Origin of the sequence: Shewanella sp. S1-58-MNA-CIBAN-0166 (assembly GCF_040310085.1) — a bacterium.
GTDB lineage: Bacteria > Pseudomonadota > Gammaproteobacteria > Enterobacterales > Shewanellaceae > Shewanella.
The window spans coordinates 1-115,343 of sequence record NZ_JBEOPN010000009.1 but is presented as its reverse complement, the minus strand read 5'-3'; the positions used below and the strand labels follow the sequence as shown (position 1 = coordinate 115,343).

General features: G+C 41.5%; 97 protein-coding genes and 2 pseudogenes (1 of these 99 running past the window's edge). 33 read left to right on the top strand and 66 right to left on the bottom strand.

Translation table 11 applies throughout. The features are described 5' to 3' along the window. Positions 1-719 carry the 3' portion of a 3-hydroxybutyrate dehydrogenase gene (locus AAEY99_RS07870; RefSeq protein ID WP_101086050.1) on the top strand. The gene continues 82 nt to the left of window position 1, outside the view, so 719 of the gene's 801 nt are visible here — the last part of the coding sequence; its start codon lies beyond the left edge, outside the window; it ends in the stop codon at positions 717-719. A gap of 114 nt (positions 720-833) precedes the next feature. Here the strand turns inward: AAEY99_RS07870 and AAEY99_RS07865 are convergent, their stop codons facing one another. After that, positions 834-1,766, bottom strand: coding sequence for an alpha/beta hydrolase (locus AAEY99_RS07865; protein WP_162022339.1), 933 nt, complete (start codon positions 1,764-1,766; stop codon positions 834-836). Beyond that, positions 1,766-2,938, bottom strand: coding sequence for an MFS transporter (locus tag AAEY99_RS07860; RefSeq protein ID WP_351009930.1), 1,173 nt, complete (start codon positions 2,936-2,938; stop codon positions 1,766-1,768). Before AAEY99_RS07860 ends, AAEY99_RS07865 begins: the two co-directional genes overlap by 1 nt. 168 nt (positions 2,939-3,106) lie before the next feature. On the opposite strand from AAEY99_RS07860, the gene AAEY99_RS07855 reads away from it, so the two are divergent. Then, a complete protein-coding gene (locus AAEY99_RS07855) occupies positions 3,107-6,613 on the top strand; it encodes a hybrid sensor histidine kinase/response regulator (protein WP_351009927.1) in 3,507 nt (1,168 codons plus the stop codon). A 155-nt stretch (positions 6,614-6,768) separates the two neighbouring features. Here the strand turns inward: AAEY99_RS07855 and AAEY99_RS07850 are convergent, their stop codons facing one another. From AAEY99_RS07850 to mdh, 4 genes are all read right to left on the bottom strand, one after another. Continuing rightward, positions 6,769-7,446, bottom strand: a complete 678-nt coding sequence (locus tag AAEY99_RS07850; protein ID WP_101086054.1) for a response regulator transcription factor — start codon at positions 7,444-7,446, stop codon at positions 6,769-6,771. Between the two features lie 116 nt (positions 7,447-7,562). Next, positions 7,563-9,842 (bottom strand): TonB-dependent receptor, encoded by a 2,280-nt coding sequence (locus AAEY99_RS07845; protein ID WP_101086055.1) that lies wholly within the window; start codon positions 9,840-9,842, stop codon positions 7,563-7,565. Between the two features lie 218 nt (positions 9,843-10,060). Further along, positions 10,061-11,023: an extracellular catalytic domain type 1 short-chain-length polyhydroxyalkanoate depolymerase gene (locus AAEY99_RS07840; RefSeq protein ID WP_254439860.1), complete on the bottom strand. Its 963-nt coding sequence runs from the start codon at positions 11,021-11,023 to the stop codon at positions 10,061-10,063. A 268-nt stretch (positions 11,024-11,291) separates the two neighbouring features. Continuing rightward, positions 11,292-12,227: a malate dehydrogenase gene (gene mdh, locus AAEY99_RS07835; RefSeq protein WP_011638612.1), complete on the bottom strand. Its 936-nt coding sequence runs from the start codon at positions 12,225-12,227 to the stop codon at positions 11,292-11,294. A gap of 531 nt (positions 12,228-12,758) precedes the next feature. On the opposite strand from mdh, the gene AAEY99_RS07830 reads away from it, so the two are divergent. Then, the gene (locus tag AAEY99_RS07830; RefSeq protein WP_101086056.1) at positions 12,759-13,208 is read left to right on the top strand and encodes a GNAT family N-acetyltransferase; all 450 of its coding nucleotides are present in this window, start codon (positions 12,759-12,761) and stop codon (positions 13,206-13,208) included. A gap of 94 nt (positions 13,209-13,302) precedes the next feature. On the opposite strand, the gene AAEY99_RS07825 is transcribed toward AAEY99_RS07830, so the two are convergent. Then, positions 13,303-14,091 carry a ribonuclease H family protein gene (locus tag AAEY99_RS07825; protein WP_162022336.1) on the bottom strand — a complete coding sequence of 263 codons (789 nt, stop codon included), beginning with the start codon at positions 14,089-14,091 and terminating at the stop codon, positions 13,303-13,305. A 174-nt stretch (positions 14,092-14,265) separates the two neighbouring features. Beyond that, the gene (locus AAEY99_RS07820; RefSeq protein WP_351009924.1) at positions 14,266-15,069 is read right to left on the bottom strand and encodes a DUF4097 family beta strand repeat-containing protein; all 804 of its coding nucleotides are present in this window, start codon (positions 15,067-15,069) and stop codon (positions 14,266-14,268) included. A gap of 278 nt (positions 15,070-15,347) precedes the next feature. Between AAEY99_RS07820 and yjjX the strand changes: the two genes are divergently transcribed. The 6 genes from yjjX to AAEY99_RS07790 all read left to right on the top strand — a co-directional run bounded on the left by yjjX (position 15,348) and on the right by AAEY99_RS07790 (position 20,750). After that, a complete protein-coding gene (gene yjjX / locus AAEY99_RS07815) occupies positions 15,348-15,920 on the top strand; it encodes an inosine/xanthosine triphosphatase (protein ID WP_182744253.1) in 573 nt (190 codons plus the stop codon). Next, on the top strand, positions 15,913-16,434 hold the full coding sequence (locus tag AAEY99_RS07810; protein ID WP_182744246.1) for a GNAT family N-acetyltransferase: 522 nt from the start codon (positions 15,913-15,915) through the stop codon (positions 16,432-16,434). Before yjjX ends, AAEY99_RS07810 begins: the two co-directional genes overlap by 8 nt. A 143-nt stretch (positions 16,435-16,577) precedes the next feature. Next, entirely contained in the window at positions 16,578-17,618 is a 1,041-nt protein-coding gene (locus AAEY99_RS07805) for an NADP(H)-dependent aldo-keto reductase (RefSeq protein ID WP_182744245.1), read from the top strand. 112 nt (positions 17,619-17,730) lie between these two features. After that, positions 17,731-19,035: an aminotransferase class V-fold PLP-dependent enzyme gene (locus AAEY99_RS07800; RefSeq protein ID WP_351009919.1), complete on the top strand. Its 1,305-nt coding sequence runs from the start codon at positions 17,731-17,733 to the stop codon at positions 19,033-19,035. Between the two features lie 65 nt (positions 19,036-19,100). After that, a complete protein-coding gene (locus tag AAEY99_RS07795; RefSeq protein WP_101086063.1) occupies positions 19,101-19,556 on the top strand; it encodes a SufE family protein in 456 nt (151 codons plus the stop codon). Positions 19,557-19,583: 27 nt separating this feature from the next. After that, on the top strand, positions 19,584-20,750 hold the full coding sequence (locus AAEY99_RS07790; protein ID WP_162022332.1) for a membrane dipeptidase: 1,167 nt from the start codon (positions 19,584-19,586) through the stop codon (positions 20,748-20,750). Between the two features lie 275 nt (positions 20,751-21,025). Here AAEY99_RS07790 and cysC read toward each other — a convergent pair whose 3' ends face one another. Genes cysC through cobA form a run of 5 tightly spaced genes read right to left on the bottom strand, consistent with a single transcriptional unit; the run spans position 21,026 to position 26,739 of the window. Next, complete coding sequence (cysC, locus tag AAEY99_RS07785) at positions 21,026-21,649, bottom strand: adenylyl-sulfate kinase (RefSeq protein WP_101086067.1); 624 nt, start codon at positions 21,647-21,649, stop codon at positions 21,026-21,028. Between the two features lie 45 nt (positions 21,650-21,694). Then, positions 21,695-23,419, bottom strand: a complete 1,725-nt coding sequence (locus AAEY99_RS07780; RefSeq protein ID WP_101086068.1) for an SLC13 family permease — start codon at positions 23,417-23,419, stop codon at positions 21,695-21,697. Between the two features lie 3 nt (positions 23,420-23,422). Then, positions 23,423-24,883, bottom strand: coding sequence for a sulfate adenylyltransferase subunit CysN (gene cysN / locus AAEY99_RS07775; protein ID WP_192115487.1), 1,461 nt, complete (start codon positions 24,881-24,883; stop codon positions 23,423-23,425). 60 nt (positions 24,884-24,943) lie between these two features. Then, positions 24,944-25,852 carry a sulfate adenylyltransferase subunit CysD gene (gene cysD, locus AAEY99_RS07770; RefSeq protein WP_101086070.1) on the bottom strand — a complete coding sequence of 303 codons (909 nt, stop codon included), beginning with the start codon at positions 25,850-25,852 and terminating at the stop codon, positions 24,944-24,946. A 53-nt stretch (positions 25,853-25,905) separates the two neighbouring features. After that, positions 25,906-26,739, bottom strand: a complete 834-nt coding sequence (gene cobA / locus AAEY99_RS07765; RefSeq protein ID WP_351009915.1) for a uroporphyrinogen-III C-methyltransferase — start codon at positions 26,737-26,739, stop codon at positions 25,906-25,908. Between the two features lie 284 nt (positions 26,740-27,023). On the opposite strand from cobA, the gene AAEY99_RS07760 reads away from it, so the two are divergent. Continuing rightward, on the top strand, positions 27,024-27,914 hold the full coding sequence (locus AAEY99_RS07760) for a phospholipase A (protein WP_242445105.1): 891 nt from the start codon (positions 27,024-27,026) through the stop codon (positions 27,912-27,914). 152 nt (positions 27,915-28,066) lie between these two features. On the opposite strand, the gene AAEY99_RS07755 is transcribed toward AAEY99_RS07760, so the two are convergent. The 4 genes from AAEY99_RS07755 to AAEY99_RS07740 form a co-directional block, all read right to left on the bottom strand. Beyond that, the gene (locus AAEY99_RS07755) at positions 28,067-29,791 is read right to left on the bottom strand and encodes a hypothetical protein (protein WP_101086073.1); all 1,725 of its coding nucleotides are present in this window, start codon (positions 29,789-29,791) and stop codon (positions 28,067-28,069) included. 878 nt (positions 29,792-30,669) lie between these two features. Continuing rightward, complete coding sequence (locus AAEY99_RS07750) at positions 30,670-31,461, bottom strand: phosphoadenylyl-sulfate reductase (protein ID WP_101086074.1); 792 nt, start codon at positions 31,459-31,461, stop codon at positions 30,670-30,672. Beyond that, positions 31,454-33,145 carry an assimilatory sulfite reductase (NADPH) hemoprotein subunit gene (cysI, locus tag AAEY99_RS07745; RefSeq protein WP_101086075.1) on the bottom strand — a complete coding sequence of 564 codons (1,692 nt, stop codon included), beginning with the start codon at positions 33,143-33,145 and terminating at the stop codon, positions 31,454-31,456. The genes AAEY99_RS07750 and cysI overlap by 8 nt, the downstream gene beginning before the upstream one ends. Before the next feature lie 79 nt (positions 33,146-33,224). Next, on the bottom strand, positions 33,225-35,015 hold the full coding sequence (locus tag AAEY99_RS07740; RefSeq protein WP_101086076.1) for an assimilatory sulfite reductase (NADPH) flavoprotein subunit: 1,791 nt from the start codon (positions 35,013-35,015) through the stop codon (positions 33,225-33,227). 466 nt (positions 35,016-35,481) lie between these two features. On the opposite strand from AAEY99_RS07740, the gene AAEY99_RS07735 reads away from it, so the two are divergent. The 7 genes from AAEY99_RS07735 to AAEY99_RS07705 all read left to right on the top strand — a co-directional run bounded on the left by AAEY99_RS07735 (position 35,482) and on the right by AAEY99_RS07705 (position 47,170). Then, entirely contained in the window at positions 35,482-37,011 is a 1,530-nt protein-coding gene (locus AAEY99_RS07735; RefSeq protein ID WP_192115484.1) for a Re/Si-specific NAD(P)(+) transhydrogenase subunit alpha, read from the top strand. 11 nt (positions 37,012-37,022) lie between these two features. After that, positions 37,023-38,507: a Re/Si-specific NAD(P)(+) transhydrogenase subunit beta gene (pntB, locus tag AAEY99_RS07730; RefSeq protein ID WP_101086078.1), complete on the top strand. Its 1,485-nt coding sequence runs from the start codon at positions 37,023-37,025 to the stop codon at positions 38,505-38,507. A gap of 103 nt (positions 38,508-38,610) precedes the next feature. Continuing rightward, positions 38,611-39,627: a diguanylate cyclase domain-containing protein gene (locus tag AAEY99_RS07725; RefSeq protein ID WP_351009912.1), complete on the top strand. Its 1,017-nt coding sequence runs from the start codon at positions 38,611-38,613 to the stop codon at positions 39,625-39,627. Positions 39,628-39,973: 346 nt separating this feature from the next. Next, positions 39,974-42,133 (top strand): TonB-dependent receptor, encoded by a 2,160-nt coding sequence (locus tag AAEY99_RS07720; RefSeq protein WP_351009909.1) that lies wholly within the window; start codon positions 39,974-39,976, stop codon positions 42,131-42,133. Positions 42,134-42,190: 57 nt separating this feature from the next. After that, complete coding sequence (locus AAEY99_RS07715; protein ID WP_101086316.1) at positions 42,191-44,248, top strand: hydantoinase/oxoprolinase family protein; 2,058 nt, start codon at positions 42,191-42,193, stop codon at positions 44,246-44,248. Between the two features lie 17 nt (positions 44,249-44,265). Continuing rightward, positions 44,266-45,978: a hydantoinase B/oxoprolinase family protein gene (locus AAEY99_RS07710; RefSeq protein WP_351009907.1), complete on the top strand. Its 1,713-nt coding sequence runs from the start codon at positions 44,266-44,268 to the stop codon at positions 45,976-45,978. A gap of 40 nt (positions 45,979-46,018) precedes the next feature. Further along, the gene (locus AAEY99_RS07705; protein WP_351009905.1) at positions 46,019-47,170 is read left to right on the top strand and encodes an MFS transporter; all 1,152 of its coding nucleotides are present in this window, start codon (positions 46,019-46,021) and stop codon (positions 47,168-47,170) included. A 30-nt stretch (positions 47,171-47,200) separates the two neighbouring features. Here AAEY99_RS07705 and AAEY99_RS07700 read toward each other — a convergent pair whose 3' ends face one another. Beyond that, complete coding sequence (locus AAEY99_RS07700; RefSeq protein WP_101086083.1) at positions 47,201-47,728, bottom strand: peptidylprolyl isomerase; 528 nt, start codon at positions 47,726-47,728, stop codon at positions 47,201-47,203. Between the two features lie 147 nt (positions 47,729-47,875). Between AAEY99_RS07700 and AAEY99_RS07695 the strand changes: the two genes are divergently transcribed. Continuing rightward, complete coding sequence (locus AAEY99_RS07695; protein ID WP_182744229.1) at positions 47,876-48,373, top strand: Lrp/AsnC family transcriptional regulator; 498 nt, start codon at positions 47,876-47,878, stop codon at positions 48,371-48,373. Between the two features lie 243 nt (positions 48,374-48,616). Beyond that, positions 48,617-49,315: a DUF3581 domain-containing protein gene (locus tag AAEY99_RS07690; RefSeq protein WP_162022322.1), complete on the top strand. Its 699-nt coding sequence runs from the start codon at positions 48,617-48,619 to the stop codon at positions 49,313-49,315. Between the two features lie 236 nt (positions 49,316-49,551). Here the strand turns inward: AAEY99_RS07690 and AAEY99_RS07685 are convergent, their stop codons facing one another. The 3 genes from AAEY99_RS07685 to hldE form a co-directional block, all read right to left on the bottom strand. Continuing rightward, positions 49,552-50,019: a TetR family transcriptional regulator gene (locus AAEY99_RS07685; RefSeq protein WP_350998029.1), complete on the bottom strand. Its 468-nt coding sequence runs from the start codon at positions 50,017-50,019 to the stop codon at positions 49,552-49,554. A gap of 227 nt (positions 50,020-50,246) precedes the next feature. Then, complete coding sequence (locus AAEY99_RS07680; protein ID WP_351009900.1) at positions 50,247-51,119, bottom strand: hypothetical protein; 873 nt, start codon at positions 51,117-51,119, stop codon at positions 50,247-50,249. Positions 51,120-51,236: 117 nt separating this feature from the next. Then, complete coding sequence (hldE, locus tag AAEY99_RS07675; protein WP_351009899.1) at positions 51,237-52,667, bottom strand: bifunctional D-glycero-beta-D-manno-heptose-7-phosphate kinase/D-glycero-beta-D-manno-heptose 1-phosphate adenylyltransferase HldE; 1,431 nt, start codon at positions 52,665-52,667, stop codon at positions 51,237-51,239. A gap of 105 nt (positions 52,668-52,772) precedes the next feature. Between hldE and lpxL the strand changes: the two genes are divergently transcribed. After that, positions 52,773-53,699, top strand: coding sequence for an LpxL/LpxP family Kdo(2)-lipid IV(A) lauroyl/palmitoleoyl acyltransferase (gene lpxL, locus AAEY99_RS07670; RefSeq protein ID WP_351009897.1), 927 nt, complete (start codon positions 52,773-52,775; stop codon positions 53,697-53,699). Positions 53,700-53,860: 161 nt separating this feature from the next. Here the strand turns inward: lpxL and AAEY99_RS07665 are convergent, their stop codons facing one another. Together AAEY99_RS07665 and AAEY99_RS07660 are read right to left on the bottom strand one after the other, a co-directional pair. Continuing rightward, positions 53,861-54,235 (bottom strand): hypothetical protein, encoded by a 375-nt coding sequence (locus AAEY99_RS07665; protein ID WP_101086088.1) that lies wholly within the window; start codon positions 54,233-54,235, stop codon positions 53,861-53,863. A 146-nt stretch (positions 54,236-54,381) separates the two neighbouring features. Continuing rightward, positions 54,382-55,053, bottom strand: a complete 672-nt coding sequence (locus AAEY99_RS07660; RefSeq protein WP_351009894.1) for a nitroreductase family protein — start codon at positions 55,051-55,053, stop codon at positions 54,382-54,384. 223 nt (positions 55,054-55,276) lie between these two features. On the opposite strand from AAEY99_RS07660, the gene AAEY99_RS07655 reads away from it, so the two are divergent. Beyond that, on the top strand, positions 55,277-55,957 hold the full coding sequence (locus tag AAEY99_RS07655) for a Rossmann-fold NAD(P)-binding domain-containing protein (RefSeq protein WP_162022319.1): 681 nt from the start codon (positions 55,277-55,279) through the stop codon (positions 55,955-55,957). 233 nt (positions 55,958-56,190) lie between these two features. Then, a complete protein-coding gene (locus AAEY99_RS07650) occupies positions 56,191-56,364 on the top strand; it encodes a helix-turn-helix domain-containing protein (RefSeq protein ID WP_101086091.1) in 174 nt (57 codons plus the stop codon). A 196-nt stretch (positions 56,365-56,560) separates the two neighbouring features. On the opposite strand, the gene nqrF is transcribed toward AAEY99_RS07650, so the two are convergent. The 9 genes from nqrF to AAEY99_RS07605 form a co-directional block, all read right to left on the bottom strand. After that, positions 56,561-57,778, bottom strand: coding sequence for an NADH:ubiquinone reductase (Na(+)-transporting) subunit F (nqrF, locus tag AAEY99_RS07645; protein ID WP_351009893.1), 1,218 nt, complete (start codon positions 57,776-57,778; stop codon positions 56,561-56,563). A gap of 24 nt (positions 57,779-57,802) precedes the next feature. Then, complete coding sequence (gene nqrE, locus AAEY99_RS07640) at positions 57,803-58,411, bottom strand: NADH:ubiquinone reductase (Na(+)-transporting) subunit E (protein ID WP_101086093.1); 609 nt, start codon at positions 58,409-58,411, stop codon at positions 57,803-57,805. A gap of 9 nt (positions 58,412-58,420) precedes the next feature. Continuing rightward, a complete protein-coding gene (locus tag AAEY99_RS07635; protein WP_101086094.1) occupies positions 58,421-59,041 on the bottom strand; it encodes an NADH:ubiquinone reductase (Na(+)-transporting) subunit D in 621 nt (206 codons plus the stop codon). Continuing rightward, on the bottom strand, positions 59,042-59,809 hold the full coding sequence (locus tag AAEY99_RS07630; protein ID WP_101086095.1) for a Na(+)-translocating NADH-quinone reductase subunit C: 768 nt from the start codon (positions 59,807-59,809) through the stop codon (positions 59,042-59,044). Then, positions 59,799-61,013, bottom strand: a complete 1,215-nt coding sequence (locus tag AAEY99_RS07625) for an NADH:ubiquinone reductase (Na(+)-transporting) subunit B (RefSeq protein ID WP_101086096.1) — start codon at positions 61,011-61,013, stop codon at positions 59,799-59,801. Before AAEY99_RS07625 ends, AAEY99_RS07630 begins: the two co-directional genes overlap by 11 nt. Further along, a complete protein-coding gene (locus AAEY99_RS07620) occupies positions 61,013-62,392 on the bottom strand; it encodes a Na(+)-translocating NADH-quinone reductase subunit A (RefSeq protein WP_350998021.1) in 1,380 nt (459 codons plus the stop codon). The genes AAEY99_RS07625 and AAEY99_RS07620 overlap by 1 nt, the downstream gene beginning before the upstream one ends. A gap of 335 nt (positions 62,393-62,727) precedes the next feature. Next, on the bottom strand, positions 62,728-64,425 hold the full coding sequence (gene cydC / locus AAEY99_RS07615) for a heme ABC transporter ATP-binding protein/permease CydC (RefSeq protein WP_197708422.1): 1,698 nt from the start codon (positions 64,423-64,425) through the stop codon (positions 62,728-62,730). Positions 64,426-64,460: 35 nt separating this feature from the next. Further along, positions 64,461-66,251: a heme ABC transporter permease/ATP-binding protein CydD gene (gene cydD, locus AAEY99_RS07610; protein WP_351009891.1), complete on the bottom strand. Its 1,791-nt coding sequence runs from the start codon at positions 66,249-66,251 to the stop codon at positions 64,461-64,463. 320 nt (positions 66,252-66,571) lie between these two features. Next, on the bottom strand, positions 66,572-67,630 hold the full coding sequence (locus AAEY99_RS07605; RefSeq protein WP_162022314.1) for a DUF3626 domain-containing protein: 1,059 nt from the start codon (positions 67,628-67,630) through the stop codon (positions 66,572-66,574). A gap of 336 nt (positions 67,631-67,966) precedes the next feature. On the opposite strand from AAEY99_RS07605, the gene AAEY99_RS07600 reads away from it, so the two are divergent. Continuing rightward, a complete protein-coding gene (locus AAEY99_RS07600) occupies positions 67,967-69,400 on the top strand; it encodes a DEAD/DEAH box helicase (protein ID WP_351009889.1) in 1,434 nt (477 codons plus the stop codon). A 333-nt stretch (positions 69,401-69,733) separates the two neighbouring features. Here the strand turns inward: AAEY99_RS07600 and dbpA are convergent, their stop codons facing one another. After that, complete coding sequence (gene dbpA / locus AAEY99_RS07595) at positions 69,734-71,137, bottom strand: ATP-dependent RNA helicase DbpA (protein WP_101086101.1); 1,404 nt, start codon at positions 71,135-71,137, stop codon at positions 69,734-69,736. Positions 71,138-71,462: 325 nt separating this feature from the next. Further along, positions 71,463-72,329, bottom strand: a complete 867-nt coding sequence (locus AAEY99_RS07590) for a pirin family protein (RefSeq protein WP_101086102.1) — start codon at positions 72,327-72,329, stop codon at positions 71,463-71,465. 224 nt (positions 72,330-72,553) lie between these two features. Between AAEY99_RS07590 and AAEY99_RS07585 the strand changes: the two genes are divergently transcribed. Next, positions 72,554-73,447, top strand: coding sequence for a hypothetical protein (locus AAEY99_RS07585; RefSeq protein ID WP_351009887.1), 894 nt, complete (start codon positions 72,554-72,556; stop codon positions 73,445-73,447). Between the two features lie 196 nt (positions 73,448-73,643). Here AAEY99_RS07585 and AAEY99_RS07580 read toward each other — a convergent pair whose 3' ends face one another. The 7 genes from AAEY99_RS07580 to AAEY99_RS07550 all read right to left on the bottom strand — a co-directional run bounded on the left by AAEY99_RS07580 (position 73,644) and on the right by AAEY99_RS07550 (position 79,962). Further along, positions 73,644-74,441, bottom strand: coding sequence for a hypothetical protein (locus tag AAEY99_RS07580; RefSeq protein WP_182744220.1), 798 nt, complete (start codon positions 74,439-74,441; stop codon positions 73,644-73,646). A gap of 531 nt (positions 74,442-74,972) precedes the next feature. Next, entirely contained in the window at positions 74,973-75,224 is a 252-nt protein-coding gene (locus tag AAEY99_RS07575; protein ID WP_101086105.1) for a superinfection immunity protein, read from the bottom strand. 836 nt (positions 75,225-76,060) lie between these two features. After that, complete coding sequence (locus AAEY99_RS07570) at positions 76,061-77,611, bottom strand: methyl-accepting chemotaxis protein (protein ID WP_351009885.1); 1,551 nt, start codon at positions 77,609-77,611, stop codon at positions 76,061-76,063. 457 nt (positions 77,612-78,068) lie between these two features. Next, on the bottom strand, positions 78,069-78,566 hold the full coding sequence (locus tag AAEY99_RS07565) for a hypothetical protein (protein WP_351009883.1): 498 nt from the start codon (positions 78,564-78,566) through the stop codon (positions 78,069-78,071). Between the two features lie 24 nt (positions 78,567-78,590). Further along, on the bottom strand, positions 78,591-78,839 hold the full coding sequence (locus tag AAEY99_RS07560; RefSeq protein WP_101086109.1) for a hypothetical protein: 249 nt from the start codon (positions 78,837-78,839) through the stop codon (positions 78,591-78,593). A 573-nt stretch (positions 78,840-79,412) separates the two neighbouring features. Continuing rightward, entirely contained in the window at positions 79,413-79,715 is a 303-nt protein-coding gene (locus AAEY99_RS07555) for a hypothetical protein (protein ID WP_351009880.1), read from the bottom strand. Then, positions 79,708-79,962: a hypothetical protein gene (locus AAEY99_RS07550; protein ID WP_351009879.1), complete on the bottom strand. Its 255-nt coding sequence runs from the start codon at positions 79,960-79,962 to the stop codon at positions 79,708-79,710. The genes AAEY99_RS07555 and AAEY99_RS07550 overlap by 8 nt, the downstream gene beginning before the upstream one ends. 738 nt (positions 79,963-80,700) lie before the next feature. Here AAEY99_RS07550 and AAEY99_RS07545 point away from each other — a divergent pair. Further along, entirely contained in the window at positions 80,701-81,078 is a 378-nt protein-coding gene (locus AAEY99_RS07545) for a hypothetical protein (RefSeq protein WP_101086110.1), read from the top strand. 163 nt (positions 81,079-81,241) lie between these two features. On the opposite strand, the gene AAEY99_RS07540 is transcribed toward AAEY99_RS07545, so the two are convergent. Next, on the bottom strand, positions 81,242-81,892 hold the full coding sequence (locus AAEY99_RS07540) for a class I SAM-dependent methyltransferase (protein WP_242445107.1): 651 nt from the start codon (positions 81,890-81,892) through the stop codon (positions 81,242-81,244). Positions 81,893-82,305: 413 nt separating this feature from the next. Between AAEY99_RS07540 and AAEY99_RS07535 the strand changes: the two genes are divergently transcribed. Then, entirely contained in the window at positions 82,306-82,557 is a 252-nt protein-coding gene (locus tag AAEY99_RS07535; protein ID WP_182744217.1) for a hypothetical protein, read from the top strand. A 93-nt stretch (positions 82,558-82,650) separates the two neighbouring features. Here the strand turns inward: AAEY99_RS07535 and AAEY99_RS07530 are convergent, their stop codons facing one another. The 9 genes and pseudogenes from AAEY99_RS07530 to AAEY99_RS07485 all read right to left on the bottom strand — a co-directional run bounded on the left by AAEY99_RS07530 (position 82,651) and on the right by AAEY99_RS07485 (position 91,408). Further along, positions 82,651-83,415, bottom strand: coding sequence for a lysozyme inhibitor LprI family protein (locus AAEY99_RS07530; protein ID WP_351009876.1), 765 nt, complete (start codon positions 83,413-83,415; stop codon positions 82,651-82,653). Between the two features lie 178 nt (positions 83,416-83,593). Then, complete coding sequence (locus tag AAEY99_RS07525) at positions 83,594-84,010, bottom strand: hypothetical protein (RefSeq protein ID WP_101086113.1); 417 nt, start codon at positions 84,008-84,010, stop codon at positions 83,594-83,596. 199 nt (positions 84,011-84,209) lie between these two features. Next, positions 84,210-85,559, bottom strand: coding sequence for a M24 family metallopeptidase (locus tag AAEY99_RS07520; protein WP_243756244.1), 1,350 nt, complete (start codon positions 85,557-85,559; stop codon positions 84,210-84,212). Between the two features lie 98 nt (positions 85,560-85,657). Then, positions 85,658-86,056, bottom strand: coding sequence for a hypothetical protein (locus AAEY99_RS07515; protein ID WP_192115471.1), 399 nt, complete (start codon positions 86,054-86,056; stop codon positions 85,658-85,660). 126 nt (positions 86,057-86,182) lie between these two features. Continuing rightward, positions 86,183-86,464 (bottom strand): annotated as a pseudogene (locus AAEY99_RS07510) (DUF2306 domain-containing protein); the annotation flags it as partial. A gap of 292 nt (positions 86,465-86,756) precedes the next feature. After that, complete coding sequence (locus AAEY99_RS07505; RefSeq protein ID WP_351009873.1) at positions 86,757-87,509, bottom strand: CPBP family glutamic-type intramembrane protease; 753 nt, start codon at positions 87,507-87,509, stop codon at positions 86,757-86,759. 419 nt (positions 87,510-87,928) lie between these two features. Continuing rightward, positions 87,929-88,414 carry a hypothetical protein gene (locus AAEY99_RS07500; RefSeq protein WP_351009871.1) on the bottom strand — a complete coding sequence of 162 codons (486 nt, stop codon included), beginning with the start codon at positions 88,412-88,414 and terminating at the stop codon, positions 87,929-87,931. A gap of 577 nt (positions 88,415-88,991) precedes the next feature. Further along, entirely contained in the window at positions 88,992-90,002 is a 1,011-nt protein-coding gene (locus AAEY99_RS07490) for a substrate-binding domain-containing protein (RefSeq protein WP_351009868.1), read from the bottom strand. Positions 90,003-90,430: 428 nt separating this feature from the next. After that, positions 90,431-91,408: a transposase gene (locus tag AAEY99_RS07485; protein WP_351009866.1), complete on the bottom strand. Its 978-nt coding sequence runs from the start codon at positions 91,406-91,408 to the stop codon at positions 90,431-90,433. Positions 91,409-91,562: 154 nt separating this feature from the next. Here AAEY99_RS07485 and AAEY99_RS07480 point away from each other — a divergent pair. Continuing rightward, positions 91,563-92,602: pseudogene (locus AAEY99_RS07480) on the top strand (IS110 family RNA-guided transposase). A 666-nt stretch (positions 92,603-93,268) separates the two neighbouring features. Here AAEY99_RS07480 and AAEY99_RS07475 read toward each other — a convergent pair. Next, positions 93,269-93,688 carry a hypothetical protein gene (locus tag AAEY99_RS07475; protein WP_350997705.1) on the bottom strand — a complete coding sequence of 140 codons (420 nt, stop codon included), beginning with the start codon at positions 93,686-93,688 and terminating at the stop codon, positions 93,269-93,271. Positions 93,689-93,875: 187 nt separating this feature from the next. Between AAEY99_RS07475 and AAEY99_RS07470 the strand changes: the two genes are divergently transcribed. Next, positions 93,876-94,919, top strand: a complete 1,044-nt coding sequence (locus AAEY99_RS07470) for an IS110-like element ISShfr7 family transposase (RefSeq protein ID WP_123884363.1) — start codon at positions 93,876-93,878, stop codon at positions 94,917-94,919. 485 nt (positions 94,920-95,404) lie between these two features. Here the strand turns inward: AAEY99_RS07470 and AAEY99_RS07465 are convergent, their stop codons facing one another. Next, a complete protein-coding gene (locus AAEY99_RS07465) occupies positions 95,405-95,854 on the bottom strand; it encodes a hypothetical protein (protein ID WP_350997708.1) in 450 nt (149 codons plus the stop codon). 374 nt (positions 95,855-96,228) lie between these two features. On the opposite strand from AAEY99_RS07465, the gene AAEY99_RS07460 reads away from it, so the two are divergent. After that, complete coding sequence (locus tag AAEY99_RS07460) at positions 96,229-97,185, top strand: integron integrase (RefSeq protein WP_351009864.1); 957 nt, start codon at positions 96,229-96,231, stop codon at positions 97,183-97,185. Positions 97,186-97,268: 83 nt separating this feature from the next. Here the strand turns inward: AAEY99_RS07460 and AAEY99_RS07455 are convergent, their stop codons facing one another. The 8 genes from AAEY99_RS07455 to AAEY99_RS07420 all read right to left on the bottom strand — a co-directional run bounded on the left by AAEY99_RS07455 (position 97,269) and on the right by AAEY99_RS07420 (position 104,432). After that, positions 97,269-98,039, bottom strand: coding sequence for an ABC transporter permease (locus AAEY99_RS07455; RefSeq protein ID WP_101086119.1), 771 nt, complete (start codon positions 98,037-98,039; stop codon positions 97,269-97,271). After that, complete coding sequence (locus AAEY99_RS07450; protein ID WP_101086323.1) at positions 98,039-98,974, bottom strand: ABC transporter ATP-binding protein; 936 nt, start codon at positions 98,972-98,974, stop codon at positions 98,039-98,041. Before AAEY99_RS07450 ends, AAEY99_RS07455 begins: the two co-directional genes overlap by 1 nt. 146 nt (positions 98,975-99,120) lie before the next feature. Further along, positions 99,121-99,651, bottom strand: a complete 531-nt coding sequence (gene hpt / locus AAEY99_RS07445) for a hypoxanthine phosphoribosyltransferase (RefSeq protein WP_011638672.1) — start codon at positions 99,649-99,651, stop codon at positions 99,121-99,123. A 7-nt stretch (positions 99,652-99,658) separates the two neighbouring features. Beyond that, positions 99,659-100,318, bottom strand: coding sequence for a flavin prenyltransferase UbiX (locus AAEY99_RS07440; RefSeq protein ID WP_101086120.1), 660 nt, complete (start codon positions 100,316-100,318; stop codon positions 99,659-99,661). A 25-nt stretch (positions 100,319-100,343) separates the two neighbouring features. Continuing rightward, positions 100,344-101,759 (bottom strand): UDP-N-acetylmuramate:L-alanyl-gamma-D-glutamyl-meso-diaminopimelate ligase, encoded by a 1,416-nt coding sequence (mpl, locus tag AAEY99_RS07435; RefSeq protein WP_101086121.1) that lies wholly within the window; start codon positions 101,757-101,759, stop codon positions 100,344-100,346. Positions 101,760-101,856: 97 nt separating this feature from the next. Continuing rightward, positions 101,857-102,159, bottom strand: a complete 303-nt coding sequence (locus tag AAEY99_RS07430; protein ID WP_059746143.1) for an AzlD domain-containing protein — start codon at positions 102,157-102,159, stop codon at positions 101,857-101,859. Further along, complete coding sequence (locus AAEY99_RS07425) at positions 102,156-102,941, bottom strand: AzlC family ABC transporter permease (protein ID WP_162022308.1); 786 nt, start codon at positions 102,939-102,941, stop codon at positions 102,156-102,158. The genes AAEY99_RS07430 and AAEY99_RS07425 overlap by 4 nt, the downstream gene beginning before the upstream one ends. 531 nt (positions 102,942-103,472) lie before the next feature. After that, positions 103,473-104,432, bottom strand: a complete 960-nt coding sequence (locus AAEY99_RS07420) for a LysR family transcriptional regulator (protein WP_101086124.1) — start codon at positions 104,430-104,432, stop codon at positions 103,473-103,475. 518 nt (positions 104,433-104,950) lie between these two features. On the opposite strand from AAEY99_RS07420, the gene AAEY99_RS07415 reads away from it, so the two are divergent. From AAEY99_RS07415 to nrfD, 4 genes are all read left to right on the top strand, one after another. Continuing rightward, positions 104,951-105,415 (top strand): hypothetical protein, encoded by a 465-nt coding sequence (locus tag AAEY99_RS07415; protein ID WP_101086125.1) that lies wholly within the window; start codon positions 104,951-104,953, stop codon positions 105,413-105,415. Between the two features lie 75 nt (positions 105,416-105,490). After that, positions 105,491-105,955, top strand: coding sequence for a cytochrome c3 family protein (locus AAEY99_RS07410; RefSeq protein WP_101086126.1), 465 nt, complete (start codon positions 105,491-105,493; stop codon positions 105,953-105,955). Between the two features lie 6 nt (positions 105,956-105,961). After that, complete coding sequence (locus tag AAEY99_RS07405) at positions 105,962-106,648, top strand: 4Fe-4S dicluster domain-containing protein (protein WP_101086127.1); 687 nt, start codon at positions 105,962-105,964, stop codon at positions 106,646-106,648. Then, positions 106,645-107,586, top strand: coding sequence for an NrfD/PsrC family molybdoenzyme membrane anchor subunit (gene nrfD, locus AAEY99_RS07400; protein WP_335690683.1), 942 nt, complete (start codon positions 106,645-106,647; stop codon positions 107,584-107,586). The genes AAEY99_RS07405 and nrfD overlap by 4 nt, the downstream gene beginning before the upstream one ends. A 232-nt stretch (positions 107,587-107,818) precedes the next feature. Here the strand turns inward: nrfD and AAEY99_RS07395 are convergent, their stop codons facing one another. The 5 genes from AAEY99_RS07395 to AAEY99_RS07375 all read right to left on the bottom strand — a co-directional run bounded on the left by AAEY99_RS07395 (position 107,819) and on the right by AAEY99_RS07375 (position 115,155). After that, complete coding sequence (locus AAEY99_RS07395) at positions 107,819-108,499, bottom strand: Fe2+-dependent dioxygenase (protein ID WP_351009861.1); 681 nt, start codon at positions 108,497-108,499, stop codon at positions 107,819-107,821. Positions 108,500-108,513: 14 nt separating this feature from the next. Beyond that, on the bottom strand, positions 108,514-110,844 hold the full coding sequence (locus tag AAEY99_RS07390; RefSeq protein WP_502959498.1) for a TonB-dependent receptor: 2,331 nt from the start codon (positions 110,842-110,844) through the stop codon (positions 108,514-108,516). A gap of 244 nt (positions 110,845-111,088) precedes the next feature. Continuing rightward, entirely contained in the window at positions 111,089-111,475 is a 387-nt protein-coding gene (gene gloA2 / locus AAEY99_RS07385) for an SMU1112c/YaeR family gloxylase I-like metalloprotein (protein ID WP_101086131.1), read from the bottom strand. Between the two features lie 180 nt (positions 111,476-111,655). Continuing rightward, positions 111,656-113,716, bottom strand: coding sequence for a PhoX family protein (locus tag AAEY99_RS07380; RefSeq protein ID WP_351009856.1), 2,061 nt, complete (start codon positions 113,714-113,716; stop codon positions 111,656-111,658). 173 nt (positions 113,717-113,889) lie between these two features. Continuing rightward, entirely contained in the window at positions 113,890-115,155 is a 1,266-nt protein-coding gene (locus AAEY99_RS07375; RefSeq protein ID WP_335690675.1) for a DEAD/DEAH box helicase, read from the bottom strand. Positions 115,156-115,343 lie beyond the last annotated feature (188 nt).

The window sequence follows — 115,343 nt, the reverse complement described above, 5'->3', positions numbered from 1 at the left end:
ATGTACTTGCCGAACAAGGTTGTCATATCGTATTGCATGGCTTAATGGCGCAAGATGAAGGGCAGACTTTAGCGGCTGAGTTTGCAACCCAATACCAAATAAAGACCTTTTTCAGCAATGCAGACTTGAGAGACGCTAACTGCATACATGCGTTTATGGACAGTGCGATGAGTGCATTAGGCAGTATTGATATTTTGGTTAACAATGCTGGGATTCAGCACACCCAGGATGTGGCAAACTTTCCGGTCGAAAAGTGGAATGACATCATTGCGATTAACTTGTCTTCCGCTTTCCATACGATTCAACAAGTCGTACCTGCAATGACTGAAAAAAAGTGGGGACGAATTATCAATATTGCCTCAGTACATGGCTTAGTCGCCTCGGCCAATAAGGTAGCCTATTGTGCAGCAAAACATGGAATTATTGGCTTAACCAAGGTGGTCGCGATTGAATGCGCTGAACAAGGAATTACCGTCAACGCGATTTGCCCTGGATGGGTGGATACGCCGCTTATCGGCAAACAAATTGACAGCATAGCAAGCGATAAAAATTTGAGTTATGAAGACGCTAAATATCAACTCGTGACAGCCAAGCAGCCGTTACCAGAAATGCTGGCACCGAGACAAATCGGTGAGTTTGTTTTATTTCTTTGTGGTGGTGCCGCAAGAGGCATTACCGGTGCAGCTTTACCAATGGATGGTGCGTGGACAGCGCAATAAGCTTGGCGTTATTGTTCTATAAAATGGTAGCGTTATATTCAATGTTAGCCCTTATTCACATCGATAAGGGCTTTTTAATGCCTAACAGGCAAGGCTTCAATTAATGATGACAAACTAGGCCATGAATTTAGCAATGTGTTGATAGGTTGCCATGCATTCATCTTTCACTACATCGTGCAGCAACATATAGGCGTGGATCATGCCGTCGAACGAATGATGTTCAACATCAACACCAGCAGCAGTTAAGGCCTTCGCATAGGCTATGCCCTCATCCCGAAGCGGATCGCAGCCTGCAGTAAAAATAAGGGTTTTAGGCAATTTAACAGACATAGCCCCAAACAAAGGTGAAGCCTGTTTAATGACATCTACATCGGTAGATTGAAAGTACTGCTCGAAATACCACTTTATACGGGTTGTTTCGAGTAAGAACCCAGTGCCATTACTGTCTAATGATGGGCTGTTTAAGGTGTAATCGACACTCGGGTAAATAAGAATTTGTTGGTCGATGTTAATCCGCTTATCGGTCAAACTTTTCATGCTTAAACTGGTGCAAATGGCGCCACCAGCACTGTCACCAATAATAGTGACATTGTGTTGATGGTTAACATCACCCAGTAACTCAGCGTAACGTATTAATACCTGTTCGCAGTCATCAATCCCTGCAGGATATGGATATTCAGGCGCGAGCCGGTATTCGACAGATATCACTACACACTGCGCTACGCTAGCAAGATGACGACAAATAGGATCGTAAAGCACCACACTGCCACACATGTGCCCACCACCATGAAAATGCAATAACACTGGCAAAGGTTTATCTGGCGCAGGGCTATAAATCCTGACGGGAATAGTACGGTCGGGTAACGTTAGCATTTTATCTGCAATGTAGCTCATCGCTGGCGAATCACTCATTAGTGCGCCGAGTTTATCTAGATTTTGGCGCAAAATGGTCGGTGTAAATTGGACATTATTCTGTTTAGCCAAGGCGATATTGCTGTTGGCTAACGCCAGAAAATCAGTGAGTTTTGGGGAAACGGTTCCTCGCATTAGGTTAACTCCTTTGGTTTTCCTGTTTCAGGTAGAAAATAGCTGCCAACAAACACTGTGCCGCTGAGTATCGAGATCATCACAAATGAACTGACATAACTGCCATCGTTTAAATCAACCAATTTACCAAACACCCACAACACAATAGTCGAAACCAGATAGCTGATTGACCAAAACAGGCTAAACACCACAGTGATTTTTTGCCCCGTCATGTCAGGGAGTTCGTGAGGAATAGACACTAATGCAGTCACAGGGAAAAAGATAAAAAAGCCCAATATGATAGCGCATGTTATTTGCAGCCAAGGCTCGGTACTAAAAGATAAGCCTAAAACGGTAATAAAAATAATCAAACCACTTAAGCGAAGAATGGGAAGGCGTAACGGATTTTTGCGGCTATACAACATTCCCGCAATCGTACCGACAATACCAAAACCAATCACCCATTTGCTTTGGCTTATGCCCGCTTGAGGATAGAAAGTAAATAGACAAATATAAAACGAAAGCAGTCCAGAATAAGTAAAAGCATAAGCCCAATTAAATGTATCTTTTAAGCCCTCAAGATAACCGTAAATGGCAGGCTCTACCCCAGAGGCATTATTTGCAGATTGTGGAGCATCAAACTTAACCAGTAACCACACGATGGCCAGTATCAAGCTCGCGCCTGAAAACAACACTAAGCTATTTTGCCAGCTACCGGTGAGGGTGTTAATACTGGTCATGCCCCATAAAATAATCGCTGTGCCTACGTTAAATGCTACCGCATTCAAACCATTAACTACCGGACGGTCTTCAGGTGCAAACCACAGCATCACAATAGGGTTAAAGTACACAATCATAAAGGCTCCACCCAAGCCCATTAAAAATCGGCTCACCAGCAGTAACTCATAACTCGTCGCTAAAGGCGTTACTATCCCGACAACAATTAATAACGCGGCTAACAAAAAGGCGTACTTTATTCCAAACTTTACCGCCACATATGCAGCACTAAACGTACCGACTATTTTAGCGAGCGTGACTGCACCACTGATAAAACTTGCCGACGCTAAACTCTCAATGTGCATCGATGCCATGATGTTGTTCATGCTGGCTGTGCCGCCAACCCATGCCATGGCAAAAAGCACATAACTCGTAAAGACTAAACCTTCGACCAAATATCTATGGGTTATTTTCATAGGCGTTATCGGAACCTTAAATGACACTAATGGAGTTAAATCATGTTATCTGATGGGTATGGATAAATAAGTACTACCTTAGTGCACCGCATCGTTAAAAATCTTTATCAAACAGGGCGTCTAGTGTAGTTTCGCAAGGATAAACAATAAAAATAATTGGGGAATAACTTGCAGGCTTGGTTATCTATTGATACTTGGTTAATTAGTTCAATTTCGATTGCTTATCTTGCAATGCTGTTTGTGGTTGCACAGTGGGGGCAAAATCGTTCCATAAAAAAATTAACCCAAAAGCCGTGGGTCTATAGCCTGTCGTTAGGGGTATGCTGCACATCATGGGCGTTTTATGGCACCGTTGGACAAGCAGCAACAACTGGCGCATGGCTGGCCCCCATTTATATTGGTTCGATCATTTGTTTGGTGCTTGCTTGGCCTATGCTAATGCGCACGCTGCAAATAATTAAAAGCCAAAACTTGACCTCTATTGCCGACTTTATTGCATGCCGTTTTGACCGTTCGCCTAAAATTGCTGCCAGCGTTGCCATCGTGTCACTACTTGGCACCATTCCTTATATCGCATTGCAGCTAAGAGCGATTAGTACCAGCTTTGATTTACTAACCGGTACGTTTCAGTCCGGTATTAGCACCGCATTTGTGGTAACGATTGTATTAATTATCTTTAGTATTTTATTCGGCACCCGCCAGCTGTCTGCCAGTAAACATAATCAAGGCTTAGTGCTGGCCATTGCGTTTAGCTCTATCGTTAAGTTATTTGCCCTGACAGCCGTGGGTATTTTTGCCACCTTCTTTATATTCGATGGCTTTGGTGACTTGCTCAGCCAAGGTCAACATATTCAACAAACCAGCCAATCAGACTCGACTTACCTTGTGGTTTCTCAGGTTATTTTGGGTGCGATTACTATCTACGCTTTGCCGCAAGAATTTCACATGATGATGATTGAAAACAATCATGACAAAGAGCTCAAATCAGCACGTTGGATGGTGCCGTTATACCTGCTATTAATTAATATTTTTGTGTTGCCGATTGCATTAGCCGGACAGCTTAGCTTCCCGGGTGGCAGTGTTGGTGCCGATACCTATGTGCTGACATTACCGCTTTTTTATCAACAAGCATGGTTAGGAATATTGGTTTATGTCGGTGGACTGGCTGCCGCAACCGCAATGGTGATTGTGGCAGCTATTGTACTAAGCACGATGATTTCGACAGAAGTGTTAACGCCATTGCTATTACGATTACAGAAATTTGGTTCTCAGCAAACCCCGCAATTATCCGGCATTTTATTAAATTTACGCAGATTCTCAATCGCAGTCATTCTTTTGTCAGCTTTCGCCTTTGAACGTTTTATCGATCAGCAAAATCATCTAGCTAGTATTGGCTTGCTGTCATTTGTACTGTTATCTCAATTTGCCCCCGCCGCAGTAGGCGCCTTATATTGGCGAAGTGCCACCACTCAAGGCGCGTTTGTGGGGCTAATAATGGGCAGTGTTGTCTGGCTTTATACCTTACTGTTACCGGTTACCTTTCCCGATGCTCATTGGGTTAAATTTGGCTTATTTGATATCACATGGCTAACGCCGACAGCCTTGTTTGGCTTAACCGGTTTGGACAATATTAGCCACGGCGTATTTTACAGTTTAGTGGCTAACATTGGTTGCTTTGTGATGATATCTCTGCTTAAAGAGCAAAGCGTTGGCGAGGTTTTACAAGCTGATTTATTTGTAAATAGAAAACATGTGCAACTAGAACGGCACTTATCTATAGAAGATTTAGCCAGTTTATTAAATCGTTTTATCAACAAAGATGAAGCCGATGCTCTTATTGCAGAGTCAAAAAAACTCGCAGGCAAAAACCAGCAACAACTGCTTGTTGATTATACTCGCTTAAAACTGTCTGGCGTACTCGGTTCAGCCTCTACCCGAATGGTGATGAATGCCGCATCACGCAGCCAGCAGGTGCCACTAGAAGATGTAGTTAGCATTGTCGATGAAGCCAGCCAAATCTTTGAATTTAACCGAGAACTGCTGCAATCTGGCGTGGAGAATATTGAGCAAGGCATCAGTGTTGTCGATGCCGATATGCGCTTAGTAGCTTGGAATCAACGCTATATTGAACTGCTTGATTACCCTAAAGATTACGTCAAAGCAGGACTGCAAATTGAACAGCTGATTAGATTTAATATCGACAGAGGTATTATTGTCGGTGACGAGGCTCACCAGCTAGTTGAAAAGCGCTTAGCTCATATGCGCAGTGGTAGCCCTCATCATTTCCAACGCACGATGTTAGATGGAAAAGTACTGGAGATTCGCGGCCAAGCCATGCCAGGCGGCGGCTTTGTGAGTACTTTTGCTGATATTACTGCCCACATTGAAGCAGAAAAAGCCTTACAACTGGCCAATGAAACACTCGAAAAACGGGTTGAAAGCCGCACCCAAGAACTGGAAAAAGCCAAAGCTGAAGCGGAAGCTGCTAATAGCAGTAAAACCCGCTTTTTGGCCGCGGCCAGCCATGACTTAATGCAACCGTTTAATGCCTTAACCTTATTCACTGAAATGTTGAAGCAAAGGGTTAAATCAACGGAACTGTATGACTTGGCAACCAATATTGAAGACTCCTTAAACGTGGTGGAAAGCTTACTATCAGATCTGGTTGAGATATCTCGCTTAGACAGTAACTCGCTAAAAACTGAAAAAAGCCAATTTGCGATTGATGATTTACTGTCAACGTTAGTTAATGAATTTAAGGCGTTATCGGTTCAACAAGGTATTGATTTTAATTACCAAGTCTCTTCTTGTTTTGTAGAAAGCGACCAAAGGCTACTGCGGCGTATTATTCAGAACTTTTTGTCTAATGCGTTTCATTATTCCCCTTCAGGCAAACGCAATCAGCAAGTAATATCCCAAACCTCTACGCCTGACAATAAAGTAAACGGGCAGACTAACAATACTGAGTTTGTCCCTAAAGTGTTATTAGGCGTCAGGCGACTTGAGCACGCTTTATTAATCCAAGTTTGGGACAATGGCCCAGGTATTCCGCTGGATAAACAGCAAGCCATTTTTTGTGAATTTGAACGCTTAGAGCTCACTCGTGAAATTCCGGGATTAGGGCTAGGTTTGGCGATATGTGAACGAATTTCCAAGTTGTTGGATATCAACATATCGCTGCATTCTGAAGTAGGCAAAGGGACGTGTTTTAGTGTTGAAATACCCCGAGTATTACAGCAGAAAAAGCCGCTTAAAGTGATTGAAACAGCCGAAGATGAGATAAGCAGTGACAGCGCTAATATCACTGTAATGGTGATCGACAATGACGACCTGATGCTAAAAGCGATTTCTACATTACTCAGCGATTGGGGATGCAATGTCATTACCGCAAAAGACCAACCCAGTGCCATACTGCAATTGGCCAATAACCCACAACCCAAACTGATTATTGCTGACTATCACTTAGAAGATGATAAAAATGGTGTGGACTTAGTACAGTATTTATTAGCCAATCACCTGACGATAAGCCGTAACCAACCCACCTGTGTTATCTGCTCTGCGGACCCTTCGGAAGCCGTTAGGCAACACACCAGCAGTGCTCAATTTAGCTTTGTGCGTAAACCACTTAAGGCAATAGCCTTAAAGCGGATCATTAAACAACTGACGCCTGAATAACTAATATTTTCAATAGATTAATGACCACAAAAAATGCCTCATATGGAGGCATTTGAGTTAACTCTTTTTATCGCGATTCTTATTATCGATCAGTAACCGCAATCAATGGCGATAACTATTCATTGCGACAATAACCGTTCGTTAGGGCAATCGATTTATGCTTGTACATCCACCTGCTGGTTTTCAGTTGAAGTAATCATTAATTGTTGAAACACCAGCCCAGCTTGCGTGCGATTATTGATTTCGAGTTTGAGTAAAATCGCTGAGACATGTTTTTTTACTGTGGTTTCTTTAATGTTTAAATCATACGCTATTTGTTTGTTGAGCCTACCATTGGCAATATTGGCCAGCACAGTGTACTGCTGCGGTGTGAGTTGAGCTAATTGCTTTGCTAAACGTTGATGTTCTGCGGCGGTGTGTTGATCGGCACTGATATTGGTGTGATCTGGAAGCCAAACACCTCCTTCAAGCACAGTATCAATCGCCGTCGATATTTGGGTTAGATTGGCTGATTTTGGAATGAAAGCACTGGCGCCAAAATTGATCGCCTTACGGATAATCTCCGGCTGGTCGTCTGATGACACCATGATAACCACGATATCGGGGAAGTGATTTTGCAATAACGTCAGTCCAGTAAAACCATCGTTTCCCGGCATATGCAAATCAATAAAGATAAGCTCAATATCTGAGTGCTGCTCCACAATAGCGATTAACTCCTGAAAGTTTTCCGCCTCTAGCACTTGTGCATTGTTAACACTTTTAAGCACGGCTTGGGTTAACGCGGCACGAAATAGTGGATGGTCATCTGCAATGGCCACTTTAATTTGAGACATCATTGGCTCCCTAACATTGCGTTGATATTGTTATGGTTCACTCTTTATAAGCAATAAAAAGAATAACCGGTTCTAAAGAGACCGGCTATCCTTATCTACATCAATTAAACAAGGTTTTAGAAGACATAGCCAACGGTTAATGAAATGGTCTCTGGGTCGCCATAATATCCAATTAAGGTGTTATCGCCGCCTAGCCCTGGCGTAAAATCGCCATTGCCTGTTGGCGTGACAAAGGCGTAGTTACCCACTAAATACTCTTCATCAGTGACGTTTTTCCAATGTAATCCAGCATTCCAATGGCCATCATTACTATACCAATTCACACCAAAATTCAGCAATCCGTATCCATCTTGACTCAATAGATTATCCACAACCGCTAAGTCATAATCGCTGCGGTAGTAGTAATTACCATTAATGATAAAACTGCCTACATCAGCTTCAATGCTGTAACTAAACCCTAGGTTTGCAGTGGTATCTGGGGTATTGGTAATGGTATAAGTGTCGCTAATATCAATTTTATTACCCAGCTCGTCATATGAAATCACCTCGTCAAAAGTGGCGTCAATTAAGCCAAGATTAGCAAATAAGTTAAGTGAATCTGTCGCAGCGTATTCAACTTCAAGCTCTAGGCCTGTCGCTGTAGACTTACCGATGTTTCCTAAACGCTGATTAAGGTCTGAACTGTCCTCTCCTGGTAACACCGTGACAAACTGCCTGTCTTTATGATCGAGGTAAAATAGCGTGGCATTGACGCGAAGATTATCGTTCCATTCGCTCTTCATACCAATTTCATATGAATTAACCGTTTCTGGATCAACCGCGGGTTCAGCACCTGTTGCTCGTGGATTAAACGTACCCGATTTGAAGCCTTGTGAGTAGCTGGTAAACACCATCATGTCATCACTCACTTGGTATTCTAAACCGACTCGCGGATTGAATTTAGACCATGTTTCTTCATCATCGAGCACTTTAGGTATTTGAGATTCAATTAACGCGTCATCGCGCACAAATCCAGGATACCAGCCCGTTTCAGGATAAATACTATCGAATATCACGCCATTATAAACCGTGGCTTCTTTTGATTCGCGGGTGTAACGGCCGCCTAATGTCATCGATAGCTTTTCAGTAAAGTCGTATGAACCTTGCACATAAGCAGCGTAGCTTTCGCTATTATTACAACCACTCACCTCACGAGTTAGCCCACCATATGCTTTAAAGGCTTCTTCTAAAATAGCATCGAAAACACCACAAGAATCACCGTCAAAATAGTAAATCCCCGACACTAAGTTGAGATTGTCACCAACATAGTTCACCTGAAACTCTTGGCTAAATTGCTCATCTTCGTAGATAGCTGGCACGTCGAAAATACGTAAGCTGGTATTATCAAAGTCGATGTTGGTTAGCGACTCGCCTTCACGCTTGGCTGTGACCGACTTTACGCTCCAGTTTTCATTGAGGTTATATTCGACCGTCGCGCTCCACCCTTCTGTTTCTACTTTGTTCCATGTAGGCATACTGGTGTAAGAATCATATTTGCTATCAGGTACTGGTGCATCAGTTAATAAGCTAGGAAGTAGGCGATAGCCGCCTTTTGAGTTGGAGTCATCCTGGGTTTTATCATACGTAAAACGCATAAACAGATCGTCGTTAGGTGTGTATTCAACGCTTAAGCGACCCGCCATTACATCTTTATTATAGTTTTCGGTATCTTGGCCATCTAATGCCGAGGTTTTAAATTCACCAAAACCGTCACGGTTTAAACTCGCAAAGGCAAAACCGACATAGAGCTTGTCATCAACAATAGGTAACTGCCCTGCCACTTTGACATCTTTTTGGCCATAACTGCCGACGGTACCTTTAAGACTTAATTCACTATCGCCAGACATCTTTTTGGTAACATACTTAATTGCGCCACCAATGGTATTTTTGCCGTACAACGTGCCTTGTGGCCCCCGAAGTACCTCAATACGTTGTACATCAAGAATGTCTAACACTGCACCTTGCGGACGCGCAATATAGACGTCATCAATGTAAATGCCAACCCCAGGCTCGTAACCCCAAAGTGGATCTTCTTGACCCACACCACGAATAAAAGCGGTAAGCGTAGAGTTAGTGCCTCGGCTAGATTGTAATGTGGTATTGGGCGAAAACTGCTGAATTTCAGTCATCACACTGATGCCGTTTTCTGCCAACTCGGTAGCACTGACCGATGTCACTGCCACAGGTACATTTTGCAAGCTTTCAACTGTTTTGCGTGCTGTCACTTCAATACGCTCTAACACAGGTTGTTTGTCGCCGCTGTTATTTTGTTCTTCTGCGGCAACGGCATATTGCGCGCTTAACACTGACGAAATGGCTAAGGCAATACAGCTCATTTTAATAGTATTCTGTTTCATACAGATCCCCGTTGTAATATTTATTATTAATGGTTTTACTTACTACTAATTCTGATTTACGACTGATTTCGATTTATTACTATCTGTTCACATATTGACTGTATAGCATTTTTAACAACATTGAATCGGTACTATAGTAGTATGTGTTTTGGTCTAGATATTAAAAAAACAAACGATTAATTAATAACAAAAACATAATGTTATAAATTTAACCTTGATTAAAGCCCCCAAAGCTTAATCACTTCAGTCACACTGCTTATGGGTGCCCTAAGCAGATAGTCACTTTCTTCACCTCCATGTTTTATGTCTGGATTGACGGCAATGCCGTGACCAAAATCGTTAATAGTGACGAGTTCGATTGACGCGTTATTTTGAGCATCTTTCCAGCGTGAAATACTGTATCCAGATTCATTTGACACCGTTGGCTTAGCGTTAGATTGAGTTAACACTTGCCATTGAGATGCGAGCATTTGCGCATTGTTAGCATTGACCACATTGTCGCTGTCACCCGTCCAGATACTCAACGAAGGCCAACGAGTTTGTTGAGGGTGTATTGCTTTGGCAAATTGAGCTAATTCTTCAACCGATAGCGCTGGTCCTTGCTTCATACAAGAGATGGCTTTGATCAAATTATCGGCACAGGGATATGGCAAGCCAGCGATGATCGCACCGCTTTGAAATAGATTTGGATAATTGACGATTGCCGCACTCGCCATGGCGCCACCAGCAGATAACCCGATGATATAAACATGCTTGGCAGCTAGTTTTTCTTGAGTAGTTACTATCATGTTTTTTATCGATAACATTTCACCACTGTCTATCTGCGTATCTTGACTTGCAAACCAGTTGAAACAACCCTTTACGTTATTGTCATAGCTTTGTTGTGGCACTAAAACCGCAAAATGATGCTCTAACGCCAATGACGTTAGGCCACTTTTGTTAGCCAATTCGACACCGTCTTGAATACAACCATGCAGTAACACCACCAAAGATAAATCCCCAGCAGGAGAAGCATTTGAGCCTTGCGTCACAGGAAGATAAAAGCTTGTCAGCGCACCAGGATTATCACCAAAATCGGTGAGTGGGATATAAGGCGTATCGGTTGCTTGAGCCGGTAGCATCGAAAAAATCCAACCCAGTAAAAGCAGCGGCATGGTTAAGCTGTATTTTTTATTTCTCATTTCAGCGGTTTCCAAATTTAACATATTAGTAACTTGCAGAATTTTGCTCCAAACAGCAATGGCACTTTAGATCCACATGGAAAACTAATGTCGGTAAGGCGATGAAAGATTAGATGATGAGCCTGTAGCAATGAAGAATTGTGGGTGTAAACAATGTGAATAATCGAATAGCAATAAACCGAGATGCTAGATGCTAGATGCTAGGCATTTTAAACCAAAAAAAACGCGAAGCCTTGGCTTCGCGTTTTTTAGACCATCGACTTGTTAATTACTTAACAAATTCAACGCCTAATTTAATGTCACCTTTAAGGGTGTCTAACATTGCATCGCGAGCGTTAGCTTCGAATGCGCTGATTTCACCGTAAGGTAATACTTTTTCTACGCCGTTTTTGCCAAGTAGGATTGGCTGTGCGAAGAATGTAGCGTGCTCACTGCCGCCGTCAACATAGGCACATTCAACAACGTTAGCTTCGCCTTGTAGACCACGTACCAATGATAAACCAAAGCGACATGCTGCTTGGCCCATTGATAATGTTGCGCTACCGCCACCGGCTTTAGCTTCAACAACTTCAGTACCTGCGTTTTGAATGCGAGTTGTCATTGCTGCTACTTCTTCATCAGTGAAAGTAACACCTTCAACTTGAGAAAGTAGTGGAAGAATAGTCACACCGCTGTGTCCGCCGATCACGTTAACTTTAACGTCAGCAACGTTTAAGCCTTTAAGCTCAGCGATGAAGGTTTCGCTACGGATAACGTCAAGTGTTGTGATACCGAATAAACGGTTTTTGTCATAAACACCGGCATTTTTTAATACTTCAGCAGCAATCGCTACAGTCGTGTTAACTGGGTTAGTAATAATACCCACTAATGCTTTAGGGCAAGTTACAGCCACTTTTTCCATTAGGTTACGCACGATACCAGCGTTGATGTTGAATAGATCTGAACGATCCATACCAGGCTTACGCGCAACACCAGCAGACATTAACACTACGTCTGCGCCAACTAATGCATCTGTAGGATCTTGACCAGCAAAACCTTTTACTTCTACATCTGTTGGGATGTGACTTAAGTCAACCGCAACACCAGGAGTAACAGGAGCGATGTCATATAGAGACAACTTTGAGCCCGCAGGCAGTTGAGTTTTTAACAGTAAAGCTAGAGCCTGGCCAATACCACCAGCAGCACCCAATACAGCAACTTTCATAATTATCTCCATCAATTTATGCAGTTTGTGACATAGATCTAAATCGTCGTGGCGTCACATTACTGCATCGTCACAATAATTTCAATTATACGTTAGTGGAGGACCGTAAATAAGTAAGCCCTGATCCACGCACAGACTGGCGTAACGCCGAGTATTAGCAGCATGAATCCGTGTAAAAATACGGCAAAAAACATCGATAATATGATTATTTTTCATCTTCGTTATACCGAAAAAAACCAACATTTGAGAGTTTTTATATTGAACAAATATAACTCAGCTGTTTTATTGTGGAGTTGTAATCACCCTATCAAGCGGGTTAAGCAATATCGATATGTTTGTTTTAGGCATTAAAATGTTGATTTTGTATTGATGAGTTTTACCGTTATTGAACTGGGTCTTTCATCCTGTTTAAAGCCATAAATATTGGAGCCTTAACTCATTTCGTACACATTTTCTGACGCAACAAGCCAATACTTTTATTGAGTGTCGCGTTATGATGGCTGCAGATCATCCTATAAAAACGAGAAAAACATGACAATAAGAATAGGCCAACATGCCGACCTGCACGCCCTAGTTCAGTTTAACCAAGCCATGGCAATGGAAACCGAAAACCTATCATTAGACACTGAACAATTGACTCGCGGTGTTGAAGGACTGCTTACCCATCCTGAACGTGGGGTATATTTAGTCGCCGAAGTTGACGGCGAAATTACCGGATCGTTAATGGTCACCTATGAGTGGAGTGACTGGCGCGCAAGTAATTATTACTGGATCCAGAGTGTGTATATACGTCCACAGAATCGTCGTCAGGGTATTTATGGCAAGCTTTATCAAGCGGTAAAAGACTTAGCAGCAGAAAACGGTGGCACCGCCAGTTTCCGTTTGTATGTTGAGCATGACAATAAAGTAGCCCAAAAAACCTATGAATCATTAGGGATGGAGCAAAGCCATTATTTAATGTACGAAGAAAATACTAAGTAATCGTAAGTCACACATGCAAAAGCCGGAATAATCCGGCTCTTTTGTGTTTATCGTTTAAAGAATTTAACGCGTTCAGCAGAGATTACGACAATAACTAGCCTGTTCGCAACGCGAGAATTTTACTGATATCCAGTGGCGCAGTAAATTGACTAAACCCTTTGTGCTGTTGATCAATCGCATGAATCGACATTCTGTCTGCCAACTCATTACCTTCAATACCAATATGGGCAGCGACATGCTGAAGTACTAAATCGGCTTTCATTGCATCATATAGCCCATGTGCTTGCTTGATAATCTCCAGATTGGCGATTTCACCGGTTTTTCGGGTCCAGCTTTTGGCTTTCCAACCATATGCCCACTCACAAACACATTTAATCGAATACTGTGAGTCACTCATGATTTGCACGGTTTCGCCCGCGTCTAGGACCTTTTTAGCCACAATTAATGCTTGGTGCAGCGCATTGAGCTCGGCAGTATTATTGGTGCCATTAGGATTAAACAAACCAAACCATAATTCGGCTAACTCGCCTTTGCGGTATATCGCCATCCCAGAACCCGCTTTACCAGGGTTGGGTTCGCAACCTCCGTCGGTGTAAATAACCACATCAAATTGGCTTAACACTGCTTGATTAGCGCTAAGAGTTTTGGTTGATGTTCCAGCCCCTGCAGCCTCTGTCGATGAACGACCTGCCGCTTTTACTGGCACACTTTTGCCTATACTGCTTGCAGGAGATTTAGCAAATGCAGCTTTGGCTTCTGCTTCTGTAGCAAAGGATTTGTACTTGGCTTGTGGATATTTATCTACTGAGCGCTTAGTCACATCCCAACTGGTAAAAATGCCCGTTTCTCGACCGGCCCATACTACGTAAAACTTCTTTGCCATGATTAACTCTTACTTCAACAATGCTAACTTCACTAATAACGTGCTTGCATCATGCCATGATTAAACTTGGCTTTGAAACAAAAATACATGATGCGTGCCGCAGTTGCAGTTAACTTGAACATCTTGACCAAATAAGCTTAAGTTTGATTTACCTGAGCTTAATGTGGCAGAGCATCAGTCTAGGGTTAGTGGGCCATCGATATTTTGATAATCGACACTACCAGAACCCGAATTAACAATGGTCAAACCTTTGGTGTTAGCCACATCAATGCCACCGGAACCATCATTTATCTTAACTAATCCGGAGACTTGATTAACCTTGATTGAACCCGAACCATCTTCAATACTCACATCACCAATAACATGGTTAATGCGAATGGAGCCCGAACCATCTTGCAACTCAATCGCGCCTTTAGCCTCGCTAATATTAATAGAGCCTGAACCATCAACTAATACCAATTTGCCAATGTGGTTCATCACAATACTGCCAGAGCCATCGATCAACTCAATATCCGCACTAACATCATCTATTTGGATGGGCCCTGAACCGTCTTTAATATTCAATGCGAGCGCCGCTGGTACTTCTACCAATAAATCAATATAAGGTGATTCACCGAAATAATGATCACTGTGTATTTCTGATAATAAATAGCCCTTATCACCTTTTCGGGTCAAGCTGAGCTTAATTTCGATGTCATCTTGATCCAATGACTGGGTGTAGATATCAGCATGTACGGTGACTTCTTTTAGGCCTTCAACGCCGACAATCGTTAACTTGCCGGCGCCAGTATTAGCGACTAACTCAGTTAATGATCCAGCATCAAGATTCAATTGCTGCTGTACTAAGTTAAGATTTGTATGGTTTTGCTCTGATGATGACGAAAATACTGACTCTGCTTCACTTTGCGAAGCACCGAATAGGGTGGCGCCCAGAATAAGCCCGACTGTGACACTAATGGTTGCGATACGAATAGACATAAGATTAATTCCCTTTATGAGGATAACAATAAGCTTAGGCCGCCAAACAAATGCTCTTAATATGAGTAAACTGTGGTTAGTGCGCGTTAGCGGCAATTAACAGTTAGTTAGCAGGTTTCATACCAACTAAACAAAATTAATATTTACAACAACTTACAATTAACAGTAATAAAAGTAACTTCGTCATCAAACCCAAAATGGTTAAAATCCCATACAATGTGGTTAACTTCACCACTGTGATCATCATGGTTAACTCAAACAAAAAAGAACATAACCCTATGCCGACTTCTCCTGCGATACCACAAACGTTAACTATTATTGTTGGTTCAACCAACCCAGTTAAAATCAATGCAGCAAAACAAGCTATTGGACAATATTTCCCTGATGTTCGTATTGATTGCACTGGCATGCATGCGCCATCACTGGTCGCAGACCAACCAATGACCGAAGCAGAAACTAAATTGGGTGCCATCAACCGTGCTCAATTTTGCCAAGCCAATGCAAAAATAGTCGATCAACATGCTGACTTTTATGTGGCAATGGAAGGCGGAGTAGATCAGTTTGATCACAGCCCTGCCACCTTTGCTTACATGGCCATTATCCATAACGACACATTATCTGTTGGTCGAAGCGCTAATTTGCCGTTACCACTATCAATTTTTAACGCTTTACAAGCAGGTGAAGAACTTGGCAAAGTAATGGACCGAGTATTTAACACTCATAATATTAAACAAAAAGGTGGCGCGATTGGCTTGCTAACTCGAGGTTTAGCCACCCGCGAAAGCATTTATACCCAAGCATTAGTGCTGGCAATGGCTCCCTTTATCAATGCGGAATTATTTAATGACTGAAAATCAGCAAGCAAATACAACCAAGGACGGCTTGCAAGCGCCCTTGATTAGAATGTTACAACCCCATGACGATGCTGCATTGGCCGCGGTGATCCGTGAAGTGTCTGCAGAATATGGTTTAACCCCAGATAAAGGTTTTAGCGTGGCCGATAAAACCCTCGACTGTTTAAGTGAGGTGTATCAAGCTAAAGGTTCACAATACTGGGTGATTGAATATCAAGGCAAAGTGGTTGGCGGCGCAGGTATTGCGCCATTAGCAAAAAATGGCGGCGTATGTGAATTACAAAAAATGTACTTTTCTCGCGCTATACGTGGTCAAGGTATGGCAAAGCCATTAACCCGTCAGTGTATTGAGTTCGCCAAACAACAAGGCTATCAATCGATGTATTTAGAAACCACGGCAGTGCTAGTTGAAGCACTAGCACTCTATGAAAAACTGGGCTTTAGCCACTGTCAGCATTTAGGCGAAACCGGCCATGATGCCTGTGAAATTGCGATGATAATGAGCTTATAACGTGTAAAACACTCCATTATTATCAGATATCAGCGGTATTAGATTGTTTTTTAAACAGTTTTACTACGACTTTATTATAGCGCTTTGCAATCACCCAAAAGCTTGGTAGCCTCAGATTAAGCACATTCCATAGGAGGATGATCATGGAATATCAACGTATCGCGCATTCTAACCTTGAGGTGAGTAAAATCTGCCTCGGCACCATGACTTGGGGAGAACAAAATACTCAAGCCGAAGCTTTTGCTCAACTCGATTATGCTATCGGTCAAGGCGTTAACTTTATCGATACCGCTGAAATGTACCCTGTACCACCTAAAGCCGAAACCCAGGGCGAAACCGAACGCATTATTGGTAACTACCTTAAAGCACAAGGTAATCGCGACAATTTAGTGATTGCCACTAAAGTTGCTGCGCCTGGTGGTAAAGGTGATTACATCCGTAAAGATATGGCTCTTGACTGGCGCAACATTCATCAAGCCGTTGATGACTCATTAGCACGCTTACAAATCGACACTATCGATTTGTATCAGGTGCATTGGCCGGATAGAAATACTAATTTCTTCGGCGAAATGATGTATGAACACGACGAAGAAGAGCACTACACCCCTATTTTGGACACACTTGAAGCCTTAGCGGAAATCATTAAGCAAGGTAAAGTGCGTTATATCGGCATTTCTAATGAAACCCCTTGGGGCTTTATGAAATACCTAAAATTAGCCGAAAAGCACGATTTGCCACGTATTATCAGTGTGCAAAATCCTTACAACTTGCTTAATCGCAGCTACGAAATCGCCATGTCTGAAATCAGTTATCGGGAAGATGTGCCGTTATTAGCTTATTCGCCGTTAGCCTTTGGTGCCTTAACCGGTAAATACGAAAATAATCAGTGGCCTGAAGGCGCACGTTTAACGGTATTTAAACGCTTTGCCCGCTACAACAGTACCCCAATGGCACTGCAAGCGACGCAAGCTTATATCGATTTGGCCCGCGAGTTTAGTTTGTCACCCACCGAAATGGCCTTAGCCTTTGTCAATAGCCGCAAATTTGTTGCCGCTAACATTATAGGCGCCACGAACTTGCATCAGCTAAAGCAAAATATCGACAGCCACAAGGTCAGCTTATCTGACGAACTGATGATAAGAATTAACGAGCTATCAGCGCTATATCGTTTCCCTTGTCCGTAGGAAAACAATAACCGCCAGACAAATTGAGCTTATCGCCACAAAACCTTGCAATGGGCATCAAGATCACTGAAGATCTTGATGCCTTTTCTTTTCAATACAGAAACCCTTATTTATGAAGCCTGCATCGTCATCATCGTCTGCCGTTTTATTTGATCATCAAGCATTACGCGATCAATTCCCGGCACTTAAACAGACCATTGGCGATCATCCTTTGTGCTACTTAGACACCGCAGCAACGAGCCAAAAACCGCAAGCGGTGATTGATGCGATGACCGAGTACTACCAACTCAACAACGCCAATGTGCACCGTGCGGCGCATCAATTGTCTGCGCGGGCAACTCAGCAATATGAAGCCGTTCGGCAACAAGTGGCTGAATTTATTCATGCCCCGCGTCAAGACGAAATCATTTTTACCCATGGCACCACAGAGTCGATCAATATGGTGGCCTACGGATTGACTTCGCAGATTAAAGCGAATGATGTGATATTAATCGATACCGCAGCCCACCACGCCAATATTGTTCCTTGGCAGGAACTGGCAAAGCGCACTGGCGCTGTGATCAAACCGATTCCGCTGACAATAGATGCGCAACTGGATATAGCCGCTTTTGATCAACTATTAAAGCTTAAGCCTAAACTAGTTGCCCTATGCCATGTGTCAAATGCACTAGGCACATTAAACCCAGTCAATGAGCTAGTCGCAAAAGCCAAAGCCGTGGGCGCGTTAACTTTAGTTGATGGCGCTCAGGCCATTGCCCATTTACCTGTTGATGTACAACAAATTGATTGTGACTTTTATGCGTTTTCAGGCCATAAAATGTATGGGCCAACGGGCGTGGGAATTTTATATGGTCGATATACTGAGCTCGATCAATTAACCCCAATGCTCACTGGCGGCGAGATGATCAAAACCGTGAGTTTTGAGCATACTGAGTTTGGTACGCTACCAAATCGCCTTGAAGCTGGAACGCCCGCTATCGCAGAAGTCATTGGCCTAGGGGCTGCCATTGGTTTTTTACAACAATTTCCTCGCGAGCAAATACTCGCACATGAACAACAATTGCTGCACTACTTACAGCAACAACTGCAACAGCTTGGCGCTATTGAGTTGTATGGTATTGCCAATAATAGTCACCCTGGTGATAGCCGATCTGATGATAAGCACTGCGCTGATGGTCAACGCCATAATATTGGTGCGGTGGCGTTTAATCTGCAAGGTGAACATCACCAAGATGTGGGGATTTTACTCGACCAACAAGCTGTGGCTGTTCGCTGTGGTCATCATTGCGCTATGCCATTGATGGCCAGCCTTAATTTAAGTGGCTGTTGCCGTGCTTCTATTGGCATCTATACTAATAAGCAAGATGTTGATCAATTTATTCATGCACTTAATACTGTAAAAGAGTTATTGTTATAGTATTAAGGTACAACACGCGGCTCCTGATGTATCTTTTCTCTACAACCGAGGTTATTTGAATTACCATGTTAAGTCCAAGCACCACACCTTCACCGCAGTTATTTTCGCCTTTATCGGATGAATTAGTTGAAGCCGTTAACCTCATTGAGCAAGCCAATAACTGGCAAGATAAATACCGTCAGATAATGTTATTGGGGAAATTATTACCACCACTCGCGCCGGAATTTAAACAGGCAGACGCACAAGTTAAAGGCTGTGAAAGCCAAGCATGGCTGTACCATTACACACTAAATGGCCAGCATTTTTATCTGGCCGATAGTGACGCCCGTATTGTAAAAGGCTTAACTGGATTGTTACTGGTCGCCTGCCAAGGTAAAACCACCGGGCAAATACAGCAATTTGATGTAAAACAGTATTTTGATCGTCTCGGATTAAGCGGCCAATTAAGTCCATCTCGTACCAATGGTTTAACTGCGTTAGCGCAAGCCATCGTTGCCTATACACAAGATGTTGGTACCTGAAACACCTGCCAACCCTAAGGAATAATAATGACCCAAAAAGTCTGTAACCAAGCTCGCCGTCATATCTTAAAAGGCCTTGGAGCAGCCACATTATTAAGCCCTTTAAGCTCATTTCCTGCATGGGCAGCTAAACCACGTCGTTTATACATTGATGGTTTATCATTTTTACCGACCGACATCAATGACGTTAAAGCCTCAAAACTCGACGCTTTTATCGCCGATATCTCGGCGATTGAAACCATTGAACAAGCTGATGGCACTAAAAATTACAAACGCACTTATGAAGCCTGCATCAACAGTATTACCCAAGCGGCTAATTCAGTAAAAGCCAATCCAGACGTGTATCTGCAAGGGCTTACAGGAACTGACATTAGTAAAGCTAAAACGCAGCAACAAACCGCGGTGTTTTTTCAAATTCAAGGCGCTGATTGTGTTGAAAATGACGGTTTAAGTAATGAATGGCAACAACTAGATAATTTGCATCAACAGGGTTTACGGGTACTGCAGCTGACACACCATTATGGTAATCGCTATGCCGGTGGTGCATTCGATAATAATGGCTTGAATAGTTTAAATACCCCATTAACCGCCGCTGGGCGTGAGCTCATAACAGAGCTTAATCGGAAAAACATTCTTATCGATGTGAGTCACTCAAGCGCCCAAACGGCCCTTGATGCAGTAAAAGCCAGCCAGTCTCCGGTAGTGCTAAGTCATGGTGCTGCGCGCGCTATTGTCAACAATGCCCGTTGTTCACCCGATGAAGTTATCCGTGCCATTGCCGATAACGGCGGAGTATTTGGGGTGTTCATGATGAGTTTTTGGCTCACCAACAAGCCAATTCCAACGATAGAAGACTACATAAAGCAACTTGCTTATATTTCTAAAGTGGGCGGCTTTGATTGCGTAGCCATCGCCAATGATTTCCCACTTCGTGGTCAAGAAAACCTATTAGCGTTAGATAACAATAATAGCGAAGGGATAAAAGAATATCTCCAATGGTGGCACACCTTAGAAGACAAAAATGTATTAGGTTTTGACGTTGAACCCAAGCATGTAGTGATCCCAGAATTAAACAGTATCGACCGCATGAGCCGCATCGACGATGCCTTGAAAAAAGCCCGTTTCAAATCTACCGATCGCGATCGTTTTATGGGTGAAAACTGGCAAAGAGTGCTCAAACAGGTGTTAGTTTAATGCACCATATGCCCAAACGACCTTCGGTCTGCTAAAGAAAAGATAACAAGCAAACGCTGGCTTGTTATCTCAGGGATAGGGGAAGCTTCGCTGCTAAGATTTTATAGCATCTAGCCGCGAAGCGTCCTAGTACCTGGCTGCGCAGCGATCTAGTATCTAGAAGGAGCGAAGCACCGCCCTCTGGCGAGCTTGCGAGTTCCTAGAACCTATCTCTTAATCTGGCTAAGGTATTGATAAAATAATCAACCCTTTTTATGTAGTCGACTTAGGGAAGTTTAAATCCCTGCACCAGCAATTTCTCTTGGCGGATTAAGCACATCAATCGCTTTTAAGTAAGCTAATAAACCATGTACCTGAGTATCAAGATCACCTTTGCTGGTATCTATGGTTAACTCTGCTGATTCAGGCACTTCGTAAGGTGATGAAATACCGGTAAAGTTAGTGATCTCTCCCTTGCGAGCTTTAGCGTACAAGCCTTTCGGGTCTCGCGATTCACACACACTCAATGGTGTAGACACATGGACTTCAACAAACTGACCTTGTGGGAATAATGCCCGGACGCGATCACGTTCTTCACGGGTTGGCGAGATAAATGCAGACAGCACCACTAAGCCAGAATCAACCATTAACTTAGCCACTTCGCCAACACGACGTAAGTTCTCATCGCGATCGTCAAGGCTAAAGCCTAAGTCTTTACATAGACCATGTCGAACGTTATCACCATCAAGTAAATAGGTATGAAAACCATGCTCAAATAACGCCCGTTCTAATGCACCGGCAAGGGTTGATTTACCCGAGCCTGATAATCCCGTAAACCATAACAATACTGGGTTTTGGCCTTTTTGGGCGCCACGGGCAGCTTGGTCAATGGCATGTTGATGCCAAACAATATTACTCATCACTACTCCTATCGAATGGTTATTACACCACACTAAAATTCTTTGTTAAAACGGGAAGAAATACGGGATCGAAAAAATAACCACTAATGAATATACGATGGATAACGGTAAACCTAAGCGGATAAAATCGCTTAATTTATAGTTACCGGCATTAAATACCATGAGATTAGTTTGATAGCCGTAAGGCGAAATAAAACTCGCGCTTGCGCCAAATACCACCGCCATAATAAACGGCCGAGGATCGACGCCAAAACTGGTCGCGACCGCATAAGCGACCGGGAAGGCAAGTGCTGCAGCGGCGTTGTTGGTTATCAGCTCAGTGACAATTAACGTAATCAGGTAAATTCCAACAAAGGCGGCAAACACACCATAACCATTAAACACACTCAATAAAGTTTGTGCCATGACGTCTGCTAAGCCGGTTGCGACCATTAAGTTAGCTAAGCCTAAGGCACTGCCTACAATCACCACTAGTTCTAGCGGGAAGCGACGTTTAAGCTCACTTAAGGTTATCGCGCCAATCGCCACGTAGCTGAGTAATAATAAAACTAAGCCTTTGGCTAATGGTAATAGCTCAAAAATGCTCGCCAAAATGGTTAGTGCAAACCCAACAAGTACCCAGTTACCGCGTTTTTCATCTAAACGCACGCTTAAGTCTAAGCCGCTAACGGCAGCAAAGTCGCTGGTTAAATTAGGGCACTTAGAAAAACGATCGCCTGGCGTGAGCAGTAACACATCACCGGGTTGTAAAACCACATCGCCGAGTCCACCTTTTAACGGTATATGACCACGACGAATAGCCATCACGGCTGCATCAAAGACTTCACGAAAGCGCGAATCTTTTAAGGTTGTGCCAACCAAACTTGATGATGGCGCTAATACCGCTTCAACCAAATTTTGGCCTTTAGCATGCTGCTTACCAAACCACTCTAAACCATCAAACTGATGCAATAACTCAACCGACTCAACCGCCCCACTAAAACGCAAAACGTCATCGGCTTGCAGCACCATTTGTGGTGGCACAGGGCAAATACGTATACCGCTGCGTTCTAATTCAACTAAGTAGAGTTTTTTAAGTGCGCGCAAACGGTTATCAATAACACTTTTACCCACTAAAGTAGAGGTTTTAGCAACATGAGCTTCCAATAGATAAGGCAATGCTTCATCTTCGGACTCTTCACGCCTATCGGGTAAAAAATTAGCCATAATGGTCAACACCACTAGACCACTTATGACAACTAATGCACCAACTTGTGAGAACTCAAAAAATCCCAGAGGTTCAAGGCCAGCATTTTCAACAAATGAGTTAACAATCAAATTGGTAGAAGTACCAATGAGCGTAAGCGTGCCACCGAGGATTGCAGCATAGTTTAGTGGCAGTAATAACTTAGAAGGAGCATGCGCTTGATTACGGCGCACAACACCAATTAACGAAGCCACAACAGCTGTGTTATTGGTAAACGACGACAACAACGCCGTCGATATACCTAATTTAGCCAGGGTAGAAAATAACGAGCCTTTCCCTATCACTTGGCTTAATTTGCCCAGTAATGAGGTTTTCTCGAGTGCTGTGGCAGCCAGCACCAACAGCACTAAAGTAATTAGTCCGTTATTAGTAAAGCTGCCAAGCGCTACATTTAAGTCAACTAGTCCGAGGATATAACAAAGTAATGAAGCGAAAAAAAACATGGCGGCCGGTTTTGCAAGCCCAGCAAGAAGCCCACCGACCAGTGCTAACAAGATAATCGCTAACAACCATATTTCGCTCATTATTTATTTTCCAAGTACGCTAATATCACGAGCATTCCAATGCGGAAAATGCTTACGCACTAACGTATTAAACTCGACTTCAAATGCACTAAACTCAGTGTTGGTTTGCTTATCGCCTTGATGTCCACTGACAACCATAGCCGCTGCTACGGTAGCATTAGATAATCTGTCGATTAAAATCATGCCGCCAGTATCACGCACCAAGCTGTAAGCGTCTAACACAATCGATTCAGTTAAATCTAACTTAACTCGGGCAATGGTATTTAAACTTAATGAGCTTGCTGCACTGCGCTCAAGCGTGTTCACGTCAGTAATGTATTCAATTTCGCTCACGACGGCTTGAGTTTTCTTACCCGCGACTTTCACATCATATAATTGACCGATCTGTAATGGCTTTTCATCCATCCACACCATATCGGCAACAATATGGTTAGCAACTTCTGGTGCAGTTATAGGGTGAGCCAATAAATCACCACGTGAAATATCAATCTCATCTTCAAGGGTAATCGTAATAGCTTGGCCTGCTACAGCTTCTTGCAAATCACCATCAAATGTCACAATACGCTCGATTTTACTGCGTTTGCCTGATGGCAATGCAACTAATTCATCGCCCACTTTAATGATACCTGACGCTAATGTGCCAGAAAAACCACGAAAATCTAAGTTAGGACGTAATACGTATTGCACTGGGAAACGAACGGGTAGATCGCTCAGTTCACGCTGGGTATCGATAGTTTCAAGTAACTCAAGTAATGTGCCACCTTGATACCAATCACACTGCGTACTGCGGTTAACCACGTTGTCGCCATTTAAAGCAGATAACGGTACATAGTGAATATCTAAATCACCGCCATTTTCTGTATCACAAGCACCTTTAACAAATTCAGTGAAGTCAGCTTGAATTTTTTCAAACACAGCTTGATCAAAACCAACCAAATCCATTTTATTCACAGCAACAACAAAGTGACGTAAACCTAGTAACGATGCGATAAAGGCATGGCGTTTAGTTTGGGTTTGGACACCATAACGTGCATCAACCAAAATAACCGCTAAGTCACAGGTAGATGCGCCCGTTGCCATGTTACGAGTATATTGTTCATGACCTGGAGTATCAGCAATGATGAACTTACGTTTTTCACTGGAGAAATAACGATAAGCTACGTCGATAGTAATACCTTGCTCACGTTCAGCTTGTAAACCATCGACCAATAACGCGAGATCAATGGCTTCACCAGTAGTGCCCATCTTCGCGCTGTCACTTTTTAGACTCGCTAACTGATCTTCATAAATTTGCGCACTGTCATGCAGTAAACGACCAATTAAGGTACTTTTACCATCATCAACACTGCCACAAGTTAAAAAACGCAGTAAGCCTTTGTTTTGTTGTAAGGCTAAATATTCTTTTACACCGTGCAGCTGGATCTCTGCTGCCATACGGTCGGTATTGATTTTTGCTTGGTCCATAATCTTTCTCACTCAAATTCATTCGCATGCTGGGTTGATAAAACAACCATGTTCAATTGTTTAGAAATAGCCTTGACGCTTTTTCTGCTCCATTGACGCACTTTGGTCAGAATCAATTAAGCGACCTTGACGTTCACTTGAACGAGTTAATAGCATCTCTTCAATAATTTTTTCTAAGGTGTCAGCTTCTGAAGGCATCGCCGCAGTTAGCGGATAACAACCTAAGGTTCTGAAACGAACCCGTTCAACCGATTCAACATCACCTTCTTCAATAGGCATACGGTCATCATCTTTCATGATTAGCTGACCGCCTTTGTTTACTACTGTGCGTTGTGCAGCAAAATATAACGGCACAATCTCAATACTTTCTTGATAGATGTACTGCCAAATATCGAGCTCAGTCCAGTTAGATAAAGGGAACACTCGAATGCTCTCGCCTTTATTGACCGCGCCATTATAAGTGCGCCATAACTCTGGACGTTGGTTTTTAGGATCCCAACGGTGGTGTTTATCACGGAACGAATATACCCGTTCTTTGGCACGAGACTTTTCTTCGTCACGTCGCGCGCCACCAAAAGCAGCATCAAAACCATATTGATTTAAGGCTTGCTTTAAACTTTGGGTTTTCATAATGTCAGTGTGCTTGGCACTGCCATGAGTGAATGGGCCAACACCTTGTTCAACACCTTCCTGATTGGTATGAGTCAGTAACTCAAAACCAAACGCTTTAGCTTGCGCATCACGAAAGGCTATCATCTCTTTAAATTTCCAACCCGTATCGACATGTAATAACGGAAATGGAATTTTACCCGGGTAAAAAGCTTTGCGCGCTAGATGCAGCATCACCGATGAGTCTTTACCTATCGAATACATCATGACAGGATTACCAAACTCAGCTGCTACTTCACGGATAATCTGGATGCTTTCGGCTTCCAGTTGTTGTAAATGGCTTAACGAACGGCCTGCCATGATGATTCTCCATTACCTAATATTGCTGCAGAGCAGCGGGTTAAATTATTCGACTACAGCGCTTTCGCGACTGTGTCTAAATCTGTTTTTTGTTGCGCAGTTTTTTGTTGCGCAGTGACGGGATCAAACCAATTTAAGCTGTCAGCTAATTCAACAACCTCACCAATAATCATCAGCGCAGGCATCTGTAAAGCAGGATCTGCGGCTAATTGAGCCAGCTCACCTAACTTACCAATAAACCGCTGTTGTGATGAGGTAGTCGCGTTAGACACAATCGCCACTGGCGTATCAGCACTTCGGCCGGCGTTGATTAAACCATCACTAATAATATTGGCATTTAATATGCCCATATACACCACTAAAGTATTGTTGGAATTAGCATAACCCTGCCAATCCATAGGGCGACTCGCTAACTGGCAATGACCAGTAATAAACGTGACACCTTGAGCATAATCACGATGCGTTAACGGAATACCTGCATAAGCGGAAGTGCCACTGGCAGCGGTAATGCCAGGCACTACTTCAAAAGTAATACCGGCTGCAACTAAGGTTTGTAACTCTTCACCACCACGACCAAAAATAAACGGATCGCCGCCTTTTAAACGCACCACATTTTTACGGGTAAATGCTTTAGTCACTAATAGCTGATTAATTTCATCTTGAGCAGCGCTGTGTTTACCTGCGCGCTTACCCACAGCAATTTTTTCAGCGTTGCTGGGGATCAAATCTAAAATATCTTGGCTGACTAATGCGTCATATAACACCGCATCAGCATGCTTAAGAATGCGATAGGCTTTTAGTGTTAGCAGCTCAACGTCGCCTGGACCGGCGCCGACTAACCACACTTTGCCTTTGGCTTTTTGCCCTGGCATAGAGACTAACTCCATCACATTTACCTCAAGATATTTGACCATGTTCAAATATAGCGTTTTCTATATTCCATATACAATAGTTAATAGTTAGTTTTTATAACTAAATAGAATATGAGGCGGTTTGTTCGCAATTTAATCTATTTGACATGCTAATACGTATAAAATCCGCCGTTGAAATGAAAAGAATTGTTAACTTAATTCGACAAAGCTCTGCCAATTGATAACAATGAGCACTGAAAAATACTGAAACTAAGAATTACACTAAAATTAAACCTATAATTATGCTTATGGATGATGCAATGATAAAAAGCACTCAATATCTTGGACTCTCGTTATTATTACTTGGCTATAGTACCCTCGCCCTTGCAGAAGACTCCTTAGTCGATGAACGTGTAAAAGGAGAACTCGCAACATCTGAAAAGCCGTTTGTGATCACGCCACACAAAGCTAATTATCTGCTTCCAGTAACCTATCAAACCAGAACCAACGCATTACCCTTTGAAGTTAAATACCCAGACGAAGATTTCGCAATCGATAATCTAGAAGCAAAATTCCAAATCAGTTTTAAGTTTCCAGTTTGGTACAATGTTTTTGGTGATAATGGCCATTTGTTCTTTGCCTACACCAACCAATCGTATTGGCAAGTCTACAACGAAGAAGCTTCATCTCCGTTTCGTGAAACCACACATGAACCTGAAGTGTTTATGTTATTCAATAATGATTGGAAAATTGGTGGTTTTACCAACTCATTCTTAGGGTTTGGTGCTGTGCATCAGTCTAATGGTCAAACCAACCAATTATCACGCAGTTGGAACCGAATATACGGCAGTGCAGTATTCGACCGTGGCCCTTTCGCACTCGGACTTAGAGTGTGGTGGCGTATCCCTGAAGATGAAAAAGAAGATATTAATTCAGCTAAAGGCGATGACAATCCAGATATCGACAGTTACATGGGTAACTTCGAACTGACTGGAGTGTACGGTTTAAATGAGCATCGCTTTACTATGCTACTGCGTAACAACTTACGCGATACCAATCGCGGTGCAGTTGAATTTACCTGGAGTTACCCGATTATTGGTACTTTACGTGTTTATACTCAATATTTTAATGGTTACGGTGAAAGCTTAATTGATTATGACCATCATAATCAGCGTATTGGTATTGGTATTGCGTTAAATGACATTCTGTAAGCTAGATAATTAATGTCTTTAATTCATTAACATCGACAATTAGCTGTAATCGATTAACGCAAAAATAGAATGTACGAGACATAAAAAAGGTGACCATTTGGTCACCTTTTTGGTTTCATTAATGTCGTATTAGCACAATAACGTTAATGAAATTATTTAGCACTCGCTTTAGAATTTACTTTAGAACCAATTACTAAGCCCTTATCCGTAAAGTCTACCGACATCTGTAAACGCATGTCGTAGTCTTTTAACATCAGCAATTCTTCTGGCATTGGTTCGCCACTCATTTCTGCCATATCGACTAATGGAGCAAACATTTTTTGGTAATCGACAGATAAGTCAAAGAAACCATTAGATTCAAGTGGTTGCTTATACATCAAATCAGCTAACTCAGTACCCCTGTCGCCAGTATAAGCAACTAAATGACTACCTTTGATGGCTAATTTTGCACTAACCCCAAATTCAGGTGGCAACATTAACATTGGAGTTATATCGACTGGATCGCCATTATCTTTCAAGTCCACTTCTGCAAGCGGCGGATAAAACGGCTTCATCATATCCACTAACATCATCGGTTTTTCAGCCGACACGCTTATTAATGCATCTAGTTTTTCGAAACTAGCTTGGCCATTCTTCTCTGTTAACTTGTAATCCGCTAGTGTCACGCTAATGCCTTTAACGCCATTAGCCATCCCCGTCATCATGCCAAGCATTGCTGGATTTAACTCGCTTAATTCTGATTGCATTTGAGCCAATGCAGCACATTGATATTGCGGTGTTTGTAAATCTTTCCACACTTCGTTCAATGCTGGTGCGAGTTGATTAACATCAATACCGAGTGAAAGTGATAAAATATTATCATGACCATTACTGGCAAATGATGGCACAAAGCCACGCATTTTATTCAATGCAGACAAAATCACCTGGTTATTACTTTCAAGCACAACAGCAGCATCAATGGTACTTTCTTCACGAGTGATAGAGTATGAATTTAACCCCATTACACTGCGCGGCCAGTTAGCAGCAATGGCACTTAATTCAGTTTGACACACGAGTGTTTTCATTTCAGCAAAAGGATCTTCACCCTGAATCTCAATCATTTTGGTCATTTGCTTGGCCAGCATATTACCGTCAGTCGACGTTAACCCTTTAACCAATTCAACATGATTAATAAAGCTAATACTGTCTTGCATAAAACCATGAGTATTAGCGATGTCTTGCAACAGGGTGGTTTCGCTAATTGGATGCTCAACTTTCTTTTCACCCAAGGCGGTTTCAAGCAATTCAGGTTGATTAAATGACGTATTCAAGGTCACAGTTAACCAGCCATCTTTAACAGAAAATACAATCTCAGCGTGCTCTTTCTCATCAACATCAGTCAATGTATAACCGCGATATTCAACAGTTCCAGATTTGCCCATAGTATGAGTTAAGCCACTTTCCTGCTCGGCGCGATCTAATTCCGCCCAAAATGCTGCAGGATTGCTGATCTCAACTTTCATGACCGGCAATGCACCCAAGGTATAAAAATAACTCTTAATTAAATCAGGTAAGCCGTAGGTGGATAGTAAGGTTTCAGGCTCAGGCAACACGGTCATGTATTGCTTGTATAAACTGATAAAAAAGCGCTCTTGAGCTGATGAACTATCATCTAGCGACAGCATTTTATCCAGATCATAAGCTTGATAATTACCTGCAATGCTATACAGATAATCTTTTAACGGAAATGGAACTAACTGCCCAGAAAACGCTAATGTATCAGCTGGAATATAGTCCAACATAGGATCATTTTTAACGACTGACGTCCCTTGTTGCGACAGAAAATATCCACCAGCACCAACAGCTAATACCACAGCAGCAATTGCCATCTTATTCATCTATAAACTCCAATTTATATTATTGTTAACTCTTCCTTGAAATGAGTTAGCGTTTAAACATTTATCATCTTTTTGGGATAAGCATTATCGATTACACCGATAAACTGCGGATTAATTTAGCATTAAATGTTAATAAGCGCATTAGATGTTACCTTTTGGGGGATATTTATCCTGAAAACTGCACTTGTAAAAAACCAATACGCCAAAAAGACAGCTTATTATCTAACGAGTTTTGAGAGGGAATTTGACGAGAATAAAGTGAAAATCAAAAAGCATTAAGCTGGAAATAATTCAAACATCTGATCTCCCGATAACTCAAACCGCTGAGTTATCGGGAACAATCAAACAGATTGCTTATACGCTAACAAGTCAATCAATGTGCTCGAGGATGCGAGCGAAGCTTTTGAAGGTACGTGGATTGCAAAAACAATCCCAAAACGTCAACAAAAACCGTCTACGGGAACTTCTAAATCTAGACTATTATCGGCACTGATGCATGAAAATTTAAATAAAATTTAATTATTTTCAATTTGCACATAAAACCAGTAGCTCAATTCAATGCACAACTAATTATTTAGGAGGACAAACCAACCTCAACCTGCCCTTGTTAATTATAACGTTGCAATGTCTGACAACATGCTAACAAACAGGCTTGGTGATAATTTGGCTGCATGATATTACAAACCGATGAGATAAAAGCAGTTTATCTCATAATTCAAACTTATGAATGACAAGAATAAAACAAATTAATGAAAAAGAACAACGTCGAATTTAAGACAAAATAGAGGCTGATACGGTAGATAATGAAAGCCTTAAAATGCATTCATCCGCAATAAATTGCGGATGAATGGAGTACATTATCTAACACCACTTCACAACTAGATATCGAAGTGCAAACCACATTCTCGTTGTAAGCCATTAAAACGGGTTTCTTCTTCAGACATACCTAACTCAAGTGGTTTGCTTGAGTGAGTATCACCTACCGACACATAACCTTGTTCCCATAATGGGTGATAGGGCAAGTCATGTTCCGTTAAGTACATGTGCACGTCTTTGTTGCTCCACTCAATGATGGGTAACAATTTAAAACGTTTGCCACTAATGGCTAAAATCGGCAATGCTTCACGGGTACTAGACTGACTGCGACGCAAGCCTGCAAACCAGGTACCGACATTCAATTCAGCTAATGCACGCTGCATAGGCTCAACTTTATTGATGCGGTTATACTTTTCTAGGCCATCAATCCCCTGCTCCCACAGCTTACCAAAACGCGCTTCTTGCCACGCTTGGGTTTGACCCGCTTGGTACACTTTAAGATTCAGGCTTAAACGCTCGGTTAACTGATCAATAAATTGATAGGTCTCAGCAAACAAATAGCCAGTGTCGGTTAAAATAACCGGAATATCGCTTTGCGCTTGAGTCACCATGTGCAACATCACCGCGCCTTGAATACCAAAGCTAGACGATAACGCATGATCGCCCGGTAAATATGCTAGACCCCAAGCCACTCGTTGTTGCGCCGTTAAGCCTGCTAAAAACAGGTTAATGTTTTCAAGCGCAGCGATTTGCTCAGCTTTAGGCGCTAACAATAACGCCTGCAGTTGAGCCGGAGTAACTGAATGATCGACGGCCGCGTCAGTTGACGCAGTCGTTACCACTTCATTAGGCATGAAAATCCTTAGCGGCGTCTATAACCGCCTTCACTACGCCAATGCGTACAGTGAAGTTACCAAAGGTTTCGCCCGCATCGCGCTCTGTGGCGTAGCGACCAAATAAGGTATCCAATTCAGCTAAAATTTCAGCTTCTTGAATGTTTTCTTTATGCATTTTATTTAAACGCGTGCCTTCAAAGCTGGCGCCTAAATACAAGTTATAACGCCCAGGTGCTTTACCCACTAAACCAATTTCAGCTGCAAATGGACGAGCGCAACCGTTTGGACAACCGGTCATACGCACTACAATTGATTGCTCGCTAATGCCGTGTTTAGCCTGTAATGCATCGATGTGATCAATAAACTCAGGGAAGTAACGCTCAGCTTCAGCCATCGCTAATGGGCACGTTGGTAATGCCACACAGGCAATTGAATGACCGCGAGTACCGCTTAGCACTTGGCCTAATAAGCCGTGCTTACGGGCTAAACCTTCGATCTCAGCTTTATCTTGTGCAGCAACACCGGCAATAATCATATTCTGATTAGATGTCATACGGAAATCGCCTTTATGGATTTTGGCAATTTCACGTAGACCAGTTTGCAAGGTTTGACCTGGCATATCTTTAATACGGCCACTTTCAATAAATAGCGTTAAGTGGAACTTATTGTCGATACCTTCAACCCAACCATAACGGTCGCCGCGATCGCCAATGATCACCTCACGCTTAGGTGCAAATTTAACCCCAGCACGTTTTTCAACTTCGGCTTTAAATGCATCAAGACCATGGTCAACAATGGTGTACTTTAAACGCGCACGTTTACGCACAACACGATTACCCCAGTCACGTTGAACCGTCATTACCGCTTCGGCAAACTTGGTGACGTCATCCGTTTTAATAAAGCCCAAGTCGTCAGCTAAACGTGGGAAAGTTTCAACTTCACCGTGGGTAGAACCCATACCGCCACCAGCAACCAGGTTAAAGCCAATTAACTCGCCAGCTTCTGCTACCGCAATAAAACCAAGGTCGTTGGTATACACGTCTACATCGTTATGTGGCGGAACCGCAACAGCCATTTTAAATTTACGTGGCAAATAGGTTTTGCCGTAAACAGGTTCAACCGTTTCGGTGCCTAATAGCTTTTCTTCATCTAACCAAATCTCAGCATAAGCGCGAGTGTGTGGTAATAGATGATCAGATAAATGCTTTGCTACCGCATAAGCCTGCGCATGTAACTTAGATTCAACCGGGTTTGGATTACACATCACGTTACGGTTTACGTCACCACAAGCGGCAATAGAATCAAGGGCGGCGCGATCAAGACCTTGGATCAAGGTTTTTAGATTACGCTTAGGAATGCCGTGGTATTGAAACGTTTGACGCGTGGTTAAACGAATGCTGTTTGAGGTGGTCAGCGTAGATGAAATTTTATCCACTTCTAACCACTGCTCAGGAGTACAAATACCACCAGGTACACGGGCTCGTAGCATGAAGCTATGCAGTGGCTCTAGCTTTTGCTCTTTACGTTCATTACGTAAATCACGATCGTCTTGCTGATAAAAACCGTGGAACTTGATCAACTGCTGATCGCCATCGCTAAACGATCCTGTCACTTGGGTATCTAAACCCTCTTTGATATCGCCGCGTAAATAATCACTGTCGATTTTTAAGTATTCGTTTAACGCTAACTTTTGCTCACTCATGGCCTGGGCCTCTCTTAATTCTGTTCAATTCATTAGTGCGATTGGGTTGCTAGATTTGGCCTAACAACCGAGGTCGAATTTAGTACACGTCTTTTTGGTAGCGTTTTTCACTACGTAGTGTTTCAAAGTAAGCTTCTGCGTCATCAGCGCTTAAGCCACCTTGTTCAACCGCAATATTCACTAATGCTTGGTGTACATCTTTTGCCATGCGTTCTGCATCACCACAGATATACACATGTGCGCCATTTTGTAGCCACTGCCACAACGCTTCGGCTTGCTCTGCAATGCGATGCTGAACATACACTTTATGAGCTTGATCGCGCGAGAAAGCCACATCTAAACGCGATAAATCGCCATTTTTAAGATATTGCTGCCACTCAACTTGGTATAAGAAATCTTGTTCAAAATGCGGGTTACCAAAGAATAACCAGCTGTCACCTGACACTCCGTCAACAACGCGTTGCTGCATAAAGGCGCGGAAAGGCGCAACACCTGTACCAGGACCCACCATAATGACCGGTGTGTTTGGATTTTCGGGTAAACGGAAATGGTTATTAGACTCAACATACACATTAACTTGTTGGCCTTCTTCAGCCGAGGCTAAGAAATGCGATGCCCCACCAAAACGAGCTTGGCCTTGACGTTCATCTTCAACTAACGCCACCGTCAAGTGTACTTCAGCTTCCACTTCGGCCTGGCTAGAGGCTATTGAATATAAACGTGGCGTCAATGGACGTAACATATCAACCAATTGCACCGCGCTAACCTTGGCTGGATATGCTGCGACTAAATCAGCTAACTGATGCTTAAGAATAAACTGTCTGGTTTGTTCTTTGTCTTCACAAATGGCTGCAAGTTCAGCACTTCCACTTAACTCAGCCCATGTTTTCACTAGGCCTGGGTATAACTGAGTTAATTCTTTCTTGTCAGTTAACGCCGCTTTTAATGATAGTGACTGTTTCGACACGGTGACGTTGTCGTCTGCAGCTAAACCGAGCGCGGCGATAACTTCATCAACAAGCACTTCATTATTACTAAACCACACACCTAGCGCATCACCGACCTGATAAGTTAATCCTGACTCGCCTAAATCAATTTCAACATGGCGGACATCACGATCAGAACCTCGACCAGTAATTTTTTGGCTTACCAGTACTTCTGCTGTATAGGGGTTTTGCTTGGTATATTCGCTTTCACCCGCAACAGATGCCGTACCAATAGAGACCACACTGGCACTTGAGGCTTGAATGTACGGCTTAACAGCCTCTACAACACTGTCCTGCCATTGTTGTGAAATATCTTCATAGTCGACATCACATTCTACCAACGGTAATAATGATGTTGCCCCTAATGCACTTAAACGCGCATCAAAGTCTTTACCTGTTTGGCAGAAGAACTCATAACTTGAATCACCTAGTGCTAGCACAGAATAATGTAGCTTATCTAATTTAGGTGCACGCTTTGAGGCTAAAAACTTGTGTAGTTCAATCGCATCATCAGGCGCTTCGCCTTCACCATGAGTACTAACAAGCAATAACAAGATGGTTTCTTGTTTTAGCTGGCGGACATTATATTCGCCCATAGAAGCTAAATTTACTGCGTAACCTTGCGCCTGCGCTTTAGCGGCTAGCTCTTTGGCTACGCCACGGCCATTGCCCGTTTGGCTACCGTATAAAATCGTAACTGTTGGTGCGGCACTTGTCTCTGCTGTCGTCTCGACACCGCTTTGACCTTGGTTAGCACTCGCAGCGAGATAACCACTGACCCATGCAAGTTGAACTGAAGATAATTCTGATGTGAGTTGCTTTAACTTATCGACTTGTCCTTGAGACAATGGTGATGCTAAAGCTGAAAGTTCTTTTAACAACATAAGACGGCCTTATAACAGTGTAATGTGGACTAGCTTACTCCTACGGACAAAAACCAAAAAAGAATAAAAGATGATTTTTTATTCCATTTAGGAATATGCAAAGATGTTTTTTTAAGCTACAAAAGTGTGGCGCAGTTAAAAGTTTTTAAATTACCTTAATTTAAAACCCTTTAATTAGCCTAAAGGCACTTGTACCGAACATGCCTCATGTCGCAAGCTAGGAGCGCCAATTAACTGATGAATAATTATCAGGTTGATTGTTCTCTGAGTAAAACGACATGCAAATATAATGTAACTGTGTCAACGTAATGCCATTGGCTAAATAGTTTACCCGACTTCAATGGTCATATGCTGCTCTTTTTCTATCTTCAAAGTGCAGCATGTGAGGCAGAAATACTCAAACGGAATGGTCTATTGATGGGGAACAACAATAGACGGTCTTTTTATTAACCATCAGGAAACAGTCATGCAGATTGGAATACCGAGAGAAAGTATCGAAGGTGAAACTCGAGTCGCCGCGACTCCAGCCACTGTGGTACAGCTAATAAAACTCGGCTTTAGTGTGGCAATTGAAGCACAGGCAGGTGTGAAGTCGAGCTTTGATAATGCTGCATTTGAAGCCGCTGGGGCGGATGTGGTCGACAATGTGTACGACGCTGACTTTATTTTTAAAGTGAATGCACCGTCCGATGACGAAATTGCCAAAATGAAACCAGGCACAACGTTGGTGAGTTTTATTTGGCCAGCCCAAAACCCTGAGCTTGTTGAAAAGCTATCAAGTCACAATATTACCGTGATGGCGATGGACATGGTGCCACGCATCTCACGCGCCCAATCACTCGATGCCTTATCATCGATGGCCAACATTGGTGGTTATCGCGCAGTGATCGAAGCTGCCCACGAATTTGGTCGTTTCTTTACCGGGCAAATTACTGCAGCAGGTAAAGTGCCACCAGCCAAAGTGTTGGTTATTGGCGCAGGTGTAGCCGGACTTGCTGCTATTGGCACTGCGGGCTCGCTAGGGGCCATAGTGCGCGCATTTGATACTCGCCTTGAAGTGGCTGAGCAAATTGAGTCAATGGGCGGTAGCTTCTTAAAGCTTGAATTTGAAAACAATGAAGGCGGCTCGTCTGACGGCTATGCTAAAACCATGTCAGAAGAGTTTATTGCTGCTGAAATGGCACTGTTTGCCGAACAAGCCAAAGACGTCGACATCATCATTACCACCGCATTAATTCCTGGTCGTCCTGCGCCAAAGCTGATCACCAAAGACATGGTCGATACCATGAAACCGGGCTCTGTGATTGTCGATTTAGCGGCAGCAACTGGCGGTAACTGTGAATACACCGTCACTGGCGAACGTTTTATTACAGAAAACGGCGTAAAAGTATTGGGTTATACCGACTTACCCGGTCGTTTACCGGCGCAATCGTCACAACTTTATGGCACCAACTTAGTCAACTTGATGAAGTTAATGTGTAAAGCCAAAGACGGCAATGCAGTGCTCGATTTTGATGATGTTGTCATGCGCAACATGACCGTGACTCGTGGCGGCGAAATTACTTTCCCTCCACCGGCAATTTCAGTGTCTGCGGCACCGCAAAAACCAGCAGCGAGTATAGAGCCTAAAGCTGCCAAAGTTGACAAAGTACCGTCAAAACTTAAATACATTTTAGCTGTGTTAGGTCTAGCCGGCTTTGCTGCAGTGGCGTCAGTTGCGCCCGCTGAGTTCTTGTCGCATTTCACCGTGTTCATCCTATCGTGTGTGGTGGGGTATTACGTGGTGTGGAATGTGTCGCACTCATTGCATACGCCGTTAATGTCGGTCACTAATGCTATTTCAGGCATTATTGTGGTCGGGGCGTTATTGCAAATAGGCCAGGGTTCAGCATTAGTCACGGCGCTTGCGTTTGTCGCGGTGCTTATTGCCAGTATTAACATCTTTGGCGGGTTTACCGTCACTCAGCGTATGCTGAAGATGTTCCGTAAAGATTAAGGAGTCATATCGTGTCTCAAGGACTGGTTACAGCATCTTATATCATTGCCGCGGTGTTTTTTATTCTCAGTTTAGCTGGGTTATCAAAACAAGAAACTGCTAAAAATGGTAATTTATTTGGCATTATTGGTATGGCAATTGCGCTTATTGCAACCATACTCAATCCTGCTACAAGCGGCGTAGAATGGATTATTCTCGCCATGGTCATTGGTGGATCGATTGGTATTCGCTTAGCATTAAAAGTCGAAATGACTGAAATGCCAGAGCTCGTCGCGATTTTGCACAGTTTTGTGGGTCTAGCTGCGGTATTAGTGGGCTTTAATAGCTTTATTGATATCCAACCACACGAAGTGTCTGAAATTGTCGTGGTCATGGGGCAAGACCTCAACACCACCCTAGAAACCGCAAAAGCTGCATTTGCTGAAGCAAGCAAAGCCCAACAAACTGAGCATCTAACCGGTGCCATGCTTAACATTCACTTAGTGGAAGTATTTTTAGGCATATTTATTGGTGCAGTCACCTTCACAGGCTCTATTGTGGCGTTTGCTAAGCTACGTGGTTTGGTTTCATCAAAAGCATTAATGCTACCTCATCGTCATAAATTAAATTTATTGGCCGTTGTGGTGTCGTTTATTCTAATGGTGATATTCGTTCAGGCGGGTGGTGCAGTGACACCAATCATCTTGATGACCTTAATCGCGTTTGCATTTGGTTGGCATTTAGTGGCATCAATTGGCGGCGCAGACATGCCAGTTGTAGTTTCAATGCTGAACTCATATTCAGGCTGGGCAGCGGCAGCAGCAGGTTTCATGTTATCTAATGACCTTCTAATTGTTGTTGGTGCGCTTGTGGGCTCATCGGGTGCGATTCTGTCTTACATTATGTGTAAAGCCATGAACCGCTCGTTCATTTCTGTTATTGCCGGTGGTTTTGGTAATGATGCTGCAGTATCAACTGGCGATGACACTGTGGGCGAATACCGCGAAACAACCGCAGAAGATGTCGCTGATATGCTAAAAGCGTCAGACTCAGTCATCATCACCCCAGGTTATGGTATGGCGGTGGCTCAAGCGCAATATCCAGTAGCTGAAATCACTAAAAAGCTGCGCGCGTTGGGGATAAAAGTTCGCTTTGGTATTCACCCTGTTGCAGGGCGTTTACCTGGCCACATGAACGTACTATTGGCAGAAGCTAAAGTGCCTTACGATATCGTGTTAGAAATGGACGAAATCAACGAAGACTTTAGCAGTACTGATACCGTGCTCGTCATTGGCGCTAACGATACGGTTAACCCAGCGGCGATGGAAGATCCAACGAGCCCTATTGCTGGCATGCCGGTGTTAGAAGTGTGGAAAGCGCAAAACGTGATTGGCTTTAAACGTTCAATGAACACAGGTTATGCCGGTGTACAAAATCCATTGTTCTTTAAAGACAATACCCAAATGTTGTTTGGCGATGCGAAGGACAGTGTAGAAGCAATCCTTAAAGCCTTATAAATCAACTTGTGGCAAACAAAACACCAGCAATCAATGCTGGTGTTTTTTTGTTTAATAACCCGCTAAACTGGGTCCATTGGACTTAAAGGATTATCAGTTATCCATGGCACAGCAGGACATCATTACTCAATTACAGCTTGAACTAGAGCAGCATAAGCAGAAAATCAAGCGACTAGAATACGAGAATAATCGGCTTTCGCTGCTCAATAAACGAATAAACGAGCAACTCAACGCTACGCTTGATGGCACTGGTTTATGTCTATGGGAGCAACATATTCCCAGCGGAAACCTGACTATTTTTAATCAACAGTGGGGCCATCTGCTCGGTTTTACCCGTGAAGAATTACCGGCCCATATCAGCAGCTGGAAAAATAATCTCCACCCGGAAGATAAAGACTGGGTGATACAAGCCTTTGAAAGTCATGTAGCCGGTAATGCTGAAATTTATCAAGCCGTGCATCGCATGGTGCACAAAGATGGCACTGTTGCATGGGTGTCTGACCGTGGGCGTATTATTGAATATGGTATTAACGGTGAACCGCTTCGTATTATGGGCACTCATATTGATGTCACCCAAGAAAAGCGCTACGAACAAGATTTAGCCAAACTCGCTCATCGTGATCCGTTAACTAATTTACTCAATCGAAATGCACTCATTGCTGCCTTTGAACAAGGAAAAAGCACTCACAGTACACATCAAGGCGCGCTGTGCTTTATCGATTTGGACGGTTTTAAGATAATTAATGACCACTTAGGCCATCGATATGGCGATAGTTTATTAATCCATATTGCCAACGATATTGCGCAAATATGCGATCAACTGTTTAGCACTGCAGACTCAACACAAAACCCACTTCATCATGTGGCACGTTTTGGTGGTGATGAGTTTGTCATTTTAGCCCATTGTAATGATGTGGAACGACTAACAACCTTGGCTAAAACCTTACTGTCGCACTATCAACACCCTATCGAATTAGAGGGTGAAAGCATTAAAGTAGGCCTCAGTATTGGGATCAGTTTATTTGATGAATTAGATGAGTTTACCAATGTTTGCGAGCAAGCAGATAAAGCCATGTACAGCATTAAAAAACACGGTAAACATAATTTCTTATTTTGGTAAAATTTGCCTTGCCCCCTCAGATAAGACGATATTAATAATCGACAAATCATTCCCGCCGACAGAATTTGACATAATCAAATTGATGCTAATTTACTGTTCGACCTTACTGTTGTCAGCTTGAATTTTAATTAACGTTATCAAAGTCAAAATCCAACTCAACAGTTTGTATTCACGATAAATTCAATAAAACACCCTGAATGTTCAAAACATATCATTCGTTTTCAATACAAAATTAAGCAATTATTTTTGTTTCAACTACTTAATCATCGTAATTTTTTTGTTAAAAACACGTTAGGTTATAGTTAACGAAAATTAGAAAGCGATAATAATATTACAGGGGAAAGGTATGAGCAGAAGTAAGCTTTTTTTTCAGACGACACTCGCACTCGCCATTGCAAATTCATTGGTTGTCACAAACCATGCTTATGCGCAGGAGGCAGAGAATGCCGAAATGGAAAAGATCGTTGTGACTTCTCGCGGGCGAGTGGAAACACTGCAACAAATCCCAGACTCAGTCACTGTCATAAATGCTTCTGAAGTTGCCCAAGCAAGAATAGAAACAATCAAAGACTTTGCCGCCCTGACACCTAATCTTGATGTATCTAAAAACTTTCGATCTGGTTTAAATTTCATCACCGTTCGTGGCCTAATAACTCCTCAAGTAGGCGAAGCTCCAATTGCCTATGTGGTTGATGGAGTGACCGTACCCAATTTAGAATTTATAAACCAGGGATTGCATAACATTGAACGCATTGAAGTCTTAAGAGGCCCTCAAGGGGCACTCTATGGAAAAAATGCTATCGGTGGAGCGGTTAATATCATCACTAAAGCCCCAACCGATGAAACTGAAGGTTCATTACAGGCATCATATGCCGAAGGGAATGAAGTTAAGCTAAATTCAGCCTTGAGTGGCGCTGTCATTGAAGACAAACTTTATTACCGTATATCTGCAAACTATCGCGACAGTGATGGGCAAATAGATAATGCTCACTTCAACGAAGATGTCGACTTTGTTGACAGCGCATATGGCTTCCAAGGAATGCTTCACTATTTGATGACTGACGATACAGATATCACTTTTCGAGGTAACTACTCCAACAGTAGACAGGGGAGTAATTATATGGCGAGGATTTCCGCCGACGAGTTAGAAGATTTTAGTATTGAAAACGATAGCAATGCAATCGGTGAAGATATTTCAGAAATGTGGTTTTTATCCTCTAAACTGGAAAGTCAATTTGACCTGGGTAAATTGGTAGTAGTGCTTTCTGCAAATGATTCAGATATTGAGTTTTTTGCTGATGGTGATTTTACTCACTCCGACGCAAGCGAGGAAAACTTTTATTTCCCAATAACACAAATCAACCCGATAAAAGAAAGTTCAGAGAATCTCGAAGTGAGATTTGTCTCAGAGAGCAACGATGGATTTAGTTGGGCCTTAGGCAGTTTTGCAGAAACAAAAGACAGGTATGTTTCATATGACCAGGTTATTGATGTCACACCAACAGAACTTGTGACCTACAATGATGTAAAAGCACTAATGGCTTCAGATCCTTCTCTGGTATTAGAAGGTGAAAAAACAGTCCTAGACAGTTACGCCTATGCCTTTTTTGGGCAAGGTAATTATGATATTACCGATGATTTAGAGTTAACATTTGCATTAAGGTATGACTCAGAAACACGCGAAGCATATGATGAACGCGATAAAGCGGCATCAAAAGCCGAACAAACCTATAGCCAACTCCAACCTAAAGCCTCACTTGCTTGGCAATATACGCCCGATGTTTTACTTTACACCACCTATTCAAAAGGCTTCAGAAGTGGTGGTTTTAATGAATACTCACCTACCGTCAATCGTCAATATGATAAAGAAGTGTCCGACACAATTGAAATTGGCTCTAAAACAACTTGGCTTGATGACACCATTTGGTTAAATCTAGCGGCCTTTAGAATTGTTCAGCAAGATGCTCAGTTTACGCGTTTAAACCCGTCTACTTTCACCCTAGAAAACTTAAATATCGATGAAGTGATCATTAATGGATTAGAACTAGAGTTATCTGCCAATGTGACTGAAGACATTAAAGTGTCTTTTGGGGCTGGTTATATTGATAACGAAATAACTGAAAATAAAGGAACTGACATCTTATCAGGGCGTGATTTACAAGAAACTGAAGGTGGTACAATGCCTTACGTCTCTAAGTTTAACTTTAATGGCTCTATTACTCATTACACTGAATTACATAAAGACTGGTTACTAAGCTCACGCTTAGCATTTAACACTGTCGGGCCAAGAAGCTTTGATATCTACAATGATGATACCGGAGAAACAGACTCTCACACCTACCTCAACGCTAATTTCACCATCAATAATGAGTCGTGGTCAGTTTCATTGTTTGCCAACAATATCTTAGATGAGCAATCTCCAGAAACAGTATTCCTATATAACCCATTAATTCGCATGCAAAACAGCCCTCGACAAGTTGGGGTTCAAGCTAAGTATTCATTCTAGGTTTTAGGGTCGCCCATGTATATGGCGACCCTTTCTGATTTATTTAAAGAGATTATTATGACGATTAGAGTTGCGACTGATGTCGGTGGTACGTTTACTGATCTTGTTTACATTGAACAAGGCACAGTAAAAGCGGTTAAAAGTGATACTACCCCACCTAATTTTGAGCAAGGGGTGATCAATACTGTTGATAAAGCAAATATATCGTTAGCCGATGTCGACTTTTTTGCACACGGTTCAACCGTGGTTATCAACGCGATTACCGAGCGTAAAGGCGTGAAAACAGCGTTAATTACCACTCAAGGATTTCGCGATGTGTTAGAAATAGCCCGGGGTAACACCCCTGATATTTTTAACAATTGCTATCAAAAACCAACGCCTTTTGTTGAGCGCCATTTACGCAGAGAACTCCCCGGACGCTTAGACCATTTAGGCCGAGAAATAACGCCGCTTGATCTCTCATTATTACCAGAGATCTTAACGTACTTTAAATCCCTAGATATTCAGGCTATTGCGGTGTGTTTTTTACATTCTTATTTGAATAATGAGCATGAAAAAGCAGCCGTAATAGCGATCCAAAAATACTGGCCTGAAGTGGATGTTATTGCCTCTTATGAAATTTCATCGGAGTGGAGAGAATATGAGCGAACGAACACCACAGTATTATCAGCATATGTGCTCCCACCCGCTCAGCAATACTTAAATAAACTGAATGAAAAACTCGCCGAAAAGGGATTAAAAAATGCACCTTACATCATGCAGTCAAATGGCGGTATTGCAACCTTAAAGGCCGCCTGTAAAAATCCTATTACACTTGTAGAGTCAGGCCCTGTAGGCGGGATTTTAGGCGCTGTAGCATACGGTAAAGTTATCGGTGACGAAAACCTGCTAGCTTTAGATATTGGAGGTACAACAGCAAAATGCTCACTCATTAACCAAGGTGAGACGCGGATCACCACCGAATATATGCTCGAGAAAACACAGAGCACAGCAGGTTATCCCATAAAAACCCCCGTCATTGATATCGTTGAAATAGGTAATGGTGGGGGCAGTATTGCCTGGATAGATGCTGCAGGTAGTTTACATGTCGGGCCAAAAAGTGCCGGTTCAACGCCTGGACCTGTGGCTTATGGTCGTAATGGTACAGAACCTACGACAACAGATGCCAATCTTTATACGGGACGAATTAATCCCGACAACTTTGCGGGTGGAGAAATCAAACCTGCTCAACAAGCTGTGCATAACGCCTTCAAAAAGCTCGGTGATACGCTTGGTGTCACCGCCATGGAAATTGCACATGGTGTATTGAAAATTGCAAATTCAAACATGGTTAATGCTCTTAAGCTTATTTCGGTAAACAGAGGTTTTGATCCACGCGACTTTTCACTGATGGCATTCGGCGGCGGCGGGGCTTTACACGCCACTGCGCTAGCAAAAGAACTTAATGTTCGAAAGGTCATTATTCCGCCCTTTGCTGGGGTGTTTTCAGCATGGGGAATGCTGATGCTTGATTTACGTCGAGATTACATTCACACCCATAAAATCAGTATTACCCATGATAGCAAAACAGACATTGGTAAAGCTTTTGATGGCGTGATAACCAATGCATTAGCAGACTACAAAGAAGATGGTTTTAGTGAAGATAAAGTGATGTTAGAGCTTTATGTTGATGCTCGTTATCATGGCCAAGAACATACCGTAAAAATACCTGTTCCAGGGTTAACGCTCGAAAATAAAGAATTTATTGATACTTTATCCCAACGTTTCCATCAAGCTCACGAGCAAGAATATACCTTCAATCTTGAAGATTCAGCGATAGAAATTGTCAACATTCATTTGGTTGCATTTGGTCTATTAGATAAAGCTGAAATTACCCCAGTAGCAAAAAGCGAAAGTGCAGATGCCTCTACTGCGATTATTGGCCAACGCGATGTCGATTTCGATGAATTGGGAACCCACAACACCCCTCTTTATAATCGTGAATTATTGACTCACGGTATGAAATTCTCAGGGCCAGCCATTATTGAAGAACCAACGACTACGACAGTCATTCTGCCCGACAACAAAGTAGAAATAGATGCTTTTGGTGGCATACATATCCACTTAACGTATTAAGTTAAAGGACTTTAAACATGACAATAATTCAAGCCAACAAGGAACCTCAGCAGCCTAAATCTGTTGATATTTTTACTATAGAAATCATTAAAAATGCCTTAATCGCGATTGGCGAAGAAATGTTTTTAGCGTTGAAGCGCAGCAGTAAAAGCCCCATTATTTATGAATCATTAGATTATGGAATTGGGGTAACAGATGCCCAAGGGCGATTAATATCACAAGGTAACGGTATTCCGGGTTTTATAGGAACACTCGACGCTGCAGTGCAGCGCATCATTGAAAAGTTTGATGCCAATAATATTTATGCCGATGATGTATTCATCTTAAATGACCCATACTCAGGCGGAGGCACTCATTTATCCGATGTGTGTATGATCCGTCCTATATTTTATCAGCATACATTGGTTGCATGGACGGCAAATAAAGCGCATTGGACTGAGGTTGGCGGCAAAGACCCTGGAAGCTACAGTGCTGATGCAAGCTCTATTTACCAAGAAGGCCTTCAGTTCCCGGGTATCAAAGTGTATGAAAAAGGCATTGCAAATCAATCGCTGTTAGATTTGATTGAAGCAAATGTGCGCTTACCGGAAATGACCTTGGGTGATTTAAAAGCCTGTGCGGCATCATTAAAAGTAGGTGAGCAGCGCTTTTTATCTTTGATAGAAAAATATGGACAAGAAACAACATTAACAGCAATTGATAAACTATTAGATCACGGCGATACCATGGTGTTTGAAAAGTTTAAAACGTTACCCAAAGGCGACTTTTATGCTGAAGATATTATCGACGAAGATGGTATGGGACACGGCCCCTTTGTCATTAAAGTCAAAGTCACTATCACTGATGAAGAGTTTATTTGTGATTTTACAGGTTCGTCAAAACAAGCTCTTGGGCCAATTAATTGCACTATGGGTGTGCTTGTTTCGGCAGCGAGAGAAGTATTTATGGGCGTTGTAAAGCCAAATGCAGCGGCTACTGACGGTTGCTTTAGACGTCTTAGAGTAGAGTGTCCAGAGGGCACAATATTAACAGCCCAGCGCCCTGCTCCTGTTTCATCCTATTTTGAGTCAATGGTTTGTGCGGCGGATGTGATCCGTAAAGCACTCTCCTCTGCCATTCCAGAAGTATTAACTGCTGGTCAATTTGGCTCTGTGTGCACAATAAGCTTATCGGGAATTAATCCTCTGACAAAAGAACCATTTTTGTTGGTTGAACCATTAGTCGGTGGTTGGGGAGCAAATATCATCAAAGATGGTGAGTCTGGTCAGTTCTGTGTTGGCAATGGCGAAACGAGCAATATACCCATAGAGATCACTGAAGAGCGTTATGGTGTTCGCGTTGAGCGCTATGAATTTAATCCAGATAGTGCTGGTTGTGGTGAATTTCGCGGTGGTAAAGGGGTTATTCTCGAGTATCGCATATTAGGTGATGGAGCTGATATTTCGAGCTTTTTTGGTCGAGGGATCACACCAACATGGGGAACCAATGGTGGCCAGAACGGTTCTTGTAACTATATCGCGATTATTGATAGTGATGGCAATGAAAAAGCTAGATTCAGTCGAAAAAGCCGATATCCTTTAGAGAAAGGTGACTTAATACGCTTAGTCACTGGCAATGGTGGCGGTTGGGGAGACCCATTAAAACGTTCAGCACAATCTATCACTAAAGATATTGTTAATGGATTTATTTCCGAACAGGAAGCTATAGAAATATACCAATATAATCAGTAACTTTATTGAATGTTAAGACTTCTAAAAACAAAAGGATTATATGTCTACATTACCAATTCATAAAACCAAAGATTTTGCATTTGGTTTAGCAGGCTTATTAACCGCTCCAATTGGTTACTTAGTATTATTATTTTTGCCTGTATATTTAGAAGTTATTGCATTAACAATGAAGCTGACAAATGTGCAAGTAGGGTATTTAGCCGCTACCGATGCGATGGGCATCGTGGTGGCTACCCTCGTATTTTCAACATTTGTTGCAAAGCTTAATTTCAGGAATATCGTCATTGCCGGAGTATTACTGAGTTGCTGTGCAAATTTGGCATCAGCCTATACCGGTGATTTTTTGGTGTTGTGCCTCATTCGAGTTATTGCAGGCATTGGTGAAGGTTTACTCGTGGCCGTTGGCATCACTTCAATCGGTATGACGACTAACCCAAATCGTTGGTTTGGATTTTATACCGCGGTAGTCGTTGCCGTGCAAGCACTCGGGCTGGTAGCTGTTGCACCTATTTATCAATTTGCTGGGCTACAGGGGGTATTTGTCGCCATGGCAATATTTTATTTAACACCATTATTTGTCATCAATAATTTACCCAAAAACAGCCAAAGCTACAAAGATAAGCTTACAAATGATGGCGCTATAAACACAATTCCCACGCGATACTTTCTTATCGCACTTGCTGGTTTATTTTGTTTTTACATCGGTATTGGCGGTACGTGGAGCTACATTTCCTTTGTAGGTACGGATGCAGGATTGTCGTTAGATTATGTTTCTCAAGCACTCGCCCTTGCTATGATAGCGGGCTTATTGGGGGCGCTATTTTTTGCTTGGTTAAATATTAAAGGCAAGAGCACCTTGTTGTTACTACTCTCTATTGTGTTGATGAGTGCTTGTTTGATTGTTGTGTCTTTTGACGTCAGTGAATTTAAATATTTAGCTTTGTTAAGTATATTCAGCTTCTTTTGGAGTATTGTTGGCGCAAGAACTTTTGCGATTATTTCAGATGCCGACCACTCAGGAAAATATATTACTGCAGCCCAAACCTGGGTTGGTGTTGGTTACATTGTTGGTCCGATTGTGGCAAGTAAAATTATGTTAGACTTTAGCTACTTAGGGGTAAATGTAATGGGATCTATCTGTTTTGTTGCGTGTTTTATATTAATGATCCCTCTAGCTTACCAATCAAAATAAGGCTATCCCATAAACGAAATAGCCTTGAAATCAAATCAAGGCTATTGATTTTATAGTAATTTCGTTCTTAAGATATTCTTGTGGCTCTGCCTGTTCAAAAATACTTGTTAACGCGTCTATCCCGTCAGTAATTCGGCCAAAAGCAGCGAAACCAAGGCCGTCACTATAACGTTTACCACCATAATCAAGTTCTAATTGATCGCCAACACTGAAAAAGAAGCTACCATCAGCACTACCCGGTTCAAATCTCGCCATCGAGATGGTGCCGTGAGTATGTGAAAGCCCAGAATCTTTTGTTGACTCATGGATTATCGGCGGTAAAAGTAATGGATGTTCGGGCGGTAATCCTGCTTGGATCACTTGAATTTTTGTATTGGCATCTTCAGGCTGCTCAGCATTACTTTCAGTGACAATTCGAAATATCGTCGAGTTATTGAATCGTTTTTGTTGGACATAATTTAAGAAGTTACTGACTGTTACGGGTGCTTTATCAGCGTATAGAGTAACGATGAGGTCGCCAATGTCAGTGTGTATTTTTACTTTTGGGTTATGTATCATCTATACTCTCCAGAAAATTATAATTTAATAATTATCATATATTTATTAAAAATTTTAATCGGAAACATGTTAACTATTTTGAGTTATTTGGTGAATAATGCCTACAAATCAGGTTATTCTTTTGCAAGGCATAAAAGGACAAGATGAATGATAAAAAAACCTGTCAAACTGGATAAAATAAATCGAAATATTCTTATTGAACTACAGAATAACTCTCGAATTAGTAATAACGAATTATCTGAACGGGTAGGTTTGTCACCCAGCGCATGCCTGCAACGAGTAAAAGCGATGGAAGATTGTGGCTATATATTACAGTATGTTATGGCGTTAGATATCAATAAACTCTGCGTTAATGTAAAAGCCTATATCAATATTAAGCTAAAGAGTAACACCTACCAAAACTGCTCTATTTTCGAGCGTTCTGCAAAAAAATACCCTCAAATAGTCGACTGCTTAAGAGTGAATGGTGGAATTGATTATATCGCTTTTGTCATTTGCACTTCTATTGAAGAATTTAATGACTTTTGTGATGAGCTTTTACAAGCAGATTTAGGCATCGAAAATATCACCTCTCATTTCGTACTCGATGAGCCAAAGTGGTTTGGTGGATACCCCTTGAATAATTTGCAATGGAAAGGTGTGTAATTAGAGTCTAGGTCTGTTGTTCTTTACTGATTAATTTTCGTTCAAGTCAAATACGTTTTAATTGAAGCGAAAGATGTACAGCCTAGTCATCGGGTGAGTTTAATTGATGTTTTAAAGTACACTCTGGCTCAATTAACTATTTTATTAATATATTGTTGTCCAAAAGCATGTTTATTGCTGCATAATCAGTTACAAACCGCTGCTGTGCGATAGCAGACAACTGACTAATAAGAATTATTCTTTATGTTTTTATCACCTTATTTTACTAAGCAAGATCAAAGCGTGTTTATTTCGGCTCAACAAGCCAGTGACTTCGCCAAAAAAATCGCTGGAGATTTCAACCCTATACACGATGTGGGCGCTAAACGCTTTTGTGTCCCTGGCGATTTATTATTTGCACTAGTGCTGACCCAATACGGCTTAAGCCAAAACATGCAGTTTAAGTTTGCCGGCATGGTCGGTGATAACGTTGAGCTGCACATCGATAAAAATGTGGTCAATAAATTCAGCATTAGCGACACCAAAGGCAAAGAATATCTGCATATTGAGCGTCAAGGTGAAGTGTGCCAATGTGATATTCAAACAGCGGCATTTATTAAAAGTTATGTTGCTTTTTCAGGATTGAACTTTATCCACGTACTTGTGCCGATGATGAAGCAATACAAGGTCATGATTAACCCTGATCGCCCATTAGTGATTTATGAAAGCATGTCATTTCATTTAGACCATTTTGATTTCAGCACCATCAGTTTGCACCTTATCAAACAAGACTTAGCGATTGATGGCAAGCGTGGCGATGTCACCCTCACCTTTGAACTGCAAAGCGAAGGAAAAGTGATTGGTAGCGGAGTCAAAACATTAGTATTAAGCGGCTTACGTGCTTTTGATGACGAGCAAGCGCAGCAAATGTGCGACAGATATGAAAGTAGAAAGCTGGCGTAAACCAAGATACGTGAGCGATGTTCATCGTTCACGAAATACCATTCCATAACGATACCTGCGTAATTCAACTTATTGAATGCTCAGATACCAATATGGAATAGTCTCTTCGATATCGTATTGATCATAATGTCAATTTTAATACCGATTTGTTACTTACAGGGTAAAACTTAAATAGCCAAAATTTTTAGTGCTTACAACAAATTGGTACATGTAACAAACTCGTGAATTTTGATCAGTTACTTTGGCACGTCTTGTAATAATGCCAAGGCACTATTACCGATAAGTTGCTCAACACATTTACGCCCAGCATCAGCAAAATGACTAACAGCAGCCTCGATGACAATATTAAGCGATTTGAGTATTTTCATGCTTTCGTCACTACTGCCACATAAACTAAAAAACAGTTGTAATACTGCTTTACGTTCAGGTTGTTTCATAACTTCAGCCCATGATTGCTCTAGTGCCGATATCGAAGACAAATCTAATCCTTCAATAAAAAACTGTCCGATACGCTGATCTAAACGCACTAAAAATTCTGTTTTACGCGGAAAGTGATGACTGATACCCGTTCGGCTGACTCCAGTGGCGGCAGACAGCGTGGTATAAGACATCGCCTCAAAACCAATCGTGAGGATTTGTTTAAAGGCTTCATCTAAAATTTGGTTAACGGTTAACTCAGTTTCAACTCGTGAACGCTTGGCCATAAACTTGGTCTCTCTAATTATTTTGGTGCCAGAGCTTACCAGACCAAACTAGAAAATTCTGCTAAGAATTAGCGAATTTACAACATTTTTAACCGTACAATATCCAGAAAGACAAGATAAAACAGAACATTATCGCGATAACTATTTATTTACCCTTTAAAATCAAAGGTTATAAAAAATCACAATTTAATGAGCTGCAGAAGGTGATAAAAACAGGTTACAAAAATTTACATATTATTTTCGGTTAAGAATTGATTTTTCAGCCAACGTTGTGCCTCAGCCTTACCCATTAACCTTTCTAATGTCGGCGACAACACTTGAATTAGCTCCGATTGACGCCAAAAAATGTACCCTGGCAAAGATTGAACCGCACTAAAAGTACGCTGCACTAAGCTAGAAAATTCTCCCATGTCACGCGGCGACCACGTCGGCATTAATGGATAAACTGCGGATAAAAAATCCTCATAGTGAGTAAAATGCTGCAATTGTTGGGCATTATAATGATTGAGCACAATTTGAAGTTGAGGCGCGCTCCAATGCGACAAATTACCACTGTCGTTGATAAGGGCCAGGTTTCGGCGATGAAATTGTTGCCACGCTAAATCGAGCTGCTGATAATGCTGCGCAATACGCCATAACAGATACAAATCCGCTAGCCACTCATGCTGATACTCAGTTAAAGATGAGGGTAAAATACTGCCTTGTAATGCAATGTTATATAAATGGCCTATTTCATGCCACAAGGTTAATTGTATTTGGTTGGCTAATGGCAACTGATAAGTTTTTAAACCAATTGCGCCACTCTGTTCAGCCATATTGTTAGCAGGATTGACAACAATAACCCCTGCTATTATGTGATGTTCAGCAACCAGCACCATCGCACTTTTACGCCCAACGGCGCGGCGAATATTGGCAACAGAAAAAGCGGTTTGTTGTTGTAATGAAGCAGGGAGTAACGCAATACACCTTACCAGTGAAGATAAAGAACATACTAGCGCTTGTTTGGTTGCTATTGGGATAAAATAAGCCTGGCGAATGTCATCACTCGCCAAAACATTTTCAACCATAACTGTTGTGGTTTTTAGTTGATTTGTGGTCATAGATTGAGGCGTAATAAGCTGGCCGGCATTAACAAAGTGACAAACCAATAACGGCGCGCAAGCAACGCTACAGCTTAATAACTTGAGTAATGACCGTTGCCAGTATCTAAGCATCAACTATTTTTGTGACATAATATTTTGAATAATAGCGGTAGTGGATACACCATCTTCAAATCCAAGCACTTCAACCTTGCCACCTGCAGCCATCACTTCAGCACCACCAGCAATATCTTCCACTTTGTAATCGCCGCCTTTGACTAAAGAATCTGGCAATAATCGCGTAATAATACGTTGTGGTGTGTCTTCAGTGAAAGGGACTACCCAGTCTACCGATGCTAGACCCGCTAAAACTGCCATACGGCGATCAACAGGATTAACCGGACGTCCAGGGCCTTTTAAGCGCGTCACCGAGCTATCATCATTTACAGCAACAATAAGGCGATCACCTAAGGCTTTAGCTTGCTGTAAATAGCTCACATGGCCAGCATGTAAAATATCAAAACAACCGTTGGTCATGACAATGCGCTCACCGCGTAAACGGGCCTGATCCATTGCATAAGCTAATTGATCTTCTGTCATTACCCCAAAACCAGACTCGCCATGGTTAAGGGCTAATGCTTGAATCAGCTCAATGCGGCTAACCGTTGAAGTGCCAAGTTTACCTACAACCACGCCCGCGGCGGTATTGGCTATCGCACAAGCTTGCGCTAACGAAGCACCGGCAGCAATTGAGGTCGCCAAAGCAGAAATCACCGTATCACCTGCTCCCGTAACATCGTGAACTTCACGTGCAACCGTTGGAATGTGCAGTTCGGGTTGGCTTTGCGACACTAACGTCATGCCCTTTTCTGAACGGGTCACTAAAATGGCGTCAAAGTCGTGCAACTTAATCAGTTTCTGTGCTTTTTCGATTAAATCATCTTCGCTGGTTACCGTACCGACAACCGCTTCAAATTCGCTCATGTTTGGCGTGATTAATGAAGCTCCGTGATAACGAGCAAAATCATGCCCTTTCGGATCAACTAATACCTTTACCCCTTTGGCTCGTGCTTTAGCAATAAAGTCCTTAGGTTCATCAATGGCGCCTTTGGCATAATCAGACAATACCAATACATCGACATTGTCTAAAATGGCTTCGCTTTGCGCGAATAATGCTTGGCTAGTCGCTTTCTCAAATTGCTCTTCAAAATCTAAGCGGATTAACTGTTGATTACGCGACAATACTCGTAATTTAGTAATTGTCGGCTTGTCTGCTACCGTTAACCATTGCGGTTCTACCCCAAACACTTTTACCCCTTGGGTTAATGCTTGTGCGGTTTCATCTTGGCCGACTATGCCCGCTAACTGGACATGTCCACCTAATGTTGCAATGTTTAATGCCACGTTGGCGGCGCCGCCGGGTCTATCTTCAATTTGATTAATTTTAACAACAGGTACAGGGGCTTCGGGTGAAATGCGTCCCGTAGGGCCTACCCAATAGCGATCTAACATCACATCGCCAATCACTAAAACGCGCGCATTTTCAAAAGCTGGGAGAGAAACCTTCATAGTGTATTCGCTGTCTTGTAAAAATTTAACCGTGATTGTACCTAATTTTCATCTAAATATGAGTTAGAATAACAAATAATTTTTTGTGAACTAGACGAGTTGTCCGTGGTCGAGAAAGCCGAATTTTCTTCTGATTTATATCATCCTAAACATTGGCCTATATGGTTTGGCGTCGGTTTGATGCGTTTAACCTTACTATTACCTCTGTCTTGGCAAATGAAAATTGGCCGTGGCATTGGTCGATTAGTCATGAAAGTTGCGAGCGGAAGAACCCATACCGCTAAGCGTAATATCAATTTATGCTTTCCTGAGATGAGTGATGCAGACAAGCAACAACTGCTTGAGCGTACTTTTGAAGAAACCGGTAAAGCGGTATTTGACACCATTAACGCATGGTGGTGGTCAAACGAGCGCGTGCAACAGCACATGACCATTAAAGGCACTGAGCATGTTAGTCAGAGTTTAGACAATGGCAAAGGGGTGATTTTATTTGCGGTACATTGTTTACCACTTGAAATGGGCGCGCGTATATTTGGCCAGTTTGCCCCGGGAATTGGCGTGTATCGTCCCCATAACAATCCGGTGATGGAATACTTACAAGTCAAAGGTCGCTTACGTTCAAACAAAGGCTTAGTGCCTAAGCGTGATGTGCGCCAGATGATCCGCAGTTTGCGCAGTCCTGATGTCATTTGGTATACCGCCGATCAAGATTTTGGCCGTTCAAGCGCGGTGTTTATTCCTTTTTTTGGCGTGCCAGACGCTGCCACCATTACTGGCGCAACCTCACTGGCAAGATTAGGTAAAGCCAATGTAGTGCCTTTTTTTGTTGAACGTAATAGTGATGACAAAGGCTACACCCTTGAAATAATGCCGCCTTTAGAGCATTTTCCTGGCGACAATGAAACAGACGACGCCATTCGTGGTAACCAGATTGTAGAACAACTGATTAGCCGCAACAAAGCTCAATACATGTGGCTTCATCGTCGTTTTAAAACCCGTCCCACTGAAGACACGCCATCGTTATATGACTGATTTAAGTTAAACGCGTCGGGGTATATAAATGATGACTGTTGCTACCAACTAATAGCTACTGATGAGCAATACATAATTAACCCGCTATAGCAGTATTAAAGCCATAGCGGGTTAGTTATGTATTCAGAAAAATGTAAAAATCGAGACGAAAAAAGAGGCTATTAAGTTTTCTTATGAGTAAATTCAAACTCTTGCGAAATATTGACCGCCTTAAATCCTGATGGGTCCGCCATCAAGGTTTTCGCCATAAAATCGGCTGCCATCCCAAAAGGCTTTTCATTAACTTGGCGATTAAACTCAATACCTTCGCCCGTTTGGCTGATTAAATATTGATAAGCCAAACGGTTACACTCAATCACCCAATCAGCGGTTTCGCCAGCGGCTTCAGTTCTTGGCAAGCAACTTAACCCAATAGCGTTATCATTGTGTGTTATCGATAATTCGACTAAGTGGCCTAATTGAGCATCATCTGCTTCTGCTAGCATGGAGACAATCCCGCCTAGAGAGCAAACCAACAACGAACTTAACAATTTCATATTAACTCCTTTTAATACGTATCTAACGACGATCATTGAGATCAATGATATTCTTACCAACAATCATTTTACAAGCAGTCATTTTACAAGCAGCCGTTTTACAAGCTGTCGTTTTGTAAATACAGCTAGACTAACAGTGAACACCATTAAATAAAATCACAAATCTCCGCAAGCGACTTTTTCTCAATAGCATACTGTGGAATGGTCGCTCCATCGGCCGGGTATCCCGCTATAATAAGCATATACGGACGCTCATTATCATTGTCGCGCCCACACACTTTACTTAAAAAACTCATCGGTTTTGGCGTATGCGTTAATGTGCCAAGACCTGCATGATGCAATGCTTGAATTAAAAAACCGGTCGCAATCCCCACAGACTCATGCACATAATAATTACTTTTCTGTTCACCCGATTCTTCAGTACGTTTTTTGCTAAACACTGCAATCAGCCAAGGCGCGTGTTCTAAATACGGTTTATCAGCATTAGTGCCTAAAGGTTTTAATGCATCTAACCATTCTTCACCGGCGCGACCTGCATAAAATGCTTGCTCTAACGCCTCAGCTTGTTGACGAATTTGCGCTTTTATCTGTGGGCTATTTATCGCCACAAAATGCCATGGTTGATGGTTAGCACCATTGGGCGCCGTGCCCGCTGCCAATATGCACTGCTCAATAATGGCTTGGGGTACCGCGCGATCAGAGAATGCCCGTATTGAATGACGTCGCTTAACTTGCTGGTAATTATCTTGTGCCCGCTTGAGCATTTCATCTGGAGAATATTCAATAAAATCTGTTAGTGGTAAATGCGCTTGGCTCATAATCCATCCTAATTGTTGTTCTTATGATTGCTATTCTTATGATTGTTATTCTTATGATGGTTATATTTTTATAAAGTGAAAACTCATTTTCAATAACCGGTAGTTTTTGTAATAGTCCTAAGCTAACAAACAGGATAATAATTGCTATTAAAATATTCTTATTGAAACCATTAAGGCGACAGATTAGAGTCTAGCGAGTCGGTTTAGCTTTCTAAAGGATTATATGATTGCAGCAATAATAGGTGCGACGGGTTTAGTGGGGAATACCTTACTTACTCGCATCATTGAAAGTGAACATTATAGTAAAGTATTGGTTATTGGCCGTTCGGCACCTAATTTGGTCGAACATCAATTTGGGGCTGAGAAAGTGCAATTTATTTGCTGCCAACTGGACGAAGTACATGAGCTGGCATTGGCAGAAAAAGTTGATCATGCGTTTTGCTGTTTAGGCACCACAATCAAACAAGCGGGCAGCGAAGAAGCTTTTATTCAAGTCGATAAATTAGCCGTATTGGCTTTCGCTAAACTTATCCAAGTTCAAGAAAATCCTTCACTTAAATTTATGGTGGTGACCGCATTGGGCGCGGATGCTAAATCAACCGTGTTTTATAATCGAGTCAAAGGCGAAGTAGAGCAAGCCCTTAAGGCACTATCTTTACCGGTACTCAATATTTTTCAACCGAGCTTATTATTAGGACCACGAGATAATGGTCGTTTTATGGAAGATATTGGCCAAAGCCTTTTTGGTGGTTTATCGTTTCTATTTATCGGTCCGCTGCGTAAATATCAGCCCATTAATGCGCACACGGTAGCCGAGTCGATGTACCAAGTGGCTTTGAAGCCTCAGGTCGCTCCCACGCATCAAATTATCACTAATGCCATGATGCATCGCTGTCATTATTAATACCAATCGTATTAGTTATCTGCTCATGCTGTGGGAATTCAAATGACGTTAATCAAGTCGAAGACTTGAAGGCATAGTCATTTTACGTCAAAAGGCTTCAACGCAGAATAATGTGATTGGTTTAATACTAAGCTCGACAAAAACACGCGAATATGACAAGTTAATGCACATATGATGTTTAATACTAACAAGGCAACACGAGTAACTATAACCATAACGTAAGGAGAACGAGAATGAGTGATGATAACGATTTATCTTTAAATGAAGTCTGTGAAATACTCGACAAAAGCCCTACTACGATTAAGCGTTATGCTCGCGAAAATTTACTGTTCACTGAACAAAACGGTAATGTGCTAAGTTTCAACAAAGCCGAAGTAATGCGTTATCTGGCGTTTTCTGAACGTTAATATCGACTCTGAACGTTAATGTCGAGTGAAACCCTATTTGCTAAAAAATCCCCAAACCGTCAATGACAGTATGGGGATTTTTTATTGATACGCTCAGTTCATATTCTTATTTACAGCTTCTAAGCTACGCTTGGACGAGTAAATATGAATGACCGAACATGGGCTAGCAAACATAAACCCAACGCTCAACACAGCATTAGTCACCAAAATCATCTAGCAAGATGTTTTCAGACTCGACACCTAAGCTTTCTAGCATGGCTATCACTGACGCGTTCATGATTGGAGGACCACACATATAAAACTCACAGTCTTCTGGCGCTTTATGTTGTTTCAAGTAATTCTCATACAGCACGTTATGAATAAAGCCGGTATAACCCGTCCAATTATCTTCAGATAATGGATCAGACAAAGCAACATGCCAAACAAAGTTGTCATTTTCGGCGGCTAGTTTATCAAAATCTTGCTGATAGAACACTTCACGAGTTGAGCGAGCACCATACCAAAAGCTCATTTTACGTTTGGTTTTAACACTTTTTAATTGGTTAAATATGTGCGATCGCATCGGTGCCATACCCGCACCACCACCAACAAACACCATTTCAGCATCGGTTTCTTTGACAAAAAACTCACCAAAGGGACCAGAAATCGTTACCTTATCACCGGCTTTTAAATTAAAAATATATGACGACATTTTGCCTGGTGGTAAACCGGCTTTAGGCGGCGTTGCAATACGCACATTTAGCATAATCGTCCCCTTTTCATCAGGGTAGTTTGCCATTGAATAAGCACGTAATACGTCTTCATCAACGGTAGACACTAAATCGAACAAACCGTATTTAACCCAGTCACCACGATACTCTTCAGGAATATCAAAATCGGCATAACGTACTTCATGCGCAGGCGCTTCAATTTGAATGTAACCACCGGCTTTAAATAATACATCTTCACCGTCGGGGATTTTTAATAACAGCTCTTTAATAAACGTCGCTTGGTTATTATTTGAAACAACCTCACATTGCCATTTTTTAACCCCAAAAATTTCTTCATCAATCTCAAGTTCCATGTCGGTTCTCACCGTCACTTGGCACGCTAAACGACAGCCTTCTTTGGCTTCTTTTTTCGAAATATGATCAAGTTCGGTCGCTAAAATATCACCGCCACCCGCTTTTACTTTTACGCGGCATTGGCCACATGTACCACCACCGCCACACGCTGATGGTATAAAAATATGTTGTCCAGACAGTGCGCCCAATAACTTATCACCCGCAGGGGTTTGCACGCTTTTGCTGGCGTCACCATTAATACTAATAGTGATATCATTGGTGTTCACTAACTTACGTTTGGCAGCTAAAATCACCACCACTAGCAAACTTACCACTATGGTAAACATGCCAATACCTATTGCCATTTCCATTAAATAACCCTTCTCTTCAATGCGTTATAACGTAATGCCCGCAAATGACATAAAGCCCAGAGCCATTAAGCCGGTGGTAATAAAGGTAATCCCAATGCCTTGTAACCCATCAGGAATAGCATGAAACTTCATCCGCTCACGCAATCCCGCTAATAACACAATGGCCATCGCCCACCCCACACCAGAACCCGCAGCAAAAACCACTGACTCAGTAAAGTTATAGTCACGGTTAGCCATAAAGATAACCCCAGCAAAAATGGCACAATTCACCGTTAATAGCGGTAAGAAGATCCCTAATGACTGATATAAGGTCGGAATATAACGGTCTAAAAACATTTCTAAGATTTGCACTAATGCAGCAATGACTCCAATAAAGGTAATCAACTGTAAATAGCTTAAATTCAACTCAGGAAACCCAGCCCAAGCTAATGCGCCTGGCGCTAAGATATTAACGTAGATAATTTGGTTTAATGGCACAGCCAGCATCATGACCACAATCACCGCAATGCCTAAACCAAATGCAGTAGAGACCTTTTTCGACACGGCTAAAAAGGTGCACATACCCAAGAAAAATGACAGCGCCATGTTGTCGATAAACGCCGCTTGGATAAATAAATTAATATAGTGTTCCATGCTGTTTCCTTATCCGCGCTTACGCTGAATGATTTTAATGACCCAAATCATCACGCCAATTAAAAAGAACGCACTGGGTGGTAAAGTGAACATTTCATTTGCAAGATACCAACCGCCATTTTCAACAGTGGTAAATATGTTGTGACCAAACAAACTGCCACGCCCCAGTAGCTCACGAATAAACGCTACGCCCATTAAAATTAAGCCATAACCCAAGGCATTGCCTAAGGCATCAAATACGGCTAAATGAGGCGGATGTTTCATCGCAAAGGCTTCAGCTCGGCCCATAATGATACAGTTAGTGATGATCAAACTAACAAACACAGACAACTGTTTTGACAATTCATACGCCACGTCTTGTAGCACCATATCGACAATAATCACCAACGAGGCAATCACCGTCATTTGCGCAATAATCCGCACACTATTAGGAATAAAATTGCGGATACTTGAGATTATCAAGTTAGAAAATACCAACACAAAGGTCACAGCAAGTGTCATGACGAATGCAGTTTGCATCGAATTACTGACCGCTAAAGCCGAACACACACCTAATACCTGTATTGCCACAGGGTTATTAGCCATAATTGGCGATGTTAGGATCTCACGAGTTGAAATAGCACGACTCATTTACTTACCCTCCGCAGCTAACGTGTGTAGATAGGTTTGGTATCCTTCTACGCCAAACCAAAACTCGACTAAGCGCTGAATACCGACACCGGAACGAGTCGCCCCACTTACGCCATCAATACCGTGAATGTCACCATCTTTGGCGCCGCCCTTAACCACTTTAATGGCAATATTACCTTTGGCATCAAATAACGTTTTGCCTTGCCACAAGGCTAACCATTGTGGGTCAGTAATAAAGTCCGCAATACCTGGGGTTTCGCCATGTTCATAAAACACGATATTTTCGATAGTGTTTAAGTCTGGTTTTATCGCCATGTAACCGTAAATAATCGACCATAAACCTTTGCCATAGATCGGCATAACAATGCTGGCAAGTTGGCCATTGGTGTCATACACCTCAAAAATACGAATGTCGGTCGCCATGGTTTTAATTTTAGCGATATCTTTTTTCGGTTTGGTCGAGGTTTCAGGGTTGATCGATGCCATTCGCTCATCAAAATCAAGTAGATTGGCTTTTTCAGTCACCTTGCCTGTCGCCAAGTTAACCATCTTAGGCTTCACTCGTTGAGCAAATAACTCACTAAAGTCACCTTGGCTGATGTCGATGTCCGCAGCCTTTAACACAAACTGCTGCACTTCTTCGCGCTTTTTAGCCAACTTACGCTCTTTTAAAATCTCCACGGTACCGGTGATCATAAATGAGCAAACTAGGCTTAAAATGATGATAAAAATCATTGTTCCAGCGACGCTATCTTTCTTAAAGGCCATGACGTTTTAGTCTCCGTTTAATATTGGCGCGTGCGACTAAGTAGTCGAATAACGGTGCCCATAAATTAGCAAACAAAATAGCCAACATAATGCCCTCTGGCATTTTGGCATTCAGTAAACGAATAATAATGGTCATAAAACCAATCATAAAACCAAAGGCAAATTTAGCCTTGCGGGTATATGACGCCGTTACCGGATCGGTGGCCATAAACATCATCCCCAGTGCAAAACCACCAGTGACTAAATGCCATGTCCACGGCATTGCCGACATAGGATTTCTGCTAGAACCAAAGTAGTTAAACAACAAAACGGTTATGATCATTCCTAGCATCACGCCGGCTACCACACGCCAATCAGCTACGCGGGTAAGCAGTAAAATACCACCACCGATAAGGATGGCTAAGGTACTGGTTTCACCCACTGCACCTGGGGTAAAACCTAAAAAGGCATCCCACCAAGTGCTGTCGCTTAATACGCTGAACCAACTCACATCAATAAAGCTTAATTTTTTAGCCACGGTAAGGGTTAACGTCGTTGCACCAGAAAAGCCATCAACCGCCACAAACTGGCTTAATGACACCACTTCTGTTGGGTATGCAAAATAAATAAACGCATAACCCGCCAGTGCAGGGTTTAAAAAGTTGTAACCCATACCACCAAACATCTCTTTGGCCACGACCACACCAAAGCTAAGGCCCAAAGCCACAATCCATAACGGCGTAGAGATAGGTAATATGAGTGAGAATAATAACGCGGTGATAAAGAAGCCTTCGTGCAGTTCTTGGTGGCGCACTTTGGCAAACACCACTTCCCACACCAAACTGACCACCAACGCGGTTAAGTAAAATGGCACATAAAAACTGGCACCATAGGCGAACAAACTGATTAAACCTGCGCTTTGCGTAAGTGGGCCAAACAGTAAGTCATAAAAGGCAAGTTGCCATACATCCGGCTGTGTTGCCCCGGCAATAATGGCTATTTGAGCCTGCAGGCCAATGTTGTACATGCCCAATAACATTGCAGGAAATAAGCACATGCCCACAATATGCATGGTGCGCTTAACATCAATCGCATCACGAATATGCACATCACCTTTGGTGCTACGACCATTGGCTATCCACAACGAACGTAAATAGCTGCGCATCGAGTTGCCATGAGCGTAATAGCTGTCTTGTTTGCTAGGCTTTTTCTGTTGCTGACTCATTAACCTTCCCTCTCGATAATATCTAGGCAAGCACGAAGTTCTTTACCAAAGTCATACTTTCCTGGGCACACAAAAGTGCACAACGCTAAATCTTCTTCATCTAGCTCTAATGCGCCGAGCAGTTGTGCCTCATCGGTATCTCGCACCACTAAATCACGTACTAACAAGATGGGTAAAATATCAAGCGGCATAACGCGGGCCAGTTGGCCAAACGCCATCATGGCTCGCGGAGAACCACCAGCAGTAGTGGTGAAATCGAACAGTTTTTTGGTGCGACTAAAACCTGACATCATGATGCCGGTAAGTGAAAATTTACTGCTGTCATGACGCACCCAAGGCAACAACTCTTGACGTTCATTTTCAGTCAATACGCTAATTTGATTATGGAATCGACCTAGGTAATCGTACACATCAGCAGCGGTATGGCCTGACAATAATGACCCAGACACAATGCGCGACTGTCGCTGGTCAATTTCACCATTTACCCATTTGCTTAACTTTGCGCCTAACTGGGTACGTACTAAACGCGGCTTTAATACATTAGGCCCCCCTAGCGCGACGATGCGATCAGTATACAGTTCACCGGTTAAAAACAGTTTGCCGAAGGCAATCACGTCTTGGTAACCCACATGCCACACCTGGCGTTCAATACTGGCTGGTAACAGGTAATGAATGTGAGTGCCGACTAATCCTGCTGGGTGCACGCCGTTAAAGCGTTGCACACTGACTTGCGATAAGTCGTACTCGCTGCTGGCATCTGCCAATAACGAAACGCCATCGTCTTGGCATAAATACACTTTTTCGGTGGTCAAAAACGTAAGGGCAAATAATCCGGCTTGGAAAGCCTGTGGTTGAGTGGCAATAATGACACGCGGATCGGGCGCAAGAGGATTAGTGTCAATAGCAGTAACAAATATCCCTGCAGGACTGACATCTAATTGGGGCACTCGAGAAAAAGGACGCGTACGCAGCGCAGTCCATAAGCCACTGCGGACTAAACCGTCTTTAACTGCTTGATGTGATAGTGCATGAATATCCACTGATTGGAGAATAATGGCAGGCTCTTGCGTGGCATCACAATCAATCACTACCGACTGCAGTACCCTGCGCTCTCCGCGATTAATTGCACAAACAACTCCGCTGGCTGGCGCAGTAAATAACACGCCAGGGGTTTTCTTGTCCTCAAACAGCACTTGGCCTTTGGCGACATGATCACCCACTTCAACCGACATTGTAGGCTTTAAGCCAACGTATTCTTCACCAATTAACGCCACTTGGGTCGTTTTAGGTGCGCCATCTATTTGCTGCAGTGGTTCTCCAGCAATCGGGATATCAAGTCCGCGCTTAATAGTTATTACTGGATTGGTAACACCAGCCATCACATTCACCATCTAAAAATATTCGATAGCTTATGTTATATGTTTGCAACTACTAATATAGTAACTAAGATCACACTCCGAGCGAGGACTGTAATTTTGGAACATAACCGAATGCCAGATTTGTGAAGCAGGTCAATTTATGGTCTCGAGATAAAACTATTTATGTAATTTATGTGTCAAAAGGGTTGTTACATTCCGGCAGTATTAGCGGTACATGTTATAACCAATAATCCATAAAAAACCCACGACTAGATTGATTAATATCTACAAATTAGGCTTGATTACTCCGCACCAAAACAGCCATAACGTATGTTCTATCGCGCTAGGCTAAGAGTTTAATCCGCTATCTGTTGAATTAGTCGACCTTGTTGAAAAAGGTACACGCAATCCATTTGTTCTAACGCAGTTAAACGATGACTAATCATTAACAGGGTTTTATGCTCCGCAAAATCGAGCAACACGTTAAGGATTTCACGCTCGGTACGTTTATCTAATCCTTCAGTCGGTTCATCAAGCAATAACAAAGGAGCGTCACGCAATAATGCCCTTGCGACTCCGATTCTGCGCTGCTCACCACCCGATAATTGCCGACCGCCCTCACCTATCCAGCAATCTAATGGTTTATCGCCCTGCAACAAGGTTTGTAAACCAACGCGCTGTAATACCTCTATAAAACGAGGATCATGAGCTTTTTGGGTTTCGCTTTGCACAAAGGGCAACGCCAAGGCTAAATTGTCACGTAAGGTGCCAGAAAACAGATAAACTCGCTGACTCACCACGGTCATCGCAGCACGAAGATTGGCATCGCTGTAGGCACTTATGGGCTCGCCATCAAGCGAAATAGACCCTTGTTGCGGCGCCCAATCACGAGTAATCAGCCCCAACAAGCTGGATTTACCACAACCTGTGGGACCTAAAATAGCCACTTTTTCACCGGCTTTAAGAGTCAAATCTACACCTTGTAACACCGGTGAATGGCTGTGATAACCAAAGTGAACACCACTGAGCTGCAAGGCGCCGTGTTTTGCTTGCAAGTGACTGTTAGCATTAAATTTAACACTCGGTGTTTGTTCGGTTATTTCGGTCACCCTTCGGGCGGCAAGTACTGTGCTAGATAAATGTTGAAATGCACCGGCTATTGGCATCATCATTTCAAGGCTGGCCATGGTGGCAAACACCATTAAGGCCATTAACGGCCCCGGAGGCGTGGCATCCCCGACGCTTTGACCCGCTAAATACAACATAAACACTACTGCAATGCCATTGATTAATATCAATAATGCTTGGCTCAACCCAGTAATATTAGCCATGGTAGTTTGCTGACTAAATAAAGCCTGCTGTGATTTATCAAGTTGGGCTAAATAACGCTTATTGGCGCCAAATAAACTTAATTCAGCTTGCCCCTGAATAACATCAAACAACTCGACTCGATATTGCCTTTGCGCTTGCATCAATGCTTGCCCAGGTGCCTTACCTAAGTAATAAAATACCAGCGGTAAGATAAACCAAGCCGCTAATAACAAAGCACATAAACTCAAGGCTAAATGGTTATCAAACCACCCGAGAAACACCAACAATACCCCAATCATCATCAAAGATGCGGTCATTGGCGTGAGTAAGCGTAAGTAGAGATGATCTAACGTATCAATGTCGGCAACTAAACGATTGAGTAAGTCGCCTCTGCGCAGACCTTGTAAGTTAGCAGCACTCAACGGTAGCAACTTATTCCATGCCCAAACACGCAGTTGAGTCAGCAATTTAAAGGTCGCTTCATGCGTTGCTAAGCGCTCGCCGTAACGACTTGCTGTTCTGGCGATGGAGAAAAATCGAACGCCTCCTGCCGGGGTAAAAAAGTTGAATGTTTGGGCCGTCAACACTGCTAAGCCTGCTACCGCACTGGCTGATAAGAACCAACCAGATAAAGACAACAGACCAATACCGGTGAGTAACGTGGTAAAAGTAAGCAATAAGCCGACTAACATCATCAGCCACTGGCGGCGGAACAAAGCAATAAACGGCCGTAACACCTGAATAATGTTACGCGGCGCGGCATCAACGGGTTGCGACATCAGCACACCTCCGGTTGTTGATTCTGTTGCTGATTGAGCATTTGTGCTAATAATCCATCAGCCTGCTGTAAATCATTTACATGGCCTTGCTGCACTACCATTCCGTTGTCCATCACCAATACGTAATTCATGTTGTGTAAATCATCTAATTTGTGGGTAACGGTTAATGCTGTTGTCGACTGCATCGCGCGGTGCAACGAGGCCAGCACTGACTGCTCGCTTTGGGCATCTAAGCTGGCAGTGGGTTCATCTAATAAAAACAATTTAGCGGGTTGTGCCAACGCACGTGCTAATGCAAAACGCTGGGCCTGGCCCACTGACACTCCTGCACTTTGGTCGCTTATGACTAAATCGAGGCCTAATGGTTGCTGCTTTACAAACTCACTGATATCAGCTTGTTCTAGCAACGTCATAATTTGTTCATCGTTTAATTGCGGATTGGCCAATGCAACATTTTCTCTCACCGTGCCATGAAACAATTGCGGATCTTGCCCTAACCAAGCCAAATGTTGCCGCCACTGAGCCACATTAAGTTGTGACAACTCCTGACCATTAATCAGTAACGATCCCTGATAAGGCAAAAAACCCAGCAACGCATTAAGCAAGCTGGTTTTACCCGCACCACTTGGGCCCACAATAGCCCAGTGTTCACCTGCGGGTAATGTAAATGATATTGGCCCAGCTAAACGCTGACCATCTAAACTAAACACTTCAACCCCAATCGCTTGAATGTCTATGCTGTCGGCTGTGAACGCCATATCTGGTGATGCTGAATGGATTTTAGCAGGGGTATTAACGTGATAATCAAGTAGCTCAACCAACGCTTCTGCAGCGCCTATCGCTTGAGCTTTGGCGTGATAATGAGTGCCTAAGTCTCGCAGGGGTTGATAAAATTCTGGCGCTAAAATCAACACGAACATGCCAGTAAACAAACTTACCTGTACGCCATAGTGACCAAAATCTAAATGGCCTAAGTAACTAAAGCCAAAGTACACCGCCAACACGGCAATCGATACCGCGGCAAAGAACTCTAATACCGCGGAACTAAGAAAGGCTAAGCGTAATACCGACATCGTCCGGGCACGAAAATCTTCCGAAGCATGTTCAATGTTAACTAACTCGGCTTCACCGCGATTAAACAGCTTTAACGTTTGCAGGCCTTTTAGGCGATCCATAAAATGACCGCTTAAACGTGATAACGCCTGCATATTTTTACGATTAGCATCTGCGGCGCCCATACCCACTAAAATCATAAATAGCGGAATCAATGGTGCCGTGGCCATCAAAATGATCCCAGCGGCCCAATTAAGCGGAAACACACAGGCTAATATAAGCAAAGGAATAAACCCTGCCAGCATCATCTGCGGTAGGTATTTAGCATAATAGTCATGCAAATCTTCAACTTGCTCAAATACTAAGGTTGCCCATGACCCAGCAGGTTTGCCTTTAATAAATACCGGCCCTAATGCGACTAATTTATTGAGCACCGCTTGGCGTATGTCGGTGCGTAAACGTTTGCCCGCCTCAAAGCTTATCCGTTCACGCACCTGCGCTAACAATGCTCGGGTGAATAGCAAACCAATAAGGGCAAAAAATTGAATGTTTAATGTGGCGGGAACAAGGTTATCAATAATGACACCCTGTAAAATCTGAGCAATAAAATAGGCCTGTGCCACCATGGCAATGCCATTTAGCACACCACATAGCACCGATAGTTTGAGGAAAATACCACAAGAAGATTGTTGGCTTTTAAGCCATTTGGCTAATGACTTTTCTAACGACTTGTCCATGAAGCTCCGGCAGAGTTATCGATGACCACTTTAATCACGCAGTATCGCAGTACTGGCATCGAGTTAACACCTAAAACAGTGTAAATGTTATCTGATTCACATTTTGCTAATAAAGCCTTATTTAAAGATTAAATTTAACCACTATCAGCTTGAAACTTATCAAATTCAATAAAGTGCATCTTTTACAAATAAAATGGTTAATCACAAACAACATCACAGTGTTAAGCACAAACACGTTGAGCGACAAAACCAAGCTAATTTGCAAAAAGAACCAAAGGGGAAGCAATGCGAGTAAAACAATTTATTGTTGGTAATAACATTTATTGACCAGTACTCTCCCCGTATTTTACCAATACGTGCCAGAGTAACTTTAAGTCTTGTCGTTTTTTAGAATGTGCACCACGCTCACTCCATGAAGCCGGTTTTTTTTGCAATTGGTACGCCGCACGGCCAATAATCTCAGCATTAATCAACTCATTTTCAGCAAGGCTTTGCGCCAAAATAGGCATCGCAGCACCACGAAAATCATCGGGTATTTGTGCCACATTAATCTGCCGCCCTTGATGCCAATGCAACTCAATTCCATACTCATGACACAAGGCGACTAATGAATCGCCAATGGCAGTGCCTACATATGACGGATCGGCCACTAATATGGCAATATCTTGATCCAGCGACACATCGCCGTGAATTTGGGCTTCAATATAATGATCTAAATTACCGCTAGGGGCCACATCGAAACGGCTACTGATATCATCGGTTAAATGCTGACTAAAATGTTCAATCAACTTACTCGGTTTAAGCCCAGAAATACCCAAAGCATATTGACGCTCAAAGCTCTCACTGAGTAATGCCGCTAAAATCGCATCAAAACACTTTATAGTGCCCTTTTCTTTGGGCAACCGATAAGAGTCCATGTAACTAAAGGTACATCGAGACAATATTTGAGGATGAGTCACTAAATAACAACTGCCAAAGCGAGGCGCCGGACCTAATGGGCACAAACCAAAATCTAACGCACCATATTTAGGCCGATGCTTAATCCCAGAATAGCTGTGACCAAATAATTGGTTTTCCCAATGGTCGCGAGAACCGCCTAATTCTGGTGATAAATGACCATTAGAGACATGGGTTTCAAACTGGCTTTTATACACCCCGTCACGCAATAAACCATCAACGACAGTGAGGCCTCGATTATCAATTTGATCGGGATGAAAATGCAACGCGACTCGGCTATGTTGAGCGAGCTCGCGCATAGCAAGTTGAAGAGATAAGGTTGAAATATTAGACATTAACAGCACATTTTTGATCACGGCATGAGCATGATCTCGCAGCTCATACGCCATTTTCTCAATATGTATTTGTGCCGTTAATTTCATCAGTTAGAGACACCTTAAGTTAAGTAACCTCAGCTAAGTCGCTGAATATTTAGATAGAAAACGAGTTACCATTTTATTGTATGCAATAAGTCGACTTTTAGCACTGATTCTGGTCTTAAGATTAACACGATTTCATTAAATCGCTGTATTTGGCAATCATAAGCGAGACATTTTCACCATTAAATAGTCCATTATTAATTGTGATTACAGAGTATATATCGTTGCCCACACAGGGATTTGATAGCACTCAAAGAGGTTTTCAGGTAAGCTTCACGGCCGCCGTTACTGGCTACCTTTTATTCAAAGCAACAATGCGTTGCCCAAAGAGATTTTTCTATGAGTTTTTCCTCACTTGGTCTGAATGCTGCTATTTTAAAAGCGGTTGAAAAACAAGGTTATGACACCCCCTCTCCAATTCAAGCACAAGCAATTCCAGCTGTTTTAGCCGGTCAAGATGTAATGGCAGCAGCACAAACAGGGACAGGAAAAACAGCTGGTTTTACCTTACCAATTTTAGAATTATTATCTAAAGGTGAACGAGCGCAACGTGGTCAAGTCCGTGCGCTAGTATTAACACCAACACGCGAACTTGCCGCGCAAGTACAAGAAAGCGTCGCCACTTACGGCATCAACTTACCGTTAAAATCAGCCGTAGTCTTTGGTGGCGTGTCCATCGTGCCACAATTAGCTGCGCTCAGAAATGGTGTCGACATTCTGGTCGCAACGCCAGGCCGTTTACTCGACTTATGTCAGCAAAAAGCCATTAGCTTTAACAAATTAGAAATTCTAGTGTTAGACGAAGCAGACCGCATGCTAGACATGGGCTTTATTCGCGACATTAAAAAAGTATTAGCATTATTACCCGCTAAGCGTCAAAACTTGATGTTTTCAGCAACATTCTCGAATGAAATTCGTGAACTTGCTAAAGGCCTGGTTAACAATCCGGTAGAGATTTCAGTTACGCCGCGTAACGCAACAGCAAACACTGTGACCCAATGTGTGTATCCAGTGGATAAAACCCGTAAATCAATGGCGCTAATCGAACTGATTAAAACCAATGATTGGAAACAGGTGTTAGTGTTTTCTCGTACCAAACATGGTGCTAACCGTTTAGCGAAAAGCCTAGAAGCTGCTGGCATAAAAGCCGCAGCCATTCATGGCAATAAAAGCCAAACAGCACGCACTAAAGCATTGGCAGATTTTAAAGCCGGTGCAGTACAAGTTATGGTCGCAACAGATATTGCCGCGCGTGGCATCGACATCGATCAACTGCCATTCGTGGTTAACTTTGACTTACCTAACGTACCTGAAGATTATGTGCATCGTATTGGCCGTACCGGCCGTGCAGGTTCAACAGGTCAAGCTGTATCATTAGTGGGTCTTGAAGAAGTTAAATTACTGCATGATATCGAGCGTTTAATCAATCGTGTTATTGAGCGTAAGCAACTTGCTGGTTTTGAAGCACCATTCACTATCCCTGAAGCGAGTAGCAGATCTGGCGGTAATAGCGCTAAAAAGCCAAACCCGAATCGCAGTAAACATGCTCAACAGCATGCAAATGATGGCGCTCAAGGTGATAAACCAGCGCGTAAACCTGACTCTCGCCAACCATCACGCAGTCACGATAAGCCTGCAGATCCTAAAGCGGAAGCTAGAGCGAATGGTAATAAACCACCACAGCGTAATCGTCCACCACGTCGCAGTGGTACTGCAACAGTAGTGTCAGCAAATAGCAATAATCCTTATGCCAACGCTAAAGTTAAAAGCTAACTAACCTTAACTCGGGTTAAGAGATGGGATAAGTTAGTTAAAACGACAAAATTTGATCTATTTCATATCAAACTTGTCATTTGTTTTGCTAATAAGGCGTGTTGACGCGTCAATAGCTAGCCTATTGCAAGTCGATACAACACTGTTAGCGAGACAAAAGACTGTTTGATAACTGTTTATTATCCCGAGCTGAGGTTAATTAGCGATAGAGCATAAAAAAGCCGGTGAACATTGTTCAGCGGCTTTTTTATTATTCAGGCATAACCCAATCGACTAACTATCAATCAACTGCAAATAAATCAACTGCAACCCTACAGGCTGCAAAAGGCTCAGTTACATGAACCAAGCACGATAGCTACGGCCTTTTAACTTACCTTTACTGATGATATTCATCGCTTGTTTAGACACATTGCTTTTTACGGCAAAGTAAGCGCGAAAATCAGTCACTTTAATTTTACCAATATCGTTAAAATCTAAACCATTGCCACCCGTTAATGCACCAACAATGTCACCAGGACGGATTTTTTGCTTTTTACCCGCCTCAATCTGAATCGTGATCATTTCAGCAGCTAGTGGTTGCTTGTTGAGCGCACTCATTGGCGGTAAAGGCTCACTGACGACATCTTTGTTCATGGCTTCTTCAATCATCGCCATTTTGTAACCGTCTTCTTCACCAAAGAAAGTATATGCGGCTCCAGAACTGCCAGCACGGCCAGTACGGCCAATACGGTGAATATGCACTTCAGTATCGTAAGCAATATGATAGTTAAATACTGCGTCTAACTCATCAATATCCAAACCACGTGCAGCTACGTCGGTAGCAACTAAAATACGCGCACTACGGTTAGCAAACTGCAATAACATTTGATCGCGATCGCGCTGCTCTAAATCGCCATGTAATGCTAGTACGCTAAAGCCAAACTCATGTAATGAGTCAGCCACTTGTTGGGTTTCACGCTTGGTATTACAAAACACGACTGCGCTTCCAGGCTGCTTATCTAATAACAATAAACGCAATGCCTCAAGACGGCCCTGGTTATCTTCAATACGATAAAAGTGCTGATCGATAGTGAGGTTATCGTGTTTAGCTTCAACTTTAACCATTACCGGTTTATACAGAATTTGATCGGCAATCGCTTGGATTTGATCTGGGAACGTGGCACTAAACAGCAATGTTTGACGTTCACGAGGGGCCGCGGCAATGATTTGGTCAATGTGCTGTTGGAAGCCCATTTCTAACATGCGATCGGCTTCATCTAAAATCAGCATGTTCATGTTACTTAAATCTAAACGGTTGCGATCTAAATGATCAACAATACGACCCGGAGTACCGACAATAATGTGTGCTCCGTGTTCCAATGAGCCAACTTGTGGCCCCATAGGTACGCCGCCACATAGCGTTAGTACTTTAACGTTATGGATACCACGGGCCAAGGTACGAATGTCTTTCGCTACTTGGTCGGCTAACTCACGCGTTGGACAAAGCACCATGGTTTGGATGCGAAAACGTTTTACATCCAGTTTATTAAGCAATCCTAAACCAAAGGCAGCTGTTTTACCTGAACCAGTCATCGCTTGGCCGATAACATCTTCACCGGCCAAAATAGGCGGTAAGCTCTCAGCTTGGATCTGAGTCATCGATTCAAAACCCATAGTTTGGAGGTTTTCAAGCAATTCAGGTTTTAATTTAAGTGATGCAAAAGCCGTGTTAACGACTTGTTCTGTAGACTGACTCAAGGCAAATATCCTCTGATATCGAAAGGTAAAAAGCAGGCAAAAGCTGCAAAAAAATATACCAATACCATTACATAAATGAGCCAATAACGCGCAAAACTATCATTAAACAGCGGAACAAAATTAGCATATACAATGATGTTATATGAAAAATGCTTACCGCTATTTGCGAACGATTTATCTTGCCAGAAGGAACAGATAATAAATAAGATTGGTGTGAGCAAAGGTCTTAAAACAAACCTAAGCCAGATGTCAGCTATTGTAGCAATTTTATTCGCAGTTCGCTGACAAATATTTATCGATAATTCAGCTTATTTTGAGGGTAATGCTAGGTAATTTGGCCAAAGTGGCCTTGCTGATAATCACGAACAGCTTGCTCTATCTCAGCCTGGGTATTCATCACAAACGGCCCCATGTGGACAATTTTTTCGTTAATCGGCTTGCCCGCTAATATTAACAACCCAGCACCTGTGGCCTCGGTTTGAAAATGACAGACTTCAAGCGCATTTAAAACTAAAAACTGCCCTGCTCCTGCAGTTTCTCGCAAACCTTGTGCATCAATATAGTTAAGCTCGCCTTGATACACATAAGCGCACACCGTTTGGTGCTCTGCAAGATTCAGCGTGCAGTGACCATATTCAGTTAACGTTAAATCAGCAATTGCCCCATGGCCAGCTAACCCCTGAAGAGTTGAAGTAATCTTATGTGGCTCATGATTAAAACCCCAACTCCCCGCCAAGGCAACAAGCGTTGCGCCGTGTTCGTTATTTATACGGGGATTAGTCTGTTTACTGCTGTCTTGATAAATAGGCGGACGCATTTTGTGTTTTGCTGGCATATTGATCCAAATTTGAAACCCATGCAGCCCTTCTTTGGCATCTGCTAATGGCATTTCAGAATGCAGCACGCCACTGCCAGTACTCATCCACTGCACATCTCCGGCACGAATAGGTTTAACATTGCCCATTTGATCGCGATGTTCAAAGCCGCCTTTACGAATATAAGTAAAGGTTTCTACACCTCTATGTGGATGCGGCGGAAAACCACCAATAAAATCTTGTTCATCATCAGACTTAATCTCATCGATCATTAAATATGGATCAAAACGAAGCTTATCAAAGTCGGCAATACGATTAATGTTTACACCATCACCGTCCATTGCGGGCAAAGCGCTAAAACGCTGTAATACTTTCATGAAAACCTCGGTGATGAAAAATAACTATTTAATAATAGCAGGCTGTTAACTGAATAAATATTGCATAATAGTGTGATTTTCTTTCGATAAAATAGACCAATTAACAAGGATGATGTCTTTTGCTCAAGCAAGATAAATTTATCCACATCAATTAATGAACTTTACCTTCTGTTAACAATCAAAAAAGGACTGATAATACTGCGATGATAAAGTGATTGATATAAATGGAAGTAATAACGGTTGGCTGGGAGCCACATCACTCTCGATCTTCAACACACTCCTCTAAAGAAGCATATTGGCTTAAGCCTGTACTCACGGCATTCATCATCCATGTTTTATTGATTTATGTGTTGATTACGTTTTGGTACCAAGACACGACGCATCGAGTGTCAGCTTTAGTGGTTAAGCCTTCGCCCACCGCAATAAAAAGCTATCTCATGACTTCAACGCAATACCAATCAATAACCCAAACAAGTTTGCCACCCAAGCTTTATGACATAGAAAGTGCCCAAAACATAAAGAATTTTCCGCCCATTATTGATACGAATGTTGATGTTAGCCAATCGACGTCTATAAACGCGAAAGAGACACCAATCTTCTTAGATGAAGACAAGACCCTCGATAAAGTGATGCCATCAAACAATAAGCCCAACAACATACAACCACCTGTAATAACCAAAAAAAATAATGTACTTCCGATCCAAATAAAACCAAACACGACCACTGACATCAACAAGTCCGCGCCATCATTAGCGTCAATACAACAAGCCACTAGCCATTTTATACAGCAAAATAATATTGCAGCATTAGACACACTCGTAGGTTCTCAAACTGCATTACAAAACAAACCCACTGGCACTATGAGTGAAATGGACCCTAACCTTGATTTTATAGAGTTAGCAGCAGAAATTGATATCAGCCAACCGCATACCTTTAACCATAGGCTAGACCCTAACAGAATAGTAAAACAGGGCGATTATTGTTACCGGGTGGTTGAATTGGCAACTCAAGTGAATCCTCATGGATGGGGACTAGGATTTGCAACATTTTGTGGCGAAGACCAAGTCAAAAAACAATTAACAGAAGCGATTCGCAAAAGAGTCAACGCCGTAAAATGAGTTACTGAATTGGCATGGTCATATCAACATCTGGCATCACTATCCTAGTCAATGATAAATAAGCCGCTAATACCGCAAATACAATACCCAAAGCCCTTTCCTTATGATGATCCCTGACTAGGACCTAAGATGCCACACATGGCCAATCTATCTTTATCAATAAAATATAAATGAATAAACAGCTATGAGCACTAAGCTATTGCATGAGTGCATTCATGACAGGCATAAAATGAAGCCCACCAGCCACAAACATGACTCGTTCATTATTATCGATCGCGGCTTTCACCTTGTTAATGGCGCTATTATCCCTAAACTCATTTACACGATCTTTAATCGCTTTAAGCGTCGTAAATTCAGAGGTGCTGAGTTGTTGGTCAAAAATAGTTGCCGATGAAAACTCAACCCACGATACAGATTTCCCCACCATGGTTGATAACATAATGTCTAACTCAGCAATTGAATCTGGCTTAACATTTAGGTGATATTCTGTTGCAGGAAAACCAGATTGTCCGAGCAGATTAGACATCTTACTTTTCGCGTCGGCAAGACTAACATTACTGAGCAACTGTGGTGCTTGTCTTAATAAATAAAATACCTTTAGGCTTTCATCATCAAACTTCTCTAACACAAATTTAGCTTCACTTAGGCTATCGCCTTCCCAAGTTGTTACTTTGACATGATGCTGCTTAGCTAAAAACTGTAAAAAACCCATTTCACCACAGCACTTAATCGCTTCAGCTTTAGACATTTTATCAGGCCAATAACCACCTTCTAACAACACTAAAGTGGGATTAAGCTCGTTAAAAAGGCGTTCTATATCGACAAGTTGAAGATCATTAACATCGTTTGTATGTGTAGTGCCAATAATCATATAGCCACGGTCTAATGAACGTAACAATGACAAATTAGATGTAGGCTTATATCTGTCATTCGCTTGAACATTCAAACACACACCTAGCACCAATAATGTCACAACCGTTATCATTTTTTTCATCGTATTACTTCCCTGTATATCCAGATATAACTGACGTTATCCTTTGATAATTAACATGAAACAAAGGATTTCCAACACAGTTAATAACCAGCTTAACTATCGATAAAAATCGCCAGTATTATGCTAACTATTATCAAGTTTTTTAGTTTTTACCCCTTACTCAAAGCAATTGAATGCTACAAGCTATTGCACGCACACGCTTTTTCACCGCTCTTTTGAATCCACTCTTCGTATTGTCCTTCAGGACATTGATTTTTTATGGTTTTGCATTGAGCGCCATTACGTGAGTATTCGCCACCAATAACTTTCTCGATGAACTAATCGTTAACCTGAGCACTAAAATCTTTTTAAGAACAACCAAGTAAGAGTGCGATGATGACAATTGATAAGTATTTCATGTAATATCCTTTTGCATTTTATACCGAAAACTGACGCCAAAAACCGGCACTTAAAAGCATCACAAAGTGAGCGAAAAATAAGTGCATATAATGATTTTTATGGTTTATGGTGAGTGTATATTATTGATAGAAGTTAACTTTCAGCGTTAACTTTATTAGCGTATTTACCAATAACTTTACCCGTGGTAGCCCACACTATAACGCCGCCCCACGCAATAAAAGAAAACCCTGCAGGGATACACGCTAACAGAATATATTTAAAGTGTTTTCGATTAAAAAATAATGCCAAAATAGCAGGAAGAAACCAAAGAGTCAGCCCCCCAATAACTAACACCACTAAAAAAGTATAATTCTCATTTGCGACTATTTCATTTATAAATTCCATTTATTACGTTCTCCCTAATTGATAAGTGCAACGGATTATACTAAAACATAAAGCCTAAATAACAAGCTAAAAGTCATCGTATTATAAAAAATGCCTTATTTACACAAATCATCATTTTTAGTTGAAACATTATTGACACTATTATTGCCGTTTCTGTGCTGGCCGCTAGTCTAGTAGACACTTCTCATGCCGATGTCACTTGTACTAATTAAACTATGGCTTACGTCCACTACGCCTGTTTAGTACTCATGGCTTATTCGGACACCGACCATTACAAACCACTTAACCAGCTGATTTAAATATAATATCTAGCTTTAATCTTTATTAACCATCAAAGAAAAAACCATACACCCAAAGCGATACTCGGCAAAAGAATACGATAACGGCATACAAAGAAGGCTGTAGCACACAAGCTAACACAGTTGATAAACAGCACTTATTTAAGCCATTAATATGAACATTCGCGATGTACAGTGTATTGATGTTGTTGATTGATTGGTTAGTGGGTGGGTTGTTTAGTTGGTTAGTTGGTTAGTTGGCAGGGTAACCGCATGAGTGTGCGTTTTTTGAACACTATAAATAATTTCAATACTTAATCACTTCCAATCATTCATGAAGTGATAACGTACTGAACAAATATAGTTCTAAAAACATACTTAATCTGTATAAAAAACGTTCACAACCTCACCCTGGGTTAGTTGGTTAGTTGGTTAGTTGGTTGGTAAGTTGGTAAGTTGGTTAATTTGTTTTGGCAGCAAGATGCTCAGCAGAGTCAACAAAGTAAAATTACCTCAATTATACCGAAGTCATCACCTCACAATTTGTGATATTACAATCTAATTAAATTGATTTACCAACTCTGTTTGACGTATACCCTGACCACTAATTTCTTGGCTATGTATTGCTGCATTATGACAATTTTGTTCAAATTGATTAATGCCATCTTGTAGTATCATCGCGTTGTTATAAATTTGATTAACAACAGCAGCTTGCTCTTCTGCCGCCACTGAAATCTGCTCGCCATTACTTTCGATAATACTCATCACTTCACTAACCGAAACCAGGCTTTTCTCGAGTATTTGACTAGAATCAATACTCTTATCTATTAACAAATGGCTTTGCTCCATCTGTGCAACGGCTTCTGCAGTTGTACGACTAAGTGAATTTATAATAGCGTGTATTTCATGAGCAGAAGTTGCCGAGCGACTGGCCAAGTTACGCACTTCATCCGCGACCACAGCAAACCCTCTACCAGCCTCTCCAGCCCTAGCGGCTTCAATGGCGGCATTGAGCGAAAGCAAGTTTGTTTGCTGTGCAATACTCTCGATCACCTCGACAACTTGGTTTACATTTTGACATTGCTTATTCAGCGAAGAAATAGCAATACGAGATTCTTCCAATAAGTTATTAATTTCCGTAGTCGCGATTTGACTGCTGGCTAATGCCACCTTAGTTGACTCTATTTGTTCAACTAAGTTATGAATTTCTGTGGTTGAATTTGTCGTATTTTTAGCTATATCAGTAACAGACGAGCTCATTTGGCCGATGGCTGTGACAACTTGCTCAAGGTTTTGTGATTGCGTAACTAACTGATTTTGATTGGCTTGATTTTGTTGTTGATGCTCTTCTAAACCTTGCTGTAATTCCTCACCACTGTCTTTTATACGTCCAACCACCGCCAGCGTTTCAGCTTTTTGCATCCGTAGACTTAATTCGATGTGAGAAAGCTCATCGGTATAACCTGTATAAACAAATTGATTTAGTGGATTATTATGTATTGTTTCACTTAATATCAATATGTTACTAAAACGCTGTTTAAGAACATAAAGCGGCCGACAAAAACAGATAATGGCAACAATAAATGCGACGACGGTGAAAAAACCACTTGAGTAAGGCAAGGACATCAACAACCCAACAGATAGCAACCAAGCGAAAAAAAGTTTGGTAATAATACTGGCGCCAAGCTTAGGCTTAGCAGCTTTACCAGCATTAATTGCATCGTAACAGGCTTGAGCACGTTCAGTCAGCTCTGCTTCAGGCTGAGTTCTTACCGACTGATACTCGCAAATAATACCGTTACGTTTAATCGGGGTCACATAAGCGTTAACCCAATAATACTGACCATTCTTGCAGCGATTCTTCACCAATCCCATCCAGCTTTCCCCTTGCTTTATGGTGTCCCATAGGTCACTAAATGCAGCTTTAGGCATATCTGGGTGGCGTACTATATTGTGGGGTTTATTAATTAGCTCATCTTCTTTATAACCACTAACCGTCATAAAGTCATCGTTAACATGAGTAATAATACTGTCTAAATCGGTTGTTGAAAGGATCATATAATCCGACGGATAAGTGACTTCTTCATCGATGATATCTTTTGTGGTCATGTTGATATATTAAACGTCATTGAGTTAAATAATTAAGCTGATTATTAAACAATCAGCATTATTTGTATGTGATGACTCACGACTTTAATCAGTAAATAATTAACATCTTTGAAATATTTGCGATTGGTCACACTGACAGTTATCCAGACTCACAACAGTTCAAAGTATTGACTCGATCATATAATGGGCAAGAAAATGGCTATCATCATGATTGATTGGTTTTTATTCTTGAGGATTTGAATTGCGATGTTGTTTCGCATAATTAAAGCTTAGAGAAGCAATAGGATAAAGAGATTTAATACTTTTCCTATACCGAGCAAAGACAATCGTGGCGATGGTGACACCAACTGTGACCCCAAAAGGATGCTTTCGAGTCTGCTTTTTGACAGAATGGAGTAATAAATTAAGCGTTAACTCGCACTGCCTAACAGAGTCTTTCCCCTGCACACGTGTTAACTTAATCGAATGATTTAGATGCTTTAGAGATGACATCGATACCCTCCTTTAATTGGGAGACAGTGTCTTTGAAGCCAAAAAAACGAATAAGCCGTTTTTGCCAATACAGCAAGCCAACTAAAACCAACATCATTGTGAGTAGAAATACCCCTAAGCCAATAAATATGCTGTGAGTGAGGCTGTAGATCACGATCCCAGAGCAAACACATAAACTGAAGATAAAGAGAACTAACAATGGAATAAATAAAAGCTGGCAAACAAGAAACTGTTTTGCTGCGGCAACATTTCGTAATATTTCCATAAAGAAAAGTTGGACTGTAGACTCTGACCACTGTCCAACCTCTTGAGCTAATTTCGATGCCTTATTAAAAATATCTTTAATTTCTTCAACGTTTACGTCATCGGAGTTTACGTCCATCTCATCTGAGTTAACGTGAGGATCGGTCTGCGTGCCATCGGAGATTTTATCTTTACTGTACACTTTCTCAGTGTTTTCCATAATAAAACCCCTCCGGCCGCTTTGCTATTTTATAAGTTTCGAAATCGCCCATCCCGCTAAAAAAGCACACCCGACACTTAATAAAGGGTGTTCCTTAATAAGATTTTCAGTTTGAGCTGTTGCCGATTTAACTTTTTCAGTGCCTTCACCCAATGATTCTTTCGCTTTATCTTTCAAGGAATGAACAGCCTCTGAAGTCGCTTCTTCAGCTAAGTGATAAGCATCTTCAATTTTCTGTTGTGGATCTTGATTTTTTGCCTTTGTTGTAGCCATTTCTAATCTCCTTAAATACAAAATTTATAGAGTGATATTACGCTGAAATAAATAGGGGCAATAAAAACTGTCCAATTAACACACTATTACGATAAATAGATTGGGTCAATTTATATAACATTAATAAAAAAACATGCCTAAATATTAGCGACTCTATTTTAATAAAGCGAAAGGCATGCCACATTTAAACCGAAGCAACAAAAAAATAAACAACTGATAAATATAACATTTATATTTTATGATAAAAAATGAAATATTTTAATATAATTATTTTGTAGTTTTTACAAATTATTACTTTTTACTATGTAAAAGTTACTCATGAAAATAAAAATAACCATCAATAGTTGTTTCAGAATAATATGGGGATTGTATCCAACTGGTAATAAAAAAATATAACCAAACTAGAAATTAGATAGCTATTGCTCGACTAATTTCTGGCTAGGTGATTTGGGGGATGCTTATATCAATCTAACACTTTAAAAAATAACTGCGAGCCTAGTAAACAAAAGCCTACCGAATAAGTCAGCTAAAATTTACAGCAGACTAAGCAATAAGCTTGAGGCCATGCATTTTTTACTCTACTAGTGATACCTCATTCTTATCTATCTGTAACGCAGATAATTTATCAAGTAGTGCTTCAATGTTTTTTCTTCCAGCACCTTCATTGGCTAATCTAAGCCTTTTTACCGCAACAAAGGCATCCTTAAATGTTGCTGTGTGCGGTGCAATGATGGTTTCGTCAAACACAATGGATTGGGTTGCCGAATCGGTCAGTAAATATTGAACATGAGTAGTAACTTCAAAATCTAACCCAAAAATAGGTTGATCCACTTTAAGCATATTCACAACCAGTTTATATCTACCATCATCAGACAATAATCCCCTGTGCTTGCAGGCTTCCCCTGACAGCACCAGAAAAGGCTTCACTGCTAATTTCTGATGTCCACAGTGGATTTGTTTTTTGACCACCAGAGACATTTGATAGCTCTATGTTGTCATTTAATACATCAAAGTAGGATTTTTGTTCACCCTGAAACGTCATATTTTTCATTTTTGCACCAGATGCGCATCCAGATAAATATATGGCCGCTACAAAAATTAAAGCCAATTTGAACAACTTCATCTATCACTCCGTTGAGTTAATAAGTTTATCTATGACAGCGTATTTGTGAAAAGAGTCAGAGTTTCGGTAAATACCCGGAACACATTTAACTGCGCAATAGTAACACGTGTTTAATTATTAATATTTTTAATAACTTACCAGCATACATTGGTTAAATCAATCCTCCTTACAACAGGAAAATAGATGAATTAATCCGTATATAAAAATATTGCCAAGTTCTCATTATTAGCGGTATCAATCATCCGCTTAATAATGAGTTGATTTGGTCGACTCTTTTAATTAACTCATTACTTGCAGTTACCAAGACAAGAGCGGGAATGTTTTTTCGTACCATTAGATAACCTATCTAACTCGCTAATGTTGTTGTGACATTACAACTCTTTTTAAGGAGTATTGTATGAGTCTTGCTGGTGAATCAACTCACTTTAATGCATCGATGTTCCTCGTCAGGCAAGTAAATTAAACCCATTTTTTGACGGGTTATTTGTTACCATTGCAGCTTTCATCCTAGGCTGTGAGGCATAGTAATAAATTGAAGACTTAAGCTATTGTCATTTAGAGTGGTCATCACAGCTTAATAAACGATCACGATATTATCCTCGTCGGAAGTGTCCCTATGTGGCTATATTTACAACTGAGTAATCAATATTAATTAGCACGATTGATGTGTGCTAGATAACGTTAAATTATTCAATAAACTGTATAATTGTGGTTAATTATTAATTGGTGGAAGATGACGTGCTAACAAAAATTCTAGTGACAATATTGGTAATCCTTGGCGCTATTGTCTACTTGCGCCGTGGACGAGGGCATAAAGTTAATCGCATCGCAGATATGGCAGATGCACAAAAATCACCCCTTCTTAGTCGAGTAATTATTTACACTATGATTGCGGTGTCGATGTTAGCCTCTGCAGGCTATTGGGGCTGGAGTTGGTATGACGATAATACCGTCGTTGAAGTTACAATTACATCACCTATTGAAGCGATGACAAACAGTTACAAGGTGCGTAAAAAAGATATTGAAGCTCAGCGGATTACCACAGTCGATGGGATTCAAATTCGGTTATCTAATCAAGAGAGATTAACGATTAAAACGACTAATTCACCTCAATGACACGAAATAAAAACGACTAAATTCTAGACCAAAATAGCACTGCTCAGTTCCCGCCTATTATCTTAATCTAGATCATTATGCTCATCATCTCGACTAGGATAACAAAACTAAGTACTGAAATTAAAGTGACCAGTTTAAATCACCTTATATCCCCACTCTCTTGTTAGGTCTTTTTAGTCGCCACACCACAGCTAATATACGATGCAAACTTTGGCACTCCCTTTATATAATCACTTTCAAACCAATCGATACTAAAGCCGCTGCTTTGTATATTGTCAATCATAGGTCTATTCAAATTACAGCCACCAAAAGCGTTACCCCATAAGCGATTTAAACGATGTTGCCATTTTTTAATTGAATCGTCAGGTGCTTCTCCATGCTCACAGAAAAATATTTTGCCATCAGGCTTCAACACTCTATGTATTTGCTGCATAGCGGCACGCCAATCAGCAATAGTGCAAAGAGTATAAGTTAACACAACTGAGTCAACACATTGATCATCTAAAGGAATCTGTTCACTAGGGAGACTTAGCCATTCAACCTGAATAGGCGATTTCGCTAAATTTTTCCGCGCTTTTTTACGCATCCCAGGAGAAGGTTCAAGGCCCCATATCATATTAACGTTCATAGGATTATACAAAACCATATTAACAGCAGAGCCCATACCAATCTCTAAAACATTGCCATAAGCTAAAGGCACAACTTTCTGCCTAAGCTCCATGATGACACTTGAAGAACAAGCACAATTTATAATGTGTGGAAGAATGTTGTTTTCATAAAAACTCAAAGGTAAATCCTCTGTAATAATTAACATTTGCATTCCGAAAGCTCAATATAAACCATGGCTAACATCTGCAAGCATTGGGTGTTAATTTACGATTATGATTACAGCCTAATCTAACCGCCATCGTCTATTTGCTGTTTTATATGACTCTATATGTATCTATATTAGCAGTTTCGTCAATTTAACCTTAATCACGATCTTCATATGGTTGGCACTCCAAGCACTTTTGAGTGCCAATAGGCTGATTAATATTAAACAGCCAGTCATAAAGATAAGCATTAAAAGAGTCTTAAGCTCTTTCTTGGTCAGTAACATTAACGGATAACAGCGTATACCAATAGCAAGAGGGCCGGATGATAAAAGGCATCGCTAACTTTAGCCTAACCCGGCACTTTTCATTACAATAGGCTAAAGCACTTTACAGACTTTAGAGTAAACGATACATGGCCCAACCCAACAAGAAAGGTCCTTCGCGCACCGTCGATGTTTTCTGCGCTAAGTGTAAAGCACCATTGTTTAAGTATCGTAAGGGAGGTAAAGGCGCCTTAATCAAATGCTTTAAGGAGCGTATTGTCGAAGACAACACCAAGGTTCCTTGCACATGCCCTGAATGCGGCCAAGTATTTGCTCGAGATACCTTAGTGAGAGGCGCACCAGCCTTTAAAATGGTGGGAGGCAAAGTTACCTTTAAATAATGACATCCTATAACGAGAAATGCAGGCCAAATAACTAAGGAAGCTAATAACTTGTTTAATAGGTACTTAGCAGCCCTAGTTTACGTTAATTATCTACACTTTATTGGCTAACGGTGCAAGTTGCTGTAAACAACGAGACTGTTCCGTCCAACGATCTTCTAAAGGTATTTTGTTAATACACTTAATAGATGAATTAACGCGGCGCAAACGTTCTTCAGTCAAATTGACCTCACAACGATTAGCATAAGTCGATGGCCATGAGCCACCCGCTCCGGTCAGCGAACCAATTAATTCACATTCGTCAGATCTATAAGTACTCCAGGACAGTTGCTGTGCGGTTAAAGCCGAGATAACACGAGAGTCAGGCTGTTTTTCACCATCATAATTAGGGGCATCAGACAACAGAGCGATGAGCTCATCATGCTTTATTTTCAATTGAGCAGATGCCTTGTTCAAACTGTTAACTAATGTCAAACCAGTATGCATAGCGCTGCCTTCTGGCCAACACTCAGGACGATCGGTACAGTTTTCTAGCGCTTTATCTTTTTTAGCCTCTGTTTCAGGCCAAGCATTTAACGCCAACGCTCTAGATTGGTATTTATCTAAAATACAAACATCAGTCTCACATGCATTTCGTTGTGTTAACCAAGCACGCTGACCATTAATTAAATCATTAACATATTTAGCTTGGCTTTTAATATTGCTATAAAGCGTTGCTAACGCCTCATCTGCCTTTGAAATATCAGGGTTAGCACATATGTTCTTTTCTATCGCGCTTCTGGCCAGCGAGCAATCAAAACTGGCACCTTGCACTGAAAATACGGATATCAATCCTAAGATATAAATGATTTTTCTCAACTGAGTTCCTTGTTAATGTTTGACCAAAATTAAATCATGCTAGTTCGAAATAGCGTAGATTAAGTTCATTTGCTCAATTTTTGTTTTTATTAAAAAAATAAAACCTGACATCACTATCTTTGAAAGCTGACTTCATTTTCAAAAAATTACCCATAGTAAAGACGTGAAGTCGTGAAGTTTACAGCAGACTTTCAACACCAAAAAAATCTAACGCCAACAGCAGGCTAACGCCAATAATCATAAAAACAACCAGACTTATCAAGCTGACAAAAAGTACTCGCCAGTTAGAATGAAAATCTAAATCATCGTTATTGGAGATGACTTCTTTTGTAAATTGAAACTTTTCAACTAACAGTCTCGTAGAAATAATCGTGATTATAGGAATGATCATATTTGGAAAGTTTTCTGGCAAAAAAGGCAAAATTGAGATGAAAAAAGTAATAACCAAAGCACCATAGCGATTCGTTTTTTTAACGGCTTCATCATCATTCAAGACGACAAAGTTCTGTTTTATGAAAAAAACTGAAGCTATTGGCCCTCCTAAAAATGCGCCTAGACTAGCTTGAACGGGTGAGTAGACTTTGCTTCCTGACATATACAACTTCCTTGTTTGCTTTACGCTGTTTTAAGCGATGAATCATAACGTACTAAAATGTGGAACGAAATAGAACCTAAAGAATGAGTAACTTGGTTCGTTGAATACACCTAACAGGAGACCTTGCCCCCAACACTCGCGCACCATTGCTGTATAAAAGAATAACTATTTTTCCCAAACAAGTTTTAATCTATAAAGCTCAGCGAGACTGAGATTTAATCAGTAAAAAAGCTGTTTGTCTGCCATTTAAATACCACACACCCGATCCGTCAAAAATGGCATCTTCTTCTAGCATAATTCTGATTTCTTTTTTCCACGGCTCAATATAAACGGCATTGTTAAGCTCAATTGAATAGGCCGTATTGAGGTGTAATGGGTAGTCACCATCACCAGGAACCCCGTCTTGCGAATCCCACATTCCCAGTGTCGTACCTGCGGCATGGCCATGATAACCCAGCGGGTGAGTATAAATTGTGGGCGTTAATCCTTGTAAAATTGCACGTTCACGAGAGCGTTTTAATACTTGGTTACCAGTAAGACCTTCAGCAAATTGTCCGGTAAATACATCTTGTAGTTTATTGCCTGATAACAGCGCCTGTTGTAAATATTGTGGTGCTTCGCTTTCGCCTGGCTTGAGTACATAAGCATGCTGCTGCGTATCCGTATTTAAACGTAAATAGGTTATGCCAAAATCAACATGCAGTAGATCGCCCGGTAAAATAATTTGCTTATCATTGTCATGGGTAACACTCGACTCGCGTGCTAAGGCAACATCATCACTACGCTGAATTGATACACTTGGATGAAACCAAGTTTGTAACTTGAGCTCAACGATACGCTCTCGTAGCCACCAAACCACATCATCAGTCGTTGTTTCCCCAGGGATAATGACTTGGTTAGAAAATGCTTCAGCAATAATTGCATGAGCCAATTTTACGATATCTTTATAAACGGCAATTTCTTCAGGTATTCGTTGCTCCAACCATCCTACGGCGACGAGTTCAGCTGAAACTATTTTTGTTTTATATTTTTCGGGTAAATGCGCTAACAAATTTTCTTTATCTGTTGCGACTAGTCCATCGGCGTGAGCCCAATGTTCCGATTGATTAACACCTATGGTATTGGGTTGATAGCTTTCAATTAACTCATTAAGAGCCAACCATTGATTGGGTTGTTTTGATTTATCCCACGCTTTTTCGAAAACATTACCAACGTTATAAGGCGCGATTGCATAAGCATCAACACTGCCGTCACCTTTACGAGCAAATACCAGTATTGTTGTGCGGCGAGCAGATATCCATGTAGCAGGTAATAGCGTTTTAATAACAGGGTCTTCATTGTATTCACGACTAATGATTACCCACATATCGAGCTTATGTTCATTCATCAACTTGGGTAATAATAGCTCTACCCGCTTAGCCAGTATGCGGTCAATAAACTCAGCTCTGTCGCGCATAGGCAATATCTCAACTGCAACTGTGGCAGATGAACTTGCCGAAAAAGTTGAAACTATAACAATTGTTAAGTAAATCCAATGAATCAAGCGCAAAATAAACTCCTTTTATCTGCCATAAGGCGTAAAACAGATGTACGATTTTGATATTAATTTTCACATCGTCCCAAAACCGAAAACATACGATGCCGTTATCACTCTTTAATATTTCGAATACCAACAAACCAAAACGAAAATGCCACGGCTAATGAATAATATGTGACCATTAACGAAAACAAAATATCGGTCGTAATGATCGCCGTTATCGCACAAGGAATAACAACTGCCAATAATAATGAGCCCAACGACAGCACGTTATAACGCCAAAGCGCATACCAGGCTAAGCTGCCATATGTCGCGGTAATAACATAAGCAACGCAAATGCCCCACAAACTGATAAATATTACATTAAAAATCGCATCAATTAAGTTTTGAACAGTAAATTGATTAACCACGGCAATTAAAGCCCAAATAAGTGTTGCAGGCAGTACTGCAAGCGGAGCAATTAGCACGCCTCGCCAAAAGGCAATTTTAATAGCACTATTTTGCTTCATAAGTTTCTCACGTCCGACTTGCAATAAGTGCCCCAAGGGGGCTGGTGGTTAACCAAGCTGATTAACCAAATTAATCAAGCTATTTCTGGCTTATTGGTTGGGTTTAGGAGCGGTTTACACTTTGCTCTATGTACTTAATGTATTATCAATAGGACGTTGAACGGCATAATTAACACGTTTGGTTTTTAGTAAATATAATTGTGCTACTAATACATTTGGAACCCAGGCAACCCAAGAAATTGCAATATAAGACGTTATAAAGTCTACATTAAATAACCACGAAAATGATGGTAGATACAATCTAAGGGTAATTGCTGAACAAGTTAAAGAGTAGTTTATTATCATCCAATAGCGATGTGCATTTACGTTACCTTTCTTGATTTGCACAAATGCCCTACTTACAGTAAAGAGACATAAAACAAATTAGATGCGCGTGTATGGCATGTAAGCTTACTTTTCTAGGTTATACTTAGAAGATGTGTTTTGGCATAGTGATTAATCACTACAGAATTTGGTAATGCCGCAAAAGATTCATTTTATTCACTATCACTTGCTATCACTGACTTGCTACGATCTAAAAACAGCTTAGCTACACAAACCAATTCTGTCCGATATCAAATAGTAAGCCAGTGTCCATCAACACTCTTGGGTGGCCATAGTGATTTTATATTGATTTTGGCCAAGTTTATAAATGCAGTAATTAATAGACCGAATAATAGAAAGCGGAAAAGCCAAATGCTAACTCAATCAATAAATGAAACGTTAATGCAGGCCATAAACTGCGCGTCTTAATGGTTAAATAAGACAATAATGGCGAGGCAAAAATCATACCTATAGCTTCGTAAATCGGTTTTTTTATGTGGAATAATACTTCAAAGATGCAGACAATAAGGGTCATTATCACAGCCGCCGCCGTCGGGTTGATTTTGTAATGCTGAGTTAAACAATATTGGCCACCACCCAATAAAAATCCTCGGTGAAGCACCTCCCAGCCAATGATAGTCGATACGGTAAAAATTAAAAAACGTTGAAACTTCCCTGCCTCTCTTAGCCCCTCTAAAGAACTGCCATGACGATAATGAGATAAATAATCTGCGGCAAAAAATTGTAGATAAACGAATAAACAAAGCAAAAGACCCAAAAACACAGCCATAAGTAGCAGGTTTTCACGATTAATTGTTGGTTTAGAGAAGTACAATTGTTTTAACGGTATGGCCAGCAATAAAACAAGAACAAATGGAAAGATTAATCGACTTATAATCCAATAACCTTTAACCCCTCCAGAAGCTAAAAAGTTATTGCTGACATACACACCAACAACCTGTGTCAGTAATATCACTATTAATAATATACAAAAAGGAGCCGCCATTTTAATTTTAAGGCTCTGATCTTGGTGTGGCATACTCATTCTTCCATTCAGGCTTTTTATAAGATTGGAGTGTAATTGAACCACCTTTCATATGTGAGATCGATTATTATCAGCAACACACATTATTTACAACTAATCTTGCTATCAAAATTTTGGTCTAACAAATAGCGTGCTTAATAAGCAGAAAATCAGTATAAAAATATGTGAATAACCCTATTCTCGGCGATGCTCAACGCTCTCACCTGTCGAATTATCAATGCTTAAGAGAAAGATTTACGTACCTGGTGCAAACAGCAGTAAGAATAAGGCATATTGTCCAAGCTAACGATAGTTTTTCCTAGCCTAACTATCTTCAATTACCATTTTAAAAGGGCAAATAAATCGTAGTTCATTGTTTGTTATTTAGCCGACAATTTGCGGTGGCCATGCTAATTTATTGAGTGTTTGTCACAATATGTAAAATAGACTTAGTTGAACAAATTATACAAGGTCCACTTTATTTCTTAGCTTGCTTTTACTCTGAAATGAATAACGTTAAGTACCTCTTCATTATCAACAATGACAACAAATTTATAATAACCTGGAGCGAATTTTTTGTCATTTTCCCATAAAAAAGCTTCATAACTAGGGTTATTTGGTGGTGCAATAAGCCAATATCCTCCTTGAGAAAAAACAACATATTCATTTTTATCTTCAGCAAAAAAACCAATATAATAGCCAAGTTTATATTCTTTTTGATTGATATTTTCTATTCGAACACCAAATTTTTCTTCTATATTTTGGCTGATTTGAAAAACTTCCTCCCCATTTTCAAGTTCAATATCAAAAGCATCTGGCCTTATTTCATAAAAGCCATCAACCGCAATTATTTTTCCAAATTCAATATTGAAATCAACATCATTGACCGTATAATTATCCTGTTTACTAGTATTTGGACTGTGAGAACAGGCCGTCAAAAAAAATAATAAAATTATTGAAAATATTCTCATGTAAACCTCGAAAGCTAATGCCCGACTCTGCAATAAAAATAACTTTGCCACCCAATTTTATGATAATTAACATAACGGCTTTTAGATTTGATTGCGATAACCTTCTGAACTATTCAAATACATACATTGAACGGGAATTATCAACAAACTGAATGCTAGATAGAAAATGGTGAGCAACGCGCCAGATTCTACACAGCACTAGCGGCTTGATTGATATCAAGCTGGAAATCAGGTTATTGCTTTAATGTTAGATCTAATTTTAGAGATTAAGCTTTAAGCACACAACCAAAGTTGACAGTTTGATGCGCTTTGTCGTCACTTTAATTCTAGATGTTCACAATATGTCGTTAATGCAGTTAAAGACCCTACCGCACCTTTGAATAACGCACCCAATTCGGTGGTGATTTTGAGCCGGTTTTCAGCGGAAATATTCAGTCTATTGAGAATATCTTGGCTACTTGCACTAATAAAACCACGTGGTAAGCCCCTTGGACAGTAGACACTTTATCGCTATCGACTTTGACAGTTAGCCGACAACTTTGGCTGGTTATGTTAATTCGGGCGAAATCAAATATGATTACAATCCAGCACTCTTGTTACAGGTATCAACATTCTCTGGTGTGCAAACTGTGATAGGAGTGTAAATTGTTTTCTCATATTTTTGTTCTGTTACAATCTTATAAAGTGTCAAAATGGCTTGTTTTCCCATTTCATATGGGTTTTGACCAATATTGATATGAGCAAGTTGATCTTCCAACATAGTTAATTGTTCAGAAGATGTATCAGTAATAATAATGATGACCTTGTTGTTATTAATTTTTGCCTGGTACGGGGCAATCATTTTACGGTAAAGTGCTTGATCATTTTGTGCCCAACCACCAACAGTAATAAAGGAATCTGCTTTTACAGGTTTACCTTTCATTACAGACTCCATTTGATTAACAGATTGATCCAGCTGATCAAAATTAAAAAAAGGTTCTCTAACTTCAGTCCAGCCCGAGTCGTTATTAAGCAATTCGCCAGGAGGTGTATCGTATTTTTTCCCCGATAATGCGGAACGGACACCCATAAGTCTTAAATTCAGATTGGGAGAATCTGGTCGCCCAGATTGCATTATTAGCGTTCCCCCATTGGGCCGAAGTTTTTTTAACTCTTCACCTAATGATTTACCCAATTCAAAATTATCAGTGCCTATATAGGCTAGACGTATATTATTAGGGTCTTCGTTGATTGAAGCATCAAAATCAGAGTCATAGGTAATAATCGGTATGCCTGCTTCTTTAGCTCTCTTCAGGCTATTGTTAACGAGATATTTAGACTGTGTAACGGCTACCGCGATACCATCGACACCTTCATCAATCAATTGATTTATTACCTGATCTTGCATCCTAACATTACTTATATCTGGTCCTCGATATATGCATTTCACGCCTTTTATTTGAGCGGCGGCATCTATACAACCAGCTTTACTTTGCTCAAAAAAAACACTATTAAATTTAGGTACTACAGCAAGTTTCAATTCTTTTCCATAGACAGAAAATATGGGTATTAGACTAAAGACAATAAACAGTACAAGTGATCTCGCCATACCCCCTCCAGAAATAAATCAAAACGCTACTTTACTTACAATAAAATATAGCAAAGGAATTCATTTAAAGATACGAGCTGAAACGGTATTACCGAACATATCAGTGTAGGCTAATCGATATTGTTGTGTTTTGAACTCCCCCATGCGTCAGGATAGCAACACCATACCAGCAACCAATTGGTTCTAATTTTTGAATGCCTGTCTTAACAAAACAATGCCACCCATCATTTAAATAAGTAACATATCTCGTTTTCATTGCTTTGGAGAGAGTTCAGCTCGATGCAATCAACTCACCAACTTCAATCCATATGTCTAAATCATAGCGTTATATGAGTGGTTTATTCGTCATCAGCAGAATTCAGCACAGCTGAAAAACTTGATGTTAATCAAGTTCAAAGTGAATTGTAATTTGGGGTGGAAGTTAAGACTTAAGCGCACAGCCAACGCTGGCAATTTGAAGCACATTGTCGTCGTTTTCGGTCTAAATGCTCACAATATTCAGTTAATGCGGGTAATGCACCAACAGCGCCTTTAAATAACGCACCAAACTCTGTGGTGATTTTTAACCAATTTTCTTCGGGGATGTTTAATCGATTAAGTATATCTTGGCTACTTTCACTGATAGCACCACGCTTATCTTCTCGAATAATCCGGCCTGTATCTTCGACGAGTACAATGTAGTCTTTCACGCTGAACATTAGCCCATTAGGCATGTCTAAACGTTCATTACCCACAAAAGGTAATAACTCTGTAGGTTGCTCGCCTTTTATTGCTGAGTTTATTCGGCGCTGAATACTGGTGTAATCTGAGGTTTCTGGGGTCGCAGCCATCTTGGCTCGAATTGGGTTCAAATCGACATACGCCATACAGGCTAATACGGCCGCTTCATCTAATAAGGCTTGAGATTTAAAACGACCTTCCCAGAAGCGACCTGTACACTTATCTTCTTTGTTGGCCATTCGAGCTATCGGCTCACTGAGAGACCGCATAAACCAACTGATATCAACTAATCGTTTACGGTACTCTGTAATGCATTCATCGACTATTTGGCGCTCAAACTGATTAAGATCTTCCTCTTTAACATACTTATGAGTTAACAATGTGCCTTTAAAGCCTTTATGCCACTGCATCAGTACTTCTTTATCTGACCAGTGCCTCGCTTTGTCTGCATCGACTTTTATCACCACATGCAAGTGGTTACTCATGACGGCATAAGCACAAATATCAATGGCGAAAATGGTCGCCAACTCAAGAATACGTGAATCAACCCACTCTCGTCGATGTTCAAAGTTCTCGCCTGTCGAGTTATCTATTCCGCAAAGAAAAGCCTTACGCACAACTCGTGAGCAACAATGATAGTAAGGCGTATCGTCTAAGCTAACGATAGTTTGTCTTGGTCTCGCCATCTTAGGTTGCCTGTTAGAGATAAAGGTAACTAAAGCCTAGTTGAGTCTTTATTATTTATCCAATTGGAATGGGTGATGAGATGGACGCTCCCTAATACGGCGTCAATGCGCCAAACTGATGTTGAACCATACAGTTACTTAAGGAGCGTCCACCATGAAAGTTACCACTATTGCGATTGATTTGGCAAAAAATGTTTTCCAAGTTTTAGGAATGGATAGCCATGCAAAGCAAGTCTTCAATAAACGTTTAAATCGCACTCAACTGATTGAGTTTATGTTGCAACAACCCCATTGCGATGTGGTCTTTGAGGCTTGTTATTCATCCCATTACTGGGGGTGTAAGTTTCTCGGGGGCATAACGTTAAACTCATTCCTGCCCAACATGTCACCCCGTTCGTGCGAGGCAGTAAACATGACAACAATGACACAATGGCGATTTTTGAAGCCAGCTTTAGGCCAAACATTCGTTTCGTGCCAGTGAAAACCGAAGAGCAGCAAGAAATATTGATGTTACACCGAGTCAGAGAACGTTTAGTAAAGGAGAAAACCGCCTGTACTAATCAAATTAGGGGTGTATTAGTTGATTTTGGGATTTGCTTTGCCCAGGGCTATAAAGCATTTGAAGTGGCTATGTGGGACATCATTAACGATGCGTCACAACGCCCTATTATTAAACTGATGGCTAATGACTTCTGGGATGAATATCAAAGTGTTAATAAACGTTTAGACAGAATTAATACCTTGATAAAAAAGCTTGTCGAGCGTGACCCTAATGGCAAAATCTTATTAAGTATTCCTGGTATAGGCCCCATTATCGCATCAGCGTTTGTTGCATCAATTGGCAAAGGCCAGGCGTTTAATACTGCTAAAGAACTGGGGGTGTGGCTGGGGTTAACCCCTAAGCAATTTGCCTCTGGCCATCGAAGTGTTAATGGCAGTATTACAAAACGTGGCAACGGATATTTACGAAAACAGCTTATTCATGGCGCCAGAACCGTCGTCAGCCATGCGAGTAAAAAACAAGATGATTTAAACCGTTGGATAACACAGTTAAGAAGCCGAAAAAGCATCTGCAGTACGGTGGTTGCCACGGCTCATAGACTCGCCAGACTGATATGGATTTTATTACAAAAACAAGTGCCTTATGCTCCGCAATATGCAGCAAATCAAGGTGTAAACCATGGTACTTGTTAACACTGTTGTCGCTATCTTGCAGAGCTCGGTCTGGCCAAGGACTCCGAGTCCGACTGGGTGATAAGAGCCGCAAGATAGCACATTAAATATTCACCAGGGTTGTTGTGAACGATGAAGAAATGGCTCAGTCCAACCAGTGCTAGCCCGAATAGGCCAAGGATAGGAAAGCCGAATCCGCATGGGTGTTTCAATTGACAGGCGCAGTGGTACGGGTTTCATTAGGGGCGCAGCTTGGCTGTTAAGCCCGTATATATGGCAGTACAACCGCTTCTAGCGGTAAATGAGCACATCAAAAGCAACGATAAGAGTGAGAATGTTGTATAGAAAACTAAGGCCAAAAAGCCTTCGGTGAGCAGAGTATTATCTTGACTCACCGGGAGCGTCCATATATGGCCATGTTAAAAGAATTGCCATGTTAAAGAATCATACGATGAAGGAGTTAATTTAAGATACTGAAAGTATAGCGTTAAAAAATTAGCAGAGGGGCTAAGGGAGCTTGCTGACTACAGAAAATTAGCACGATAACTATCACATCAAACAGCGCGTTTTCTCGAGCTGTTAATTACATAATAAAGAGTCACTCTCAGGTGTTCGGGCTTGTTCAACACTTGGGATAAGGACGCGGCTTCGCGCGGCCTATCCTTATTAGTTATATTTTTGTCTGCACTACACTAGCAAGGAGTTTAATATTGCTTCTTGTTCAGCGGGAAGCTCGCACATACCTAAAGTTTTAGTTTTGTACCAACTATTAAAATCAGGGTTCGTAATAATTTTAGGTGATTCTAATAGCTGTAAATCAGCTTCAGAACCGTATTCTACGGTATTTTTAAAATCAAACTTTTCAAGCCATTTATTGGTGCCTGCTGGTTTGAAACAAGCAGAACATTTGTAGCGGTATGCGAGTTTATAAATGATATTCTTGCCAGATTTTTCTCTTTCAATGACATAAATATACTTACCAGTAGCAGCCTTTTCAGCTTCATGCTTTTTGCTAGTATAAGAAAATGGTGTTTTTTTAACGCTTTTATAGATACTCGTAACATCACCTAGTTCTTCCGGAAGATGTCTTACTACAAATGAACTCATAAATTCCCTTTAAAAAATATAACGCCTCACTAATAGGCTAAAAATTGTTGGTTATAATATGCGAGGTACGAGCAAGAACCAACTGTTTCTTAGTCCTTTTGAGTGACTTGATACTCATTGAGCCCCCTCCCTAGCAAGCCGCATCAGCGGTATGCTTAAGGTGACTAAACCAACAGGAGAAAGCTCAATGAGATTTTATAATAACTCACATCCATACTACTGTGGTATCGATTTACATGCACGTTTACTTTATGTCTGTATCATTGATTCTAAAGGGGAAGTTGTAGCTCATAAAAAGATAGGTGCCAGTAAAGATGACTTATTACTCATTCTAGAACCTTATATCGGCAATGTAATTGTCGGAGTTGAGTGCATGCATTGCTGGTATTGGGTGTCCGACTGGTGTGCTGAACTTGGGATTGATTTTATCTTAGGTCATGCGCTTTATATGAAGGCGATTCACGGTGGTAAAACCAAAAATGATAAAGTCGATTCCTTTAAAATTGCCACACTACTGCGTGGTGGTAACTTTCCAATAGCTTATGATTATCCAAGTGAAATGCGCGCAGCTCGTGATCTACTGCGCCGAAGAATGAAGATTGTCCGTCACGGGGCCATGCTCAAAGGTCATGTGGTTAACACCAACAGCCAATACAATTTACCTGCCACTGAACTTAATCTTAAAAACATCTCTGCAAGACAAAAACTTCGCGAGCAATATCAAGATCCTATCGTACAACGCAACATTGATTTAGACATGGCACTACTTGATTGTTATGCAAAGGAACTCGCACAGGTTGAATGGTTCATTGAAAAACAGGCCAAAAACCATAATCCCGTCTATTTAGAATTACTGAAAACAGTACCAGGTATTGGCAAGATTTTGTCACTGACAATCCTCTATGAAATCGGTGATATCAGTCGATTTGAGTCAGTACAAAAGTTTGCTTCATACTCTCGATTGGTCAAATGCAAAGCAGAATCAGCGGGTAAAACCTATGGCACCAATGGCAATAAAATCGGTAATGCTCATTTGAAATGGGCATTCTCAGAAGCAGCGGTGCTTTACCTGCGAGGCAATGACAAAGCACGTAACTACCTTAATCGATTACAAAAACGAATGAGTAAAGCAAAGGCGTTGTCTGCACTGGCACATAAGCTTGGTCGCTGCGTCTATTTCATGCTGAAGAACAAAACGGTGTTTGATGAACAACGATTCTTAAAAGGATAAGTCGCGCAATAAGGTGAGCTGAACGTCTAACTAGATACTCTTAAAAAGAGAAGCGAGCATGACCGTGAATGATGTGGCTAATGAAGCAATGACTTCTCACCATCATCACTATGCCAAATGCTATTTAAGCTACGTTGCCTTGATTAGACACCTTATTGGCGCGCATTAATAAATACAATCAACAAAGTCGTTTACACCCTAAATGAGCCTGAAACTAACTGTGCAAAAAGCACCTCTGACTTGAATAGTGCCATCTTAGGGTTAACCGATAAATGTCTAGTGCCCCTGATATTTCAACGGATTGAAAAGAGTCAGGCAGCGATAAGATCGCACTAAGAGAGCCTCTATATGTGTTTGCTGTAAACGATGATTTGACAGCTAAATGACAGACGAAGTAGATGAATTTGTTGATTGATTTTAATTTGACTGCAAAAGCAGTCAAATAAGTTAGGCTCGCCTATTGACTGGTGGAAGGCTCATATGTGTTAGGCATGTTTTGCACCTAGCTTTGACCAACTTTGATAAGTACCAATTGAATATAACATACCGATACTTAAACATATTGTTGAACTTACAAGCCAAAATTTAATGCTATTCTCAGGAAACATAGGCATTAATGCAACGAATGACACACCACGTAATACATAAATAGATGATATAAGAACTAAAGCCGTACGCAAAAAAGGAAGCTTAGTGATAAACCTTGCTCCAGATAATCCATATAGAGACCAAATTGAAAGAACTAAAACTAAAACAGATGTAACAATCGTAGGATAAGATTCCCCTGCTTCAGCCATCTTAGCCATTTGCTCCCCCGCACCGAAGAAGCGATACCAATCACCACCAAATATAATACAGCCCAAATGAGCTAAAGCTGCAACTGCACTGAATAGTGCGCCTAGTATGAGAGGTTTATTCGGTCTTGAATCTAACACAATACTTCCTGTATATGCCTAACAGCGTTTAGCGAGAATTCCAATAAACATCCTGAGAAGCTCACCAAAACTCAACATCCATACCACTTTATTTATTAATAATTTTAGTAACTTATCAGCTTAGTTAACTCGAATCAATCACCCTTTAGTCTGGACGAAAGCGAGAATTTAGATAACCGAGAATGATATGGCTCGTCATATAGATCCGATTTTTTAACAAAATAAGCTAATTCAATTGGATAGCATTGTCCTTTAGGTAAAACCGAGAATTTTTGCGATTACATAACGAGAACAAAACTGGCATTTTTACAAGAATGAATTATAACTGTATATATATACAGCTATAATGTTAGTTTGAATCAAAAGGAGTTGATATGTCAACATCACCATTTCTCGAGTCAATTCGTACCGAACTTCGCACTCGTCGTTACAGTATCAAAACAGAGAAAGTATATTTATATTGGATAAAGCAATTTATCCTTTTCAATGACAAAAAACATCCTCAAGACATGGGTAATGCCGAAATTGAGCGTTTCTTAAATCACTTAGCAGTCAATCGGCAGGTAAGTGCTGCAACACAAAACCAAGCTTTATGCGCAATTATTTATCTATATAAACATATTATTCGAAGAGAGATATCGGATTTACGTTATTCGTTTACTAAGCGGGAGCAGTCCATACCGACAGTGCTAACCCACGAGGAGGCTAAAAACATTATTAGCCACCTTTCTGGCCAATATTGGTTAATTGCATCACTTCTATATGGTGGAGGATTACGAATAAATAAGGCATTAAAGCTAAGAATTAAAGATGTAAACATACAGAATAATACGTTATTTATTTTTAGAGGCAAAGGTAAAAAAGACCGTTATACATTATTGCCAAAATCCTTAAGCCATTCTTTGGATAACCAATTTAGTATGGTAAAAGCTCGCCACCAGCAAGATTTAAGTGAAGGTTATGGGTTAGCATCTTTGCAACCTGCACTATTACGCAAATATGGTAATGCCGCTAAAGATTTATCTTGGCAGTATGTTTTCTCCTCATCGACGCGCTGTACACATCCATATGATGGCTATATTTGTCGTCATCATATTCACGAAACAACATTTAGAAAACAATTACGCAAAGCAGTATTAATCAGCCAAATACCGAAACAAGTAAAAGCACATACCTTTAGGCATACGTTTGCGACTCAACTACTGCAAAATGGTACCGATATTCGTACTGTTCAAGAACTATTAGGCCATTCAGATCTTAAAACGACTGAACTGTATACTCATGTTATAGGTTCTCGCTTTAGTCATACTACCAGCCCAATAGATAAATAACGCCCATAAAAAAGGACTCTTACGAGCCCTTTTACACTGAGATGATAACAACCGCTTTGGCTGCGGCTTACCGCCTATGAGACTTAGCTACGCAAACCAATTCCACGCGATATTAAATAATAAGCCAGTGTCCATAAGCTGACACAAAAACCAACCATTATGGCAATCGATAACGGTACACTTAAGTCAGCAAAACCTAAAAAGCCATAGCGGAATACGTTGATCATATACACAACTGGGTTTAAGCCCGATACACCTTGCCAAAAAGGTGGCAATAACGATAACGAGTAAAATACTCCACCTAAGTAGGTTAATGGTGTGAGAATGAATGTTGGAATAATACTGATGTCGTCAAAGCTTTTGGCAAATACCGCATTAATTAACCCGCCAAGTGAAAATAACACAGAGGTTAAAAACATGGTTAGCACGACCAAGCCAACATGATGTAACGAGATATCAACAAACAACATCGCCACTGTGGTAACAATTAAACCAACACTTAGACCACGAGCGACGCCGCCACCGACGTAACCGGCTATCATCACGTAATGTGGCACTGGGGCCACCATAATTTCTTCAATGTTGCGTTGAAACTTGGCGCTGTAAAACGATGAGGCTACATTAGAATATGAGCTGGTTATCACCGACATCATGATTAAACCTGGCGCGATAAACTCCATGTAGGTAACGCCGCCCATTTCTCCGATACGGCTACCAACTAAATTACCAAAAATTAAAAAGTATAACGTCATGGTAATGGCTGGCGGCACTAGTGTTTGGATCCAAATACGGGTGAAGCGATTAATTTCTTTGGTTAAAATACTTTTAAAAGCCACAAAATACAGACTGTTCATTATTTTGACTCCTTGGCTTTTTCTACCAGCTCTACAAATAATTCTTCTAAGCGGTTAGCTTTGTTGCGCATCGACAATACTTCGATATTGGCTGCTGTTAACTGAGTAAATAATTCATTGATATTGTTCGATTTGGCCACATCGACTTCTAAGGTATGTGCGTCAGTTAAGCGGCAATTCATATTGGTGAGCATTGGTGCTACGTCGAGATCGTGTCGTAAATCGAAAATAAAGGTTTCAACATCTAGCTTACTCAATAATGCCTTCATGGTGGTGCATTCCACCAGCAAACCGGTATCGATAATACCAATGGTGCGACACAACATCTCAGCTTCTTCAAGGTAGTGGGTGGTTAAAATAATGGTCACACCTTGCTTGTTGATTTGCTTTAAAAATTCCCACATTGAACGGCGCAGTTCAATGTCGACCCCAGCTGTTGGCTCATCTAAAATCAATAATTTAGGTTCGTGCATTAACGCACGGGCAATCATTAAACGGCGTTTCATACCGCCAGACAGTTCGCGGGCTTGGGCGTGACGCTTTTGCCATAAATCAAGTTGGGTGAGGTACTTTTCAGCACGCTCTAATGCAACCGCTTTTGGTACCCCATAGTAACCTGCTTGGTTAACCACTATTTGTTGCACGGTTTCAAACTGGTTAAAGTTAAATTCTTGCGGCACTAACCCGATGCATAACTTGGCATGTTCGAGCTGCTTATCAATATCAAAACCAAATACCGACACTGTACCTGCGGTTTTCTGTACCAATGAGCTGATAATGCCGATGGTGGTAGATTTACCCGCACCATTAGGGCCAAGCAGGGCAAAAAAGTCACCTTGCTTTACCGTCAAACTGATCGACTTAACGGCTTCTACGCCACCTTTATAGGTTTTTTTAAGGTTTTCGATCACCAATGCATTGTTGGTGTTACTCATTGTCATACCTCTAATCCATGAATTGCGAATTAAACACTTTTTATTACGTGCTGCTTATGACGTAATGTAGATGAGAAAGACGCTGAAATATTCTGACGCCCAAAACAAAACTCCCGCCTGTGTAGCGGGAGTGTATACAAATCTCATTAATCTAATGGAACCACTTTAGCGATGTAAGGCAAGTTGCGATACTGCTCTGCGTAGTCGATACCGTAACCCACAATAAACTCGTCTGGGATGGTAATACCAATAAAGTCGACATAAACATCGACTTCACGGCGCTCTGGTTTATCTAATAATGTACAAAGCGCTAAGCTTTTTGGCTCACGGAGTAATAACATCTCGCGCACTTTGTTTAAGGTGTTACCTGAGTCGATTAAGTCTTCAACGATTAATACGTCACGGCCGGCGATGTCAGATTGTACATCTTTAAGCACTTTCACATCACGCGAGCTGTTCATGGTATTACCATAGCTTGATACTGACATAAAATCGATTTCAACATGGCCTTTGATACGGCGACACAAATCGGCCATAAACACGACAGAACCTTTTAATAAGCCAACCATTAATAAGCGTTCACTGTCGGCGTAATGAGCATTAATACGTTCTGCTAGCTGGTCTAGGGTTTTATTGATTTCTTGTTCTGAAATCATCATTTCAATGGTGTGCTTCATAAATCTCTCAATTGTCGATGTCGTGTGACTGAGTACGTCCGTATCCCCAGCGACTCGTTAAGTCGTGTTCAATGCCCAAATGATCAAGTATTCGGGAAACCATGAAGTTTACCAGATCTTCAACCGATTTGGGATTATGATAAAAGCCTGGGGCTGCTGGCATGATGGTCGCACCGTTGCGCGTAAGGCTTAACATATGTTCTAAGTGTATGGCACTAAACGGAGTTTCACGCGGAACAAGGATTAACTGCCCGCGCTCTTTTAATACTACGTCTGCTGCTCTTTCGAGCAAATTATTACTCATGCCTGTCGCGATAGCGGCTAATGTGCCAGTTGAGCACGGACAAACCACCATTTGCTTAGGCGCAGCACTGCCTGATGCTGGCGGCGAAAACCATTCATCTTTGCCTAATACGACTAGCTCACCTTTTAATGGCTCATCGGAATTATGCAGCTGTTCAATTAATTGCTCTTTGGCTTTTTGTGGATTTGCGCTCAGTTGCAAGCCATGTTCGGTGGCTAATACCACCCGCGCTGCACTGGATATCATTAAAAAAACTTGGAAATCGGCCGCTAACAAACATTCCAGCAGCTTAATGCCATAAGGAGCGCCAGATGCCCCCGTCCAGGCAAGACTAATTGCTTTAGCTTTTTTGGCGTAGGCCATGTTGTACCCTCTGTCGGCGAAAGCCTTACGCTAAAGCCTTAATAATTTTCTGGTGAATCCCATTAAAGCCACCATTACTCATGATGACCACGGTATCACCTTGGTTTGCTGTGGCGACGACAGTGCTAATAATATCTTCAATGTTGTTAAACACAGTCACAGGAATTGGCGCGTTAGCCATACTGGCATGAATGTCCCAACCAATATTATCCGCTTGATATAGATAACCTACATCGGCTAATGCCATCGAGTTGGCGAGAGTATCTTTATGTACTCCACTTTTCATGGTGTTTGAGCGCGGCTCTAGCACCACAATAATGTTGCCATTAGGATTGTCACTAGATGCAACTTTAGCCCGTAACCCTTGTAATGTAGTGGCTATAGCGGTTGGATGATGAGCAAAATCGTCATACACCGCCACACCGTTTACTGTGGCTAATAGCTCTAAACGACGCTTTGGTGGACTAAATTGTGCCAACGCCTCAATAGCATGACCTGGCGCTACGCCCACATGACGAGCAGCCGCTATTGCCATTATGGCATTTTCAATATTATGCTGACCTATTAATGCCCAGTTTAATACTCCTTGCGACTCGCCCTTAAACAGCACTTCAAATTCATGGCCATCGTCGGCAATAGTACGCGACTGCCAAGCACTTGGTTCACCTTGTTGAGCTGAATCGCTGGCTAAGCTTGTGGCTTTAGAATAAATTTCTTGCTCGCTCCAACAGCCCATATCAATCACTTGTTGTACGGCTTCAACGTCGCTAGGCCAAATCACTTTACCCTCGCCCGGCACTGTACGAATAACATGATTAAACTGGCGTTGGATCGCCGCTAAATCGGCAAAAATATCGGCATGATCAAATTCAAGGTTATTGATCACTAAAGTGCGAGGATGGTAATGAACAAACTTAGAGCGTTTATCAAAAAAGGCACTGTCGTATTCGTCGGCTTCGACAACAAAAAACACTGAGTTACCTAAACGTGCTGACACACCGAAATTTTGCGGTACGCCGCCAATTAAAAAACCCGGCTCGTAGCCGCAGTACTCTAAAACCCACGCAAGCATGCTTGAAGTAGAAGTTTTACCGTGTGTACCCGCTACCGCCAATACCCAACGGTCTTGCAAAATATATTCAGCCAAAAACTGCGGCCCAGAAGTGTATTTTATGCCGCGATTTAATACTGCTTCTACACACGGATTACCGCGGCTCATGGCGTTACCAATAACCACTAAGTCTGGTTGGTTGTCGCCTTCTTTGCCTAATTGAGCCGGATCAAACCCCTGGATTAGCTCAATACCTTGTTGCTCAAGCTGGGTGCTCATCGGCGGGTAAACGTTGGCATCGCTGCCGGTAACTTTGTGGCCCATTGCGCGGGCAAGTAGGGCTAAACCGCCCATAAAAGTGCCACAAATACCTAAAATGTGTACGTGCATACTCAACTCTAATTGGTCCGTAATATGGCGGTTATTCTAATCTATTGCGCCACAGAATGTCAGTTAACAATGATTGAAATTAATCTAGGGTATGTTGTTAATACAAAATAAAAAACAGCCCCATACTGAGCACGGTTGTGAGCAAGGTATTACGGGTGACGTAAGCCAGCACAGTGGCCACTAGCGCACAGGTTAAATAAGGATTATGCACACTAATAGCCAGCTGGCCTTCGGGCACAAATACGATAGGGGCTAATATGGCGGTTAATACCGCAGGTGCTGAATAGCTTAAAAACGTTAAGGTATTTTTACTTAACCGAATAGGCAATTTAGGTTCTAGCAGTAAGTGCCGACTAACAAATACCACTGCTGCCATTGATAAAATAATCAGCCAGGTCATGCGTTATCTTCCTTAGCGTTAGGAGTTGAATCGACATCGGTTGCCACTGCACTTCCTTCATTAGTCAGTTTGGCGTAGGTCATGCCTGCAGCCATACCCGATATAGCGGCAATTAACAGCCCTGCTTGGATCGCGAATACTGCGCACACCACAGCTAACGTAAGCGACACTAAAACGCACACTAATATTGACGGCTTCTTTACTGTCGGTACCACTATGGCAATAAAGGTGGCTGCAATGGCAAAGTCGAGCCCGAGTTCGCCTAGGTTGTCGATAGACTGCCCTGCGACAATGCCGAGCAATGTAGCAATATTCCAGCCGACATAAAAAGTTAACCCGCCGCCCAAAGCGTACCAACGATCAAACTGATGTTGGCCTGGTTTATCACCACTGTGAGTTTGATTAGCGATAGCAAAGAGTTCGTCGGTGAGTAAAAACCCTAGCCCTAAACGCCATTTAAGCGGCAACGGGCTAATATGAGTACGCATGGCCATGGCATACAATAAATGCCTTGAAGTAATTAGTAAGGTGGTTATCAGAATACTGCCGATACCAATACCGGCTTTTATCATGCCAAGCGCAACTAACTGGGCGCTGCCAGCAAAGATAATGGCCGACATTGCTTGGCTTTCAACGGCTGTAAGGCCAACTTCAAGGGCAAACGAGCCCGCTAAAATCCCCCAAGGGATCACCGCTATCGTTAGCGGCATAACGGCAAGCGCGCCAGCTAAAAATGATTTGGTTTTAGTGGTAGTGATACTGATAGATTCGGTTGCGCTCACATCATCTCCTTATGCTGCACTGATTACGCTAACGCGCTAAGTGACAAGAAGATTAGCTTAACGTGAATAAATGAATAAAGCCCCTGAAAACTGATCATTATGGAGAATTTTCAAACTATGCTGTGGGTTAAGATCTTGAGGGGCTTCATTATTATGTATAAAATCTATTAGTGAAATATAAAAAAATTGATACATTAACTTAATATCAATAGGCACAAACAATGATAACGTGAACCTTGCAAATTGTATAACCAACATTCTAATTTAATAAATTAGATATCAAAACCCCTCTTTCAAGATGCAAAAATGACATTTTACATCTTTAAAAATAAGCAATAACTAAATATTAAGGAACTAAATCTTTAGAACTAAATGTTAATAACTAAATATTAAGAACTAAATATTAAGAACTAAATACCAGCGAGCTAAACCCCCTATCCCTTACCCCCTATTTTCTATTAAATATACAGGAATCATTATAACTTCACTCATTAGGCAATAATGCGAACCTTCATATTAACTCGTTTTATATTAAATTAGCTCATGGGTTAATTCACGAATTTGCTTTTTTAACCATGCTGCATCTTCATTGTCAACACTAGGATGAGTGACTAAAACCAATTTTAATGGCTCTACAACCTCAAATAGACGATTGCATTCGTACTCAGATAACTGGCAAGCATGTAAACCAGAGTCATCATCTAACATGTCATACACTGCTTTGTAGGGCGTTATTGCCAATGACTGACAGTCTGAGAGGTAATCAAATAAAGAAGACACGCTGGTAATGGTCATTTCGGTATTCAGAGATAAATCCTTAGCCTGACAATACTCCTGGAATGGGTTGAGTATGGGGGCCTGGATACCAATAAGCGTATTGATATATGGGTATTTAGCAATGGTTTCTAGAGAGATGTCTTGCTTTAATATAGGGTGCTTTCTGCAGCTGAGTAAGTATTGTCGGTTCATTGTCGCAAGCACTTCAACCTGTAATTTTTGGTCAAAACAGAGGATCTCTTCAGGGCCTTTGCAGCAACACATAACAATACTGTGTGGATCGCTAATCACGCTTTCCAGAGAATGACTATTCCAGCTACTCACATTAATATGGATATTTTTATTGTGTTCTTTAATGGATTTCATCAATGCTCGCGGATAGGCATAAGCAATCATTCCAGGAATGACTAATTCAAAGTATCGATTATGCGATTGTTCAGCACTATTAACTCGATTGAAGTTTTTAGCACAGTCCACTATTTCTTTAGCAATGGGATAAATTTTTCCCGCATAATCATTTGGGACTAATCCGTATTTCCGTCTAATAAACAGCTCATCACCAAATATGAGTCTTGCTGTGTGTAAACAACGACTTATCTTCGAAGCTGGCACATCTAATATTCTAGAAACATGCGTCGCTGATTTATTTTCATAAAGACTCACTAATATAGATAGTGTTAATAAATCTAATTTATCTAAGTCAATTGGCTTCATCTTAGATACTCCATTTTAGGTATATAACCTAGCATTCTAACGCTTTTAAAAAGAGTTCATAATGTTATTTTAAGTATTCAATGATTACTTATTCCAGATCATAAAAATGATTTTCTAACACTACATATTTCACATAGAATGCTTCCATCGATTGGAGCAATGTTTAGTAAAAGCTAATTTCATGTAGTGTAATATCCAATTAAACAACTAGAATTTCGAGAAAACAGATATTCACATATTGATTTATTAAATTTCAACATATCAATATTTTAAAAATTCAAATTTAAACTTAATAACTTTCAAATCAACTTTGTTTATTTCAAATATATATCAACTTAAAATGCAGAAAAAAACAATAAGACCTAAATCATAACTACGATCGAATAAATTAAAAGCACATCATTTAATTGATTACGATCAATTAAAAACCAAAATATAAGGATAATATTAATCGTACGTCAATGACGTATGTTTAATTCATAAAACAATAAATTAAAAACGATTTCTTGGAGGATAATATGATTACTTCAGTCTTTTTAAGTTATGCATTTGTGTACTCTGTGCTGTTTATTGTGGTTCCCTTTATATTAGTAATTTTCATTATGACTTGTATAAAGTTCTTCAAAACTGACACTGAAGAGCACTCAATTAAGTTCAAAAAAATGCTTTTTGATACTCAGAGCTTTAACTTTTTAAAATCACTAAAAACAATGGTGGGCGGCAAATATGATGTTTGTTGCAACGTTCCAATCGATACCGTGTTCGAAATGGATGCCCAAACCGCAGCCGAAAACCATACACGATTCGATTATGTCGTGATAGATCATGACTCGTCGGAAGTGAAATTGGTTATCTCTGATTTCAGTCAACAAGATGATGCTAACGCAAAAAGTTTGTTTGAAAAATTCAACGTTAAATTAGTTGAAATCGTTCGAGGCAAACCTTACGACATGCAAATGTTAAAGCTATCCCTACCGGTATGAAGACCCTGTCGGGTGAAGACAATCTGTTTTCACCCGATATTTTTTGATAACCCATGATTGTAGAGAGGACTGATTATGTCCCGGAATAACTGGCTACTGATGTTAAGTGTAGGCGTATTGTCGTTTGCCCTTATTAGTCAGGGAGCAAATAGCGCTAACTCTACTGAGAAAATTAACAATGACTCATGTATGAGATGCCATAAACGCAATGGTGCAATGCTAGGCCACCATGCCCAAGCACAGCTAAAAATGAGCTGTAGCTCATGCCATGGTGAGCAAGGAAATCACCCTAAAAAACCCAATGACCTGATGGTATTTTCGGCGGGAAACGACATTACAATAGACGCTAAAAATGACGTTTGTTTGAAATGCCATTCGCCTAAAAAGATATCCCAAGCAGAGTGGACTCACAACGTACATGCTCAAAAAGTGAGTTGTACATCTTGCCATAAACTGCATCCTGAATCTGACCCCATAATGGGCTTAGGATCAAAAGATCGCAGTAATGTGTGCCGAAATTGTCACACGGTGCAGAGGTAAGTAATCATGGAAAACTCAAGAAGGCATTTCCTTAAAAGCACCTGCGCATTGGTTGCAGGCGTGTCGGTATATCCACTCAGTGGTAATAATGCCAATGCCGAAATGGAACCCGCTATAAACAACATAAAGTACGCTTTGTTACATGATGAAACTAAATGCATTGGCTGTAATGCCTGTGTTGAAGCATGTCGAGAAGTGAATCATGTACCTGAAGGTGTCACACGACTAAGCATTGAAAGAACTGGGCCGTTTGGAGAATACCCTAATCAGTTTTATCATTTTTCTCGACATTCTTGTGAACATTGCGAGAACGCACCTTGCGTTTCTGTTTGTCCAACCGGGGCCGCCTTTATTAATAAAGAAACCGGTATTGTTGCAGTAAATGCAGATAAATGTGTCGGTTGCCAATACTGTATTGCGGCCTGCCCTTATGAAGTGCGTTTTATTAATCCTGTTACTAAAGCTGCCGACAAATGTGACTTCTGCCGTGAAACTAATCTCAAACAGGGTAAACAACCTGCCTGTGTAGAAATATGTCCGACAAAAGCATTAGTGTTTGGCAATCTTAAAGATCCCGAGTCTGAACTGGTTGCACTATTAAAGGCGAATCCGACTGAGCGCTTTAAGCAAGATTTAGGTACCCGACCTAAAATATTTCGTATCAAAGCGAAACAAGGGGAGATTATATTATGAGTGCTTTTCATTTTGATACATTGGTTTGGCACTGGCCCATTGCAATATACCTATTTTTAGCCGGGGCATCCGCAGGCGCCATGTTCTTCGCTGTTTTATTGAAACATTTTTGCTTAAAAGAGAAAGCATATCAGTCTGGATTTATTATCGCTGCCTGTATTATTGCGGCAATTTCCGTTTTAGCAGGCTTAGGAGTGTTGGTATTAGATTTAACAAAACCTTGGGACTTTTGGAAGATTCTAGTGTTTTACAATCCTACGTCGGTGATGTCGATGGGTGTGATTATCTTAATGCTATATCAAGTATTTATGTATGCTTGGATTGCAGTAACATTCAGACAACCCATTGATAAATTTTGTGAAAAACATTTACCAATCGTCTGTACGTTAACCAGACTGCTAGCGCGATATGAAGCAGGTATAACCGGTTTACTAGTGATTTTCTCAGTGTCGCTAGGTGCCTATACCGGATTTTTATTATCGGCTCAACCTCACTTCCCGATGTGGAATACAGGAGTATTACCCTTACTATTTTTAGCTTCTGGCTTGTCTTCAGGTGCCGCTGCATCACTATTAGGTGGTGTGTTACTCAAAGGCAATCCCAATGGTGCTGAAGTACGTTTTATTCATAAAATAGAGATCCCATTGATTTTAGGCGAGATACTCCTTATGTTCACCTTCTTCCTAGGATTGGTCTTCAGTGGTGGCCAAAGCAAGGTTGCGGCATTCAATGCTATCGGAGTAGGCTTTTGGGGATTTATATTCTGGTTCGGCATTATGGGACTAGGATTGTCGGCCCCATTAGCGATGAACTTATTTATGACCGCCACTTCAAAACGCAAGTTTTCCTATGTTGCCGGAACAGCATGTCTGAGTTTATTGGGCGTCATATTATTACGTAACTTTATACTTTATACCGGTCAAATGGTGGTAAGTTAATAAAATTAACGGTGATAGCACGCGTTAGCAACCGTACTGTCACCGTCTATTCGACAGAAGATACCGCTGTTTGTAACCTCGTCCCTTTATTGAGTCTCATTTTTTTGAATCACCATTTTTTGAGTCACCTTCGCTTAACTATTTTTACCAATTGATTTTAATTGGTATTAAGACAAGCTAACAATTCAAAACCAACCATTATTACCCCGTCATTCAAAGCCCACTAGAGCTATTACAGCTGGGTAAACTGCCTGATCAAATTGTGATATACATTATGCAGGTTATCTAACTCTGCGCGATCTGTGTTATTGGTTTTGATCAAGTTTTGAATGCTTTGATCGAGCTGATACAAGGTTTGGCGTAAAGTCACATCGGCCACCATACTTTGCATCCAGGTAATAGCTGCAATGCGTTGCCCTCGAGTTACCGCGGTCACTTTATGCAAACTACTCGACGGGTATACTACGGCGTATCCTGCAGGTAATTTAATTTGCTGCTGGCCAAATTCAGTGGCAATAACTAACTCACCACCGTCATACTCTTCGGGTTCACTCAAAAATACCGTCATGGATACATCACTGCGGATCACTTCAGAGGTATTGGGGATCCGCATGATGGCTGCATCGACATGGTAACCATACTCTTCAGTTTCGCTATAACGATTAAAGCACGGCGGAAATATTTTATGCGGTAACGCCGCTGATACAATTTTAGGCGTTTCGCCAATACGCGCCAGTAGTTGATTAGCCAGTTGGCGCACATTAGCGTGTTGCGCATCTGCTTGATTGTTATTTTTAACCGACGCCGCCATCCCCATTGCGGTTTTACGACCGTCGCCCCACGGACATTCAGCCAGTTGCTGACGATAAGCATCGACATCCTGTTTCGAGAGAATTTGTTCAATAACAATCATGCAAATACCTTTAATTAAAACTCATATGTCATCGACAATTTAGCATTACGGGCGTCACCTAAGTACATAAATGAGCCAGAACGATAAGCTGCCGTCCAGTATTCTTCGTTCAATATGTTACCTACGTTTATGCGGAAAGTTAAATCTTCGGTGGCATTGTAACTGGCAAATAAATCAACTACTTGGTAGTTAGGCACCACAATGCTGTAACGGCTATTGTCGCTATCATAACCTGCTGCAGTGTCTGGTTGTCCACCATACATTTCACTTTGATAAGTGTAACTACCACCAAATACGAATGACTCTGTTAGCTCATAACGCAGTTGCAAATAAGCGCTTTCATCAGCAAAGTTACTCAGTACTAAACCAATATTAGCTGGATTATAAGATTCTAAAATTTCGGAATCCATTTTGGCAGCCGAGAATTGTATGCTGAGTTTGTCAGTAATATTGCCGACCATACCAAACTCAATACCTTTAACGCGGTTTTTACCGGTGTTAAGTGTACCTAGCGTTGAGTAACTGTCGCCAACACTTTCCATCACATCACTTTTAGTGATTTGGAAAATTGATGCTGAAAACATCATTTTGTCGTCAAACAACATCCACTTGGTGCCAAGCTCTAGGTTTTCAACGATTTCGGCATCGGCTTCAGCAGCTTGCTCTTGTGTACCACAAATACCACCGTAACCACAGTTAGCACCTAAGTCAGACTCACCGCCGTTGATGTTGGTTGCAGTACTGTAGTTGGCGTAGATATTGGCATCTTCAGACAAGTCATAAACTAAGCCAATATTACCGTTATACATGGTATCGGAATAGGCATAATCCACTTCACCATCGCGACTCGTGGTGTCGTTACTGTAATCAAAGCTGTCTTGTCTAAAACCAAAGAATAGTGCTAACTGATCGGTCAATTCAACCGTATCCATCATGTATGCCGACACGGTTTCGATGTCGTATATCGCATCTGATCCACCATCTACATAGCTGCGATTCATTAACTGGCCGATATTGTCGACAGTATTGCCGTCACCATCAATAATACAATAAGACTCTGATACGCCACCGCGACCATTGGTCAAACAATTTCCATCATTGTTGTTGGTGATGCTATATACGCCGTTATCAACATTTTCATCTGTGTATTCAAGGCCAAATACTAACTTGTGATTAAAACCCAGTGCTTGAGTGTTCCAAAATAAGTTGAATTGAGTGCTGACATAATCAACATCTTGGTTACCTTGGTGAGTACTAAGCGTTAAGGTGCTGGCACCAGGCGCTGTTGGGTCGGTATCTGCCCGCGTTGTGCCGCCCATACCGGTTGTAATATAGCCATTTTCGGTATGTCCAACGCGTGTGGCGTTGTACAACGTAATGCTGTCATTTAACTCATATTCGGTACGTAAGGTAAACGTGGTGACCTTAGAATTTAGAAAGTCACCATCTTGAGCATAAACAGGAATATCTTCTAGCGGCTTACGAGTATCTCGATCAAAATAACTGCCTAAATCTGGCACATCTTTCGCGTCTAGGTAGTAACCATCGGCGGTAAATGACAATGCATCGGTGGCTTCATACACACCCGATAACTGAACACCTTGGCGTTCACTCGTAATGCCTTCGCGGCCCGGCTTGTCTTCTTCAGCCGCTAAGCCATTAAGGCGTACTGCCACTTTGTCTGATATCGGTAAGTTATAGTCAACCGTTAAACGAGTGTGATCGTCAGTACCAATACCCAGATCAACACGACCAAAATCGTAAGCTACTGAGGCTTTTTTAGTCACACTGTTAATGGCACCACCTGATGAACCACGGCCAGCAAATGTTGAACTTGGACCTTTGGTAATTTCAACTCGCTCGGTGGCAAAACTTTCACGAGTGGTCATGCCAGGGTCGCGAAGTCCATCAACAAACACGTCGCTACGTGCTTCGTGACCACGGATAATATAACGATCACCGAATGCATTACCGTTTTCACCCGTACCAAGGGTGACACCCGCTTGAGCTGACAAAATGTCTTTTAAGTCCGTATTTCCTGACTCTTGAATTTGGTCTTGAGTTAACACGGTAATCACTTGAGGCGTATCGACAAGTGCAGCCATTCGGCGTTTGTCGGCTGAGTTATTAAACATGTAAACCGAGTTTTGCACACCATGAACACGAATTCGCTCTATTGATTCGTCCGTTTGCGCGGGTTTACATTTCGCCAATATATCCTTATCGCAAGTTTCATTTTTGGTGTCTGCAGCATATAGCGCTGGGCTACTGAATACTAATGCTGCAGCAACGGCTTGAGCGCCTAACGATAACTTACTGTAATTACTCGACTTCATGCTTAACATCATCCTGTTATTAATAAGCGTTAACTAAATTTCATTTATGTGATGCACTTTACATAAATGAAACAAAGATCGCAAATGCAAATCATTATCATTTGTGTAAAGATTTATTAAATATGAAATTAAACTAACAAAAGGACAAAATAAGCAGGTAGGTAGCCGTTATTGATAACCGCGCTTATTGATAAAAAGCTTCATTAATAACAGCTTGAATACCACTCAGAAACAACGGCCTGGTTGACATAGATTAACTGACTTGATAAAGCTCTAACGGTAAACCGTCTGGATCGCTAAAAAAGGTATATTGTTTACCGGTATATTCGTCAATACGAATGGGTTCGACTGATATTTGGTTTTGCTGCAAATGAGCCACGACAGCATCGAGATCATCAACTTTAAACGCTAAATGACGTAAGCCCTGGGCTTCAGGATAACTGGGTCTTGGCGGCGCACCATTAAATGAAAATAGTTCAATTTGGCTGCCATCGGGCAAAGCTAAATCGAGTTTGTAAGAGTCGCGCGCTTGACGGTAATGCTCAGCAATAACTTTTAACCCTAAAACTTGCGTATAAAATGCTTTTGAACGTGGGTAATCGGCACAGATAATCGCGACGTGATGAATTCCATTTAGCATGGCTGTCCTTGTAAATAGACTATTAATAATTAAAGCTGGTAATTAGAACTGATCATTAGATTTTGTACACAGAAAAAAGTAAAACCCTGATAGAACAAGTCTATCAGGGTTAATATACGCTTTTAAAGTCATAAACAAGACTAAAGCAAGGTTAGTGACTTCCAGAGAAAGTGGTTTACATTAAACGCCGATTTCACCGCCGTCATCTTTAATAAACATCACTGTGGCCGCACGTGGACGAACCGTTGTGCCTGCGGGCGTTTCTTCATCTGCTCTATCAGAGTATGGCCAGTTGTCAGGATGCTGAATATTGGCAAACATTGCGGTGTAATCTGGCGACATTGCAAAACCAGTCACTTCACAGCCGTTAGGGCCAACAAAGAAACGCTTAAGCTGAGTTTGGTTTTCAGCCGTTACCACTTGTTGATTACCGTCTGCATCTACCATCGTTGATGGCACAATCGCTAACATTTGATCGTTGGTTTCTTCGGTAACTTCAGAGGCACCATTGTCGGTTTGCACCCACAAAATACCACGTTGATCGAACGCCAAACCGTCTGGACTAGCAAACTGGTTTAAGTCAGTTAAGCCAGATAAGTTAGTCTCAGCATCACCATCTGCAGGTGAACCAAATATAAAGATATCCCAGCTAAATTCCGTTGCTGCATCACCTTCATCCCAACGGATAATATGACCAAAGTTGTTATTTAAACGTGGGTTAGCAGGGTTGGTGCTGTCGGTACGCTTACTGTTGTTGGTTAACGTTAGGTATACCGTACCTGTAAATGGATCGACTGTTGTCCATTCTGGGCGATCCATTGGTGTAGCTCCCACTAAATCAGCAGCGCCAGCGGTATTTAATATAATCGCGGCTTGTGAGTCAAAGCTGCTCGCAAGCGTGCTTCCGTCGGCAGTCACCCCATCTAACGTTAGCGGTAACCATTCACCGACACCGTCTTCGGTAAACTTAGCCGCATATAAGGTTCCGGCATTCATGTACTTATCGCCAACTGTTAAGCGGTTAGTACTGTTAGCATCTGCTGGATCCCATGCTGCGTCAGAAACAAACTTATACAGATATTCAAAACGTGAATCGTGGCCTGAATAAAATGTGATTGGTTTGCCTTCTTCAAGTTTACCAAAGGCACAACCCTCGTGGCGGAAGCGACCTAATGCAGTACGCTTAATGGCGCGCGAGTTGGGATTGTATGGATCAATTTCAACAATATAACCATGGCCATTGGCTTCGTTACGGTAATCATTAGTCGCACTTGAGCCGGTTGGCGTCACATCAAAACGAGCAAATTCGTCTAAACGCTCATCGTCATCACCGGCTAAATGGCTCCAGCCATAACGAGTGTCAGAAGTCGAAATACCAATGCGGGTTTGCTCTTGCGTTAAGGTGCCTTTATTAACAAAGTAACCAGGCCAGTTTTCTTCACATGTTAAATAAGTGCCCCAAGGCGTATAACCATTACCACAGTTATTTAAGGTACCGCGCGCTTGGCTGCCATCGGGCGAATAACGCGTTTCAAGGTATGAGCTGTACGCTAGTGGGCCAGCAATATCCATCACGGTTGCACCAGTAAAACGACGGTTATGGCTGTCGTTTTCGACCACTTGCCATCGTCCAGAAACTAATTTAATACGTACAACTGAAATACCATGGGCGTTGATTTCTTTGCGAATTTCATCAATTAATGTGCGCTTACCATCAGCATCAAACGTTGGGCCTGTTGGATGTAAAGCATCCTGGTCAATGTATTCGTGGTTAATACACAATAAACCGTCATCTGCCGAATCATTCAACGGGAAGAAATGCATACCATCATGATGCATACCTACTGAGTTTTCCTGATCGATAGCAGTATTACTGCCATCGGCTTTCCACGCTGCAGCTTTCGAATTTAAGGGTGTTCCCCAAGGTGCTAACACATAAGCTGAATAACCAGCAGCTACCGCAACTGCATCGGTTTTAGAACCGGCAATAGACTCAAAACCTAATACTGCAGAACTTTTTGTTGGTGCTGTTGGCGTGGTCGGCGTTGTTGGCGTTTCTGCAACGGTGTCATTGTCAGAGCCACAAGCACTTAATCCGAAGCCACCAAACGCCGTCATAGCACTAAGGCCTAAACCACGCTTAACAAAATTACGACGTGATAGATGATTATCCATCACTTCATTGAAGGGGGTATTTTTACTGTTGTTAAAACGAGTTGGATCAAATGTCGCCTTGCTCATAAATTGTCCTTAGATATGCTCTGAAAATAACGGATCAAATATAGGTATAATTATTTGTCAGTTAAGATAAGCGTCTAATGTGACAACTCGGTTCAAACTAGATGACATTAATGTGGCAGTAAAAAGACACTCACCACACTGTCATGTGTGATGGAATCAATATAAAACTCATGTTAGCGTTTTTTACCGCGTGAAGATGCCGCTAATGCCTTTTTACGTGCTTGTTGTTTTAATGCAGATTTGGTTGTTTTACGGGTAACTGGAGCAATTAAATCAAGGTCTGGCTCAAAACCTGCCAGCCATTGCTGTGGTAAACGTCGGTCTAAAAAGGCTTCTAGTTTAGTTAATAATGGCTCGTCATCGATGCTTAATAATGTAATAGCTTGCCCAGCTTTACCTGCTCTGCCTGTGCGGCCTATTCGGTGTACGTAGTCTTCAACTTGAAACGGTAACTCCATATTAACGACATAATTCAACTCGTTAATATCTAACCCTCTAGCAGCCACATCGGTGGCGACTAACGCGGCCACATCACCGGCTTTAAATGCCGATAATACTTGTTCACGTACTGCTTGAGATAAGTCAGCATGAAATGCTTCAGCCGCTACACCAGCTTGATTCATTTGCTTTACCAGTGCATCAGTACCTTGTTTGGTGCGGCTAAATATTAAGCTTTGCTGCCAACCTTCTTGGCTGATTAAATGACACAGCATGGCGCATTTTCGGTTAGCGTCGACATTAAACACTCGCTCAACAATACTGCTGGCGGTGGTATTTCGCTGAGCCACTTCAATCACTTGTGGTGAGCGTAATAAGCGTCGGCTAAAACTGAGCATACGGTCATCTAAGGTGGCTGAAAATAGTAATGTTTGTCGTGTACTTGGTAAACGCTTAAGCACCTCGACAATTTCATCTTTAAAGCCCATGTCCAGCATGCGATCGGCTTCATCAAATACCAAATGAGTTAATTGCGACAATGACAACGCACGCTTACGTAACAAGTCTAATAACCGCCCTGGAGTCGCCACCAAAATATTTGTGCCATTGGCTAACAGGCGGATTTGTTCACCAATGCTAACCCCGCCATAAACCATCACGCTAGTGACTGAACTGCCATAAGCATATTGCTCAATACTACTGTGCACTTGCTGGGCTAACTCTCGAGTTGGGACCAATACAAGCGCGGTAATAGGGGTTAAATGAATATGTTGAGTATCTGGCTGAGCGACTAGAGCATCTCTATGAGTCAATAGTTGATGCAGTAACGGTAATGCAAATGCAGCCGTTTTCCCGGTGCCCGTTTGCGCCCCCGCCATCACGTCTTTACCGCTTAAAATAACCGGAATAGCCTGTAGTTGGATTGGCGTAGGTTGCTGATATTTTAATTCAGCTAGGCGGTTAATCAATATGGGATGTAACGATAAATCTGCAAAAGACATAAAAACTCCAAACATGTGGATGGGCAGTTTATCACGCTCATTCAGATGAAAACAAAGGCTCTAGGCAGTGCTTGCTTGGATTATCGTTAATTAACCTGAACTCGGGATAAGAATTGAACTAAACGCCCTCTTTACGATCAGATCTTTCGACCAAGAAGGATTTAATCATGCAGAGGGCGTATGAATAA

Excerpts from the sequence above, each read along its gene's own strand:
- AAEY99_RS07865 (WP_162022339.1), bottom strand. The coding sequence starts at position 1,766 with ATGCGAGGAACCGTTTCCCCAAAACTCACTGATTTTCTGGCGTTAGCC.
- AAEY99_RS07860 (WP_351009930.1), bottom strand. The coding sequence starts at position 2,938 with ATGAAAATAACCCATAGATATTTGGTCGAAGGTTTAGTCTTTACGAGT.
- AAEY99_RS07850 (WP_101086054.1), bottom strand. The coding sequence starts at position 7,446 with ATGTCTCAAATTAAAGTGGCCATTGCAGATGACCATCCACTATTTCGT.
- AAEY99_RS07845 (WP_101086055.1), bottom strand. The coding sequence starts at position 9,842 with ATGAAACAGAATACTATTAAAATGAGCTGTATTGCCTTAGCCATTTCG.
- AAEY99_RS07840 (WP_254439860.1), bottom strand. The coding sequence starts at position 11,023 with ATGAGAAATAAAAAATACAGCTTAACCATGCCGCTGCTTTTACTGGGT.
- mdh (WP_011638612.1), bottom strand. The coding sequence starts at position 12,227 with ATGAAAGTTGCTGTATTGGGTGCTGCTGGTGGTATTGGCCAGGCTCTA.
- AAEY99_RS07830 (WP_101086056.1), top strand. The coding sequence starts at position 12,759 with ATGACAATAAGAATAGGCCAACATGCCGACCTGCACGCCCTAGTTCAG.
- AAEY99_RS07825 (WP_162022336.1), bottom strand. The coding sequence starts at position 14,091 with ATGGCAAAGAAGTTTTACGTAGTATGGGCCGGTCGAGAAACGGGCATT.
- AAEY99_RS07820 (WP_351009924.1), bottom strand. The coding sequence starts at position 15,069 with ATGTCTATTCGTATCGCAACCATTAGTGTCACAGTCGGGCTTATTCTG.
- yjjX (WP_182744253.1), top strand. The coding sequence starts at position 15,348 with ATGCCGACTTCTCCTGCGATACCACAAACGTTAACTATTATTGTTGGT.
- AAEY99_RS07810 (WP_182744246.1), top strand. The coding sequence starts at position 15,913 with ATGACTGAAAATCAGCAAGCAAATACAACCAAGGACGGCTTGCAAGCG.
- AAEY99_RS07805 (WP_182744245.1), top strand. The coding sequence starts at position 16,578 with ATGGAATATCAACGTATCGCGCATTCTAACCTTGAGGTGAGTAAAATC.
- AAEY99_RS07800 (WP_351009919.1), top strand. The coding sequence starts at position 17,731 with ATGAAGCCTGCATCGTCATCATCGTCTGCCGTTTTATTTGATCATCAA.
- AAEY99_RS07795 (WP_101086063.1), top strand. The coding sequence starts at position 19,101 with ATGTTAAGTCCAAGCACCACACCTTCACCGCAGTTATTTTCGCCTTTA.
- AAEY99_RS07790 (WP_162022332.1), top strand. The coding sequence starts at position 19,584 with ATGACCCAAAAAGTCTGTAACCAAGCTCGCCGTCATATCTTAAAAGGC.
- cysC (WP_101086067.1), bottom strand. The coding sequence starts at position 21,649 with ATGAGTAATATTGTTTGGCATCAACATGCCATTGACCAAGCTGCCCGT.
- AAEY99_RS07780 (WP_101086068.1), bottom strand. The coding sequence starts at position 23,419 with ATGAGCGAAATATGGTTGTTAGCGATTATCTTGTTAGCACTGGTCGGT.
- cysN (WP_192115487.1), bottom strand. The coding sequence starts at position 24,883 with ATGGACCAAGCAAAAATCAATACCGACCGTATGGCAGCAGAGATCCAG.
- cysD (WP_101086070.1), bottom strand. The coding sequence starts at position 25,852 with ATGGCAGGCCGTTCGTTAAGCCATTTACAACAACTGGAAGCCGAAAGC.
- cobA (WP_351009915.1), bottom strand. The coding sequence starts at position 26,739 with ATGGAGTTAGTCTCTATGCCAGGGCAAAAAGCCAAAGGCAAAGTGTGG.
- AAEY99_RS07760 (WP_242445105.1), top strand. The coding sequence starts at position 27,024 with ATGATAAAAAGCACTCAATATCTTGGACTCTCGTTATTATTACTTGGC.
- AAEY99_RS07755 (WP_101086073.1), bottom strand. The coding sequence starts at position 29,791 with ATGAATAAGATGGCAATTGCTGCTGTGGTATTAGCTGTTGGTGCTGGT.
- AAEY99_RS07750 (WP_101086074.1), bottom strand. The coding sequence starts at position 31,461 with ATGCCTAATGAAGTGGTAACGACTGCGTCAACTGACGCGGCCGTCGAT.
- cysI (WP_101086075.1), bottom strand. The coding sequence starts at position 33,145 with ATGAGTGAGCAAAAGTTAGCGTTAAACGAATACTTAAAAATCGACAGT.
- AAEY99_RS07740 (WP_101086076.1), bottom strand. The coding sequence starts at position 35,015 with ATGTTGTTAAAAGAACTTTCAGCTTTAGCATCACCATTGTCTCAAGGA.
- AAEY99_RS07735 (WP_192115484.1), top strand. The coding sequence starts at position 35,482 with ATGCAGATTGGAATACCGAGAGAAAGTATCGAAGGTGAAACTCGAGTC.
- AAEY99_RS07725 (WP_351009912.1), top strand. The coding sequence starts at position 38,611 with ATGGCACAGCAGGACATCATTACTCAATTACAGCTTGAACTAGAGCAG.
- AAEY99_RS07720 (WP_351009909.1), top strand. The coding sequence starts at position 39,974 with ATGAGCAGAAGTAAGCTTTTTTTTCAGACGACACTCGCACTCGCCATT.
- AAEY99_RS07715 (WP_101086316.1), top strand. The coding sequence starts at position 42,191 with ATGACGATTAGAGTTGCGACTGATGTCGGTGGTACGTTTACTGATCTT.
- AAEY99_RS07710 (WP_351009907.1), top strand. The coding sequence starts at position 44,266 with ATGACAATAATTCAAGCCAACAAGGAACCTCAGCAGCCTAAATCTGTT.
- AAEY99_RS07705 (WP_351009905.1), top strand. The coding sequence starts at position 46,019 with ATGTCTACATTACCAATTCATAAAACCAAAGATTTTGCATTTGGTTTA.
- AAEY99_RS07700 (WP_101086083.1), bottom strand. The coding sequence starts at position 47,728 with ATGATACATAACCCAAAAGTAAAAATACACACTGACATTGGCGACCTC.
- AAEY99_RS07695 (WP_182744229.1), top strand. The coding sequence starts at position 47,876 with ATGATAAAAAAACCTGTCAAACTGGATAAAATAAATCGAAATATTCTT.
- AAEY99_RS07690 (WP_162022322.1), top strand. The coding sequence starts at position 48,617 with ATGTTTTTATCACCTTATTTTACTAAGCAAGATCAAAGCGTGTTTATT.
- AAEY99_RS07685 (WP_350998029.1), bottom strand. The coding sequence starts at position 50,019 with ATGGCCAAGCGTTCACGAGTTGAAACTGAGTTAACCGTTAACCAAATT.
- AAEY99_RS07680 (WP_351009900.1), bottom strand. The coding sequence starts at position 51,119 with ATGACCACAAATCAACTAAAAACCACAACAGTTATGGTTGAAAATGTT.
- hldE (WP_351009899.1), bottom strand. The coding sequence starts at position 52,667 with ATGAAGGTTTCTCTCCCAGCTTTTGAAAATGCGCGCGTTTTAGTGATT.
- AAEY99_RS07665 (WP_101086088.1), bottom strand. The coding sequence starts at position 54,235 with ATGAAATTGTTAAGTTCGTTGTTGGTTTGCTCTCTAGGCGGGATTGTC.
- AAEY99_RS07660 (WP_351009894.1), bottom strand. The coding sequence starts at position 55,053 with ATGAGCCAAGCGCATTTACCACTAACAGATTTTATTGAATATTCTCCA.
- AAEY99_RS07655 (WP_162022319.1), top strand. The coding sequence starts at position 55,277 with ATGATTGCAGCAATAATAGGTGCGACGGGTTTAGTGGGGAATACCTTA.
- AAEY99_RS07650 (WP_101086091.1), top strand. The coding sequence starts at position 56,191 with ATGAGTGATGATAACGATTTATCTTTAAATGAAGTCTGTGAAATACTC.
- nqrF (WP_351009893.1), bottom strand. The coding sequence starts at position 57,778 with ATGGAAATGGCAATAGGTATTGGCATGTTTACCATAGTGGTAAGTTTG.
- nqrE (WP_101086093.1), bottom strand. The coding sequence starts at position 58,411 with ATGGAACACTATATTAATTTATTTATCCAAGCGGCGTTTATCGACAAC.
- AAEY99_RS07635 (WP_101086094.1), bottom strand. The coding sequence starts at position 59,041 with ATGAGTCGTGCTATTTCAACTCGTGAGATCCTAACATCGCCAATTATG.
- AAEY99_RS07630 (WP_101086095.1), bottom strand. The coding sequence starts at position 59,809 with ATGGCCTTTAAGAAAGATAGCGTCGCTGGAACAATGATTTTTATCATC.
- AAEY99_RS07625 (WP_101086096.1), bottom strand. The coding sequence starts at position 61,013 with ATGAGTCAGCAACAGAAAAAGCCTAGCAAACAAGACAGCTATTACGCT.
- AAEY99_RS07620 (WP_350998021.1), bottom strand. The coding sequence starts at position 62,392 with ATGGCTGGTGTTACCAATCCAGTAATAACTATTAAGCGCGGACTTGAT.
- cydD (WP_351009891.1), bottom strand. The coding sequence starts at position 66,251 with ATGGACAAGTCGTTAGAAAAGTCATTAGCCAAATGGCTTAAAAGCCAA.
- AAEY99_RS07605 (WP_162022314.1), bottom strand. The coding sequence starts at position 67,630 with ATGAAATTAACGGCACAAATACATATTGAGAAAATGGCGTATGAGCTG.
- AAEY99_RS07600 (WP_351009889.1), top strand. The coding sequence starts at position 67,967 with ATGAGTTTTTCCTCACTTGGTCTGAATGCTGCTATTTTAAAAGCGGTT.
- AAEY99_RS07590 (WP_101086102.1), bottom strand. The coding sequence starts at position 72,329 with ATGAAAGTATTACAGCGTTTTAGCGCTTTGCCCGCAATGGACGGTGAT.
- AAEY99_RS07585 (WP_351009887.1), top strand. The coding sequence starts at position 72,554 with ATGGAAGTAATAACGGTTGGCTGGGAGCCACATCACTCTCGATCTTCA.
- AAEY99_RS07580 (WP_182744220.1), bottom strand. The coding sequence starts at position 74,441 with ATGAAAAAAATGATAACGGTTGTGACATTATTGGTGCTAGGTGTGTGT.
- AAEY99_RS07575 (WP_101086105.1), bottom strand. The coding sequence starts at position 75,224 with ATGGAATTTATAAATGAAATAGTCGCAAATGAGAATTATACTTTTTTA.
- AAEY99_RS07570 (WP_351009885.1), bottom strand. The coding sequence starts at position 77,611 with ATGACCACAAAAGATATCATCGATGAAGAAGTCACTTATCCGTCGGAT.
- AAEY99_RS07565 (WP_351009883.1), bottom strand. The coding sequence starts at position 78,566 with ATGGAAAACACTGAGAAAGTGTACAGTAAAGATAAAATCTCCGATGGC.
- AAEY99_RS07560 (WP_101086109.1), bottom strand. The coding sequence starts at position 78,839 with ATGGCTACAACAAAGGCAAAAAATCAAGATCCACAACAGAAAATTGAA.
- AAEY99_RS07550 (WP_351009879.1), bottom strand. The coding sequence starts at position 79,962 with ATGAAGTTGTTCAAATTGGCTTTAATTTTTGTAGCGGCCATATATTTA.
- AAEY99_RS07540 (WP_242445107.1), bottom strand. The coding sequence starts at position 81,892 with ATGTTAATTATTACAGAGGATTTACCTTTGAGTTTTTATGAAAACAAC.
- AAEY99_RS07535 (WP_182744217.1), top strand. The coding sequence starts at position 82,306 with ATGGCCCAACCCAACAAGAAAGGTCCTTCGCGCACCGTCGATGTTTTC.
- AAEY99_RS07525 (WP_101086113.1), bottom strand. The coding sequence starts at position 84,010 with ATGTCAGGAAGCAAAGTCTACTCACCCGTTCAAGCTAGTCTAGGCGCA.
- AAEY99_RS07515 (WP_192115471.1), bottom strand. The coding sequence starts at position 86,056 with ATGAAGCAAAATAGTGCTATTAAAATTGCCTTTTGGCGAGGCGTGCTA.
- AAEY99_RS07500 (WP_351009871.1), bottom strand. The coding sequence starts at position 88,414 with ATGAGAATATTTTCAATAATTTTATTATTTTTTTTGACGGCCTGTTCT.
- AAEY99_RS07490 (WP_351009868.1), bottom strand. The coding sequence starts at position 90,002 with ATGGCGAGATCACTTGTACTGTTTATTGTCTTTAGTCTAATACCCATA.
- AAEY99_RS07485 (WP_351009866.1), bottom strand. The coding sequence starts at position 91,408 with ATGGCGAGACCAAGACAAACTATCGTTAGCTTAGACGATACGCCTTAC.
- AAEY99_RS07475 (WP_350997705.1), bottom strand. The coding sequence starts at position 93,688 with ATGAGTTCATTTGTAGTAAGACATCTTCCGGAAGAACTAGGTGATGTT.
- AAEY99_RS07470 (WP_123884363.1), top strand. The coding sequence starts at position 93,876 with ATGAGATTTTATAATAACTCACATCCATACTACTGTGGTATCGATTTA.
- AAEY99_RS07460 (WP_351009864.1), top strand. The coding sequence starts at position 96,229 with ATGTCAACATCACCATTTCTCGAGTCAATTCGTACCGAACTTCGCACT.
- AAEY99_RS07455 (WP_101086119.1), bottom strand. The coding sequence starts at position 98,039 with ATGAACAGTCTGTATTTTGTGGCTTTTAAAAGTATTTTAACCAAAGAA.
- AAEY99_RS07450 (WP_101086323.1), bottom strand. The coding sequence starts at position 98,974 with ATGAGTAACACCAACAATGCATTGGTGATCGAAAACCTTAAAAAAACC.
- hpt (WP_011638672.1), bottom strand. The coding sequence starts at position 99,651 with ATGAAGCACACCATTGAAATGATGATTTCAGAACAAGAAATCAATAAA.
- AAEY99_RS07440 (WP_101086120.1), bottom strand. The coding sequence starts at position 100,318 with ATGGCCTACGCCAAAAAAGCTAAAGCAATTAGTCTTGCCTGGACGGGG.
- mpl (WP_101086121.1), bottom strand. The coding sequence starts at position 101,759 with ATGCACGTACACATTTTAGGTATTTGTGGCACTTTTATGGGCGGTTTA.
- AAEY99_RS07430 (WP_059746143.1), bottom strand. The coding sequence starts at position 102,159 with ATGACCTGGCTGATTATTTTATCAATGGCAGCAGTGGTATTTGTTAGT.
- AAEY99_RS07420 (WP_101086124.1), bottom strand. The coding sequence starts at position 104,432 with ATGAAGCCAATTGACTTAGATAAATTAGATTTATTAACACTATCTATA.
- AAEY99_RS07415 (WP_101086125.1), top strand. The coding sequence starts at position 104,951 with ATGATTACTTCAGTCTTTTTAAGTTATGCATTTGTGTACTCTGTGCTG.
- AAEY99_RS07410 (WP_101086126.1), top strand. The coding sequence starts at position 105,491 with ATGTCCCGGAATAACTGGCTACTGATGTTAAGTGTAGGCGTATTGTCG.
- AAEY99_RS07405 (WP_101086127.1), top strand. The coding sequence starts at position 105,962 with ATGGAAAACTCAAGAAGGCATTTCCTTAAAAGCACCTGCGCATTGGTT.
- nrfD (WP_335690683.1), top strand. The coding sequence starts at position 106,645 with ATGAGTGCTTTTCATTTTGATACATTGGTTTGGCACTGGCCCATTGCA.
- AAEY99_RS07395 (WP_351009861.1), bottom strand. The coding sequence starts at position 108,499 with ATGATTGTTATTGAACAAATTCTCTCGAAACAGGATGTCGATGCTTAT.
- AAEY99_RS07390 (WP_502959498.1), bottom strand. The coding sequence starts at position 110,844 with ATGTTAAGCATGAAGTCGAGTAATTACAGTAAGTTATCGTTAGGCGCT.
- gloA2 (WP_101086131.1), bottom strand. The coding sequence starts at position 111,475 with ATGCTAAATGGAATTCATCACGTCGCGATTATCTGTGCCGATTACCCA.
- AAEY99_RS07380 (WP_351009856.1), bottom strand. The coding sequence starts at position 113,716 with ATGAGCAAGGCGACATTTGATCCAACTCGTTTTAACAACAGTAAAAAT.
- AAEY99_RS07375 (WP_335690675.1), bottom strand. The coding sequence starts at position 115,155 with ATGTCTTTTGCAGATTTATCGTTACATCCCATATTGATTAACCGCCTA.